Origin of the sequence: Pseudomonas sp. IT-P218, assembly GCF_949767605.1 — a bacterium.
Taxonomy (GTDB): domain Bacteria; phylum Pseudomonadota; class Gammaproteobacteria; order Pseudomonadales; family Pseudomonadaceae; genus Aquipseudomonas; species Aquipseudomonas putida_AE.
Map to the genome: position 1 here is coordinate 112,726 of NZ_CATKQQ010000003.1, position 100,186 is coordinate 212,911.

A 100,186-nucleotide genomic window follows, 5' to 3' on the forward strand; every position below is an offset into this window, starting at 1 on the left:
GGCTGCCTGATCGCCCATTACAACGGCGACGCCCGAACCGCTCGCGAACTATTGCACCTGCTGCTGGAACAGGCGCAGAAACACTCGGTGCTGCTGTTCCATACCTGGGCTAGACACTATGCCTTGGTCATCGACGATGCCGAAGTCGATGCGTTACCGCGTCCGGGTGTGGGTCTGATCAAGGAAATCATGGTCACCCTCGACAGCGGCCTGGTCGATGACGAGTTGCTGCAACGCGCCGAGACCGGCGCGGCGGGCTGGAGCACCGCGGAGATTCTGCGGGCCAGGGCCGATGTGCTGCTGGCCGCTGATTGCCCGGTGCAGGACTGTGCCGCCGAGACCTTGCTGAGCAAGGCGCTCAACGTGGCAAGAGTCCAAGGCGCCCTGGCCTGGGAACTGCGCAGCGCCACCTCGTTGGCGCGGCTTTGGCAGCGTCAGGGCCGCGACCGGCAGGCCCGGGAGCTGCTGTCGCCGATCCACCAGCGGTTTACCGAAGGCCATGCCACACCGGACCTGGCCACCGCGCAACGCCTACTCGGCGAGCTCCACAGCCACGAGTCGGCTTGATGGCCGGTGGGCGTGACTGACGTAGCCGGCGTAGCGCATTTCGAAGGTGCGCAAGGCCCCGCTCTGTTCGAGTTTTTCCAGGGCATAACAACGGGTGGTATTGAGGAAACGGTAGCGCGTCACGCCGCGCAGTTGCTCCAGTGCCAGCAGCGATTTGAGCGCCAGGCTTTGCATCACGCTGCTCAGGCTGGACGGCGGCAGCGTCGCGCAACTGATCACGGCGATCGCCGCGTCGAGGGTGAACGCCGCTTTGAACACCGCCAGACGCTGCAACACGGTTTGCTCCATCGGGCTTAGCCGCTCATAGCTCCAGTCCAGGGCCGCCTTCAGCGTCTGGTGTCGCGGGACCGCCGTGCGCCGCCCCTGGGTCAGCAGCTGAAAACAGTTGTCCAGTTGCGCTTGCAGCCCCACCAGCGCCAGCGCATCGATCTGCGCCGCCGCCAACTCGATAGCCAATGGCAGCCCATCGAGTCGCCAACAGATTTCGCGCACGGCCTTGAGGTCCTGCTCGCGCAGGGCAAAGCCTTGCTGGCGGGCGCGGGCACGGCTGACGAACAACTGCACGGCCGAATAGCCCATGACCTCATCGACACAACGTAACGCCGACGTCGGTGGCACCAGTAGCGGCGGCAATGGCAAGAGTTCTTCGCCGGTGGCCAGCAGCGGCTCACGGCTGGTGACGAGAATCGACAGGCGCGGTGCCGAAATCAACAGCTGCTCGACCAGTGCCCGGCAGCTTTCAAGCAGGTGCTCGCAGTTGTCGAGAACCAGCAAACCATGCCACTGGCCCAGCGCGTCCAGGGTCGTACCCACGTCCAGTTGCAAGGTGCGCGTCACATAGTCGACCACCTGTGCCGGGTCGTCGATCATCGCCAGATCCACCCGCCACACGCCATCGCGAAAGTGCTGCAACAGCAATTCGGCGACACGCAGGGCAACGGTGGTCTTGCCGATGCCACAGGGCCCGACCAGGGTCATGCAACGGCGCGCTGGCAACTTGCGCACCAGACTGCCCACCACGGCATCGCGACCGATGACGGGTGTGAGTCGTGCCGGCAGGTTGTGGGGGGATGGTGCAAAGGCGTCGCTGGCCAAAGGCGTGAGCTCCAGCGCCTGGCGCACCGGCGCGACAAAGCTGTAGCCACGCTCGGGGATGTTGACGATGTAGCCGTGCCCGTCCTGCCCGTCACGAAAGGCCCGGCGCAGGGCGGCAATGTGCACGCGCAGGTTGATGTCCTCGACCACCGTTCTCGGCCAGACCCGGGCAATCAGATGGTCCTTGCTGACCACCGAGCCGGCATGCTCAACCAGCACCTGCAGGATATCCAGCGCCCGCCCGCCCAGGCGCAGCGGCTGATCACCCTGGCGAACCAGTCGCTGATTGACGTGGAAGGCGTAGGGGCCAAAGTGCAGCACCGTGTCGCTGATTACATTTCTGAGGCTGTTCATACGCTTTCACCCGCTGGAAACCTGCTCGGCACATGACAGGCTCCGTACCTTCCTTGCAATGAGTTCAGCGGTATCTTGGCAGGCCCCGGTGACGGTACAACCGCCATGGGGGGAGCGTCACGGCCAATAGGGTGCGCACAACGGACAAGCGTGTCAGCTGAACTGCTCGCGGTACTGGATCGGGGTCAGGCCGAGCTTTTCACTGAACAGGAAACGCATGTGCCGTACGCTGCCGAAGCCACTTTTGAAGGCTACGGTCTTGAGCGGCAGGTCAGCGGTTTCCAGCAGGTTCCTGGCGCGGTCGATGCGGGCGCTTTGCAGGAACTCCATGGGGGTCATGTTCACTTCCCGGGCGAAGACCCTGGCGAAGTGGCGCGGGCTCATGTTGGCCAGGCTGGCCATGCGTTCGATGCTGAAGGCTTCGTCCAGGTGTTCGAGCACATGGTTCTGCACCCGGGTGATCGGCGTTTCATTTGGGGCCACTGCCGCCATTAGCGGGCTGAACTGCGCCTGGCCGCCCTGGCGCTTCATGACCACCAACAACACCTTGGCCACGTCCTGGGCGACTTTCTTGCCATGGTCGGCGGCGACCACGGCCAGCGCCAGGTCAATGCCGGCAGTGACGCCGCCGGAGGTGATGAGGTTGCGGTCCTGGACGTAGATCTGGTCGGTTTCGACCGTCGCCTTGGGGAATGCCTTGATCATCCGTTCGGTGTAGTGCCAGTGGGTGGTCACGCGATAGCCGTCGAGCAAACCGGCGTGCCCCAGCACGAACGCCCCGGTGCAGATCGAGCCAAAGGTCTGCGATCGACTGACATTGCGCTTGAGCCACTCGAGCAAGGGCGGATGTTTTTCGTTGTAGGCACCGGGGCCGCCTGGCACCAGCAGCAGATCAAAGCCGTCGCAGGCCTGCTCGACCGGCATGTCCGCCTGCACCCTCACGCCATTGGACGCCCGCAGTGCGCCGGACTCGGTGCCAAGGGTCGTCAGCACATAGTGCTCGTCGGGCTTGAGATAACGATTGGCGATGGAAAACACCTCCATCGGCCCGGCCATGTCGAGCAGGAGAAAGTCGGGGAACAGCACCATTGCCACGGTTTTCATGGGTTCAATCACTGAAATCAAGGAAGGTCTTTGTGCCGGACACCGAACCTGTGGGAGCGGGCTTGCTCGCGAAGGCGGTGTGTCAGTCACCAAATTTGTTGAATGTAACACCGCATTCGCGAGCAAGCCCGCTCCCACAGGGGTACTGCGTCCGTAGGTACACAGCTGTCAACCTGAAAGAGACAGTATTTCAGTTTTCATCTACTTATTGCACCAATGGATTAACATTAACCTTCTCCTCACTCGGACGAATCAACGTCCCAAAAGGAGATTTCATCATGCTGACCCTTCGCAAAGCATCGGATCGTGGCCTGGCCAATCACGGCTGGCTGAAGTCGTTCCATACCTTTTCCTTCGCCAGCTATCGCAACTCGAAAGAACAGGGTTTTTCCGATCTGCTGGTGATCAACGATGACCGCGTGGCCGCCGGCAAAGGCTTCGGCCAACACCCGCACCGCGACATGGAAATTTTCTCCTATGTGCTCGAAGGCGCGCTGGAACACAAGGACACCCTGGGCACCGGCTCGGTGATCCGTCCCGGCGATGTGCAGTTGATGAGCGCCGGCAGCGGCGTGGCGCATAGCGAGTACAACCACTCGGATTCGCGGCCCGTGCACTTCCTGCAAATCTGGATAGTGCCGGACGTTAGCGGTGCCAAGCCACGCTATCAGCAGGAGCATTTCAGCACCCAGAAGAAACGCGGTCGCCTGCAATTGATCATCTCCCCCGACGGCGCCCAGGGTTCACTGACGGTGCGCCAGGATGCGCGGGTGTATGCCGGCCTGATTGATGGCAAGGAAAGTGCCACTGTGGAACTGGCTGCCAATCGTTATGCCTATGTCCATGTGGCTCGTGGTCGCGTTGAGCTGAACGGTGTAGCACTGCAGGAAGGCGACGGCGTGCGGGTTCGCGAGGAACAGTTGCTGAGCTTGAGCAATGGGGTGGATGCCGAGGTGCTGGTGTTCGATCTGCGTGCGAATGAGTTGCCAGAAATGCCATAACCCTGTGTGCGAGCCTGCTCGCGAAGAACGGAAGGACAACGCGGTTTTCCAGGGAGCACGCGTTATCGTTAACGTCCATCGCGAGCAGGCTCGCTCCCACAAAAGGCTTCGACAATTTCCTCAATCACCACACGGACCCTCGCCGTATGCCGAAGGTCCGCGTGGGTCACCAGCCACACGTCATAGGGCAACGGCCGAGTACGCTCCGGCCACAGCCGGACCAGTCCATCCCTCTCCCCCACGTACACCGGAATTTCCCCGATCCCGATCCCCTCGGCAATGGATCGCCGCACCAGCAGGCTGGAACTCAGGCTTGCGACAATCCGCCCGCGCCCCACAGGTTCACTGACCAGCGTCATGTCCTTGCCGCTCTGCAGATACGGCTGATACACCACCAGATCATGCCCCTCGAACGCCGATCCCGGCTCGGGCACACCGTGGGCATTGACATAGGCTTGCGAGGCGAACAGGCCCACCGGCCAACGGGCGATTCGCCGGGCGATGAGGTCCGGATTGTCCGGCCGGGTATTACGTACGGCGATGTCGGCTTCGCGTTTGGCCAGGCTGAGGATTTGCGTCGAGGCGTCCAGTTGCACCCGCACGTCGGGGTGACGTTGATGCAGTCGAGCGACGGCCGGGATCAGGAAGTCGATGGCCATGGAGTCGGTGGTAGTGACCCGCACGGTGCCCGTCAGCCGGTCGTCGAGGCCTTGGATACGGCGCTGCAATTCCAGCGCCGAGTGCTCCATTTTCTCGATGGCGCGCATCGCCGCTTCGCCGACCGCGGTCAACGCATAACCTTCGGAGGTGCGCAGGAACAGCGTCGCTCCCAATGACTTTTCCAGCGACGTGATGCGCCGGCCCACCGTAGCCTGGTCGACACCCAATACTCGCGCGGCGCCACGCAGCGTTGATTCGCGGCAGACCGCGAGAAATACCCGTGCGTCATCCCAGTTCATGGAGCTCTCCATCTGATGCATTTGCGCATCACGATAACGCGAAATCGCTGCGCTGGTGCATCACTAAACCTGGTTAAGCTGATCACCAGTGAAAAACTTGCAGGAGAGCACCCATGCTCAGCCCCCTGAACACCCCACGCAACGCATTCTGGCTGCCGATTTTTGCCGGCCTGTGCGCCAGCCTGGTCAGCATTGGCCTGGCGCGTTTTGCCTATACGCCGTTGATTCCCTCGCTGATCCAGGCCCATTGGTTTTCCGCCAGCGACGTGGTGTACCTCGGTGCCGCCAACCTGGTGGGCTACCTGATCGGTGCACTGATCGGCCACCCGTTGGCGCGTCACACATCCAACAAAACTGTGCTGCGGCTGATGATGCTGGCGGTCACCCTGTCGTTCTTCGCCTGTGCCTTTCCCTTGTCGGTGAGCTGGTTTTTCGGCTGGCGTTTGCTCTCGGGCGTCGCCGGTGGCGCGATCATGGTGCTGGTGGCGTCGACGGTGTTGCCGCATGTGCCGGCCTCGCGCAAAGGGCTGGCCAGTGGCGCGATCTTTCTCGGCATCGGGCTGGGCATTGCCGGGTCGGGGACGATCGTCCCGCCACTGCTGAGCCTGGGCCTGCAGCAAACCTGGTTGGGGCTCGGCTTGCTGGCACTGATATTGACCACTATCAGCTGGTTTGGCTGGCCGTCGGCTGCGCCCCAGGCAACGATGACAGCGACGGCCGATGCCGCGTCGACCCGCACCCAGCCGGCCGTCTACCTGCTGTTTGCCCAATACGCACTCATGGCGGCAGGGCTGGTGCCAGCCATGGTATTCCTGGTGGACTACGTGGCCCGCGGCCTCGGTGCCGGGCCACAGGTCGGGGCGCTGATCTGGGTGATGTACGGCCTCGGCGCGATTGTCGGGCCGGTGAGCTATGGTTTTCTCGCGGATCAACTGGGGGCGAAGCCGAGTATCCGTCTGGTGCTGGTGGTGCAGGCGATTGCCGTGGCGCTGCTGTCGATCTCCAGCTCTTTCGCGGCATTGGCGCTGCTGGCAGTGATCCTCGGCTCGTTCCCACCGGGCATCGTGCCTCTGGCACTGGCGCGGGTTCACGAACTGGTCCCCGGGCATCATCAGCAACAGGTGGTGTGGAGTCGCGCCACCGTATCGTTTGCCACCTTCCAGGCCATTTCCGGGTTTGGTTATTCCGCCTTGTTCAATGCCAGCGGCGGCCATCATGGGCTGATGTTCGTGATTGCGGCCGGGGCGATTGTTTTGGCGTTGTTGCTGGAGTTGGCGGTGCGTTTATCGAGTCGGCCTGACTCTCTTGTTCAGGTCAGTTGCCCATGAAGATCAAAAGATCGCAGCCTGCGGCAGCTCCTGCAAGGGGCCTGCATTCCCATGTAGGAGCTGCCAAAGGCTGCGATCTTTTGATTCTCCGCGCGAAAGCGCGGTCTCATTTAACGGACACTTTGCCCACAGGTATATGAAATGAATTTGCCCAAAGACATGACCCTCATCGAAATCACCCAACCCGGTGGCCCTGAAGTCCTGCAACCGCGCCAGGTGCCCTTGCCCACTGCAGGCGACGGTGAAGTGTTGATCCGCGTGCACGCCGCCGGGGTCAATCGCCCCGACGTTCTTCAACGAGCCGGCAAGTACCCGATGAAACCCGGCATGAACCCAAACCCAGGTTTGGAAGTGGCCGGCGAAGTGGTCGCCGTTGGCGCAGATGTCAGCGAGTTTATCGTCGGCGACAAGGTCTGTGCGCTGACCAATGGCGGCGGTTATGCGCAGTATTGCGCGGTCCCGGCCAGCCAGGCGCTGCCGATGCCCGAAGGCCTGGACTGGGTGCAAGCGGCGGCGGTCCCGGAAACCTTCTTCACGGTGTGGGCCAATCTGTTCGACATGGGCGGCGCCAGCAAAGGCCAGCGCGCGCTGATTCACGGTGGCACCAGTGGCATCGGCACCACCGCCTTGATGTTATGCCGCGAGTTCGGCGTCAAGGCATTTGCCACGGCGGGCAGTGAGGAGAAATGTGTGGCGATCCGCCAATTGGGCGCCGAAGCGATCAACTATCGCGATCAGGACTTCGTCCAGGTCATCCAGGAAAAAACCGCCGGCAAGGGCGTCAATGTCATCCTCGACATCATGGGCGCTTCGTACCTGAACCAGAATATCGCGGCACTGGGAATGGAAGGTCGACTGGTGATGCTGGGTTTCCTCGGCGGTGCCGTCGGCAAGGATGTCGACCTGCTGGCGATCATGAGCAAGCGCGCGACGGTCACCGGCTCGCTGCTGCGCCCGCGTACCCGGGAAGAAAAAGCCTCGATTGCCGAACAATTGCGCGAATACGTATGGCCGGTGCTGGCGGCCGGGCGTTGCCTGCCGATGATCGACAAGGTGTATGCGCTCACCGAGGCCTCCCAGGCCCATGCGCGAATGGAAGCTGGCGATCACATCGGCAAGATCGTGCTGCGCGTCGACTGATAGCGCCGCATCCCCCCTGTAGGAGTGAGCCCTGCTCGCGATGGCGGAGTGTCAGACGACATCAACGTCGACTGACACTCCTCCATCGCGAGCAGGGTTCCCACAAGTCGCATTTTTCCCCACCCCGCGCGCGCATCTGTTAAAACGCGGTCTTCATGTCCCTACCGGTGAACAACCCGATGCCCTCAGCCCTGCTCACCCGTCTACGCCTGCGCTGGCTGCCGCTGCTGTGCATGGCCGCGCTGGTCGTCGGCTTGCCCGTGGGTTGCGGCGCACTCAAGTACAAAGAGCGCGAGTTGCTGTTCCGCATCGAGCCGGGCACGGCCGGCTGGTATCGCGGCCTGCCGCAGGATGTGCAGGAATTCGACATCAAGCCTGCCAGTTTCAAGGCCGGGCAAAACCTGCATGCCTGGTGGTGGCCGGCCGCGCGCCGTGACGCGCCGTCGATCCTCTACCTGCATGGCGTACGCTGGAACCTGACCGGCCAGGCCTTTCGCATCGAGCAGTTGCGCGCCATGGGCTATTCGGTGCTGGCGATCGACTACCGCGGCTTTGGCCAGAGCAAGGGTGACTTGCCGTCGGAGGCCAGCGTTTACGAAGATGCCCGCGCTGCCTGGGAACGTTTCAGCACGATGCAACCGGACCCCGGCAAGCGCCTGATCTACGGCCACTCCCTGGGTGGCGCGGTGGCCATCGACCTGGCCGCAGACTTGGCCGCGCAAGCGAAAAAGCAGCATGGCGCCGTTCCGGTGCGCGGCCTGGTGATCGAATCTACCTTCACTTCCCTGGGCGATGCAGTGGCGGAAGTGGCCGACAACAACCTGCCGGTGAACTGGCTGCCGGTGCGCTGGTTGCTGTCGCAGAAGTTCGACTCCATCGACAAGATCGTCGACATTCACATGCCGTTGCTGGTGGTCCATGGCCTGGCCGACCGGTTCATGCCTTCGAGGTTCAGTGAGCAACTGTTCAATGCCGCCAACGAACCCAAGCGTCTGTTGCTGATCCCCGGCGGCACCCACAACAACAGCATGAGCCTGGGCGGCAGCCAGTATCGTCAGGCGCTGGAAGGCTTGATGAAGGCCAAACCGCAGATGGCCGGGCCGATGGTCTCGCGAAGCGCCCAGGATTCCTGAGGGTTATCGATAGCCCCGTGCCTGCAGGTCGAACAGCTGCGCATAACGCCCACCCGCCGTGACCAGCGTGTCGTGATCGCCACGTTCCAGAATCGAGCCCTGATCCAGCACGATGATGTGATCAGCGTTGCGCACGCTGGAAAAACGGTGGGAGATCAGCAGGGTCATGCGGCCCTGGGTGTGCTGGCTGAAATGCTCGAACACCGCCGCTTCCGCCGCCGGGTCGAGTGCCGAGGTCGGCTCGTCGAGGATCAGGATATCGGCATCGCGGCGCATGTAGGCGCGCGACAGCGCGATTTTCTGCCACTGCCCGCCCGACAGCTCCAGCCCACCGGCAAACCAGCGCCCCAGTTGCGTGGCGTAACCGCGATCGAGCCGCTCGATGAACGGCGCGGCCATGCCTTCGGCGGCGGCTTGCTGCCAGCGCTGCTCGTCCTGGAACGCCAGGGTGTCGCCCACACCGATGTTCTCGCCGACGGAAAACTGGTAGCGAATGTAGTCCTGGAAGATCACCCCGATGCGCCGGCGTAGCGCATTTTCCTCCCAGGCCTGCAAGTCGCTGCCGTCCAGCAGGATGCGTCCTTGATCGGGACGGTACAGCCGGGTCAAGAGTTTGATCAGCGTGGTCTTGCCCGAACCGTTCTCGCCCACCAGCGCCACACTGTGCCCCGGCACCAGGTGCAGGTCGATGCCCGCCAGCGCGTCGCGACTGGCACCCGGGTAACGGAAGCCGACGTTCTCGAACCGCAGGCCATCGCCAGGCACCGCGCCCACCGTGAGATGGCCCGTGGCGGCGACCACGGGCTCGGCCAGGTATTCATAGAGGCTCGACAGGTAGAGGCCATCCTCGTACAGGCCGCTGATGGCGCTCAGGCTGCTGCTCACTGCCGACTGTCCCTGCTTGAACAACACCAGGTACATGGTCATCTGGCCGAGGCTGATGTTGCCGTGCACGGCATCGACCACCACCCAGGCGTAGGCCAGGTAGAACGCCGCGGTGCCCAGCAGGCCGAGGACAAATCCCCAGCCATCGCGACGCAGGGTCAGCCGCCGGTCCTCGGCATAGAGCCTGGCAAAGGTGTCGCGGTAACGCTGCAACAGCAGCGGCGCGAAACCGAACAGCTTGACCTCCTTGATGTAGCCCTCATGGGACAGCAACGTCTCGATGTAGGTCTGCTGTCGGCTCTCCGGCGCACGGCGGGTAAACAGGCGAAAGGCATCGCCGGAAAAATGCGCCTCGGCAAAAAACACCGGCAACGCGCCGACCACCAGCAACACCAGCGCCCAAGGCGAAAAATGCACCAGCAACACCCCGAAGCTGATCAGCACGATCAGGTTCTGGATCAGCCCCAGCGACTTCATCACCAACGCCAACGGCCGGGTCGAGGCTTCGCGCCGAACCCGCACCAGCTTGTCGTAGAACTCGGAATTCTCGAACTGCACCAGCGATAACGTCTGGGCCTTTTCCAGAATCATCGTGTTGACCTTCTGCCCCAGCTGCACCCGCAACAGCGACTGCTGCACCGACAGCGCACGCTGGGCACCCGACAGCAAGGCCAGTACCCCCGCCTCCAGCAGCACATAACGCACCACCGGCCACAAAGGCGCACTGCCTTGCTGCGCATGCAATTGCATGGCAAAGACAACGGCATCGACAATGCGCTGGCCCAGCCATGCCGCTAAAGCCGGAAGCACACCGGCAATGAGGGTCGCCACCACCAGACCCAGAAACAATGCGCGCGAGGTGCCCCAGACCAGCAGCAAGGCACGCTGGGATTGGTCGAGCAATGAGGTGACGCGGGCAAATACCGGGCTCACTCCAAAGGCTCCGCCAAGGTATCGAGCCGCTCCCCCTGAAACCGCGCCCGATACCGCCCCGGACTCTCCCCCGTCCACTTCTTGAACGCCCGGTGAAATGCACTCGGTTCCTGAAAACCCAGTTGTTCGGCGATGTCGCCGATACTCGCCTGGCTCTCACGCAACTGTTCGAACGCCACCCCACGGCGTACTTCGTCCTTGATCTCCTGATAGGAGCAGCCCTCGCGCTCGAGTTTGCGGCGGAAGGTACTGGGGCTCAGGTGTTGTTCGAGGGCAAAGGCCTGCAGGGTCGGCCACTCGCTGTAATGGCTGTTGCGCAAGCGCTGGTGCACCTGTGACGCCAGGCCGTGCTGGTTGCGAAAGCGGATCACCAGCCATTGTGGCGCGGTGCGCAGGAACACTTTGAGCGACGCCAGGTCCTGGACCACCGGCAGGCGCAGGTAGTGACTGGCGAACTCGATTTCGGTGCGCTCGGCGCCGAAGGTCAGGTTCGGCCCCCAGAGCAAACGGTCATCGCTGAGCGACAGGCGCCCGTGGCGAAAGTCCGCGCGGTCGATCGGGATGCGTCGTCCACCCAGCCAGCACATAAGGCTGATCATCAACACCAGGAAGGTCTCTTCGCCGAAACGGCTGACGTCTTCGTTGGCCCCCTGGCTTTGCAGGCTGATGACCGCTCGTTTGCCGCGCACGGTCAGGGTGCCGCGAAAATCGCGCAGGAACAGGCCGAAGTTGACCAGGCACTGGCGCATGGCCTTGTGCAGATCGGGCTCCTGGATCAATGCCCGGCAAATCAGGGCGAAGCTGCCCGGCGGCATGCCGTGGGAGTCGAGGCCGAAGAATTCGTCGTCGAGCTCGCGGATCTGGATCAGCCACAGCGCTGCAAACGCGCTGGCCGGTACCCGCGACGTGGGTTGCGCAATCACCGCCGGGTCGATGCCGGCCTGTTCGAGCACAGCCCGAACACGCTGCGGATCGTCCCCCAGCCCCTGGATCATTGCCTGCACGAAGTAGGCGGCCACCGAGTCCTTTTCCCGCATGCGAACGCTTCGCTCCCCATCACCCGAAATGGCAAAAAACATCAGTGCCGTTGAACAGTTTCGGCATAGGACAACCACCCTGCCGGCTCTAGACTCGCGGCAATAGTACGCTTTCGGCCATACAGGCGGCCAAGGTATCGCAGGGTTTATCGAAAGGACGGCAACATGAATCTGCAAAACATTGGCGTGATCGGCGCCGGCACCATGGGCAACGGCATCGCGCAGGTCTGCGCCCTGGCCGGTTTCAACGTGACCCTGGTGGACATCAGCGAGGGTGCCTTGCAAAAAGCCCTCGCCACCGTCGGCAAGAACCTTGACCGCCAGGTCGCCAAGGAAACCCTGAGCGCCGAGCAGAAAAACGCCGCCCTCGACAAAATCCGCCCCAGCACCGATTACAGCAACCTGCGCGACGCGCAACTGGTGATCGAGGCCGCCACCGAGAACCTCGAACTGAAACTGCGGTTGCTGCAACAGGTTGCCGCACAGGTCGGCGCCGAGTGCGTGATCGCCTCCAACACGTCGTCGCTGTCGATCACCCAGCTCGCGGCCAGTGTCAGCCAGCCGGAACGCTTCATCGGCCTGCACTTCTTCAACCCGGTGCCGGTGATGGGCCTGATCGAAGTCATTCGCGGCCTGCAAACCAGCGATGCCACCCATGCCCTGGCGCTGGACATGGCGACCCGACTGGGCAAGACCGCGATCACCGCCGGCAACCGCCCGGGGTTCGTGGTCAACCGGATCCTGGTGCCGATGATCAACGAAGCGATCCTGGTGTTCCAGGAAGGCCTGGCCAGTGCCGAAGACATCGACGCCGGCATGCGCCTGGGCTGCAACCAGCCTATCGGCCCCCTGGCCCTCGCGGACCTGATCGGCCTGGATACGCTGCTGGCGATCATGGAGGCCTTCCACGACGGCTTCAACGACAGCAAATACCGCCCGGCGCCATTGCTCAAGGAAATGGTCGCCGCCGGTTACCTGGGACGCAAGACGGGGCGCGGCTTCCATGCCTATGCCTGAGCGTTGTTCGCGTTTCGCCGAATACCGGGACAAGGTGCTGGAGCTGTTCGCCAGCAAGGGTTTCGGTCAGGTCGGCATGCGCGAGCTCGCGACGTGCCTGGGGCTTTCCCCGGGCTCGTTGTATCACCATTACCCGAGCAAACAGCACCTGCTGCTGGACTTGATCGAAGAGTTCTACGAAGAGCTGCTGGCCACGCTGGGGCGCATCAAGCAAAAGGCGCCGGGTAAACGCGACCGCCTCAACAGCCTGATCCGCGCGCACCTGAACCTGCATCGCGACATGCCCTGGCATTTTCGCCTGGTGGAACGCGACAGCGGCTGCCTGAACGACGAGCAACAGGCACGGGTTCGACATTTGAGCGAGCAGTACCAACGCCAATTGATGGTGATACTCGGCGCCCGTTCGCGGTTCAGCGAATCGGGCCTGCTGGCGGCCGGTCATGCCATCGCCGCCTTGCTCAACAGCGCGCCCAGCTGGCTGGCGTCCCATGCGCTGGAAGAAGGCGAGCACAATGAACTGCTGGAGAACATGGTCGGTGGCGCCATCGAGCGCTTGCTGGCGCCGAAGCGCCCAAGCGAGGCTATAAGCCTGGCCCGGCCTATCGAGAATCCATCTAAAAAAACCCAGGCTCCCACCGCGATTTAGCGCTTTGCTTGCCCAGTCAATCTCATCGGAATTCGCGCTGGTACCCGGCGTCCAATCCGATGTGTATCTTCAATGACCGGGAGCAGCACCATGAAAATCAGTCCCTACCTTATCTTCAATGGCGATTGCCGCGCCGCCTTCACGTTTTACCAGCAATGCCTGCAAGCCCAGCTCGAGGCGATGATGACGTTCGGCGAAACACCCGCCGCCGAGCACGTCCCCAAGGAACATCACCACCTGATCATCCACACCTGCCTGAAGGTCGGTGACCAGATGCTCATGGCCTCGGACACCACCCCCGACCGTCCGACCCAGGGCATGAGCGGTTGCTCGATTTCCCTGAACGTCGACAGCATTGCCGAAGCCGAGCGGGTGTTCAACGCACTGGCAGAAGGCGGCAAAGTCGACATGCCACTGGAAGCCACGTTCTGGGCCGCACGCTTTGGCATGCTGGTCGACCGCTTTGGTGTGTCGTGGATGGTCAATTGCGAAAAGGATCAGTGACACTGTGAAGACCGGCTGTCTGGCAACTCCCGGGCCGTCTGCTACCGTCAACTTCTAACCCCTGTAGCAGCGGCCCTTCGGAGAAAACCCACCATGCAAGCCCATGACGCGTCATGGTCCACCCGTTTCAAACTGTCCTTGCTGGCGGGCGGGCTCACCGCCGCGCTGCTGGCACTCAGCGGTTGCGCGACAGTCGATGCCCAGACCACCGCCTACGTCGGCGTGGAACATCCCGCACCGACGCTGCCCAGCGAAGTCGTGGTGCTGCGCACCGAGCCCCTTCGCCCGCACGTTCGATTGGGCGAAATACTGATCGACGCCAGTGTCGACCCCGCCCCGCCGATTACCGAGGTTGAAGAAAAATTGCGGGAAGAAACCGCCAAGCTCGGCGGCGATGCCGTGGTGGTGGTGTATGACCATATCCAGGCGGTCGGTGCCTATGTCAACGGGCCGCTATGGGCGCGCGACGTGCAGACCATCGAGGGGCGCAAACTCAAAGGGATCGTGATCAAGTACAAGTGAGGCGCGGGGATTTTTCGTCGAAAAATGCCGGTCGAGTAGCCTTCATCGGGCCTCGCCTGACAGGACACTGAATGAACCTTGTAGGAGCTGGCTTGCCAGCGAAGGCACCCGAACGACCAACGCAATACTCAAAGACGCCTTCGCCGGCAAGCCGGGCTCCTACAGTCCACCGCTACCCCCAATTGATGGGAGCCCCGTAGACACCGTCTTGAGCCTACACCAACCGCTCAATCTTCTGATGCTGCCACACCAGTTTGTAATACAGCGTCTGCAACGCCAGCATCCCCAGATACGCCACCGGAAACGCCATCCACACCCCTTGCAGCCCGAACCGCGCGTCCAGCAGATACGCCACCGGCAACTGCACGCCCACCACGCACACGATCGATATCGCCACTGGCACCATCACCGTGCCGCTGGCGCGCATGATGCCGCCGATGATCGCCTGGAAGCCGAACACCAACAGGCTCCAGAGCATGATGTGCAGCAAGTGCTCGGCCATGCTGCGGGTCGCATCCTCGGTGAGGAACGAGCCCAGCAGCCAGTGCGACAGCAAATACCCCAACACCACCAGGCCGCCGGTCAGGCACACGTTGATCATCAACCCGGTCTTCAAGATCGGCCCGATGCGTTCGATGCGCCCTGCCCCGATCGCCTGCGCCCCAAGGATCGACGCCGTGATCGCGATCGACAGCGCCGGGAACTGCACGTAATTGACGATCTGCGTCACCGCGCCGTACGCCGCCGTCGCCTGGGAACCGTGCTGGTTCACCAGCGCCAGGATCACCAGCTCCGACAGCGACAACACCACCATCTGCAAGCCGGTGGGCAAGCCGATGCGCAGCACCTTGCCGAGGATCGCCCTGTCCAGCTTCATCGCCGCGAAAAATTCCCGGTCCGGCGCCAGCGGATGGCCCTTGCGGATCAAGCGCCACGCCAGCCACCCCATCGCCGCCAGGTTGCCCGCCAACCCGGCAAACGCCGCACTCTGGATCCCCATCGGCGGCAACCCCAGCCACCCGCGTATCAACGCCGGCGTCAACGCCAGGCCGATACAGGTCGACACCACCAGCGCCAGCAACGGCGAGAACGTATCGCTCACCCCGCGCAGCAACTGCGTGAACAACACGAACACCAACAGCGTCGGCATGAACCACAACATTACATGCGCATACGCCACCGCATCGTCCAGCACATCCCCCGGCGTACCCAACCCCACCAGCGAAGACCGCGCAAACACACTCCCGACCACCGCCGCCACCAGCCCGATCAGCAACCCCAACAACAAGGTCGAGCCGGCAATGGCCTTCACCAGATGCGTCTCCCGCGCCCCCCAGGCCTGGCCGATCAACACACCCGCCCCCGCACCGAGGCCGATGACCAGGGCGATGAAAAAGAACACGATGGGGAACATGCCCGACACCGCCGCCAGGGCCTGGGTGCCGAGCATTTGGCCGATGTAGATGCTGTTGACCGTGCCGGACATCGACTGGAGGAAATTGGACAGGACCATGGGCGCGAGGAACAGCAGGTAGGTTTTCCAGAGGGCGCGTTGCGGTTGGGCTGGGGTTTGCATGGGGGTAGAGGTCCATCTCGACGGCGGGCGTGTTGATTGAGGATAGCTTCGGTGGCTGAAACCAAAGGGCGATGACCATCTCAGGTCTGTGTTTGGATTTCCAGTGAAGAGATGTGAAAGGTCTGAGATTTGATCAGCAAAGGTCCTACATAAAGCTCGGAAACCCTCACCTACCCTGCGGATGCCATGCGGCTTATAGTCAGTCCCGTCGCCCAAATGGCGATTCAGGTTTGGCGACCTGATCACAGAGAATGCGAAGGCTATCCGCTTCATTGCAGGTATCATCGCACCCGCAAAGCCGCTGTTATGGCGGCTGTGCGCGGGAGACCTTCGGGTCTGCCGGTTTTCTCTGTTGCCGGTTCGCCAACCTGCGCACAGCTGCCACCTGATCGTTTGGCGACGACTGAGTGACGGCTCTAAGCCAATCAAATAGAGAACTTCACTATGAATCGATACATGCCTCTTACCGGGATTGACCTGATTCCGGCTTCTCTGCTCATTGACACCCAAGCCCCCCTCGACGTCCTGCAAGCCATGGCGGATTACCGTATCCGCACCGTGACGCAAGTGCTGGAAAACATCGCCTTTCGTGCCGAAATTGGCTGCGACACGGTGGTGTTGTCCGACTTCTCAAAACTGCTGGCGATCCCATTACGCGATGGTTGCGATTTGATGGACGTGATTGGCCGACGCTTGCGTGCCCAAGCGGCGGAGTAAATGAAAAGGGCGCCCAAGGCGCCCGCTTCTTTGATCCGTCGACAAATGATCCTGGCCCATTTTTCTGAATGGCAACCAGCAACAGTCAATGAATCTTCCATTGGCAACGACCCAGCGAAACCCCTGATAACGACCCTGAAGCCTGGCACTGAATCTTGTCGCCCTTGCAGTCTCTCTTGCCCAACCTACCCGAACAGGGTACAAATCGCTCAAGTTGTACGACAACATAATAAAAAACTCCCACTCCACATCCGAGTTGTCCTATCACCCTTCGAGATCTGCCATGCCCCGCCCTACATTTGCGCAAACCGTACCGCCACCCTTCCCCCGCCATCTCGCCTTGATCATTCTTTTGTGCATGGGCTGCGCGTTCGCCGGCAACCATGTGGCGGCGCGGGTCGCTTTTGATGATGGCGCGGGTGTGTTGCTGGCGATTTTGATGCGTTCTGGCGGGACCTTGCTGGTGCTGGCAAGCCTGGTGCTGTGGCAAAGACAAAGTTTGCGTCTGCCGGCAGGTGCATGGCGCTGGCAATTGCTGTTGGGCCTTCTGATTACCGCGCAGAGCCTGTGTCTGTATTCTGCCGTCGCACGGGTCCCGGTGGCGCTGGCGCTGCTGGTGGCGAACGTGTTTCCCATCCTGCTGGCGTTGCTCACCTGGGCGCTGGGTGGCCCGAGACCGACCGCACGCACCGCTACGTTGATGGGTTTGATTCTGGTGGGGTTGGTGTTTGTGCTGGATGTCCCCGGGCGCCTTTCGACCACGACCAGCGTCGGCCCGCAATGGCTGCTGGGCGTCGCGCTCGCGTTCTGCGCCGCCAGCGTGTTCGCCTGCGCGCTGTGGATCACCGACCACAAGTTGTCTCAGGTGCGTGGTTCGGTGCGCAGTCTGCTAACCATTTTCATCGTCTTCAGCAGCGTCAATCTGGCGGGACTGACGGGTGCCTTGCCTGGCGGACTAAACCTGCCCGCAACCTCGACCGGATGGCTGGCTCTGGCCACCTTGGTTGTGCTGTACGGCACCGGTTTTATCGTGCTGTTCATTTCAGTGCCTCGGCTGGACATGCCACGCAATGCACCGGTAATGAACATCGAGCCGTTGGCGACGTTGCTGATGGGCTGGATTGTGCTGGATCAAATGCTCAGCGCGGGGCAGATCCTGGGTGGGGTGATTGTGGTCACCGGCATCGTTTTGCTGACGTATCGCAAATCAGTTATCAAGGCTGACGCCGAAGCTGTGGCGTGAAATGCCTCGATGAACCGTTCGTTTCACTGCACCGCTTGCGCGATATCCCCACAAAAGAATATCGGTGCTGCCATCTCGCATTCGAGTGAAATGCAGCTGGCAACAGGCCCGCTGCGAAAGCTTTTGGCACCTTGCGCACGATATGTCATTGGGTACGCAAGGTCGTCTCAGCCTGCAACAGGGCCGCATCCGGCCCTGATGAATTACTGCTGGGTGCCGGGCAGCAGTTCAAAGGTAGGGGTAAAAGGCGTAATGGCGGCCATCAACCGTTCGAAGGGTTTGTGGTCGCCTTCGAAGGTAGCTTTTCCCGCCGCGACGAGTTGAGCAAAGCTGGTTTTCCTTGCCATCACGCCTTCAAGATCCGAGCGGTCAAGGGTGATGGTCAGGTCAGCCTTTTTCGCTTGCTGCCCCTTGATGGTGGTCAGCGTTGAATTGCTCAACTCAACCACAAACTGTTCACCGTTGTCGGGTGTCCTGAGATTCAGAACCAGGTGTTGATCCGCAACCTTGCTGCCGTCCAGGGCAATGCCGAGGTATTCCAGCCACAACTCGGTGCTCATCGCGCGGATCATGTCCGGCCCGGTGGGTTTCGGCGGCACTCCCTTGGGCATGCCATGGCGTAGTTCATACGCCGCCGCCAGGAAGCTGTTGCGCACGCCCGCACTTTCCTTCTGATAACCAACCTGCTCATAGACGTCCGCGAGCAAGTCCTTGGCCTGGGTGTTCTGGGGTTCGGCGTACACCAGCTTATTGAGAATTTCATAGGCTTCGCGGTATTTGCCCTGATCGAACAGGGATTTGCCCTTGACCATGATTTTGTCCGCGCCCCCCATCATTTCCACGTACAGCGGTGCCGAATCTTTCGGAGACAACGGCATCAGTGTCGCCGGGTTGGCGTCCCAGTAACCCAGGTAGCGGTTTATCACGGCACGGCTGTTGTGCTCTTCGGAGCCGTGGTAGCTATGGGTCGCCCAGTTGTTTTTCAGGCTTTCGGGCAACTTGTAGACGTTTTGGATCTCGTTGATGGTGACGCCCTGGTTGGCGGCGTGCAGCACGGCATTGTTCAGGTTGGCATAGGCATCGCGTTGCGCGCGCATGACGTCCTGAATACGCTCATTGCCCCAGCGTGGCCAACTGTGGGAGGCGAACATCACATCGGCCTGTTGCCCGTAGCGATACAGGGCGTTGTTGATGTTTTTCGACCAGACCAGTGGATCACGGACCAGAGCACCGCGCAGGGTGTAGATGTTATGGATGGTGCCGACGATGTTTTCAGCTGCCCAGAATGCCTTGAACTGCGGGAACCAGGTGTTCATCTCTGCCGGCGCCTCGGTGCCGGGAGTGCTTTGGAACTCCATTTCCACACCGTCGATGGTCAGGGACTCGAAATCTTTCTCGATGTAGCGATTGGGTTCGATCAGGCCCATGTTGCCTAGCGAGGCATTTTTTCCGATAGCCATGTCGACATGGCCATAGGGGCTGTGCGGCAGCATCACGCCATATTGGAAAAAGGCGCGCCGGGTCATGGCGTTGCCGGCGTAGACGTTTTCAGCCACGGCATGCTCCATGAAACCGGTGGGTGCTATGAGCGGGATCTTGCCGCTGCGCACATCGGCTTCATCGACCAGACCGCGGACACCACCGAAATGGTCGGCATGGGAGTGAGAGATCACTATCGCCACGACCGGGCGCTTGCCGAGTTTTTCATTGATGAAATCCAGCGCAGCCTTGGCGGTTTCCTTCGACATCAGGGTGTCGAACACAATCCAGCCCGTATCGCCCTTGATGAATGTGATATTGGCCAGGTCGAACCCACGCACTTGGTAAATCTTTTCCGGAACGACCTCATACAGACCGAAGGCCATGTTGAGTACCGCCTGGCGCTGCAAGGACGGATTGATACTGTCGTAGTCCTTGCCTCCGAGCAGGAAGTCATAGCTGCCCATGTTCCAGGCGACATTTCCGGCTTCGGCCATGATCTTGTTGTAGGACGGTGCCGCGATGAAGCCTTTCCTGGCTTCTTCAAAATCACGGTTGTCCGCGAACGGAAGGGTCTTGCGTACAGCATTTTGCGCTTCGATCGTGTAGGACGAAGGCGCTTTACCCTTGCTGTCGAAGTGCGAATTTTGTGTCGCTGCCGGTTCAGGATTTGCGTCGTTTGCCACGGCAGCAAAGAGCAGAGGGCTGATGCCGCTCCCAAGGGTGATTGCCAATGCCAGATGAAGGGTCTTGTTGTGCATGGGGGTTCCTGCGCCAGAGGGCCATGAGCGTCAATGGGGAAATTTGCGCTCGATTGTATTTATTGGGTACGCGTCACCTTGACCCGCCTGGCCATGAATAGCATATTCATTTCATTACGAAAAATTCCGTTTCAGCCATTTTCGATAACATAAAGGTTATGAGATGACACCGCGTCGCTTACGTCAGTTTCTGGCATTGATTGAGCAGGCACACTTTGGTCGAGCGGCCAAAGCGTTGGGGGTTTCCCAGCCGGCGCTGAGCAAAAGCATCCAGTTGCTGGAGAGCGAACTGGGGGTCACGCTGTTTGATCGACGCTCAGACGGCGTCGTATTGACGGCGTTTGGTCAGTTGCTACGGGAAAAAAGCCAGCGCCTGTTAGTGGCCGAGGAGGATTTGCGCCGCGATATCACCCTGTTGGCGGGTGGCGATATCGGCGCGCTGAAAGTGGCCTTGGGTCCCTATCCGAGTGTCACCAGCGGATACGCCAGCATCGCGCGTTTGCATGCCCGACATCCGCAGATCAAGGTCACTGCCCATGTCGCCGGCTGGCGCGAAGTCGCTCATCAGGTCGCCACGGGTGCAGTGGACCTGGGGATCGCCGAAATCAGTACCTTGCAAGGCCGGGAAGAGTTCACCTGTGAGTTGCTGGGTGAGCATGTGGGCCGTCTGTTTTGTCGCCCCGGCCATCCCCTGCTATCGCAAAAACGTTCACCAACGCTGGCGCAAACACTCGACTACCCTTGGGTGGCCTCGCGCATTCCGCTGCGGTTGGCGACCCATTTGCTTCCGGCAACGTTGGGCTGTGCCGGCGCCTACGATCCCTTGACGGGTGATTTCGTACCGGCGATCGAAATAGACGTGCCCATGCAAATTGTCAAATTCGTCGAGAACAGCAATGCCCTTGCGTTAGGCAATCTATCGACTTTCGAGCAGGAAATCAGCGCAGGGGCAATCGTGCCGTTGCCCGCCCATGACCCTGCCCTGCGTACCCGTTATGGCTTCATTTACCTGAAAGAGCGCTCACTGCCACCCGCGGTAGAGATTTACATGCGGGAGGTGCGAGCTGTGGAAGCAGAAATTTGTCAGCGTGAGCGCATCCTGGCCCGGATGGGCAGCGAGTGAACTGAGTTATATATCCAGGAACGCAATGCGACATTATTGAGCTATACCCAATAGTCCCCCCACCGCACTTCTTCCATTATTGGAGGTTGGCAATGAAACCCTGTCTCTCCCTTTCAGCACTATTGATGACCGCAACGCTCTTGGGCTGCTCCAGCTCTTCTCACCACCAGTCAATGAATCTTCCTTTGGCAGCGACCCAGCGAAACCCCGGTCACACCGCCACCACTACATTGACCGGCGAAGGCAATCAGACCAACTTTGACTTCTACCTGACCGGCGTTCCCAACGGCACCATCCTGCCGCCGCGCATCTACACCTTCATCAACAAAGGCAGTTGCCAGCAACCCGGGGCAGTCGCGTTCGCAATGAACGACAAGGTCAACACTGAACCCAATGCAGGCACCGGCGGATGGACGTTTTACAGGAGCGCGCCGATCGCCATGCCAGACCTGCTTTCCGGCAAGTACGCCGTCGTCGTGCGCACTTCACCCGAGGATGGCAGCGCCGATATTTTCTGTGGCGATGTTGTACATGCGACTCGATGAAACACCCATCGCCGTGAGTAGTTGAGTCGCGTTGTATGTGGCGATTGTGTTTACCGTTTCCAGGTTGGTGTTGATCCAGTTTGTAATACTGGCGTTACATCAGCCACTGAAGCACTGCAATCGCCCGTTCATTTGAAAAAAACCGCACTAGACTCCTTCCTGCGCCTTAATCCGTGCACGGTCATGCAGTAATGGGGAAATGATTCTGTACGCAGTACCTAGGCTAATTACTCGGTGGTCAATGCATCAGGGGACAATGTAAATATGCACTCATCACCCGGTTGCCAACACTTTGAAACAACGAGGAATCCTGGTATGGAACAGCTATCGGATCGTTTCAGACGCTCAATAGTGTTTGCCGCGCTTTTGTCATTGACCGGGCTTGCCCACGCAGCCCAGACGGAAAAGACCAATATCCTGTTTATCGTCTCCGACGATACCGGTTATGGCGACCTGGGCCCCTACGGCGGTGGGGTCGGTCGAGGCATGCCCACGCCCAGCATCGATCAACTGGCGGCAGAAGGGGTCACCTTCTACTCGTTTTATGCCCAGCCCAGCTGCACTCCGGGTCGGGCGGCCATGCAAACCGGGCGTATCCCCAATCGTAGCGGCATGACCACCGTGGCCTTCCAGGGCCAGGGCGGCGGCTTGCCAGCCGCCGAGTGGACACTGGCATCGGTGTTGAAAACCGGCGGCTACGACACCTACTTCACCGGCAAATGGCACTTGGGCGAAGCCGACTATGCGTTGCCCAATGCCCAGGGTTATGACGTGATGAAGTACGTCGGCCTGTACCACCTCAACGCCTACACCTACGCAGACCCGACCTGGTTCCCGGACATGGATCCGGAAACCCGCGAGATGTTCCAGAGGGTCACCAAGGGCGCATTGTCCGGCAAGGCGGGGGAAAAACCGGTCGAGGAATTCAAGGTCAATGGCCAGTACGTGGACACGCCGGTCGTAGACGGCAAACCCGGCGTGGTCGGCATTCCGTTCTTTGATAACTATGTCGAAAAAGCCGCCCTGGAGTTTCTCGACACGGCGGCCAAATCGGACAAGCCGTTTTTCATCAACGTCAACTTCATGAAAGTGCACCAGCCCAACATGCCGGCGCCGGAGTTCGTTCACAAGTCCATATCCAAGTCCAAGTACGCCGATTCCGTCGTCGAACTCGATACCCACATCGGCCGCATCATGGACAAGCTCAGGGCGCTCGGCCTGGATAAGAACACCCTGGTGGTCTACACCACTGATAACGGGGCCTGGCAGGATGTCTATCCGGACGCCGGCTACACCCCGTTCCGCGGCACCAAGGGCACGGTGCGTGAAGGCGGCAACCGGGTACCGGCCATTGCCGTCTGGCCAGACAAGATCAAGCCGGACAGCAAAAACCACGAGATCCTCGGTGGCCTGGACCTGATGGCAACATTCGCTTCTGTGGCTGGCGTGAAGTTGCCGGAGAAAGATCGCGAAGGTCAGCCCATCATCTTCGACAGCTATGACATGACCCCGGTACTCACCGGCAACGGCCCTTCTCCACGCAAGGAGTGGTTCTACTTCACCGAGAACGAACTGTCACCGGGGGCGGCGCGGGTCGGCAACTACAAGGCCGTGTTCAACCTGCGCGGCGACAATGGCGCGCAAACCGGTGGTTTGTCGGTGGACACTAACCTGGGATGGAAAGGCGGCGAAAAATATGTGGCCGTCGTGCCGCAGGTCTATGACTTGTTGCAAGACCCTCAAGAGCGCTATGACCTGTTCATGAACAACTTTACCGAACGCACCTGGACAATGGTCCCGATCTCGGCCGCGATCATCAAGTTGATGAAAACCTACGTCGATTACCCTCCCCGCAAACTGCAGAGCATGGGTTATGACGGGCCGATCGAGCTGTCGCAGTACCAGAAATTCCAGTACGTGCGTGACGTCCTGAAAAAAGAAGGTATCAACCTGCCGATGCCAGCGGGTAACTGATCAGGCAAGCGAAGCATGGCGGCTTCATCAGGGGGCCGCCACTTCGCAAGCAGCGGAGAATGGAGCGATGGCAAATGACAGCTAAGCTTCCTCTGGAGTGAGCTCTTCACTACAGCCTCGGAGGGGAGCCAATGAAACGCTTCGTCATGCTTATCACCATCACTTTGCTGACCACTGCTTGTCAGTCGGATGATTACGGCATCACCAAACTTGATAATTGTGTCTGCTATAAAACGCCCGAAGGGCAACACATCCAACTGTCGCAAGTGGCATCTATAGACCCTGACACCTTGCAGGAAAATTTCTCGCATTGCGTTTGCCGAGCCTTGGTTGACCTGAAGAAGGTCGATGATCCCGGTAAATTTTTCGTGCCCGGAACTGAAATCAAAACTCAAATCAAGTAAGGGTCTTGTGTCGGCAGCCTCATAGTTCGGGCATTGGCCGGCTTTCGTTCGGCGACGATTTATGCCACGGATAGCCCTTCGAACTGAGTTGAAAGGCGTAATCGAACAAACGCTTCATGTACTCGCCATCGAATTTGCGGGTGCGCGTAAAGTCAAAATCGGCGCCAATGTAGGCAAGGTTGAAGTCGGCTCCATCCTGCTGCGCCATACGGTAGATGCGCTCCAGGTCGCTGATCCCCTGGGTCTGGATCAGCGCACTGATGGCCCGCCCGCCGATGCTCAACGTACGGCGCTTCGTCCCGGACCACTGCGGCTCCAATGTCCCGTTACGAATGACATAGAAATGCCGTTCCCGTCGCAAAGGGACTCCGGCAGCACGGTTCAGTCCCACCAAAGTGCCAGGCGGGTAAAGAAACACTTGGGTGATCACCCCGCCGTCCACGTGCATTTCATGAAACTGTTGGCCGTCTACTTCCACATCGATCATGACGGGTGAGACCGCGCCTGGAATGCTCATCGACGCGAGCATGATGCTACGGAACAGGTCGAGCGCGCCCGGTGCCTGGCTTGAGGCAATGGCGCCCATGTTCCAGGTGACGGGTCGCCCTGAATCAAGGTCGGTTGTGCCGATCAGCAGGATTCTTCCTTTGGCGTATTCCGAAGCTATCGCCGCAAGAATCCGCGTAGTGATGTATCTGGAAATGAGCCGCGACAGTGGCTTGCTGTCCGCGATACCGTCGCTGGCAAAACGGGTGAGCACGTTTCGCGAATGAAAGATGTCTTTGGGACCAACTGCGTTGGAGACGTAGCGAATCACACCGTCGTACTCAGGCCCCAGGTAAGCGAACGGGGCGATCAGGGCACCCGCGCTGATACCCGTGACCACCTTGAACACGGGCCGGGTTCCATGGGTAGTCCATCCAGCAATCAGCCCCGCGGCGAATGCGCCGGCATCACCGCCGCCGGAAACGGCCAACATGCTTGCCAGCGGCAGGATATCGTTCGGCTTCCCGGCCTTGGCCAGCTCCTCGCTTTCACGTCTGTTGGCCTGAACCGCATCCTGGATGAACGGTGTCAGGTCGTGGTCCAACCGGTAGCGGGCATTGGGTATACCCGGGATGACCGCTTTGTCCGTCAAGGTTTGCGGAACGGCGTCACGGCGAGGCAGACAGGCTTGAAGAAACATGTCCAGGGTCAAGTCGCCGGGTTTGAGCGGGAATGGTTTCACAACGCTTCCTCCGGTGCGTGAGACAGCTGCATGCCAGCCGAGCGCGACAGCTCATTCGAACGCCAGGTCGCTCAGTTTGCGCTCCTTTACAGGATAAAAAAACTTGAAAGCACCTGGCCGCGCTGCAAAGTTGTCTGTGAACCCATCCAACACTCATTCCAACAACGAAACCAACCGCGGCTCAATCAGACCGTCTTCAATTTCGAGCAATGCCAACGTCACCGGCAGCTTGAAACGCCGCGGCCCCGCGCTGCCTGGATTAAGGAATAGCCGCTCCCCACGCCACTCTATCCGCGGCTTATGAGAATGCCCGGTAATCACCAGCCTTGTACCTTCATCCAGTACCGCCGGTACGTCAGCCATGTCGTGAACCAGCAAGGTCAACCACCCATTGAGGTCGAAACTCAGGTGATCGGCGATGTGCTCCGCCCACGGGGCCGCCTGGTCATTGTTCCCGCGTACGACATGCAGCGGCGCAATCGCCGCCAGTTGTTCGAGGATTTGCGCTTTGCCGATGTCGCCGGCGTGAATGATCCGTTCACAGCCCTGCAACGCCGCGAGGGCTTCGGCGCGGAGCAAGCCGTGGGTATCGGAGATCACGCCAACTTTCATGCCAGGCTCCAGGAATGAATACAGGTCCCCATCGCGTTGTTTGCGTGTTCCGGGATCAGCTGCTTGACTCACTCCGGCACACGGTCAACGACAGGGATGTTCGCCAGCACTACCTTAGCCGAGTCCGGCCTGATCCACGATCTGCACTTTCATTGACTCAGGTCTGAAACCAGTGCGATTAGCTCTGGATAATATTTTTTTCAGGTTTTTCAATAGGCTATAGATGACCGCCCAACTCTTTGCTGTTCATGGCCTGGTGAGCTTCACGCTCGCTATCCTGCTGCTCTTCCTGGGCAAGACGCTGGTCCAGCACAGCACCTTGCTGCGCCAATACTGCATTCCCGAATCGGTGGTCGGCGGTTTTGTCTGTGCGGCGGTCACCAGCGTTTTGTACTTCGGCCTCAACATCCAGGTCGAATTTGACCTGCAAGTTCGCGACACCATGCTGCTGTACTTCTTTGCCGGCATCGGGTTGAAGTCGGACATGCGCCAGTTGATCAAGGGTGGGTGGCCGCTGATGATCCTGCTGGTGCTCGCCACAGTGTTCATCTTCCTGCAAAACGCGCTGGGCATGGGCATGGCCGAGGTCTTCGGGCTTGATCCCAAGGCAGGCCTGATGGTGGGTTCCATCTCCCTCACCGGTGGGATCGGCACTAGCCTGGCCTGGGCACCGCTGTTCGTCGAAAAGCTGGGCATCCAGAACGCGCACGAATTGGGGATCGCCAGCAACACCGTCGGCCTGATTGCCGCTTGTGTGATCGGCGGTCCCATCGCCAACCGGTTGATCCGCCGCCATCAACTCACGCCGTCCCGGGATGAGGGGCTGGAAGTCGGCATTCTCGAGCAACAGCAGAGCAAACCACTGGACTACTACGACGTGCTCTGGGCGTGGATGTGGCTCAACCTGACCTTGATGCTCGGTTATGGGCTCAACCTGGTGCTGGTCGACAGCGGGATCACCCTGCCCAAGTTCGTCAGTTGCCTGTTCGCCGGTATCGTCATTCACCACCTTGTTCGGGCACTGATTGGCGAGCAGCGCCTGAAGTCCTGGAGCGGCGCCAGCCAGGGCCTCGCGCTGATTTGCGACGTCTGCCTGGGCATGTTTTTGACCATGGCGCTGATGGGCTTGCAGTTGTGGCAGCTCAGCGGCGCGTTGCTGTTCATTGCTTGTGCGTTGACCCTGCAGATTCTGTTGACGGTGCTCTATACGTATTTTGTGGTGTTTCGTTTCATGGGTCGCAACTATGAAGCCAGCGTGATCGCTTCAGGCTTTGGCGGGATTGCGCTCGGTTCTACCGCGACCGCCATCGTCAATATGACCACCGTGACCCAGAAGTATGGTGCGGCGCACCAGGCGTTTCTTATCGTGCCGCTGGTGTGTGGGTTTTTCATTGATCTGGTTAATGCCGTGATCATTGGGATGTTCAGTGGTCTGTAGCGGGTGAAGCTCCACAAATGGCAGGCGCCTCGCAAGGGCGCCCGTTTTGCAGAAGCCACACAAAAATAATGCGAAATAAAATGTGAAGATTATTTCTCTCAAAGCGGATGAAAACAGCCAAAAACCCAATAATTTAGCGCTTGTTAAGCGGTCAACTATGTGAAATAAAATGTGAAGTATTTTCACGCAGTGCAAACCGCTATGTCCCTGATCACATCAAAATCCTGGCTCGATCCGATACTTCCCGATGCGTTGCCCCCATCGATCATCGCCCTTGCGGATGCGCTGCCCAGAAAGACGCAATTCCTTGCTGGACGCTTACCGCCTGAAACCGCCGCACGCCTTCGCCGTCTCCTGCAAATCACCAATACGTACTATTCGAACCTGATCGAAGGGCAGTACACCGAGCCTGCCGATATGCAGAAAGCGCAGGCAGCCCCGGTCAAGGATCGCAAGCGGCTTAAAAGCCTGGCGGTTGATCAGATGGCGGTCCAGGCTTTGTTCGAACGGACGTTAAGCCAGCGTGGACCGTTTCCCTGGAGCGCCATGTTTGCCCCTGAGCTGATAAGCACTGCACATGATCGGCTTTTTCGCGGTGCCAGTGATGCAGAACGCACGCTGTCCGATGGCTCAGTAATGCAGCCCGGCGCACTCCGGTCGATCACAGGCCAGAACGTTGTCGTGGGCAATCATGATGCACCGCACGCTTTTGCAGTTGACGGGATGCTGCTTCACCCAAGGTAGCCTGCCGCGCAACGAAATAAAGACATTCACCGGCCTGACACCACGCCCGGCAATCGATGAGCTGTCGCGACTGATCAAAGTCGGCCTGGTGGAAAGCCGAACGCCCAAATCGCGAATCGTCACACCCGGACTGCCTGCGTGGTTTGCCCAGGATATTTTTCCGGATTTGCATCGACGGTTTCAGTAGAATTCATCGACCGCTTACGCTTCACGATGGCAGCTCCAGAGCTAGCGCGCAGCACTCCGGGTACCAGCAAACGCACTCGTACCCAGCCAGCGCCATAGGCTTTGCGCATCCTGCGCCGCGCCGTCTACCCGCAGCTCTTGCGACTGGAGCACTTCCTTAGGTGTACGGTCGCCCGCCCACACTTCGGTCAACGCGCGCACGCTGGAGTCGACGACGAGCGTCAATTCGCGTCCGGGGTCGTCGCGGCACAGGTCCGCCACACCCTCTTCGACCACCAGCCACCATTGCTGCTCACCGGGTCGCGCGTCGCGAAACTTGAACTGGATGATCACCGGCCGGGACGGGAACGTCTCGATGTGCACGAACCGGCGCACGTCCCACATGAGCAGGCCCGCGTCGAGTTGGTCGTCGCGCAGGCGACTGCCGATCCAGCGCGCGCCCCAATGCCCCAGCGCCATGATGATCGGGCGCAGTTCCTCACCCGCTTCGGTCAGGCTGTACTCCCAGACTTTGCCAACCGCCGTGCGATGCACCACGCCGATCTCTTCCAGATGGCGCAGCCGCTGCGCCAGCAGGTTGGTGGACATCCGGGGTACGCCGCGGTGCAGTTCATTGAAGCGTTTGCTGCCGCACAGCAGTTCGCGTACGACCAAGGGTGTCCAGCGCTCGCACAGTGCTTCGGCACCGCGGGCGACCGTGCAGAACTGACCGTAGCTTTCGTCCATCGCCTGCCCTCCCGCTGCTGCAACGCTTCAGATTCTGAACTAGCCGCGCGACTTCGCCACGCGCACGCTCAAGTCTCCTAACAGCCAACCGTCCCAGGAGAACGCCATGATCAGAATCGCCATCATTCAGCGCCCGCCCGTGCTGCTCGATCGCAGCGCGACGATCGCCCGGGCCGTGCAATCGGTCGCCGAGGCTGCGGCAGCGGGCGCCTCGCTGATCGTTTTGCCCGAATCGTACATTCCAGGTTACCCGTCATGGATCTGGCGGCTGGCGGCGGGAAAGGACGGTGCTGTAATGGGTCAGTTGCACACGCGGCTGCTGGCCAACGCCGTCGATATCACCCACGGTGATCTGTGCCAATTGTGCGAGGCTGCCAGGGTCCACGCCGTGACGATCGTGTGCGGCATCAATGAATGCGACCAGTGCAATGGCGGCGGCACGCTCTATAACAGCGTAGTCGTTATCGGCGCGAGCGGCGCCGTGCTCAACCGCCACCGCAAGCTGATGCCGACCAATCCCGAGCGCATGGTGCATGGCTTCGGCGATGCGTCCGGCTTGCGTGCGGTCGATACACCGGTCGGTCGCGTGGGTGCGCTCATCTGCTGGGAAAACTACATGCCGCTGGCGCGCTATGCGCTGTATGCCCAAGGGGTGGAAATCTACGTCGCCCCCACCTACGACACCGGCGAAGGCTGGATCAGCACGATGCGTCACATTGCCCTCGAAGGCCGTTGCTGGGTGCTCGGCAGTGGCAGTGCGCTGCGTGGCAGCGACATTCCCGATGACTTTCCGGCGCGTGCGCAACTGTTTTCCGATCCGGACGAGTGGATCAACGACGGTGACTCGGTGGTGGTCAACCCGCAAGGCCGGATCGTGGCCGGTCCATTGCACCGCGAGGCAGGCATCCTGTATGCGGACATCGACGTCGCACTCGTGGCGCCAGCACGGCGGGCGCTCGACGTCACCGGGCACTATGCGCGCCCGGATATTTTCGAACTGCAGGTGCGGCGCACGCCGGCGACCTCGGTTCACTACATCGACAGGTAAAGGCAGGCAACATTCAGGCGAGCGCTCGCCTGACCACTGATCAAGGAGTCATGCCATGAACAATGAACGGACGTACAAAGGCAGTTGTTTTTGCGGCGCAGTCCAGTTCACCGTCAGCGGAGAGCCGGCCGGGATGGGCTATTGCCATTGCGAGTCGTGCCGGCATTGGTCGGCCGGGCCGGTCAATGCCTTCACCTTGTGGAAGCCCGAGGCGGTGCACGTGACTCAGGGGGCTGACAACATTGGCACCTACAACAAGACACCACAGAGTTACCGCAAGTGGTGCAGGACGTGCGGCGGGCACCTCTTCACCGAGCATCCGGGGATGGGGCTGATCGATGTGTATGCCGCGGTCATCCCGGATCTTGAGTATTCGCCAGGGGTGCATGTCCATTATCAGGAGTCGGTGCTGCCCATTAAAGATGGCCTGCCCAAATTCAAGGATGTGCCGAAAGAACTGGGGGGATCGGGTGTTAGCGTGGATGAGTAGGAGCAAGCTTGCTCGCGAAAAGATCGTGAACGATATTACGTGACCGGATACTTGCGACATCTTTGGATTTTTCGCGAGCGAGCTCGCTCCTACATTGGCATGACGGAGTTACCTACATGGAAGTTTCCAACCCATTGCAACCTGCAGAATGCACAGGAATGGAGGACATCAGACGCGAGATCGATGCCCTCGACCAGGCCGTTATCAAGCTGCTTGGCCGACGTTTTCAGTACGTGCTGGCGGCTTCGAAATTCAAGACCTCTGCGGCTTCGGTGCGTGCCCGGGAGCGTTTCGATTCGATGCTGGCGACACGTCGGGATTGGGCTGTGGCCGAAGGGCTGAGCCCGGATGCGATCGAAAAGATGTATAGCGATCTGGTGAAGCATTTTATTGCCGAGGAGATGAAACACTGGTCGGCGCAATTGCCCGAGACCTGATTCTCAGGGATTGGATGCCCCTTGAATCAGCGGCGTGAATAAAAACGGACGCTGAGGACTTAAGCAGATCTGTAGGAGCCGGCTTGCTGGCGATAGCGCAGGTACAGTCGACCAAGTCTTCGCCTGACAATCCGCAATCGCCAGCAAGCCGGCTCCTACAGGATTGGGTCTTCACTGACATTTGTGCCGAGGACAGATCATTTCACTTCGACGCATTACATGGATCATCACGCCCACCAGAGGTGGGCCGCTGGCCCTATCAATACCATCGATGTTCACAATCACCTCAATGAAGTTCTCTTAAAAACTCCGCGGCGTAACATCAGCCCCATACCAACCAACAACACCCCGGAGTACACGATCATGAAACGCCAAACCCTCCTCAGCATCGCTTTCTCGGTTTTTGCAGTTAATGCTTTTGCCGCTACCTCAGTTCAGCCTGTTGTCGCTGAAGGTGGCTCGGATCGCCTGATTGAAAGCCGAGTGGCTGAGGGTGGTTCTGACCGCCTGATCGAAAATCGCGTCGCTGCCGATGGCTCCGACCGTCTGCAAGGCAACACCGTCGCTGCCGATGGCTCCGACCGTCTGCAAGGCAACACCGTCGCCGCCGATGGTTCCGACCGTCTGCAAGGCAACACCGTCGCCGCCGATGGGTCCGACCGCCTGCAAGGCAACACCGTCGCCGCCGATGGCTCCGACCGCCTGCAAGGCAACACCGTCGCCGCCGATGGCTCGGACCGCCTGCAAGGCAACACCGTCGCCTGACCCCATCGCTACACCGCAGTACCCAACAAAAAGCCCGGCCTGATCAGCCGGGCTTTTTCGTGTTCACTGCGTTTCACCTGTCTATCAAGGCACGGCATCCATCTTGTTCACCACCACTCCAGGCCCACCCCGGTTTTCAGCTTTTTCCATGGCCGCCACCAGGTCCTTGGCGCCCGCGCCCCATTTGGAGATGACTTTGAACGTGTCGGTAAAGGACACGTCGAGGGGATGCACCCGGCTCGGCTCCAGAATGTAGATCGCGCCGGCCAGGGGTGTGGGTACCGAGGGGACGAAGATGGTGTAGCGGCCGTCGTCGAACACTTCGATGATGAACGCCGGGACCAGGGCATCTTCGATCTCGACCAGCGCGGGTTTCCACACGGTCTGGCGACTGTCCCCCGCTATCTGCTGGGTCAGGCTGCGGAACAAGCCATAGCCGGGAATGCGTTCGAACACGCCCGTCTCTACCCGTTTGCGGGCTATCTCGCCCAATCGGGTGCGCAGCGCCACGCCGATCAGGAAGCAGATCACCAACACCAGTATCAATGACAGGAGTTGCTCGGCCGGCAGCCATTCCGGAAGCAACTTCGTAAACGGTCGGACCAGTTGTCCGAGGGATTTCATGCCCTTGAGCAAGACCAGGATGGCGAGGTAGATGGGGATGATCACCAGCAAGCCGGCAATGACCCGTTTAGTGAAATACCCCAGTGCCTGGTTCATATGCGCTACCTTTTCTGGATGGGCAGAATGGCTCAGGACTTCTCGCGCCTGGGAGCTGAATTGGCTGCCGGCACCCTGAAAAACAGCACTGCAAATGTGATATTTGACGATAGTACCCACCCGGCGGTCCCACAAGCACAGGCCGGTAAAGTTGGCTTGGTGGGACTATTGGCCTCGGAGTCGAAGGTATTGCGAGCAGATTTTTTTTGTTTGCTACTATCAATGCACGGCGTCGACGCCGAGGTCCGGGGTCTGCTCAGGCGGCCTGCATTTCCCGGCAATGATGCACTTATTGCAAATCTGCCTGACCACAGGGAGCTGTGATGCGCATTCCATTTTTCTACGCGTTGTCAGCGGTCCTTTTACTGAGCGGCTCCCCCTTCATGGCGCAGTCAGCGGATACAACCGCTACCCCGCCGCCCAACCCTCCCAGTACGGCACCCGTCGCGGCACCAACCAAAGACCCCGTATTCACCCAGGAACAACTGGACCAGATGCTGGCGCCCATTGCGCTCTACCCGGACCCGCTGCTGGCACAGATACTGATGGCGTCCACCTACCCCGGGGAAGTCGCCGAGGCGGTCACCTGGTCCAAGGCGCACCCGGACGCCAAGGGCGATGATGCGGTCAAGCAAGTGGCGAACCAGCCCTGGGACCCGAGTGTGCAGGCGCTGGTTGCCTTCCCGCAGGTTTTGGCGACGCTGGGGCAGGATCCGGTCTGGGTCCAGCGCTTGGGTGATGCTTTCCTCGCGCAGCCCGACGATCTCATGAACGGGGTGCAACGCTTGCGTCATCAGGCCCAGGCAGCCGGCAACCTGCAGAGCAACCAGTATCAGAACGTGACGATCCAGAATGCTGCGCCAGCGGCTCCAGCACCGGCGACCACGACTGCGGCGCCGGCCCCTGCTGAGGCCCCATCCAGCAGCAGCTCAACCATCATCATCCAGCCCGCCGATCCGCAGGTGGTATACGTCCCCACCTATAACCCGACAACCACCTACGGCACCTGGGCCTACCCCGCCTCGCCTCCTGCCTACTATCCACCGCCGCCCGCCTATTACCCCGGCCAGGCGCTGATGGCCGGGCTGGCGTTCGGTACCGGGGTGGCGATCGTCGGGGCGCTGTGGGGCGACTGTGACTGGGGCAATAACGACGTCGACATCGACGTCAATCGCTACAACAACATCAACGCCAACAACCGGATCGGCAACAATCAGAACAAGTGGCAGCATAACGCTGCGCATCGCAATGGCGTGCCCTATCGGGACAACAGGAGCCGTGAACAGTACGGCCGGCAGCTGGACGGTGCCAATCAACGTCAGGCCTATCGCGGCGACAACAACGCCCAGCGCGCCCAGGCGCGTGAAAATGCCCGCAGTTCAATGGACAGGGCCGGTATCGAACGGCCTGCCACCAGCAATCTGGAGGCCCGTGATCGGGCGCGCGAAGCCCAGTCCCGGGCTTCGGCCAGCAATCGGATGCAGGCCGGTGCAGACAGACCGAGGACTACCGACAGAAGCCAGGGCACTGCCAGAAACACCCGGGAGAATCAGCAGCCGAGGACTCAGCAAACCAGGAATCAGGCGAATCAACGCATACAGGGCAGCACACAGGCGCGCCAGACAACGCAAAAACGCCAGACCGCACCTGCCGTCAATAGAGGCAGCGCCCGCAACAATGCCTTCGCCGGCGCGCGTTCACCGTCCCAGGCCAACATGCAAGCCAATCGTGGTCGGGCCAGCCAGGCATCCTATCAGCGCCCCAGCGCCTCACGAGCCGCCGGCCACCAGATCAGTCGGCCATCCAGTCCACCAGCGCGTTCAAGGGGGGGCCGCCGTTGAATAACCATCCTCGAGTAAAGGCAAGGGGCGTGCTTGTACAGGCCCTGGCGATCACTGTCGGCCTGGCCTGGTCGTGCCTGGCAGCGGCGCAGCAGGAGTTTGCGACGCCGGAAAAGGCCGCTCAAGCGTTCGTCGAAGCGCTGGGTACGAAAAACGCCGATCAGAAACGCCTGACCGAGCTGCTGGGTGAAAACTGGCGCAGCTACATCCCTCGCGACGGCGCGGAACGCGAAGACGTGGAGGCGTTCCTCAAGCAATACCACCAGCAACACGAGATCGAAAAAATCGCGGACAACAAGGCGCTTCTATCGGTGGGAACTGACCACTGGACGCTGCCTATTCCCATCGTCAAAAGCGCGAACGGTTGGCGCTTCGACCCCAAGGGCGGCAGTGCCGAAATCCGTGCCCGGCAAATTGGCCGCAACGAGCTGGCCGCGGTGCAATCGGCACTGGCCTATCACGATGCCCAGATGGATTACGCCTCGGTGGATCGTGACGGTGACGGCGCACTCGAGTATGCGCAGAACATCTACAGCACCCCCGGCCAGCACGACGGACTCTATTGGGCCGACGACGATAGCGGCCAGATCAGCCCGTTGGGCCCCGAGTTCGGCAAGACCATTGCCGGCGAGCCCTGGCATGGCTACCACTTCCGTATCCTGCTGGGCCAGGGTCCTTCGGCACCGGGCGGGGCCTACAGTTACCTGATCGGCGACAAGATGAGCCGGGGCTTTGCCCTGATCGCCTGGCCGGCAAAATACGGTGAAACCGGGGTGATGAGTTTCATGATCAGTCATGACGGGCAGGTCTTCGAAAAGGACCTGGGACCGGATAGTGAAAAGTTGGCGCAGGCGATGAAACGCTTTGATCCGGATGACAGCTGGAAGGAAGTGCCGGACGACCAGGAGAAGCCGGATTGACTCCAGTTTTGGGCGGGCGAAGTCAATGAAATCGGGCGCGCCAGGCGCCCGTTTTTGTACTCGGTGTCCTGTCCTCAAGCCCCTTACCCGCCAAATGCGCATTAGTTGCCTCTAAAACTGACATTGTTCGCTGTCCACGCCATCGCTCACTTCCAGAGTGATGGCAAACAGCTACTCTCTTCCCGATTTCGCATGCACACCTCAACCAACCCAAAACGATGACCCTGTGGCGAGGGAGCTTGCTCCCGTTCAAACGTCCCGTGCTCGTGTGCAGCCGGAGCAAGCTCCCTCTCCACAGGGTCATCGTCATGAGTACCTGATTGGCAGCCCCCCCCTGCTTCGTCCCGGCTCCATGTCATGAAGTAAGCTTTCGTCGGTTTTTTTCAGCCTCCGCCAGTGCCTGGCGAACCAGCGCCCGCGCCGCCCAGGCGCTGGCGTCGAGTGACTCCTCTAGACTCGCGCCACTGATATCGCGCACGGCAATCAACGCTTCGGTGCCCATCACAATCGACAGCGCCTGCTTCAGGCGTTTGCGCGCCCTGGGAGCAAGCACGTCCTTCATCGAGTCGACAATCGGCTCGATGTAGCTCAGGCGACGGCCCGGTCGCAGGGGCTCGTGGGACTCGTTTTCGAGCCACACGGTCATGAACGAACGCTCCATCACGTGCAGGCCGACCTCGTCGCCGAGCAAGAGTTTGTTCAGCGCATTCGCCGCCAGGCCGATGCCCTTGACCGGATCGTCGCCCGGGCGCCAGACGCGCTCCAGCGGCGGCATGTCGCGATCGGCCGCCGTCTCGCTGATCAACGCTTCAACCGTGGGAAAGTAGCGATACGCCGTGGCGCGCGAGACCTTGGCGCGCTCGGCTGCTTGCGCCACCGTGGGCTGATGGCCCTCGTCGCGCAAGGCGACGGCGGCCTCGATCAGCGCCTGGCGGGTGCGCAGCTTCTGGTTGACGCGGCCTTGCGAATCGCCGTCGCCGACCGACGGGCCTGGCTCGGATCTTGACTTGGGGCTGGACATGGAATAAATGATACCTTGTCTTGTAATGAGACTCTTGTCTCATGATAGACCCACGGCACCGGACCTGCCACCGCACTTGCGGTCATCACGATTTCAGGGATTTTCCAGCAACTGAGCGCGCCTCAGGGCGCTTGAGGTGAATGCCATGAATCACACTCCCCGTTCGCGAACCTGGTTTCGACTCGCGGCCCTTTACTTTGCCATGGGCGTGCTGCTGGGGGTGGCCATGGGCGCCTCCGGCGACCACTCGCTGTTCGCGGTCCATGCCCATATCAACCTGTTGGGATGGGTGTCGATGGCGCTGTTCGGCGTCATCGCCACGTTGCACCCGTGCATGACCGAAGGTCGCGTTGCCACCGTGCAGTTCTGGACCTACAACCTGGGCGTGCCGGTGATGCTCGGCGCATTGACCCTGCGCATGAAGGGCTTCCCGGCGGTCGAACCGCTGATTGGCGTCGCATCGATCCTGATTGGCTTAAGCGTGCTGCTTTTTCTGTGGCTGGTGTTCTCGCGCATCGGCGTGGCTGCCGGGTACTTGAGCCGCGGGACAGGCGAATCGCGCCTGTCCTGACGCGGGTGACCGGCTCGTCACCCAGCCGAAGAACGCTGCCGTTTTATCCGGTACATATCGTCATCCGCCTGGCTGAGCAGCGTATCGGCGTCCTCCCCGTCCGCGGGATAACAGGCGATGCCGATACTGCAGGACGGCATCTTGACTGCACCGGATTCAGCGTCCAGCGGCTCGGCCATGACCGCGAGAATCCGCGCCACGGTCTCGCTGACGGCGCCCTCGGACTGGATGTCCGTCAGCAGTACCGTGAATTCATCGCCGCCCATTCGGGCCACCGTGTCCGTCTCACGCACGCAGCCCTCCAGCCGTCGTGCAATCGTGCTCAGCACACGATCGCCCTCAGCATGGCCATGGACGTCATTGATGCCCTTGAAGTCATCGATATCGAGGAACAGCAAGGCCAGCGTGCTGTTGTGCCGGCGCGCCGTGCGCAGGGCCGTGTCCAGGCGATCATTGAACAGCGCCCGGTTGGCCAGGCCTGTCAGCGGATCGTGATGGGCGAGGAAACGCAGTTCCTCCTCGGCCTGCCAGAGGGCCGTCACATTGCGCGCGACACCGATCCGCGCCCCTACTTCCTCGGACCAGAAAGCCGCCCACAGGATGTGCACGATACCACCATCCTTGCGGATATAACGGTTGCGGAAATCGACGTGAGGCTGGCCATTCATGACCCGGACAATGGAGGCCCGTGTAATCGCCAGGTCGTCAGGATGCATGTAGTCGGTGATCGGGGTACCGGTCAGCTCGTCGGCACGGTAACCGAGCAGTTTCTCGCAGGCATCGCTCACGAATACGATCTGGTTATGCCTGTCGACCACGAAGACCGTGTCCAGCATCAGATGGATCAGTTTGGGGTAGAGCGCTTGCAGGTCGACGGGCATAGGTCAGGGGAGTCCCGGTTCATATAGCCCGATCATGCCTGATCGCGAAGGGAGGCGGCTAGGCGTCCGGCAGACTTTTGGCTGGCGTGTGCAAAGTCGGGTGAGGGACAGCAAGCGGCCAGCAGCGATGGCCTGCGCAAATTGCGCAGGCCACAATACCGAACAGCTCGCCAGATGCGTCCCTAGCCAGCGCTGATGTTGCCGCAGAACAGCTCGCGACTGCCGTCTGCCGGGCTGGTGCGAACCAGCAAGGCATAGCCGCCCTTGGTCAGTTCGCTCAGCGCCACCGGTGCCTGGGCCCAATGCTGGGTACGCGGGGCCAGCGATGGGTAGTCGACACTGTTGGCCTGACGGGTCCGGTACGCCGGTTGTGCTCCCAATTGCTGGCACGAGCCTGCGTAGATAGCCGTGTCGAGGCGGCTGGATACGGCCATGTCGTGGGGGACCCCGCCGACAGTGAGCCAGATGCTGGTTTGGTTGCCCACCGGGCTGAGGGTGGCTCGAGCGATATGCTCTGCGTTTTGCGGGGTAGCATCGAGGGGGACATCGACAACATCATTTCTGCTCGCGCAGGCTGAAATCGTCCCAACCGCCACTACCAACGCCAGCCAAGATGTTCTGTTCATCACAGGTTTCCTGATTTGAGGTGCGTTGATGTCATCCCCCCTGTGAAGTCTAGTGGCCTGCTCCGGGCGCGGGCGCTGGCTGATGGGTGGTTATTGCTGGAGAGAATTGGCCGGGAAAAGCGTTAACGTGGTTTAACAGGCCAGGTGCAAAGCTGCCGTTGGTCGAAACGACATTGTTCTGTAGATGCAAGATGACTATCTTTGAATCTACAGATTCAAGGATAGGTAATGCAGATGGCCGTCGCCGCCCAGCCCCGCTCTTTCAGCAAAAACCAGTGCGTCACCGGCCTGCGCGCCGCCGTGGGCATTCTGGAAAAGTGGCGCGCCAGCAGCGAGCAGGCCTGCCAGATCCTGCGCATTTCCCGCAGCACCTACACCCGCGCGCGGCAGCCTGACCCCGACTGGTCGGTGGCGCTGGATGCCGATCAGATGCAGCGCATCAGTTTTGTCCTGAACATCCACGCCACGCTGCGCCTGGTGTTCGATAACCCGGACAACGTCTATGGCTTCGTGTCCATGGCCAACGACAACGAATTTTTCAATGGGCGTTCGCCGCTGGCGATCATGGCCCAGGGCGACATGGTTTCGCTGTACGAGACCTTTCGGCGCATCGATATGCTGCGGGGCGCGTTATGGTGAAGTTGAGCGCGCTGGCGGATTTTGCCGGGCAGGCGTTGCAGGCTTATCGGCTGGTCAACTCGAAGTTTCCACCGATTGCGTTGTTCGATGACGTGGCGAGCGCGGATGAATTCGAGGTGCTGTTCGAGATTCAGGCGCTGACCAATCCACGACTGAAGAATGAAGTCGGTCAGCTTGAGTTGATCCCGCGGGGCGAGATCCCGTTCGGGATTGCCGGCTGCTCGTACGCCACCGCCCCCTTCACTCACATCAACCCGGCGGGCTCGCGGTTCAGCGATGGCAGTTTTGGCGTGTTGTACCTGGCCGACTCCATGGAAACGGCCCTGGCCGAGGTGCGGCATCACCAGAGCCTGTACTGGTCGAAGCTGCCGGCCCTGAACTATGAGCGGTTTGTGTTCCGCGGCCTGACCTGTTCATTCATGGATACGGGAATGAAAGACGCCACCGCCCTGCCGATCAACGATCCGGTGTATGCACCTGACGACTACAGCCACTCCCGCGTGCTGGGCCGGGCGATCAGGAAGGCCGGTTGCCCTGGCCTGCGTTATCGTTCGGTGCGCCTGCCGGGCAGTGTCTGCTGGGCGCTGATGACGCCCCGGCCTGTCACTTCGATTATCCAGACCGCCCATTACGAGATGGTCTGGAACGGCCAGATCACCAGCGTCAGCCAGATCAACGAGGCCTGAGGCCAGCAGCCACGACCTGTGTCTGGACTCTCGATCTCAATGCCTGGACATCAGCCCATGCAGCACGCCCAGTCTCAACCCTGGTTCGGAGGGCGTCATGTGCAACACGCCAAACACCTTGAACGCCGCCAGCATCGCCACCAGGCCACCGGGCAGGATGCTCAGGCGATGGGCTTGCAGGCGCGCCAGCTTGAGTTGCCTGACATGCCCGACTTCCAGCAGGCGCAATGACAGGCGCAGCAGGCCGCTGTAGGTGATACCGTTTTGGCCGTCGTCGTTCAGCCCGTTGGCCTTGAGCACCTTGGCCAGCATCCGCGCGGTACCGGAAGAGCCAATGGCCTGCTGCCAACCCAGCGCGCGATAACGCCGTGCGACCTTTTCGAACTGCAGGGTGGCGACCCGCTCGGCTTCGAGCAGCGCCTTGGCCGTGATCACCCCGCCGGCAAAGTAGCGCGCCCCCAGGGTACCGCTGCCGATGGCGATGCTTTCGGTGACGAGGGGTTGTGCGCCCTTGCCCAGGATCAACTCGGTGGAGCCGCCGCCGATGTCCACCACCAGCCGCATGCGTTCGGGGTCGGGATTCGTATGCGCAACCCCGGCGTACACCAGCCGGGCCTCTTCATGCCCGGAGATGACATCGATACGAAACCCCAGGTGGCGCTCGGCGCTGGCGAGGAACAGTTGCGCATTTTCGGCTTCGCGCACCGCGCTGGTGGCCACCGCCCGCACGCGACCGGCTTCGAACCCGCGCAGTTTTTTGCCGAAGCGCGCCAGGGCTTGCCAGCCACGATCAAGCGCGAGCTCGTCGAGCGCGCCGCCCTGCAAGCCTTCCGCCAGACGTACGGGTTCTCGCAGGGTCTTCACTTCCTGGATCACGATCTGCTGGCTGCGCCGGACTTGCTGGCCAATCATCATGCGAAACGCGTTGGAGCCCAGGTCAATGGCCGCAAATAGCGAGGCGTCGCCTTTCATGGTGGGGGTTCCTGGCAAATTCATCGGCCCGTGACGGGTCTGTCGCCCATGGCGGTTGCGCGGATGTTGCCATGGGTTCAGTGACACCCTGATGACAGGGTGCACGCTCGGGTAGCCCGTCGATCAAGTACGGGTTATCGATTTCCAGGAAGAGCGCTGGCTGGGGCGGACATTCAAGCGCCTACAGGCAACAGCGTTTGCCGATCCGGCAAAAACACGATGCCGAAATCTCCACATCCGCCCGGGCCATGGCCAGGTTGAGGCGAACCTGCGCAGCGCCCGCTTCGGCATCGCGACCCAGTCGCTTCAAACATTCCACGTAGCCGTGCAGGCTCCACACATTGTCCAGGTGCCAGGACGCGCGACTGAGGGTGTTGTCCAGGCCCAGGTCGGCACGGTAGGCCTGCAGGGCTTCTTCCACCCTGCCCTGCTCCAGCAGCAGTGCGCCCAGGGCGTGGCGCACCGGTTGCATCCAGCCCCAGGGCTCGTCGTAAGGCAGGTGATCGTCCAACGACTGCGCTTCACGCAGATGCGCGAAGGCTTCGTCGAAGTTGCCTTTGCGGTACTCGATTTCGCCGCGCAGCATGCCCGCGGCCACGGCCAGGATATCGTTGCATTGGTTGTTGAAGAGGTAGCGTGTGTCCGGCACACGGGCCCAGGCCTCGAGGAACAGGTGATGCTCGGTTCCGGCCTCGGCGACCTGCCCGCAGGCCGCATGGGCCACGCCTTTGGCGTAGTGCAGCATGGCCGTGGTCACGCAGTACAGCGCCTGGTCGGCGGGCAGTGGCGTGGCGAGGATGTCTTGCCATCTGCCGAAGCGGATCTGCACGTGGAGCTTCATCGACACGAAGCTTTCCAGCCAGTCGGCCATGGGCGGTTTTTCCACCCGCAGCAGGTCTTCCTTGATGGTATCGGCCAGTTGTTCGGCGGCTTCCAGGGCCGGTTGGTACTGGCCGAGGAACATCGCCGAGTAGAGTTTGAAGTGATAGTTGTGGCTGCGGTACAGGGTGTAGAAATTGATCGGGCCTTCCTCGGCCAGATACAGGCCGTCGGCCTGGATGGCCCGGTGATTGGTGATCATGGCCCCGCGGTAATCGCCGCAGAGCACGTCGATGTGCGACGGCATATGGCGCAGGTGTCCGGCATCCGGCACCAGGTCACGCAGGACATCACCGGCGCGCAAGGCCCGTTCCGGGTACGGCGACATTTCCAGGGTGTGGACGTACATGTGCAGCACGCCGGGGTGCGGCGCGTCGCCGTGTTGCTCCATGCGGTGCAGGGCCCGTTCGAGCACGGCCACCGTTTCGAGGGTGTCGGCACCGGCTGCTGGCTCGCCGGTTTTCAGGTCCCACAACTGCCAGGGCGTGCGGTCGATCAGCGCTTCGGCGAACAGCGCCACCACGTCGGGATCGTCGGGAAAGCCGTGGTAGACATCGCGCATGGACGCCGCATAGGCATCGTTCCAGGTGAAGAGTTCATCAACGCTGCTCGCCTGTTCGGCCTGGTAGCGTTGCTGCAGCGCGCGGATCAGGGCCTCTTCCACGGGCGTCGCGCCGTCGAGGTGCACCAGGGCGATTTGCGTCGCCAGGCGCGCCTGGGCCACGGCCTCCTTGAGCTCTTGTTCGATGAAGGCGTCCCAGCGCTTGTTGTAGTTGGGCCCCGAGGCATAGGCGATGCCCCAGTAGGCCATCGCGCAGTTGCGGTCCTGTTCCAGGGCCTTCTGGAAACAGCGGATGGCTTCGTCGTGGTTGTAGCCGTAGCACCACATCAGGCCGCGGTCGAACCACAGCTGGGCCTGGGGTGAACTGGTCGTCACGGGGCGGCTGTAGGTGCCCAGATCGTAATAGTCGTGCATCGGTTTATCCTCTCGATCAGAGTGCGGAACCTGCGAAAAACCAGCATACCCCTGCGCACCTGGCCCGGCGCCGCAACTGACGACAGGCTACGCCCTGTCATCACGCTCGCCACAGGTGTGGCGCTTGCTACATCAATACCGTCGATGTTCACCATCACGTCAATGAAGTTCTCTTAAAAATCCTGCGGCGTAACATTGGCTCATACCAACCAACAACACCCCGGAGTACACGATCATGAAACGCCAAACCCTCCTCAGCATCGCTTTCTCGGTTTTTGCAGTTAACGCTTTTGCCGCTACCTCTGCTGCGCCTGTTGTCGCTGAAGGTGGCTCGGATCGTCTGATTGAAAGCCGTGTGGCTGAGGGTGGTTCTGACCGCCTGATCGAAAATCGCGTCGCTGCCGATGGCTCCGACCGCCTGCAAGGCAACACCGTCGCTGCCGATGGTTCGGACCGCCTGCAAGGCAACACTGTCGCCGCCGACGGCTCCGACCGCCTGCAAGGCAACACTGTCGCCGCCGACGGCTCCGACCGCCTGCAAGGCAACACTGTCGCTGCCGATGGCTCCGACCGCCTGCAAGGCAACACTGTCGCCGCCGACGGCTCCGACCGCCTGCAAGGCAACACTGTCGCCGCCGACGGCTCCGACCGCCTGCAAGGCAACACTGTCGCCGCCGACGGCTCCGACCGCCTGCAAGGCAACACTGTCGCCGCCGACGGTTCGGATCGTCTGCAAGGCAACACCATCGCCTGACCCCATCGCTTCACCGCACCCACAAAAAGCCCGGCCTGATCAGCCGGGCTTTTTCGTCGGTGCAATCAAGCCACGGCGTTGCAGGGTTCTTCCCCTGGTTCGTGATCGTCTATCCTGTGGGCCCGATTCTACCCGTGCCGCCGGAGACACCTGTGCCACCCCTGACAGCCCGAGAGGTTTACCAGCAACTGCGCGATGCCGCCCTGGGCCTGCGCCCGCTCAAGCGCCTTGACGAACGACCCGGTCCGGTACAGGTGGACATCGAGGGCTGGCGTTTGAGCCTCGATGTCGACGACACCCACCTGCACCACTGCCTGTATTGCCAGAGTGCGGACGGCCGAGCGTTCGACGGCGTGCCGCGTTTCGGTACTGACCCGGTGAGTTTGCTCAGCACCTGGGAGCTGGCGCAGATCGAGCGGCTGTTGGCCGGCGACTGAATTCGGGCCGAGGCATCGCGAAAGTGTTCGTTCAACTATCGTTCATCTGTCTCAGCTGTGTTACATAAGACTTGATGCGCATCCCGTCACCAAGAGGTTGCTTATGTTCCACTGCCCACGCTTGCCGCAAGCGCTGACTTGCTCGCTGTTCGGCTTACTCGCCAGCGTCGCCAACGCCGCTGCGCCCTCCCCGGCACCCGAAACGCTGCAGCCACTGCTGAACACCATCAACGAGCGCCTGAACGTTTCCGATCTGGTGGCGCTGACCAAGTGGGACACGGGCAAACCGATCCAGGATACCGCCCGGGAAACCCTGCTGATCAATAACGCCAGGAAGCAGGCAACCGGTAGCAACGTGGACCCGGACGAAGCCGCCGACTTGATTGCCGCCCAGATCGAAGCCAACAAACTGGTGCAGTACGGCCTGATCGCGCAATGGCAAGCGGCGCACAAGGCGCCCGACATGCCACGCCCGGACCTCACCCAACTGCGGGCAAAGCAGGATGAGTTGCAAGCCCGCCTGTTGCAGCAATACGCCGATTTCGTGCCCTATCGCGTCGACCCGGAATGCCCGCAGTGGCTGGCTGAGCAGCGCTCCGGCCTGATCAAGGATGCCCTGCACGGCCAGGCGCTGATCCGCGCCACCGGGGAATTGTGCGTTACGGATCTATGATCGAAACCATCTCATTTCTCGCAGCCATACTCGATCTACTGTGAGCGAGCCGACTCCGGGGGGCGTTCCGACGATGGAGGTCGACGATGACGCGGGGAGCCTGACACCCCGCGGTGCTCTCAGGTTTTTCGCGAGCAAGCTCGCTCCTACAGAGTCTCGCGACAGACCATCAACGCCATCGAAAATGGCCGCTATGATCCAAGTCTGCCACTGGCATTTCAGATTGCCGGGACGTTTGTATTGCCCATCGAAAGCATTTTCGACGATGAATTCACTGGCTGATTCACCACACCCGCCAGGCAAGCTTCACACAACAACAAAAAACAGGAGTTGACTATGTCTGAGCTGCAACTGCACCCCAAAGCCGCAGAATCCTTGAGCCTGTGGCACGCGATGATCCGCACCGGCGATTTGCAGGCCTTGCCTGCGCTGCTGGACCCGGACGCGGTGTTTCGCTCGCCGATGGCACATACGCCGTATCCAGGCGCGCCAGTGGTTTCGATGATTCTCAACACGGTGTTCAACGTATTCGAAGACTTCACCTACCACCGCGAACTGGCGAGCGCCGACGGCTTGAATGTGGTCCTCGAATTCAGCGCCAGGGTCGGCGAGAAACAGCTCAAGGGCATCGACATGATCCGCTTCAACGAACAGGGAAAAATCGTCGATTTCGAAGTGATGGTCCGCCCCCTCAGTGGCCTGCAGGCGCTGGGCGAGGAAATGGGCCGGCGCCTGGGCGCCTACCTGGCCGCCAGCAAAGCCTGATCGTCGTGCAGCGCCGGTCGAGCCTTGGATACCACCTGCAACTCGACCGGCTCACCGAGAAACGCACAGCAGCGCGAGCGTAACCAGCGCTGGCCGGGGTCATTGTGCACCGCTGCGCGCCAAACCATGGACAGTTCCGGCACGGGCAATTGCAGCGGTACCGGTTCGACTCGCATGCCTGCCACCGAGGCCATCGCCTTGGCCACGTAATCCGGCACGATGGCCAGCATGTCGGTTTGCGCCAGCAATCCCGGCAACGCACTGAACTGCGGCACGGTCAGCACCACTTTGCGCTGCCGGCCCAGCAGGCTCAGGGCATGGTCGGTGTCATCCGACGCATTGCCCATCGACGACACCAGCACATGAGGCCGCCGGCAAAACGCGTCCAGCCCCAACGACCCGGGCCGGGTGTCAGACCGCAGCAGCATCGGGCGAATCGGCCGCAAGCCTTTGCGCCGGGCATTGGCCGGCAGGTCGAGGGTGTGACTGATGCCCACGCAGATGTCGCCATTGCCCAACCTTTGCGCCATCTGCTGTTGATCGACACGGCGCACGATCAAGGCGATGTTCGGCGCCTCGATTCGCAGTTGTCGCAGCAGCCGCGGCAGCAGCGCGTATTCGACATCGTCCGACAGGCCGACATGAAACGTCGTCTCGCTGGTGCGTGGGTCAAACGACTGGCAACGGCTCAATGCAGCGGCGATGCCGTCCAGCGCCGGCGCCAGGTTGGCGAAAATTTCCTCGGCACGTGCGGTCGGTTCCATCATCCGCCCGCAACGAATGAACAGCGGGTCATCGAACAGTGCCCGCAAGCGGCCCAGGGCACCGCTGATGGTGGGTTGCCCGAGGAACAGCTTTTCGCCGACGCGGCTGACATTTCGCTCATGCATCATCGTCTCGAAAACCACCAGCAGGTTGATGTCGGCACGACGCAGGTCATTTCTGTTCATGAGGTTCACTACCCGGCACGCGGCCATTGAGTTCGGGAAGGGTATGAACAGGGTATGGCAGCGAATGAAAAACGTCTGTCGTACCTGGGGACAGCGCGATCATGCGTTAGATAACCGACTTGATACTTCGGTATAGCCCCCACTGGAAAACCTTAATTTGATTAATGACTTACGCACACATTCGAGCAGTGGGCGATTCGATGCCATGGCAGCTTTTTCGGGTTTTTTGTCCTAACGGGAGGCGACCCCGTGCTTCTAGGATTACTGAACCGATTCTCCGCCCCAGCCCGAACAAAAAAACGAGGCGCGCATGATCGACAACCAAAAAGGAACCTGCAGCAAAATGCTGTTCAACTCAGGCCAAAGGATCTCTCGCCTCTTGTCCGGTTTCAGCCTCAAGCCGGTGGAAAACGCCCTGGTGTGGTTGATGGGCCTGATCGTGGCCTGCGGAATCCTGCTCAATTGCGAAACCCGGACCGACTTCGCCACGACCACGCTGTACATCGCGTTGCTGCTGATGGCGATCAACCTGTTGTCGATCAGCGCGGTGATCGTGGTCGCGCTGTTCTGCATGCTGGTGCTGACGTCGATGTGCCTGTATCAGGGTGGCTTTCACCGCTGGGAGTCGACCATGGATTTGCTGCGCAGCCTGACGGTGCTGGCGGCGATCATCTTTCTGGCGTTGCGCAGCAAGCGGGTCTGCGACAGCCTGCGCCACAAGGAAGTCTACATGACCGGTGCCCAGCGCCTGACCCAGACCGGTTGCTTCGGCTTTCGCGCAGACCTCGCACGCATGGGCTGGTCGGAGCAGGTGGCACGCATGCTCGAATACCCGGCGGGCATGCCCTCCTCTGCGTCCTTGTACCTGGAGCGCACCCACCCCGATGACCTGTCCCTGGTGCTGGCCGGTTTCGAAAAGGCGGCGCGCCATGCGACCCTGATCGAGGTCAGGCACCGCCTGCTGATGCCCGACGGGCGCATCAAGCATTTGCACCTGTTCGCCACCCCGCTCTTCACCCGACACGGATGTTTTGAATACCTGGGCGCGCTGATGGACGTGACCGCCAGCAAACAGGCCGAAGAAGCGCTGTGCCGCGCCCAGACCCAGTTGGCCCATGTCACCCGCGTGACCTCCCTGGGTGAACTGGCCGCGTCCATCGCCCATGAAGTCAATCAACCGCTGGCGGCGATCACCAGCAGCGGCGAAGCCTGCCGCAACTGGCTGAGCCGCCCGCAGCCCGATCTGCTCGAAGCTCGCCAGGCACTGCAGCGGATCATCGCCAGCGCCCATCGAGCCAGTGAGATCACCCGCCGCGTTCGGGCCCTGTCGCGCAAGAGCGAGCCGCTGCGCCAGAAGTTGAATCGCTCAACGACATTGTCAGCGAAACCTTGGGCCTGGTCCGCCATGAACTGGCGCATCACAAGATCAATCCGAACATCGAGCTGAGTGCGTTCGGCGGCCAGGTCAGTGCCGATCGCGTGCAACTGCAGCAAGTCATCATCAACCTGATCCTCAACGCCTGCCAGGCCATGGACGCGATCAACAGCGCGCAACGGGCCTTGTCGATTCGCACCTGGGTCAAGGACAACGAGGCCGTGCTGGAAGTGGCCGACCAGGGGCCGGGCATCGCCGCCGAGGTCCTGCCGCAACTGTTCACGCCGTTCTTCACCACCCGGGAAAACGGCCTGGGCATGGGGCTTGCCATCTGCCGCTCGATCATCGATTTCCACGAGGGCCGGATCTGGGCCACCAGCACACCAGGCCAGGGCAGTTCGTTTCTGTTTGCCCTGCCGATACGGGTCGCCAACGATGCGGGGTACGCCGCGGCCATTTGATACACAGGTATGAGTACCGCCAGCCCGACCTGCATTAAAAGTTGCGCCCCGCGCCAGGAGCACAGCGCCGGGCGGCTGCACGTCCACCCCTTGGGAACCCGCCATGAACGAACAACACCCGCTCAACAAGATCAACCACAACGAGTCCCTGGTGTTCATCGTCGACGACGATGCGCCGCTGCGCGAATCCCTCGGCAGCCTGCTGCGCTCCATCGGCCTGCGGGTCGAGTTGTTCGGCTCGGTCGCCGACTTCATGAAGTACCCGCGCCCGGACACGGTCAGTTGCCTGGTGCTGGATGTGCGGTTGCAAGGCAGCAGTGGCCTGGACTTTCAGAACGAACTGGCCGCCGCCGGCATCAACGTACCCATCGTGTTCATCACCGGGTACGGTGACATCGCCATGACGGTACGGGCAATGAAAGCCGGCGCGGTGGATTTCCTCACCAAGCCCTTTCGCGAACAGGACCTGATCGATGCGGTGTGCGCCGCCCATGGCCGCGACAAACAGCGTCGCGAGTCCTCGCGACATGCCGAACAACTGCTTGCGCGCCACCAGACGTTGACCGCCCGGGAACAGACGGTGATGGCGCTGGCGGCCTCGGGCTTGATGAACAAGCAGATAGCCGGGGAAATCGGCCTGAGCGAAATCACCGTGAAGATCCACCGCGGCCAGGCCATGCGCAAGATGGGCGCGCGCTCCTTCGCCGATCTGGTGCGCATGGCCGAGGCGATCTCGTGCCAGCCCGCTAACCGCTGACTATACCCACGTATACTGTGCACCCTTTCAGGACGGCGTATCTTGCAAAAATGGCGCGGTGCCTCTAAGTGCTCTGCGCTACCAGGCAGGACACCGCTATGCACAAAGAGGCAACGATTGCCGTAGTCGATAACGATGAATCGGTTCGAATGGCCCTGGACAGTTTATTGCGATCCAGTGGATATACCGTGCGAACTTATTCGGGGGCCCATGAGTTTCTCATTTCAGAGGGTCCGCTTATTACCACCTGCCTGATTTCCGATATACAAATGCCGGAAATGGACGGGATCAGCATGTATGAGGAACTGGCAACCAGGGGCATGCATATTCCGGTGATCTTCATTACCGGCAACCCCTGTGCACAGCGCCAGCCGGGCAGCCACGCCATGAAACCCATCGCCTTTTTTCCCAAACCCTTCTCCAGCGAAAAGTTGCTCGCCTGCATCGAAACGGTGCTCGATCGAAGCCACTGAAATCTGTTTATTCAAGCAACTAATACTTTGGTATAGCCGGTTAATACCTAGTCATACTCGCGCTGACCCTATGTAGCAGTGCCAGTTTCAAACCCCTCGAATAACATCTGTTCCAGATCCAGCCGATGCCGACTGTTTCGCATTGTTTAACGACATCGCAGACGATCAGCCACAGCGGTTATGCGGCAACAACTTTTTCATGCCCTCGATTGTTCTTCAGGAGCTAAACAATGAAACAGCAAATCTTGATTATTGGTGCAGGGTTCGGTGGGGTCTGGAGCGCGTTGAGCGCTGCCCGTCTGCTGGACAAGCATGATCGAAACGACGTCGAGATCACCGTGTTGGCTCCCCAGGCCGAGCTGCGCATCCGCCCGCGCTTCTACGAGCCGAACGTGCACACCATGAAGGCACCGCTGAACGAACTGTTCGACGCCGTGGGGGTGAAATTCGTCAAGGGTGCGGCCGAGTCCATCGATGAGCGCAGCAAACAGGTGAGCTACACCAACGCCGCGGGCATCCAGGGCACGCTGGGCTACGACCGCCTGGTACTGGCCGCCGGCAGCAAGCTGATGCGCCCGCCGGTCGACGGCATGCTCGAGCACGCCTTCGATGTCGATGAAATCGAGTCCGCCACGCGCCTGGAAGCTCACATCAAGTCGCTGAAGGACAAGCCGGTCAGTGCCGCCCGCAACACCGTGGTGGTGGCCGGCGGGGGTTTCACCGGGATCGAAACCGCCACCGAAATGCCGGCGCGCCTGCGTGCCGTACTCGGTGAAAACGCTGACATCCGCGTGATCGTGGTTGACCGTGCCCCGCAAGTCGCCGCCGCCCTGGGCGATGGCATTCGCCCCTCGATCGTCGAAGCGTCGGAGCACCTGGGCATCCAGTGGGTGCTCAACGCCACCGTTGCCGCCGTCGATGCCAATGGCGTCACCCTCGCCGATGGCCAGCGCATCGAGTCCAACACGGTGATCTGGACCGTGGGGTTTCGCGCCAACTCGCTGACCGAGCAAGTACAAGGCACCCGCGATCATCAGGGCCGCCTGCATGTCGATCAGCACCTCAAGGTGCGCGGTCACGCCGATGTGTACGCCAGCGGCGACGTGGCCTATGCCGCCACCGATGACCTGGGCAACTTCGCGGCCATGTCCTGCCAGCACGCCATCGCCCTGGGGCGTTATGCCGGCAACAACGTCGCCGCCGAACTCCTGGGGGTCGAGCCAATGGCCTACAGCCAACCCAAGTACGTCACCTGCCTGGACCTGGGTGCCTGGGGCGCGGTATTCACCGAGGGCTGGGATCGCCAGGTAAAACTGGTCAAGCAGGAAGCCAAGGAGCTCAAGACACAGATCAACACGATGTGGATCTATCCACCGGCGGCTGATCGCGCTGCGGCGCTGGCGGCAGCCGACCCGTTGATTCCAGTGGCCTGAAGACGATCGATGCGGCCGTGGCAACCACGGCCGTCACTCCCCTGGCACCGCCCGGGTGATATGAAGCTTCGCCTGTATCCCGACCAGCCCACTCCTTGCTGGACCGGGGCCTTTCCCAAGCGCCCGCCACTGGTTTTTCTGGCGGGCGTTTTTTCTTCAGTCCGATCAAGCACCAACCCCTCAAAGAGTTTGCCCGGCATCAGCGATGCCTTGCGAGTTGCCGTTCGATAGCAAAAATCCGGAAGAACAAATGTCTATCATCAAACGTTGCAAGAGACTTTTTTTTTCAGACCCGGTCGCCTGGCTGGCCGCCATTGCGGTCGGCAGCATGATCTTCATTACCAACTCGTTGCTCGACCTGGATGTCGCACCGACGCTGCTGTACATCACGCTGGTGTTCATGTCGGCGAACATCTTCTCCGTGCCGGTCTTCCTCGCCGTCGCCTTCAGTTGCGTGGCCATCCTGACCGCCAGTTTCATTATCGATGAAGGCTATCGTGATCACCGGCTCATCGCCGGCTTCGTGCGTTGCCTGATCGCGCTGACCACCATCACCCTGCTGGCGCTGCGCAGCAAGCGCGCCACCGACACGTTGCGCCGCAAGGAAGCGTTCTTCCTGGGTGCGCAAAAACTCAGCCATACCGGCAGTGTCGGCTTGATCATCGATGACCAGGTGATCGTGTCGTGGTCGGACGAGTCCTCACGCATTTTCGAATACCCGCTGGACGTTACGCCGACGCTTGGCATGGTTCGGGCGCGCACTCATCCCGATGACCTGTCGATTATCGACAGTGTCCTGGAGCAGGCCGCACGCCGGGAAAACCTGATCGAAGTGGAACATCGACTGGTCATGCCCGATGGGCGGATCAAGCACGTGCAGATGCTCGCCAACCCGCTGTTCAACCACGGTGGACGCATTGAGTACGTCGGCGCATTGATGGACGTGACCGCGTCCAGGCAAGCCGAAGAAGCACTGTTTCACTCCCAGGCCAAACTCGCGCATGTCACCCGGGTGACCTCCATGGGGGAACTGGCCGCCTCCATTGCCCATGAAATCAATCAACCCCTGGCGGCGGTGATCACCAGCGGGGAATCGTGCAAACGCTGGATCAATCGCCCTGAGCCGAACCTCGAAGAAGCCCGCCGTTCGCTGGACCGGATCATACAAAACTCGTCCAGGGTTGCCGATGTGATCGCCTGTATCAGGGCGCTGTCGCGCCAGAGCGAGGTGCAACGCAAGGCCGAAGCATTCGACGAGATCGTCCGCGACTCACTGACGCTCATGCAACATGACATCGGCAACCATCAGGTTCGCCCACACCTGCAACTGGGCGCACCTGGCGCGCACATAAAAGGCGACCGGATCCAGCTGCAGCAAGTCATCATCAACCTGATCATCAATGCCTGCCAGGCCATGGCCAACGTGCATGACCGCGCGCGAACGCTACGGATTCACACCTCGGTACAGGACAACGAGGCCGTGCTCGAAATCGCCGACTCCGGCACCGGCATTGCCGAAGACGTTCTGCCCTCGTTGTTCGATCCGTTCTTTACGACCAAACCCACCGGCCTGGGAATGGGCCTCTCGATCTGCCGCTCAATCATTGAATTTCATGGCGGCCGAATCTGGGTCAGCAGCACCGTAGGGGTCGGCACGCAGATGCTGTTTGCGATTGCGCTGACACCCCCCCTACACGATGAATAACCTCATCCACCTCTGACGCCACGATTCGGCGACCTGGAGACAAGCAGTGTCCATCAATGAAATGAGCGACAACCTTGGAACGGCACAACCTCGCAGCATCATCTTCGTGGCCTATCCGCAAATGGGCTTGCTGGACCTGACCGGTGCCCAGACCGTATTCTGGGCGGCGACCCGCAGCCTGGCCGAACGCGGTTTGCAAGGTTATGCCTTGCACACGGCCAGTCTGGACGGTGGGTCCATTCGCACGGGCGAAGGGCTTGAGGTACAGACCCGGCGCCTGAGTGAGTTCGCCGGTAGCCCGATGGATACGCTGATCGTTCCCGGCTCCCCGCACATCCGCCAGGCCATGGTCGAGAGCGCCCCGCTGGTGGACTGGTTGCGCAACGCTTCCAGATCGGCCAGGCGTACCACGTCGGTGTGCAGCGGCTCGTTTTTTCTGGCCCGGGCCGGCTTGCTCGATGGCTTGCGTGTGGCGACTCATTGGGTGATGGCCGACCTGTTCGAGCGCCTGTTCCCGCAGGTCGAGCTCGACCGCGAAGCGATTTTCGTCCAGCAAGGGACGATATGGACCTCTGCCGGTGTCAGCGCCGGGATCGATCTGGCCCTGGCACTGGTCGAGGCCGATCACGGTCGTGATGTGGCGATGCAGGTCGCCCGGCGCATGGTGGTGTACTACCGACGCCCGGACAACCAGGAACAATGGAGCCCGCTGCTGCGCTCGCAGTACCCCACCGCTCATACCCAGGTATGACGGGCCTGACCCGATGTGCTAGCACGCTGTCTTGAGGTAGGAGTGTTATCGCGCACCCGTCGATTTAGGCTGGTCACCTCGAATGAATCAACTCATCGCGCCGATGCGCTGACCTGGGGACGATTGCCATGAACGCATTGCAAAAGCTGTACATCGTCAGTCATCCGCTGCGCATCAGTCGTTATGGTGCGCATACCTCGCTGTCCACCGCCGAGCGCGTGGAGGTCATCGACGCATTGACGCAGACGCTGGGCACCACCCTGGGCATGCTCGCGCAACTCAAGCGGGGCCAGCAGCAACTGCGCAATGTCAGCTTCCTGCCAGTGCAACAGCTGTTCCGCCGCCTGGTGCGCGCCAATGCCGACTATGCCGATTTCCTTGCCAGTGCCATCACCGACCTGGGCGGCCACATCGAAACCGCGGCGCTCTACAGCCTGAACGACACCCGCGAGCCGCAGTGTTTTGCCGACTGCCTGACTGGTATTTGCCAGGGCAAGCAGCGACTGCGGGCCGTCGATGCCTTGCTGCGCGATTGCCTTGAACGCGCCATCGCCAACAAGGACAACGCCAGCAAACGCTTTTTCGAAGCATGCGCACGGCACAACACGCGTTTTCTGTCGGTGATCGGGGACAACCTGCCCCATGAACAACCAGGGTGAGGCAAACCGCTCAATGATATTGATAACCCATCGCAACTAACGCGAAATAACAACCCAACATACCCAAGTATACTATTGCACTTTTCTGCAGCGCGTATCTTGCAAGTATGGCGGGCGCCACTTAGCGCCACCCGCAACAACGCAAGGTTTCTACATGTTCAACTCAGCTATTATTTCGGTTGTTGATGATGACGAACTTATTCTTGTCTCACTGGACAGTTTGTTGCGTTCTTACGGTTACAGGGTAATCACCTACAACAGTGCGTGTGCCTTTCTTGAATCCAGCGGACCTGCGCAGACAGACTGCCTGATTTCGGATATTCAGATGCCCGGCATGTGCGGGGTGGAAATGTACGAAACGCTGGCGCGCAGAGACATCCACATCCCTACGCTGTTCATTACAGGAAAGCCCGGCCTGCCGCCGCAATTCAGTTCCAGCGTGCATAAACCCGAAGGCTATTTCCCCAAGCCCTTCTGCACCCATGCGCTGCTGGCGTGTATTGAACGGGCCTTGAAGCGCCGGGTTCCCGAGTGAACTGCAAGACGCCGCCATAACAAATAACGTTTTCTTTTTCAGCTTTCGGTTAGTTAAGCCGCTCACTCTTGTCACTCAACTAAAATCCCAACTTGGAGAACCGTGCCATGCCCAGGAATAAACTGACTTCGATCAACGGCGCACCGGTCGTCGACAACTTCAACATCCAGACTGCCGGCCCCCGTGGCCCCGCGTTGTTGCAGGATGTCTGGCTGCTGGAAAAACTCGCCCACTTCGATCGGGAGGTGATTCCTGAGCGGCGCATGCATGCCAAAGGCTCCGGCGCCTACGGCACTTTTACCGTCACCCACGATGTGACGCGCTACACCAAGGCCCGGCTGTTTTCGCAGGTGGGCAAGCAAACGCCGATCTTCACCCGTTTCTCCACCGTTGCCGGTGAACGCGGCGCTGCCGATGCCGAGCGCGACATCCGTGGTTTCGCCTTGAAGTTTTATACCGAACAAGGCAACTGGGACCTGGTGGGCAACAACACCCCGGTATTTTTTTTCCGCGATCCATTGCGCTTCCCCGACCTCAACCACGCTGTCAAACGCGACCCGCGCACCGGCATGCGCAATGCGCAAAGCAACTGGGATTTCTGGACGTCATTGCCCGAGGCCTTGCACCAGGTGACCATTGTCATGAGCCAGCGCGGCATTCCGCGCAGCTACCGGCACATGCACGGTTTCGGCAGCCACACCTTCAGCCTGATCAACGCCAACAATGAGCGACACTGGGTCAAGTTCACCTTCAAGAGCCAGCAAGGCGTTGAGAACCTCAGTGATGAACAAGCACAACACCTCATTGGCCGCGACCGGGAAAGTCACCATCGGGATCTGTTCGACAGCATCGAAGCGGGCGACTTTCCACGCTGGACCTTTTACATCCAGATCATGACCGAAGACCAGGCCCATGACCACCCGGTGAATCCGTTCGACCTGACCAAGGTCTGGCCGCACGAGGATTACCCGTTGATCGAAGTGGGTTACTTCGAACTGAACCGTAACCCGCAAAACGTCTTCGCCGAAGTCGAGCAAGCCGCGTTCTCGCCATCGAATGTGGTGCCCGGTATCGGCTTCTCACCGGACCGCATGCTGCAGGCGCGCCTGTTTGCCTACGGCGATGCCGCGCGCTATCGCCTGGGGGTCAATCACCACCAGATCCCGGTCAACGCGGCCCGTTGCCCGGTGCACAGCTTCCACCGCGACGGCGCCATGCGCGTGGACGGCAACTACGGTGAACAACTGGCATACGTGCCCAACAGCGAGGGCGTCTGGGCCGACCAACCGGACTTTCGTGAACCGCCGCTGAAGATTTCCGGCGCTGCCGGGCATTGGGATCATCGCCTGGACGAAGACCACTTCGAGCAGCCGGGCAATCTGTTCCGCCTGATGTCCAGCGCGCAGAAACAGGCACTGTTTGAAAACACTGCGCGTTCACTCAGTGGTGTGTCCCAGGAGGTTCAACAACGGCATATTGCGAACTGCTCCAAGGCAGATCCGTTCTATGGGGCTGGGGTGTCCAGGGCGCTGGCTGAACTCGACCGGTAAACACACACCCCCTGTAGGAGCAAGCTTGCTCGCGATGGTCGCTAACGATAACGCTGGAAACCTGACACCCCGAGGCGTGCTCAGGTTCTTCGCGAGCAGGCTCGCTCCCACAGGATGATCAGTGGATTCAAATCCTCAGTGCGGCACGAAACTGGGAGGCTTGAAGCACTGGCGAGCATCGGCTGGTGAACAAAATGACCTGTGGGAATGAGCCTGCTCCCACAAGTGGCATCGGGATCACGGATGCGCAAGCCGAGCGTCGATGGCATCATCACCCGCTTCGAAGGTTTCGATGCCGACGGTGAACGGGTCATTCCGTTGTTCGGCGTGCCCTGGCCGAAACCGCCACCGTCCTGAACGACTAAGGAAGCGTCCTGATGCGTATCAAATCACTGCTGGCCTGCGCCAGCGTGCTCGTGAGCCAAATGGCCATGGCCGACGCCCTGCCCCAACGCTGGGTCAGCGCCGGTGGCGCGTTCAGCGAATGGGTGGTCGCCCTGGGTGGCGAGGGCAAGCTGGTGGGTGTCGACAGCACCAGCCAGCACCCGCGCTCCTTGCACAGCCTGCCGAGCGTCGGTTACCAGCGGGCGCTGGCGGCCGAAGGCATTCTGGCGTTGAAGCCGGACATCCTGGTGGGCAGCGCCGAAATGGGCCCGCCACCGGTTTTGGCGCAACTCAAGGCCGCCGGCGTGCGCATCGAGCTGCTCTCGGCCAAGGCCGACGTGCCCTCGCTGCAACACAACCTGACCGAACTCGGGCAACTGCTCGGCAAACCGGCTGAAGCGCAGGCGCTGATGGCCGATTATCAACAGCGTCTGGAGCAGCAGGCAGCGTGGGTTAAACAGGTACAACAGCATAACCCCAGCCCTCGGGTGTTGCTGCTGCTCAGCCATGCCGGCGCCAATCTCCAGGCCGCGGGCAAGGACACCTTGGCCGCCTGGATGATCGATCAGGCCGGCGGGAAAAACCTCACCGAGCACAACGGCTACAAGCCGGTATCCAACGAAGCCATGCTGGCTCTGGACCCTCAGGTGATCATTTTCGCCGGTGCCAAGCTTGAAGGCGATGCCGCGGGGGCAGCGCTGCTGGAGCAGAATCCGGTCCTGGCGCAAACCTCGGCCGGTCGCGAAGGCCGGGTGCTGGTGATCGACCCCACGCTGCTGGTCGGTGGCCTGGGGCCGCGTGTGCCGGACGCGTTGAACACACTGTCGAAAGCATTCTATCCGTCGGCACAGGTGCAGACTGCCGAGCGCAACCGATGACGGCCATCGTTCGGCCGCGGTCGATGCTGATTACTTTGGGTCTGTTGTTGGTGCTGGTGTTCTGGCTGTCCCTGGCCCTCGGGCCGGTCAGCCTGCCGCTGGGCGATACTCTGCTGGCCGGGCTGCGCTTGCTCGGGATGCCGGTTGACGGTGGTGACACGCAACAGGCGGAGCTGATCCTCGGCCAGATCCGCCTGCCGCGCAGTCTGCTCGGCATCGCGGTGGGTTCGGTACTGGCACTGTCGGGTGTGGCGATGCAGGGGTTGTTCCGCAACCCGTTGGCGGATCCGGGTCTGGTCGGTGTATCCGGCGGTGCGGCACTGGGTGCAGCCGTCGCAATCGTCGGCGGCAGCATGCTCGGCGGACTGCCGCCGGCCATCGAACCCTACCTGTTGTCAGTGAGTGCCTTCGTCGGTGGCCTGATCGTCACGGCGGTGGTGTATCGCTTCGGCCGCAGCGATGGCCAGACCAACGTCGCCACCATGCTCCTGGCCGGCGTGGCGATGACGGCCATGGCCGGGGCCGGCGTCGGTCTGTTCACCTACCTGGCCGATGACGCCACGTTGCGCACCCTGACCTTCTGGAACCTGGGCAGCCTCAACGGCGCCAGCTACCCGCGCCTGTGGCCGTTGCTGATCGTGGCAGTGGGCGTGGCGTTGTGGTTGCCGCGGCGCGCGGCGGCGCTCAATGCGATGCTGCTGGGCGAATCCGAAGCCCGTCACCTGGGTTTCAATGTCGAGCGGATCAAGCTTGAACTGGTGTTGTGCACGGCGCTGGGCGTCGGTGCCGCGGTGGCGGCGGCAGGCCTGATCGGCTTTATCGGTCTGGTGGTGCCGCACCTGATGCGCCTGCTGGTTGGCCCGGATCATCGGGTGTTGTTGCCGGCGTCGTTGCTCGCCGGTGCCAGCCTGCTGTTGCTGGCCGACCTGGTCGCCCGCCTGTTGCTGGCACCGGCCGAGTTACCGATCGGCATCGTCACCGCACTCATCGGTGCACCCTTCTTCCTTTATCTGCTGGTACGGGGGCGTTCCTGATGCTGCGGGCCAACAATTTGCTGGTGCGGCGCGGTAGTCGCACTGTGCTGGCGGACATCGATATCGAGTTGCGTCCGGGTGAAGTCCTTGGCGTGCTGGGGCCCAACGGCGCCGGTAAAAGCACCCTGCTCGCCGCCTTGTGCGATGAGCTGCCGGCCAATGAAGGCACGGTCAGCCTCGACGAGCGTGCACTCGCCGACTGGCCGGGGCAGGAACGGGCCAGGCGCCTGGCGGTATTGCCGCAAAGTTCGAGCCTGAACTTCGCCTTCTCGGTCAATGAAGTGGTGGGCATGGGTCGTTTGCCCCATGCCAGCGGGCGTGTGCGCGATGCCGAAATCGTCGCCCAAGCCCTGAGTGCCGCCGACGCCTTGCACCTGGCGGGGCGCAGTTATCTGGCCTTGTCCGGTGGCGAACGCCAACGCGTGCACCTGGCGCGGGTGCTCGCGCAATTGTGGCCGGGTGCCGAGGGGCAGATCCTGCTGCTCGACGAGCCGACCTCGATGCTCGACCCCTTGCACCAGCACACTATTCTGCAGGCGGTGCGTGATTTCGCCGGGCGCGGTGCGGCGGTTCTGGTAATCCTGCACGACTTGAATCTGGCTGCACGGTATTGCGATCAGTTGCTGCTGTTGCATGAGGGACGTGCGCACGCCTACGGTCCACCGGATGAAGTACTGAACGCCGAAGCACTGCAGACGGTGTACGGGTTGCAAGTATTGATTCAGCGGCACCCGGAGCGCGGTCACCCGTTGATTATTGCGCGCTGATAGACGTCTACCGTCCAACAAGGAGATCCGATGCGCATCCTGCTGTTATGCCTGGTCAGCCTGCTGGCTGCCTGCCAATCCCATGACGTCACACCGCCACCGCCGGCGATCGCCTCGCAAGGGCGAGATCACGCCGATCTCGGGGTGATCCGCGAACTCGCCAGCGGGCGCACCCTCACCCCGCAAGAGCTGGTCGAGCGCCTGGCCGCTGCGCCGCGGGTGCTGGTCGGTGAACAACACGACAATCCCGACCACCATGCCTTGCAATTGTGGCTGCTGCGCGAACTGGCGGCGCAACGTCCGCAAGGCAGCCTGTTGCTGGAAATGCTCAACCCCGACCAACAGGCGAAAGTCGATGCCGCACAGGCCGACAGCCGTGCCGGTCAAGCGCCGGCCGACCCGTACCAGGCGCTGTCCTGGCAATCCAGTTGGGACTGGAGCGTTTACGGCGCACTGGTGACTTACGCCCTGCGTCAACCCTACCCGCTGCTGTCGGCCAACCTGGACCGGGCGCAGATCATGCAGATCTATAAACAGCGCCCGACGCTCAGCGGCGAAGCGTCCACCACCCGACAGGTGCAAGCGACATTACTGGACGACATCCGCGAGTCCCATTGCGGCTTGCTGCCCGAAGCGCAGATGCCGGCGATGCTCGCCGTGCAGCAGCAGCGTGACCGTCGCATGGCCGAGCGCCTGTTGGCGGCACCGACACCGGCCCTGTTGCTGGCCGGGGCGTTTCATGTGCGCAAGGACCTGGGCGTGCCGTTGCACCTGAAAGACCTCGGCGCGGGTGAAGGTAACGCGGTGCTGGTGCTGGCCGAGGTGGGCAAGACGGTCAGCGCCGATAGCGCGGATTACGTGTGGTACACCGCAGCGCAACCGGAACAGGACCACTGCGCGCAATTTCGTCGATAACACGCCCCCCTGTAGGAGCTGCCGAAGGCTGCGATCTTTTGATCTTGCCCTTGAAAGCAAATCAAAAGATCGCAGCCTGCGGCAGCTCCTACGGGATCGAGGTACATCCACCAGGATCAGGGTGTCTGGAAGGTCTGCAAGTAGGCCAGCAGATCATCGATTTTCTCCTGATCGCTGATCCCCCAGAAAATCATCCGCGTACCCGACACCACCGCCTTCGGATCCTCGATGTACGCGGCGAGTTTATCCCGGGTCCAGACGATCCCGGATGATTTCATGGCATCGGAGTATTGATAGTCCGTGGTGCTCCCGGCGGTGCGCCCGACAATACCGTTGAGCTGCGGACCAAAAAACGCCCGTGCGCCCTCACCGACCTGATGGCAGCCACCGCACACCCGCTTGAACAGTTTCCCGCCCGCTTCTGCGTCCCCTTGTGCGTGCGCCTGCATGCCGAACAGACCCAGGCTCAGGGCAAGGGTCATCATCGCTGTTTTGTTCATCAAGCCAGTACCCACGCAAAAATGGCCGCCATTTGATCATGATCCGGCTTCCTGCGAAATAAATGCCTGCCGTCCATCCCGCCAATGCATCGCGTTGTTATCCCCGCCTAGACTTGAAGGTCAGTCCATCTCCACCAGGCTCACGCACACCCAACAGACGGAGGCAAACATCATGAAAATTGTCGTGATCGGCGGAACCGGGTTGATCGGCACCCAGCTCTGCGAACGGCTGCGCGAGGATGGGCATGATGTCCTGCCCGCCTCGCCGAAATCGGGGGTCAACGCGGTGACCGGGGAAGGCTTGCAGGCTGCCCTGCAAGGCGCCGACGTGGTGGTCGACGTTGCCAACTCGCCCTCGTTCGAAGATGCCGCCGTGCTCGATTTCTTCGAAAAATCCGCGCGCAACCTCGCCGCCGCCGAGAAGGCCGCCGGGGTCAAGCACCACGTCGCACTCTCGGTGGTGGGCACCGAGCGGATGCTCGAAAGCGGTTACTTCCGCGCCAAGATGGCCCAGGAGGAATTGATCAAGAAAGCCGGCGTGCCCTATTCGATCCTGCGTGCCACGCAGTTTTTCGAGTTCATCGGCGCCATTGCTCAATCCGGTGCACAAGGCGACAGCATCCGCCTGACTTCCGCCGCCCTGCAACCGATCGCCTCGGCCGACGTGGCCTCGGCACTGGCCACGATTGCCGTGGCGGCGCCCACCAACAAGACCTCGGAAGTGGCAGGTCCAGACAAGCAGCCGCTGGTCTCGTTCGCCAAGACCTGGCTGCAACACAACAAGGATCAGCGGGAAGTGATTACCGACGACAACGCCGGCTACTTCGGCGCGATCATCAACGACCAGTCACTGACCCCGGGCGCCAATCCCATCGTCGGCAAGACTCACTTCGATCAATGGCTCAAGAGCGCCGGCGCCTGACAGTCAGCCCGCCCACTTCATCAGGAGCGTCCCATGCGAACCCACGTTCTCCTCGCCCTGCTTGCACTGTCCACCCTGCCGCCCCAGGTCCTGGCCGCCGACGCACCGCCCCCGGACGTCAAGGAGGTATCTGTCACCGCGCTTCCCGATTACCCCGGCAAGGAAGTGCTGATGCTCACCGTCGAGTACCCGCCGGGCGGTGCCGACCCGGTTCATCGGCACGACGCCCACGGCTTCATCTATGTGCTCGAAGGCTCGATCGTCATGGGGGTCAAGGGTGGCAAGGAAGTCACGCTGATGCCCGGGCAAAGCTTCCACGAAGGCCCCAATGACATCCACACCGTGGGCCGTAATGCGAGCAAGGACAAGCCGGCGAAATTCGTCGTCTTTCTGTTGAAGGACCAGGGCAAGCCGCCCGTCCTCCCGGTCGATTGACGGTCGCTGGTCATACTTGCGTATAAGGCGCCAAGAAGGCGCCACCGACCGCATCAAGGAAAGACAACTGGCCGCCGACGGGGCGGAGCGCCTCAAGCAGGATCAGGTCGCTGAAGGTGGCGCTGATCGTCTGAAGGAACGGCAACGGGCCGAGGGTGGTGCCGATCGTTTGAGAGAGCGGCAACTGGCATCGGACGGTTCCGACCGGCTGAAGCAAAACAGCGTTGCCGCGGGCGGTTACAACTCGATGCGCGGTACTCGGGTTGCAGAAGGCGGCTCTGACCGGTTACGGCAGAACCATTACGCAGATGGCAGCAATGGCTACGATGCCAGCTCCGACGTCATGCCCTATTTCTGTATGGAATGCCGCTGATCAAAAACCTGTAGGAGCCGGCTGCTGGCTCCTACAGGGTTTCACCTGAGTCAGTCCTTGAAATCGGTGGACAGCGCCAGCTCGTTCCACTCGGCCAGTTCCTGGGCGACAAAGCGGTTTTTCGCCTCTATGCGCGCGATGGTATCGCTGCCCAGCGCCAGCCGTTGCGGCGGTTTCGGCGCATTGACCAGAGCGAGCATGGCCTCGGCGAATTTCACCGGGTCACCCGGCTGGGCGTGGTTGGCGGCCTCGGCATGCTTGCGCATGGCGCCCACGGTGTCGTCGTAGTCCGACAGTTCCAGCGCGGTCTTCACCAACGACTGCTCGTCGAGGAAGTCGGTGCGGAAAAAGCCCGGTTCCACTACCGTGGCGTGGATGCCCAGCGGCGCCAGTTCCTGGTGCAGCGCCTCGCTGATGCCTTCCACCGCGAACTTGGTGGAACCGTAGACACCCCAGCCCATGTAGGCCTGGTAGCCGCCGATGGAGGAAATGTTGATGACATGCCCGCCGCGCTGGCGACGCATGTGCGGCAGCACCGCGCGGGTCACGTTGAGTACGCCGAAGACGTTGGTGGCGAACAGGCGCTCGGTCTCGCTCGCACTGGTTTCCTCCACCGCGCCCAGCACACCGAATCCGGCATTGTTGATCAGCACGTCGATTCGGCCGAAACGCTTGATGCCTTCTGCCACGGCCTGATGCGCTTCTGCTTCGCGGGTCACGTCCAGACGCACGGCCAGCAGGTTTGGATGATCGCCGAGTCTGGCGATGATTTCTTCGGGTTTACGGGCGGTGGCAATGACCGCGTCGCCGGCACGCAGAGCACGTTCTGCGATGAGAGTACCAAAACCACGGGAAGCCCCAGTAATGAACCAAGTACGCATTTCAACTCCTCCTGGCAGCGACCCGAACGTTATTGCCGGGCCTTCTTGATGAGTTGACGCAACTTTAAATCTGCATTACTGATGTGATAATCCCAGTAATTTTGCATGACTTTGTGAACGGTATTCACATATGAAGACCCCTTCGGCGGCAGATCTCTCGACCTTCCTGTGCGTGGCCAACCACCTGAACTTCAGCCGTGCGGCGGTGGAACTGGGGCTGACCCCTTCTGCGCTGAGCCATGCGGTGCGCACCCTGGAGAACCGGCTTGGCGTGCGGCTATTCAACCGCACCACCCGCAGCGTCGGCCTGACCGAGGCCGGCGAGCGTCTCTTTGCACGATTGAAACCGGCCTTTCGCGATATCGACGATGCCCTGGAAGACCTGAACAATTTTCGCGAAAAACCCTCGGGCAACCTGAGAATCACCGCGGGTCGCCAGGCCGCCGAATTGGTGCTGCTGCCAATGGCCGGCCGGTTCCTGGAAGCCTATCCGGACGTGAAACTGGAGATCGTGACAGACGACGCGCTGGTCGATGTGGTGGCTCAGGGCTTTGACGCCGGAGTGCGCTTCGGTATTCGGTTGGAGGCGGACATGGTCTCCCTGCCGATTGGCAGCACCCTGCGCTCCGTGGTCGTGGGCTCCGCGGAATTTTTCCGCAAGCATCCCGTTCCACAGAAACCCGAAGACCTGCATGGCCTGCCGTGCATCCGCCATCGCTTCCCCAGTGGCACCTTGTATCGCTGGGAGTTCGAACGTGGCGGGATCACCCAGGAAATCGAGGTGGACGGCCCGCTGACCCTGGGCGACGTGAGCCTGATGGTCGGCCCGGCGTTGCAGGGTGTCGGCATGGCTTACGTCTTCGAGGACATGGTCAAGACGCAGATCGCCGACGGCAGCCTGGTTCAGGTGCTGGGTGACTGGTGCCCCTACTACCCCGGCCTGCATCTGTACTACCCAAGCCGACGACATGTGCCCGCAGCGCTCAAGGCTTTCATCGAGTTTGCCCATACCGCACGGGGGAATGTGTTCTCTTGAGATCAGGTCGTCTGTCAGGCCGCCATCGCCGGCAGGCCAGCTCCCACAAAATCGCTCTGCGCCATGGCGTCCACCAGGCCTGTTGTCTACCATCGGCGGCGAGCACTTCATAAACCTAGTCAGCGAGAAAAAAGATGGTCACCTGCTACCTGAAATATGTGCTGGACCCGTACAAGCTCGACGCATTCGAACACTACGGCAAACTGTGGATTCCACTGGTGGAGAAATTTGGCGGCCAGCATCACGGCTACTTCCTGCCGTCCGAGGGTGCCAATAACATTGCTCTGGCGATGTTCACTTTCCCAAGCCTGGCGGCCTACGAAACCTATCGCCAAGAGTCGATGAACGACGCTGAATGTATCGCCGCCTTCAAGTACGCAGAAGAAACCCGCTGCATCCTCAGTTATGAACGCTCCTTCTTCCGGCCCGTGTTCGGTGAGCCGAAACAGTAAACCGCTTGATCGTAGTCAACGAAAATGTCGCCTGTCGGGCGGCATTTTTTATTTCTCGAACATGGGGTGTCACTGCGCAATAAAACGTCAGATGAATGGTCAGCCAATACAGGGCGAGTTGCCATTGGTAGGACTAACTTTATAAGTCCGCATTGCCAACCCGGCATTCTTACCGCGGTGACCTCCCATGGAAAACATCTCTGTCACCCGCATCACTGGAGCAGTTCTTGCCCTGACCATCGGATTGAGTACACCAACAGCACAGGCCGATGAGGCCTATGCCAAGACGCTGCTCAAGAAGATGTCCGACTATATGTCAGCGCAAAAAAATATATCGTTCAACTACGACACCATCCTTGAAGTGGTCACCAAAGATAAGCAACGACTGGCACTGGCAGGTTCCGGCACAGTCGCTCTCACCCGGCCTGACAAGTTGCGCAGTACCCGCGCCAGTGGTTTTGCCGACCTGGAGATGGTGTTTGATGGCAAGACCCTGACCCTGTTGGGCAAAGGCAAGAACATCTACACCCAGGTCGAAGTCCCGGGCACGCTGGATCATCTGCTCGATACGCTACGGGATAAATACAACCGGCCGCTTCCCGGCGCAGACCTGTTCATGTCCAATCCCCAGGATCAATTGATGGCCGGCGTGACCGACATCAAGGATCTGGGCAGTGGCGTTATCGGCGGTACCGAATGCGATCACCTGGCTTTCAGGAAGAAAGAAGTTGATTGGCAGATCTGGATCGCCCAGGGCGACAATCCCTACCCTTGCCGTTATTCCATCACTTCAAAAACCATTGCCGGCAGTCCGCAGTACAGCATTCAGCTCAGCGACTTCAAAAGTGGCGATGCCGCACCGGCTGATGATTTCGCTTTCAACAATTCGACCAATGCCCAGAAAATCGAACTGAAAGACCTGCCCAACGCCGAGGACCTGCCCAGCAACTTTGTGCGAGGAAAAACCAAATGAACCTCTTGATCAAATCCTGCGGCTTCCTGCTGATGGGATTGGTAGCGGTGTGCGCGCTGGAGCTTGGAGAAACCTTGTCGATCCCCGGCGTGCACAGTGTTATTCCTCAAGCCGAGGCGGTGGTCGGGCGTCCACTGACGCCGGTCAGTGTTGCCGGCGTCGCGAGGCGATCGGCGCGGCGCGATTGACAGCTTGAAAAACGATCAACGCTGCAAGTCCAGGCAGTAGGTGTAGTAGCCCGGATCGCGCACGTAACCCAGGGACTCATACAGACGCTGGGCACTGAAGTTGTCGGTGGCGGTTTCCAGGGTCATGCCCTTGGCGCCCATCAACCGGGCAAAGTCGCGGGCGGTGTTCATCAGCAGCGTGCCAACCCCTTTGCCCCGCGCGGCGGGCGTGGTGAACAGGTCGCCGAGCAGCCAGGTGCGGTGTGCGTCGATGGAGGAAAAGGTCGGGAACATCTGCACGAAACCCAGGGTTTCGCCGTCGGTATCCTCGGCGAGAAAGATCACCGACTCATCGCGGGCGATGCGTTCGGCGATGAAGTTGCGCGACTGTGGCAGGTTCGACGGCTGGCCGTAGAAGCCGCGATAGGCGTCGAACAAGGGGGCGATTTTTTCGATGTGCGAGGCGTCAGCGCGCAGGGCCAGGATAGGCATGAGGGTGCTCCATTGCGGTCTCAAGGATCTACAGCCTAGCAACCACAACGAAAAAATTCCTGAAAGCACCGCGCCTCCTGTGGGAGCCAGCCTGCTGGCGATAGCGGACTGTCAGTCAACATCACTGTTGAACCTGAAGGCCTCATCGCCAGCAGGCTGGCTCCCACAATGGATCGCGGAAAGCAGTTAGACCCGCACGTTACGCCCTGGCAATGTCGTGCGCTGGCTGTTTTCCCAGTTCTCCACCAGCCCCACCGGCACATCCGCCGCTGGCAACATATTCACCCCACGCACCAGGTCCGAAGCCCGCTCGGCAAGCATGATCGTCGGCGCATTGAGGTTGCCGTTCGGCTCGGTCGGGAACACCGAGGAGTCGATCACCCGCAACCCCTGGATGCCATGCACCCGCAGCTCGGAATCCACCACCGCCATGTCGTCCTCGCCCATGCGGCACGAGCCACACGGATGGTAAGTGCTTTCGAGGTTGTCACGGACAAAGGCATCGAGGTCTTCGTCACTGGTCACCAGCGCGCCGGGGGCGATTTCGCTGTCGCGGAAACGGTCCATGGCTTTCTGGCCGATGATCTCGCGGGTCAGGCGGATGCAGCGGCGGAAGCCTTCGCGGTCCTCTTCGCGCTCCAGGTAGTTGAAGCGGATTTCCGGATGCTCGTAAGGGTCGGCCGAACGCACCCGCACATAACCCCGGCTTTTCGGTTTGTTGGGACCGGTGAGCACCATGAAACCGTGGCCCTTGATCGGCTTGTTGCCGTCGTAGCGCATCGCTGCCGGCAGGAAGTGGAACTGGATGTCCGGCCAGCGCAGGCCCTTCTCGGAGCGGATGAAACCACCGGCCTCGAAGTGGTTGGTGGCCCCCAGGCCGTCCTTGAACAGCAGCCAGCGCAGGCCGATCATCAGTTTGCTCAGCGGGTCCATCTTGCTGTTGAGGGTCACCGGTTCCTTGCAGCCGAACTGGATGTACACCTCGGCGTGGTCCTGCAGGTTCTCCCCTACCCCCGGCAGGTCATGGCGCACGCCGATCCCGGCCTTGCGCAGGACCGCGGCCGGGCCAATGCCCGAGCGTTGCAGCAGGTGCGGCGAACCGATCGGCCCGGACGCGATCAGCACTTCGCGGTTGCAATACACCTGGTGGGTCTGGCCACCGTGGTCATACATGACCCCCACCGCACGCTTGCCTTCGAGAATGACCTGGCGGGTCATCGCATGGGTGATCACCGTCAGGTTCGGACGGCCCATGGCCGGGCGCAAATAGGCGTTGGCGGTGGAACAGCGCACGCCGTTCTTCACGGTCATGTGCATCGCGCCGAAACCTTCCTGCATGTAGCCGTTGCAGTCTTCGGTCTTGATGTAGCCCGCCTCGGCACCGGCTTCGACCCAGGCCCCGTACAACGGGTTCTTCATGTTGTTGCCGTTGGTGGTGTGCAGCGGCCCAGTTTGCCCGCGATAGCTGTCGCCGCCGGACTCGTAGCTTTCGGCACGCTTGAAGTACGGCAGGCAATGCTTGTAGCCCCAGCCCTGGGCGCCAAGGGATTCCCATTCGTCGAAATCCAGGGCGTGGCCGCGGATGTACACCAGGCCGTTGATCGACGACGAGCCACCCAGCACCTTGCCCCGTGGGCAGTGGATGCGCCGGCCGTTGAGGTAGGTTTCCGGCTCGGTTTCGTAGCGCCAGTTGTACTTTTTGGTGTTCATCGGGATCGAGAATGCGCTGGGCATCTGGATCACTACGCTCTTGTCACTGCCGCCGAACTCCAGGACCAGCACCGAGGTGGCCGGGTCTTCGCTCAGGCGGTTGGCCAACACACAACCTGCCGAGCCTGCGCCAATGATGATGTAGTCGTATTTTTGTGTAGACATTCTTTGCGTGGTCATAGCTATCTCCCGACCGTCGATTCAGTGAATACCGGTTGTGGTGACTGTTTGTGGGTCAGCGTGTCGCCGGTGGTGTATTGCGGGGAGGTCTTCTCGATCTGTTGGATCACCGCTTCTTCGCGCTTGAGGTCGATCGAGCGGCTCAGCCAGTAGTACGCCAGGCCCGAGACGATCAGCCCCACCAGCCAGGCGATGTCGATGCTGCCCAGCGCCTTGGCCAGCGGGCCGACATAGACTTCGCGCTGCTCGACGCCGTCGTAGATGTAGAAGAACGGAATCATCGAGAGGAAGCCGATGGCATAGGCGGCGATACCGCGCAGGCCCCAGCTGCCGTAGATGTTGCCGTGGGGCATGAAGAAGTGCGGGATGGCGTAGCGGCCCTTGCGCACGAAGAAGTAGTCGGTGAGGTTGACCGAGGTCCAGGGCACCAGGAAGTACAGCATCACCACCAGGTAGATGCCGAGCACCGACAGGCCTTTGCCGGAACTCTGGATGCTCAGGGCCACGCCCAGTTGCAACAGGATCACGAAGGCGATGGCGAGGATCCGCGCCTTGCGGGTTGGTTCGATGTGCTTGATCGAATCGACACAGGTCAGGGTGGTCAGCTTGGCGCTGTAGATGTTCATCGCGATCACCGGCAGGAACGCCAGGATGGTCACTACCACCACCGCGGTGCCGATCAGCGGCGACACGGTGTTGCCGACTTGACCCAGGGCCACCAGCACGTCGGTTGAGTGCAGGTGATCGGCCAGCCAGCCACCGACGGAAATCATCCACGCACCGGACAGCGAAGCACCGAGGAACACCACGGCGATCAACTTGCCGCTGGAGGTGTTCTTCGGCAGGTAGCGCGAGTAGTCCGATACGTACGGGGCATAGGCGATGTTGTAGCTCGCCGCCGCCGCGAACTGGGCGATGAAACCGGTCCAGTTGAAACCCAGCGGCGCCGGGGCCACTTCGCCTTCGGCCAGTGCCGGCAAGACCGCATCCGGCACCCAGCCCATCACCACCGCCAGGGTCACCAGGCCGTACAGCGGCAGCGACAGGTACAACGCCCATTTGAAGCTGCGGTGCATCCAGTCATGGCCGAGGATGGCCAACACCGCCGCCGGAATGGTCACCGCCACCGCGATCACTGCGGGGTTGAAACCGAACAGCGTGTGCAGGCCCTGCATCATCAGGACCAGGTTGACGATGTTGAACCCGGCGAACACGAACAGCGTCGCCAGCAGCACGAGGATCACGCCGCGGTAACCGAACTGCGCACGGGACTGGATCATCTGCGGCAAGCCCAGGTGCGGGCCTTGGGATCCGTGAAACGCCATGAACAGCGTGCCGAACATGATGCCCAGGGTGCCGGCGAGCGTGGTCCACAGCGCGGTCAGGCCGACGCTCGGGCCGACGAAGCCGATGGTCATGGTGAAGAAGGTGAAGTTGCCGAGAAACCAGAACGGGCCCTGGCTCGACAGTTTGTCGGTGCGTTCGTCCTCGGGGATGAAGTCAATCGAATGCCCCTCGACGACGGACTTGTCATCGAGGGAGGACACACTCGTGGCGGACTTGGCGTTTGTGTTCATGATGGACTCTTATTGTTGGAAGATCATGACGAGATAACCGCATTCTTCGGGTGAACGACGCCCGGGGGGCCTCCATGCCGTTCCTGATGTTCAAACGTGTAAATGACGAAAAACCTGTAGGAGCGAGCTTGCTCGCGAAAGCGTTGGGTCAGGCAACATATTTGTCGAATGTGCCGGCCTGTTCGCGAGCAAGCTCGCTCCTACAAAGGGCAGGCGTCAGGCTGGCAGCGTGATCCACACCGCCTTGGTTTCGAGCAGGTAGTCGAGCTGCTCCGCGCCCAGGTCCTTGCCGAAGCCGGACTGCTTGTAGCCACCGAACGGCATCGACGGGTCCAGGGTGCCGTGGGCGTTGACGTAGACCGAGCCGGCCTTGAGGCGTGGAATCAGGCTGTGCACCTTGCCCAGGTCGTTGGAGTACAGGGCCGCCGCCAAGCCGTAGACCGAGTCATTGGCCAGGGCCAGCGCCTCTTCCTCATCGTCGAAGGGTGCGGTGACCAGCACCGGACCAAAGATCTCTTCCTGGACGATGCGCATGTCGTTGCGGCAATTGGCGAAGATGGTCGGCTCGACGAAGAAGCCAGGGCCATCCACCGGTTGGCCGCCGTAGACCAGTTCGGCGCCTTCGGCCTTGCCGGTCTCGATGTACTCGGTCACGCGCTGCTTTTGCAGGGCCGAGACCAGTGGGCCGATGAAGCAGTCCGGGTCCAGGCCCGGGGCCATTTTCAGGGTGCGCGTATAGGCGATCAGCTCACCCAGGAATTGCTCGTAGACACTGCTATGAATATAGGCCCGCGTGCCGGCGTCGCATACCTGCCCGGAGTTGAAAAACACCCCGTTGGCAACCGCTTGTGCCGCCGCCGGAATGTCGGCATCGGCAAACACGATGACCGGTGACTTTCCGCCCAGTTCCAGGGTCAGGCGCTTCATGTCGTCCAGCGCCGAGCGGCCAACGGTAAGGCCGACCGGGGTCGAACCGGTGAAGGTCAATTTGTCGATGCCGGGATGGGTGGTCATGGCCGCACCGACCACGCTGCCACGCCCGGTGACGATGTTGATTACGCCGTCCGGAATGCCCGCTTCCTGCACCAGTTCAGCGAAACGCAAAGCCGAAAGCGAGGTCAGCTCAGCGGGTTTGACCACCACGGTGCAACCGGTGGCCAGCGCCGCGCCGAGTTTCCAGGCCATGGTTTGCAGCGGGAAGTTCCACGGCACGATGGCACCGACCACGCCCACCGCTTCCTTGCGGGTATAGGCCAGGTAATTGCCCGGCAGCGAAGGCTCGACGGTACGGCCGTGGAGCTTGGTGGCCCAACCGGCGAAGTAACGCAAGGTATCGACGGTGCCCTGGATGTCGACGTCCTTGGCGAAGGCGACCGACTTGCCCATGTCGATCGATTCGATCTGCGCGAGTTCGGCGGCGTTCTGTTCGATCAGGTCCGCCAGGCGCTGGATCAGGCGTTCCCGTTGCGCCGGTTTGGCCTGGCTCCATTCGCCACCGTCGAACTGCGCACGGGCGGCTAACACCGCGCGGTCCAGGTCAGCGGTGGTGCCCATGGGAATGCGGGTGATCAGGCCTTCGGTCGAGGGCTCGATCACATCGGAAGTCTGGCCGTCGCTGGCTTCGACCCAGGCGCCGCCGATGAACATCTTCTGCACTTTGCTGAGGAAGGTCTGGGTGGCTTCGCTCACGCCGAACTTCTGCAGGTAACTCTTGACGATCGTGTCCATTTTTATTCTCTCTGCCCGGCAGTCAGGCACTGCCGGGGTATGGGTTTCGATGTTCAGGCCTGCTCTTAAGCCAGTGTCGCTTCGCTCTCGGCGGCCGCCCGTACCTTGCCGCGCTCGTGGAAGATGAAACCGATGCTGTTGAGCAGCAGTTGCGCGGCGAGGATCGAGGTCATGCCGGTCGGGTCGTACACCGGTGCAACCTCCACCAGGTCCATGCCGACGATGCTGCCTTTGCTGCGCTTGGCCAGGGCCTGGATGATTTCCAGCACTTCGTAGTAGAGGAAGCCGCCGTGGCTCGGAGTGCCGGTGCCCGGGGCGATGGACGGGTCGAAACCGTCGATGTCGATAGTGATGTAGTAGTTGATGTTTTCCGGGATCAGCGCCAGTACGCCGTCGACGCCGAGGCGACGCACATCGCGCACCGAGAGGATCTTCGAGCCCGCTTCGTGGGCCGCTTCGTAGTCGTCGCGGTTGGACGATGAGACGTTGCGGATGCCCATCTGCGTCATGCCGACGATGTGGTTCATTTCCGAGGCGCGGCGCAGCGGGTTGCCGTGGCCGTAACGCACACCGTGGCGTTCGTCGACGAAGTCCAGGTGCGCGTCGAAGTGGATGATGTGGATCGGGCCACGGCCTTCGAAGGCCTTGATCACTGGCGCATGTACCGAGTGATCGCCGCCGAGCACCACCGGCATCACACCGGCATCGAGGATCTTGCGCACGGCGTATTCGGTGTTCTTGTTACTGGTGGCCATGTCGGTGTGGACGATGTCGGCATCACCGACGTCGACCATGCGCACGTCCGAGGCGGTGAGGTACATCACGTCATCTTCGTGATCGTAGGCGCCGGCGTGGCCGAAGGAAAACAGCGTCGATGCTTCACGGATCCCGCGTGGTCCGAAGCGTGCACCGGAGCGCCACTGGGTGCCCATGTCGTTGGGCACGCCAAGCACCGCGACGTCGGCATCCAGGGCATCCCAATCGGTGCACACCGGGGATTTGCCAAAGGTGCAATGACCCACGAATGGCAGGTTCAGACGACCGGATTCATAACCGTTGTTCGACATTTCTAGCCTCTCCACTTCTTGTTATCGGCTTGGCGGAACTGCAAGGCGACCGCCGTTGGAGTGACTATGGGCGCAGGTTTTCGTGGAAAAAATGCTAAACATCAGATACTCATATCGGCATTACCGATGCATCCACAGGCCGGAGGTCAACGTGATTCAACTGCACGATGTCGATCTGAAGTTGCTCAGGGTGTTTGCCACGATTGTCCGCTGCGGCGGTTTCTCCGCCGCACAGGCGGCGCTGAATGCCGGGCAGTCGACGATCAGCGAACAGATGACCCATCTGGAAACCCGCCTTGGGGTCAAGCTGTGCCAGCGCGGGCGCAGCGGTTTCCGCCTGACCGAGCAAGGGGTGGCGATCCATGAGGCGACCCAGCGCCTGCTGTCGGCGGTGGAAAATTTCTGCATGGACGCCGACGTGCTCAAGCAGCACATCAGCGGCAAGCTCAATCTGGGGATCATCGACACCACCATCACCGACCCGGACTCGCCCATTCCGCGCACCACCCAGCGCTTCGTGTCGCGCGGGCATGACGTGCACCTGAACGTGTACGTCGGCACCCCCGCCGAGCTGGAAGAACGGGTGCTCGACGGACGCCTGCACCTGGCCATCGGGCACTTTCCGATCCATGTGCCGGGCCTGCTGCAATCGCCGCTGTACCAGGAAGCGCTGGGCTTGTATTGCGGGCGCCGGCATCCGCTGTATGGCAGCCAGGCTGAGGGTGAGGAACTGCTCGAAGAAGTCGCGGCCGGGCGGATCGTCGTGCGCGGCTACATGCAGCAATACGACCTCGAACACCTGGGCGTGAGCAAGGCGGCCGCCACCGTGGACAACATCGAAGCCACCGCGATCCTGATCATTTCCGGCGCCTACCTGGGTTTCCTGCCGGAGCACTTCGCCGCGCAATGGGTCAAGAGCGGGGAGATGCACCAGTTGGCCCCGGGAAGCCTGCGCTTGCGATCACCGTTCGACGTGATCACCCGGCGCGGCGTGGCACCGCCGCCGATCCTGCAGGCGTTCCTCGAGGACCTGGCGGCCAGTGCGCGTAAAACCGGCAACCCGTGACATCACGCTCGCCAAATTCCAAGAGCCCCCGGCATACTGATTTTCGTTTGCCAATTTTGCAGGTCCGTCATGCGCATCCACGTCACCTTCATCGACCGCGTCGGCATCACCCAGGAAGTGCTGGCCCTGCTCGGCGGGCGCAGCTTCAATCTGGACGCCGTGGAGATGGTGCCGCCGAACGTCTACATCGATGCCCCGACCCTCGGCACCGAAGTGCTGGAAGAGTTGCGCGAGGCCCTGTTCGGCGTGCGCGGCGTGCAGGCGGTGACCATGGTCGACATCCTTCCGGGGCAACGTCGGCGCCTGCAACTGGATGCCCTGCTCGCCGCCAGTTCCGACCCGGTGTTGGCGGTGGACGATCGCGGTCACGTGCTGCTGGCCAATCCGGCATTGATCGCCCTGTGCGGTCGCGAACCGGCCGGTGAATCCCTGAGCGCACTGTTCGACGACGCCGATCTGCAACGCACCTTGATCGCCCACCACTTCCGCCTGCCCATGCACGAGGTCAGCCTCGGCGGCCACACCTTGCTGCTCGATGCCATGCCGATCACCGACGCCGGCGCCCTGCTCACCCTGTACCAACCCAACCGCATCGGCGAGCGCCTGTCGGCGCTGCACCATGATCACGCCGAAGGTTTCGATGCGCTGCTCGGTGAATCACCGCCGATCCGCTCGCTCAAGGCCCGCGCGCAACGGGTGGCGGCCCTCGATGCGCCGCTGTTGATCCAGGGCGAAACCGGCACCGGCAAGGAACTGGTGGCCCGCGCCTGTCATGCCATCAGCGGTCGGCGGGACGCGCCCTTCCTGGCCCTGAACTGCGCGGCGCTGCCCGAGAGCCTGGCCGAAAGCGAGCTGTTCGGCTACGCCCCCGGCGCGTTCACCGGCGCGCAACGGGGCGGCAAGCTCGGGCTGCTGGAACTGGCCGACCAGGGCACGGTGTTTCTCGACGAAGTCGGCGAGATGTCGCCGTATCTGCAAGCCAAGTTGCTGCGCTTCTTGAGCGATGGCTGCTTCCGTCGGGTCGGTGGCGATCGTGAGGTCAAGGTCAACGTGCGGATCCTCAGCGCGACCCACCGCGACCTGGAAAAGATGGTCAGCGAGGGGCACTTTCGCGAAGACCTGTTCTACCGCCTCAACGTGCTCAACCTGCAAGTACCGCCGCTGCGCGAACGGGGCCACGACATCCTGTTGATGGCCCAGCACTTCATGCAACAAGCCTGCGCACAGATCCAGCGCCCGGTCTGCCGCCTGGCGCCCAGCACCTTTCCCGCCCTGCTCGGCAACCGCTGGCCGGGGAACGTACGGCAACTGCAAAACGTGATCTTTCGCGCGGCGGCGATTTGTGAGAATCCGTTGGTGGATATTGATGATCTGGACATTGCCAGGACGGCGGTGGAGCGGCAGAACGATGGCGAGGTGGGTAGCCTCGAGGATGCGGTCGAAGGGTTTGAAAAGAATCTTCTGGAAAAACTGTATCGCAGCTATCCGTCCAGCCGCTTGCTCGCGGCGCGCCTGCAAACCTCCCATAGCGCGATCGCCATTCGGCTACGCAAATACGGAATTCCCAACAAACCTTAATCTCATTGCCGCCCCCTGTGGGAGCCAGCCTGCTGGCGATGGGGCCATGTCAGTCGATATCTTTGCTGCCTGTCACACCGCATCGCCAGCAGGCTGGCTCCCACAGGGGATGGGTGTGTATTGGCCATTTTGTGTGCAAATCGATACAGCGTATCGAAATCAAGACAATACCCTCTCAACCTGTCTGGCCCGGGCTTTGGCCCCTTCCCCTCGCCTGCCTGTATTGATTTCAATACGCCAGCCGCCCCCGAAACAGCCTCATAAGGTACTAAGCCATTGATTTAAAACAACAACTCAACCTTGGCACCGCCCTTGCTATCTCTCCTCCAGCCAAGCTCCAACGCGAGCCTGCCCATCGCCCTCCGCCACCTGCAGCGGATGAGTCTGAACAATGAGGAGTTGATATGAGCGAATTGCGTTTTACCGTCGATCACGAATGGCTGCGCACCGAAACTGACGGCACTGTCACCGTTGGCATCACGGCGTTTGCCCAGCAGGCCTTGGGGGATGTGGTGTTCGTTCAGGTGCCCGAACTGGGCAGCTTTGATGCCGGTGCCGAAGTGTCGGTGCTGGAATCGGTGAAAGCCGCCAGCAGCATCGGCATGCCGCTGGACGGCGAGGTGCTGGAAGTGAATTCGGAATTGGACAGCACCCCGGAGCTGGTCAACGAAGATCCGCTGGGCCAGGGCTGGTTCTTCCGCTTCCAGCCCGCTGACGCTAACGCTGTAGGCCAACTGCTGGACCAGGCTGCCTACGAGCGCCTGATCCAAGACCAGACCGACGCGTGAGGACACCCCATGACCATCCGCCTCGACACCCATGACGAATTCATCGCCCGCCACATCGGCCCCCGCGCCGGTGACGAGCAGGCCATGCTCAACACCCTCGGTTTCGATTCCCTCGAAGCCCTGAGCGCCAGCGTCATCCCCGACAGCATCAAGGGCACCAGCGTGCTCGGCCTGGAAGACGGCCTGAGCGAAGCCGATGCCCTGGCGATGATCAAAGGCATCGCCGGCAAGAACCAGCTGTTCAAGACCTTCATCGGCCAGGGTTACTACGGCACCCACACGCCGTCGCCGATCCTGCGCAACCTCCTGGAAAACCCGGCCTGGTACACCGCCTACACCCCGTACCAGCCGGAAATTTCCCAGGGCCGCCTCGAAGCCCTGCTGAACTTCCAGACCCTGATCAGCGACCTCACCGGCCTGCCGATCGCCAACGCCTCGCTGCTGGATGAAGCCACCGCCGCCGCCGAAGCCATGACCTTCTGCAAGCGCCTGAGCAAGAACAAGGGCAGCCACCAGTTCTTCGCCTCCGTGCATTGCCACCCGCAGACCCTCGACGTGCTGCGCACCCGTGCCGAGCCGCTGGGCATCGACGTAGTCGTTGGCGACGAGCGCGAACTGACGGACGTGACGCCGTTCTTCGGCGCCCTGCTGCAGTACCCGGCGAGCAACGGTGACGTGTTCGACTACCGCGAACTGACCGAGCGCCTGCACGCCGCCAACGCCCTGGTGGCCGTGGCCGCCGACCTGCTGGCCCTGACCCTGCTGACCCCGCCGGGCGAATTCGGCGCCGATGTGGCCATCGGCAGCGCGCAACGCTTCGGCGTGCCGCTGGGCTTCGGTGGCCCGCACGCGGCCTACTTCTCCACCAAGGATGCGTTCAAGCGCGACATGCCGGGCCGCCTGGTCGGTGTCTCGGTCGACCGTTTCGGCAAGCCGGCCCTGCGCCTGGCGATGCAGACCCGCGAGCAGCACATCCGCCGCGAGAAGGCCACGTCGAACATCTGCACCGCGCAGGTGCTGCTGGCCAACATCGCCAGCATGTACGCCGTGTACCACGGTCCGAAAGGCCTGACGCAGATTGCCCAGCGTGTGCATCACCTGACTGCGATTCTGGCCAAAGGCTTGAGCGCACTGGGCTTGCAGGTTGAACAAGCGAACTTCTTCGACACCCTGACGATTGCCACTGGCGCCAACATCGCCAAGCTGCACGAGCAGGCCCATGCCCAGCAGATCAACCTGCGCGTGGTCGATGCTGAACGTCTGGGCCTCTCCCTGGACGAAACCAGCACCCAGGCCGACGTCGAAATCCTGTGGGCATTGTTCGCCGCGGGCCAGACCCTGCCGGACTTCGCCGCCCTCGCCGCTTCCGTCTCCAGCACCATCCCGGCCACCCTGGTGCGCCAGTCGCCAATCCTCAGCCACCCGGTGTTCAACCGCTACCACTCGGAAACCGAGCTGATGCGCTACCTGCGCAAGCTCGCCGACAAGGACCTGGCCCTCGATCGCACCATGATCCCGCTGGGCTCGTGCACCATGAAACTCAACGCCGCCAGCGAAATGATCCCGGTGACCTGGGCTGAATTCGGCGCCCTGCACCCGTTCGCCCCGGCCGAGCAAAGCGCCGGCTACCAGCAACTGACCGATGAACTGGAAGCGATGCTCTGCGCCGCCACCGGCTACGACTCGATCTCGCTGCAACCGAACGCCGGTTCCCAGGGTGAATACGCCGGCCTGCTGGCCATCCGCGCCTACCACCAGAGCCGTGGCGAAGACCGCCGCGACATCTGCCTGATCCCGTCCTCGGCCCACGGCACCAACCCGGCCACCGCGCAGATGGCCGGCATGCGTGTCGTCGTCACCGCCTGCGACGCCCGCGGCAACGTCGACATCGAAGACCTGCGCGCCAAGGCCATCGAGCACCGCGAACACCTCGCCGCGCTGATGATCACCTACCCGTCGACCCACGGCGTGTTCGAGGAAGGCATCCGCGAAATCTGCGGCATCATCCACGACCACGGCGGCCAGGTGTACATCGACGGCGCCAACATGAACGCCATGGTCGGCCTGTGCGCCCCGGGCAAGTTCGGCGGCGACGTGTCGCACCTGAACCTGCACAAGACCTTCTGCATTCCTCACGGCGGTGGCGGCCCGGGCGTCGGCCCGATCGGCGTCAAGTCGCACCTGACCCCGTTCCTGCCAGGCCATGCGCAAATGGCCCGCAAGGAAGGCGCGGTCTGCGCGGCACCGTTCGGCAGCGCGAGCATTCTGCCGATCACCTGGATGTACATCCGCATGATGGGCGGCGCGGGTCTCAAGCGTGCTTCGCAGCTGGCAATCCTCAACGCCAACTACATTTCCCGTCGCCTGGAAGAGCACTATCCAGTGCTGTACACCGGCAGCAACGGCCTGGTCGCGCATGAATGCATCCTCGACCTGCGCCCATTGAAAGACAGCAGCGGCATCAGCGTCGATGACGTCGCCAAGCGCCTGATCGATTTTGGCTTCCACGCCCCGACCATGTCCTTCCCGGTAGCGGGCACGCTGATGATCGAGCCGACCGAAAGCGAATCCAGGGAAGAACTGGACCGCTTCTGCGACGCCATGATCCGCATCCGCGAAGAAATCCGCGCAGTGGAAAACGGCACGCTGGACAAGGACGACAACCCGCTGAAGAACGCTCCGCACACCGCGGCGGAATTGGTCGGCGAGTGGTCGCATCCGTACAGCCGTGAGCAGGCTGTTTATCCGCTGGACACCTTGATCGACAGCAAATACTGGCCGCCCGTAGGCCGAGTCGACAACGTCTTCGGCGACCGCAACCTGATCTGCGCGTGCCCATCCATCGCCGACTACCAAGACGCATAACCCTGCGCGTAACCCTTGTAGGAGCTGGCTTGCCAGCGAAGCTTCTGGCGGCCTTGATGGCCCCTTCGCTGGCAAGCCAGCTCCTACAAGGTGTGTGCGCCCCCCCCTTTCGAGAACAACAGAGGACCTTCACCATGTTCAGCAAGCACGACCAGATCAAAGGCTACGACGACCAACTGCTGGCGGCGATGAATGCCGAAGATGCGCGCCAGGAACACCACATCGAGCTGATCGCCTCGGAGAACTACACCAGCCAACGGGTCATGGAGGCACAAGGCAGCGGCCTGACCAACAAGTACGCCGAAGGCTATCCGGGCAAGCGCTATTACGGCGGCTGCGAACACGTCGACGTGGTCGAACAACTGGCCATCGACCGCGCCAAACAGCTGTTCGGCGCCGACTACGCCAACGTCCAGCCGCACTCAGGCAGCCAGGCCAACGCCGCGGTTTACCTGGCGTTGCTGCAGGCCGGTGACACCGTGCTGGGCATGAGCCTGGCCCACGGTGGTCACCTGACCCACGGCGCCAAGGTGAGCTTTTCCGGCAAGCTCTACAACGCCGTGCAATACGGTATCGATACCGCGACCGGGTTGATCGACTACGACGAAGTCGAGCGCCTGGCCGTCGAGCACCAGCCGAAAATGATCATCGCCGGTTTCTCCGCTTACTCCAAGACCCTCGACTTCCCGCGCTTTCGCGAGATCGCCGACAAAGTTGGCGCCTATCTGTTCGTCGACATGGCCCACGTCGCCGGGCTGGTGGCCACCGGTCTGTACCCCAACCCGCTGCCCTATGCCGACGTGGTCACCACCACGACCCACAAGACCCTGCGCGGTCCGCGCGGTGGGCTGATCCTGGCCAGGGCCAATGCGGAACTTGAGAAAAAACTCAACGCCGCCGTATTCCCCGGTGGCCAGGGCGGCCCGCTGATGCACGTGATCGCCGCCAAGGCCGTGTGCTTCAAGGAAGCGCTGGAGCCGGCGTTCAAGACCTATCAGGCGCAAGTGATCCGCAACGCCCAGGCCATGGCGCAGGTGTTTATCGAACGAGGTTATGACGTGGTGTCCGGTGGCACCGACAACCACCTGTTCCTGGTCAGCCTGATCCGCCAGGGCCTGACCGGCAAGGACGCCGACGCCGCCCTGGGCCGTGCCGGCATCACCGTGAACAAGAACGCCGTGCCCAACGATCCGCAGTCGCCGTTCGTGACCTCGGGCCTGCGCATCGGTACACCGGCGATCACCAGCCGCGGGTTCAAGGAAGCCCAGAGCATCGAGCTGGCCGGCTGGATCTGCGACATCCTCGATCATCTCGGCGATGCCGATGTCGAGGCTCAGGTCGCCCGTCAGGCCGCTGCGATGTGCAGCGATTTCCCGGTCTACCGCGACTAAGCACACACCACAAAACCTGTAGGAGCTGGCTTGCCAGCGAAGACGTCGGCAAATTCAACATAGATGTTGATCGTTCGACCGCTTTCGCTGGCAAGCCAGCTCCTACAGGTCCGGTTCTTGTCTGACAGACCATCGGAAACCTATGAACAAAGTGCAAGTGGGCACCAAACTGCGCGGTGCGGAAAAGGTCGCGCGGATTCCGGTCAAGATCATTCCCACCGATGAATTCCCGCGCAAACCGGACTGGATCCGCGTGCGCATGCCGACCTCCCCCGAGGTTGACCGGATCAAGCAACTGCTGCGCAAACACAAGCTGCACAGTGTCTGCGAGGAAGCCTCGTGCCCGAACCTGGGCGAGTGTTTTTCCGGGGGCACCGCGACCTTCATGATCATGGGCGACATCTGCACCCGGCGCTGCCCGTTCTGTGATGTCGGCCACGGGCGTCCGAAACCCCTGGACGTCGATGAACCGGGCAACCTCGCCGTGGCCATCGCCGAACTGCGCCTCAAATACGTAGTGATCACCTCGGTGGACCGCGACGATTTGCGCGACGGTGGCGCCCAGCACTTCGTCGACTGCCTGCGCGAGATCCGCAAGCTGTCGCCGGGCATCCAATTGGAAACGCTGGTGCCGGACTATCGCGGACGGATGGACGTGGCCCTGGCGATTACGGCGCTTGAGCCGCCCGATGTGTTCAACCACAACCTGGAAACCGTGCCGCGCCTGTACAAGGCCGCGCGGCCGGGCTCGGATTTCGAGTGGTCGCTGGACCTGCTGCAAAACTTCAAGCAGCGGGTGCCGCACGTCCCCACCAAATCCGGGCTGATGCTGGGTCTTGGGGAAACCGACGAGGAAGTGATCGAAGTCATGCAGCGCCTGCGCGAGCACGATGTCGACATGCTCACCCTCGGCCAGTACCTGCAACCGTCGCGCAGCCACTTGCCGGTGCAGCGTTTCGTGCACCCGGACGTGTTTGCCTGGTTCGCCGAGGAAGGCGCGCGGATGGGCTTCAAGAACGTCGCGTCCGGGCCATTGGTGCGTTCGTCCTATCATGCCGATCAACAACTTCATGGAGGTGTGGCGGCTTTCAAGCCATGATGAGGTGACTTGTCATGGATTTCAGGAGGCCCGGCCCGATGCCCTTTGCCGCTCGATCATCGCTTTTGTTTTTAAGTCTTGCCCTGCCGTGCCTCGCCGGTGCCGAACCGAAGCCCGAGCACATGGTGTATTTGCGCACCATCGCCCCGGGCATCGAGCAGGACATCCGTTATGCCAGCGCCCACAATTTCACAGGGCACCCGCTCGACGGTTACGAAGCGCCCGAGTGCCTGTTGTCACAGGAGGCCGCCAAGGCCCTCGGCCGGGTGCAAACGGCGCTGCAGGCGCAAGGCTATGGCTTGAAGGTGTTCGATTGTTATCGCCCCAGCCGCGCGGTCGCCGACATGGGCCGCTTCGCCACGGATCCGGGCGATCCGCGCAAGGCCGAATTCTATCCACGGGTGGACAAGCAGGACTTCTGGCGCCTGGGTTATGTGGCGCGGGTGTCCAACCACTCCAAAGGCGGCACCGTCGACCTCAGCATGACGGGACCGGGCGCCCTGCCCGCCGACACCTGGACGCCGTCAGCCACACCAGTCGATTGCACCGCGCCTTATAATCAGCGTTGGCACGACGGCGCGGTCGACATGGGCACCGGTTTCGATTGCTTCGATGAGCGCGCCCATACCGATTCGACGTCGATCACGGAGGCGGCCATGGAAAATCGCCAGCGACTGACCCGCGCCATGGAACAGGAGGGATTCACCGGTTACTCCGCCGAGTGGTGGCACTTCACCTATACCCGTGATGCGTCGTTGAAGACCGTCATGGACTTCCCCATTACCCCGCTCGCGCCATGAACAGGCTTGGCAAAATCTGCGCGTGGCTGCTCCTGCTGCTGCCCTGTGCCGCGATGGCGCAAGGGCTCGATGGCAGTGGTCAGTTGATCGTGGTCACCAGCAACAACTGGAATGCCATCCAGGGCATCGCCCAACGGTATGAACGCCGCGGCAGCACCTTCGAAAAGGTCGAAGCGCCGTTTGCGGTGGTTCTCGGCAAACACGGCATGGGCTGGGGCAAGGGACTGCTCGACACCCGGCAACTTCAGGGGCCGGTGAAACAGGAAGGCGATGGAAAGGCACCTGCCGGGATGTTCAAACTGGGCAGCGCTTTTGGTTACGACGCTTCAGCTGACACTCGCCTGCCCTACCTCGCACTGACCTCGACCATCGAATGCGTGGATGACAGTCAGTCCACGCGTTACAACGAACTGGTCGACGGCGCCACGATTACAAAAGACTGGAACAGCGCCGAACGCATGCGTCGCAAGGATGACTTGTATCGCCAGGGCATCTTCATCGAGCACAACACACCGGCATCCCCGGCGGCCGGCTCGTGCATCTTCTTCCACATCTGGCGTGGCCCCACGGCACCGACCCGGGGTTGCACCGCGATGGACCCGACGGATATCGCTCGCCTGCTCAGTTGGCTCGACCCGCGCCAGGCTCCGCTGCTGGTGCAATTGCCCGAGGCGCAGTACGAGCAGTTGCGGGAACGCTGGCACCTGCCACCGCGCTGACCCCCAGCGGGCGCCTGGCCAGGCGGATCTTGCCCAGCGTGTCGACAAAGGGCGTGACGATCAGGCTGTACAGGCTCAAGTAACGGCCATGATCCGCCTCGCCGGTGCCGAAGCGGATGGGCTCCGGTTGCGCCTGGGTGACGTACAGCGTGCCGAACATCCAGTCCCAGAGTGACAGGTTGACCCCGAAGTTCTTGTTGAAATGTCGCGGTGCGTCGCTGTGGTGAATCTGGTGCTGGGCCGGGCTGTTCAGCACGTGCTCGACCCGCGGCCCGAAGGACAGCCAGACATGGCTGTGGCGCAGATTGGCTGCCAGGGCGTTGAGGATGAACACCATGTAGGTCACGCCGAACAGCGTGTAACGGCTGATCTCCCCGCCGCAGGCGTACCAGAAGATGCCGGCAAAGGCGCTGACGAACACGAGATCGATCAAGCGCTCGACCACCTTCTCGAGGAAATGCACCCGGCTCGCCGTTACCGGTACCAGCACGGTCGCCGAATGATGAACTTTGTGAAACGCCCACAGGTAGCGCGAGTGGTAAGCGCGGTGGGCCCAGTAATGGATGAAGTCCTGCAGCAGGAACACGCCCAGGCCATAGAGCAAGGACAGGGCCAGGTACTCCTCGACCTGCACCCGTGCGCCCCACAGCCGGGTGAAAAAGCGCATGTAGTCCCCGGAGCGCAATACGTACGGATCGACCAGGCCGATGATGGGCACCACCAGCAGGACTTTGAGGATGGCGCGCACGAAGTAGTAACGGTAATCGAGCAGCGCCGAAGGATGAAAATGCACGCGGTTGCCGCCGATGAACTGCCAGAAGGTGGGAGCGTCGGTCAGCCCGCGGGATCTGCGCCAGCGGAACAGGCCGTAGGCCACGGCGTAGGAGGTGAAAAGAAAGGCCACACAGAGACGACCATTGAGGTCGAAGAGCCCGAGGAACTGGTCGCTGACAGGCGCGATCAGCCACCGGTGCAGGTACTGGTCGATCGGTGCGAGAACATCCATGAAAGGCTGCCCCCTGCGCAAGTAGAGCGTTGGGTAGGTTCGAAAAACGCTTATCGCTGGAGCACGGCTTGCCGGCGATGACGATCTTGAGAACGCCTTCGCCGGCAAGCCGGCTCCTACAAAATGTTATTGCGGATGTATCTTATTCAGGTCTTTGAATTTCGGCAACTGGCACAACCCCTGTCGAGGTCTTGGCCATCAGGAAATACAGGATTCCCGGCACCACCAGGCCGACGATCCAGGAAATATCCACGCCGCCAAGTTGCGCGACCATCGGTCCGGAATAGAAATGGGTGTCGACGAAAGGCAGCTGGATCAACACGCCGATCACGTACACGCTGATGCCCGGCATGTTCCAGCGACCATAGCGTCCTGCCGGGTCGGACAAGGCCGGGATGTCATAACGCTCCTTGTTGATGAAGTAGTAATCCACCAGGTTGATCGCGCTCCAGGGGGTGAAGAACGTCAGCAGGAACAGGATGAAGTACTTGAACGAATTGAGGAACGAGTACTGGCCCAGCAGTGCGAGGGTGGTGGACGCCGCGACGATAACCAGCACGAACACCATGCGCTGGCCGGCGCTGAATTCCAGGCGACGGCGAAAGCCGCTGATGATGGTGGCCACGCACATGAAGCTGCCATAGGCATTGAGGGTCGACACCGTGACCTTGCCGAACACCACGCTCAGGTACAGCAGGGAAGCCATCACCCCGGTACTGCCCAGGCCGACGATGGTCGCCACTTCATGTCCGCGAAAGTTCGCCCCCGCCAACGCCGCGGCGAATACGCCCAACACCATCGACGCCTGGGCGCCCAGCACGGTGCCGAGGCCGACGGCGGCGAAGGTTTTCCAGGACGAGGTGTTGCTCGGCAGGTAGCGCGAATAGTCAGCCACGTACGGGCCAAAGGCGATCTGCCAGGAAGCCGACAGCGACACCGCCAGCAGGAAGGTGCTCCAGCTGAAGTGGCGGTTTTCCAGCAACAGGCCGATGTCGTTGAGGCTGATCAAGCGGCTGAACAGATAGACGAACGCGATCACGCCCAACACGCTGGCCACCCGCCCGACCAGGTGGATCACCCGGTAACCGAACATCGTCAGCAGTGCGATGCAGGCGGCGAAAATCAGGATGCCGGCACTGTCGCTGACGCTGATCAACTGGGCAATCGCCTGCCCCGACAACACCGCACCGGTGGCGCTGAAGCCAAGGTACATCAGGCACACCAGCACAATCGGGATCGCCGCGCCGTACACCCCGAACTGCACGCGGCTGGAAATCATCTGCGGCAACCCGAGCTTCGGCCCTTGGGCGGCGTGTAGCGCCACCACGGCGCCGCCCAGTATTTGGCCGATCAGCAGGCCGATGAGTGACCAGAACACATCACCGCCCAACACCACGGCCAACGCCCCGGTGACGATCGCGGTGATCTGCAGGTTGGCGCCGAGCCACAGGGTGAACTGGCTATAGAGACTGCCGTGGCGCTCGGCCTCGGGGATGTAATCGATCGAGCGGGTCTCGATCAGGGGACTTCGTTGCTGACTATCGGTCATTATTCTTGTTCTCTGCGAAAATAGAAGGCATGCACGCAATTCAAATGTGGGAGCGGGCTTGCTCGCGAAGGCGATGTAACAGTCAACATTAATGCCACCTGACACACCGCATTCGCGAGCAAGCCCGCTCCCACAGGGGGAATGCGTTTATTTTTGTTGTTCGGTCATGGCCACCTGCCCCACAAACGGCGCCTTCGCCCACACCACCTTGCCGCCCACCAGCGTCAGCAACACCTGATTGCGCCCCAACTCGTCCTCAGGCACCTGCATGAAGTTCTTGTCCAGGACGATCAGGTCGGCAAACTTGCCCACCTCGACCGAGCCCGTCACTTTTTCCAGCCTGAGTTGCTCGGCCGCATTCAGGGTGATGGTGCGCAGCACTTCGGCACGGGACAGCGACGGGTCATCGTTGAGCCTGCCCGCGTATTGGGGGCCATAGCTGTGCGGATTCTGTGGATCGCCCGCGCGGGTGACACCGATCTTCAGCGCGAGGAACTCGTCCAGCGGGTCCACCGGCCAGTCGCTGCCATACGCCACCCGGCCACCAGCGCGGGCGATGCTGCCCGAGGGTTCCATGCGGGAAAACCGCTCGGCGCCCAGATGCTCATTGGTCCCGTCCACCGTGGACGGTGCCTGCTGCGCCCACTGGAACGACATGTTGGCGGTCACGTCCAGCGCCTTGAAGCGCCCGTAATCGGCCGGGTCCACCGACTCGGCGTGGGTGATGGCCGGGCGGAACGGGTTGCCGGGCAATTGCTGGCGCACGTAGGCGATGCCGTTGAGCGAGTCGCGTACCGCGCGGTCGCCGGTGGCGTGCAGGTGCGGATCGAGACCGGCCTGGACGGCCTTGAGCAGCAGCGGATTGAGAACCTGGGGCGGGAAATACAGCTCGCCACGGTTCTTGCCCGGCGCCCATTTCGGTGCCTTTTCGGTGCCGGCGTTGTGCAGGTACGGCGTCAACATCGCCCCGGTGTCGGCCGGTGCGTTGATGATGCCGTCCATGAACAACTTGACGTGACGCATGCTCACGCCCGGCGCGACCTTGGTTTCCCCCTGGTCGTAGGTGCTGGCCAGCGCCTTGGCCTCGGCGATGGTTTTATCCGGGTCTGCAGTGGCGGCAGCCGGGTCCAGCTTGATCGCCAGCAAGGCCCGGGCGGTGAGTTCGCCGGACTGCGCGAGGGCGGTGAATGCCTTGGCGTTCTCCGGTCCCGACATGGCATCGAAGAAACTGGTGATGCCCTGCTGGCGCATGGCGTCGAGCGCGGCGCGGCTTTGCATCAGCTTCTCGGCGTCGGTGGCCGGGGGAACCACGGCGGCCATGGCATCCGCCGCGCCGTCCTCGCAGATGCCGGTCGGATTGCCGGCACTGTCGCGCACGTACTTGCCATCGCCGGGGTTGGCCGTGCGCTTGTCGATGCCCGCCACCGCGAGGCCGCGGGAGTTGACCAGCACGGTATGGAAGTCGGTGGAGCGCACCTGGATCGGGCGCCGGGTCTTGAGCGCATCGAGGGTCGATTTGTCGGCATCGCCGTCGAGGCCGGCCATGCCCATGCGATCCCAACTGCCGACTTCGAGCCAGACGTCGTCGCCCTTGTCCTTGTCCGCATCCAGACAGGCCTGGATGGTTTCCTGGAACATCTTGCGGGTCATCGTCTGGTACTTCAGATCGCACAAGGTCATGGCGCGACCGCCGTCCCCCGGATGCATGTGCGCATCGATGAAGCCCGGCATCAGCATGCGCCCGGCCAGATCGACCACTTGCGTCTGGCTGCCGATGTAAGAAGCAGCGCCCTCATCGCTGCCGACATACAGGATCTTCCCGTCCTTGACGGCAACCGCCTGCTGCACCGAATCCTTGCCGTCGACGGTGTACACGTAACCGTTGCGCATGACCATGTCGGCACTGGTCGAACCCTGGGTCTGGCACCCCACGAGCGCCACGCAGGACACGACCGTCGCACCGGCAACGGCGATAAATAGCCCGGAGAATTTCAATGGCCTCACCTCTGTTTTTATAGTTTTTGAAGGGCCCTGCCAGACTGCCGCGCAAGCCCTTGATATGCAGGGCATACCCTATAGGGCGCGGCATTCGAATGGACCTCTGCAAATGAGGAGGGGGCAAGAAAATAGTTTGGTTTGAGTGATGTATGCACGCCCTTCAGAATTGCACTGGAGGGTATGGAGCACATTTGCTGGAGAAGGCACTATCCCCTGCCTCGAGTATTTCCGTTGAAAAACTGAGGATATCGCTGCCGAAGATATGCGTTATTTAGTGGAGCTATATTTTCTTCCCTGATCCTGCGAATCAACATGCTTGGCATAACGCCTGGAACACTACCCGTCAGGCCGTTATCAATTCGTTCCAATACACGATCGGGGTCTAGATAGCCAAAAGCATTGAACGTGTGAGGAGCTGGAACAGATAGGTGATTTTCAATATTGATTCTGCCGCTTTGTTGATACACACCTAGTATTGCCTCGTGTTGCGGATGGCGTTGGTTTCTAAATATGGCGTCCAGCTCTGAACCCGATGTCGCATCGAACTGTCTTTGGTTTCTTGATGGATAAACCACTCTCCGCCGGTGTATGCCGGAGCTGTAGTTATGCCCCGCGATCTCTGAATTACCAACGCTCCTCGTAGAAAAACTCCTCAATCGATTGGATGTACCAGGCGTCGAAACGTTTAAGTTCTTTGTGGCAATACCCAGATTTTCAATCGCGGCAGGACTAACAAAATAATCACGAAAGATGCTTCCTCCGACTGGAAGAGATAAGTTGGCCCTGGCTTTTCCTAACCATCGCACCCCCAACGCCTTAGCTCTGGCGTTCCCTCGCCATCGCAAGCCCAACTCAATAACTCTGGAGGGTAAAATGAAATGCCCATTCTGATCGCTATTGTTCACTGGGTCCCCCAGACAATAGGCATACGAATTCACGCCCCCCTGCCCAAACGGGCTGAAACTGTCCGGGCTGTTAAACCGCATCAGCACCGGATTAAACGCCCGATACCCGTTCCCCAACAAATAGTACCCGGTCAGTGGGTCCACCCGTTCGCCGTTGAATCCCAGCAGACTAGACAATTCGTCAATATCAGGGCGGTGGCCATAAGCGGAATAGGCAATGGCCTTGGGTGCAGTGGCAGCAACGGCATGCAGCACCGAGCGTTGTTGATCAACGGCCAGTAACGCGGCTTCATCTATCACACCGTGGAGTCGTCGTTGCGCCAACAACTGGTCGCCGTTTTGGAACAGTGAATAACTAATTGTTCCTTGCACCTGGGTGGCCAAGTGACTTTTGCAGTAGAAGAGTTGCCGCTCGCAGGTACCTGTCAGCGTATGACCGATGAGTCGGTCCAGTGCGTCGTAGCGATACTGGTACATCAGCATTTCACGCGGACGTGACATCGGTGAGCACTCCTGAAGATCGAACGTCAGATGGACCGAGTATTGACGGTTCTACTCACGATGGGAACTAGCAGAACTGATAGGTGAACGGGCTGATAAAGCACCGGATCACCCACCGAAGTCCCCGACCCGCGACATTCAATCCCGGGGCACCGCAAGCGCATTTGGCGAACACAGCACCGAACCCAGTTCCACCTTGCTCTTCACGCCCAACTGCAAGTAACAGTTGCGCAGGTAGGTGCGCACTGTGGAGGGGCTGAGGGAAAGAATTTTGGCGATCTCCTTGTAGGAATGACCCGCCGCGAACAACATCGCCACCGTCCGCTCCCGAGGTGCCAGCACCGCACCGCGTGGCTGGGTTTCCAGCGACAGGATGACGTGCTCGGCGTTCGGGCTGAGGGTCAGTGCCGAGCGGCCCAGGCGCATGACGCAGGGCGCTTTGGGCAAGTGCGCGATGATTTTGTCGGGCAGCGTCGAGCCATTCCAGCCGGGCAACTCCCGTTGAATGACCGAGCACAACCCGGCGCCAATGTAGAGCAGGCCACCGTCGCGTCGTGCGACCCCAAAATCGCTGGCGCCGTTGCCGGTGTCGACGCAGATCATGTCCTGCACCTGGAATCGCCACAGCTGCAACAGGTGGTCGCAGAACGCGGAAAACAGATCGGCCTCGCCGTCGCTGAAGGCCATTGCATCGGCGCCACGGTAGAGGCAGACGAAAAACATCAAGCCGCTTTCCGGCAGCTCGAAGGTGATGCACATCAGGTGATAAAGATCATGGCGCCGGGCGAATGCATCCACTTCGGCGTTGGGGTCGTTGAAGCCGCTGTCGCGGATGACCTCGCCGGGACGGCTCAAGGTGTCATGGGAGAATCTGTCGCTGCCGGCGTTCTGTTGCCATTCGCCGGCAAACGAGTCAGGCAAATCGATGCGCCCGTGCATCCAGCTTTGCGGCGGTGCGCTGGCGACCGAGGTGGACATCTCGCCCCACCAAGCCGAAGCGAATGGCACCAGTTGACGGAGCGCCTGCAAGCCGTCGGCGATGAATTCGGCAGCGCCACGCTCGCGTGCCAGACGCCCCAGGTGCAACACGCAACGGTTGAACGCCTGCAGGGTGTTGCCACCCTGATTACCCTGCTCCATCGTGCCGATCCTGTTCGCTGCATGGTTTGTCGCCGGGACCATGCCACAGGCGCCACGATGGCGTCCACCGGCGGATTTGGGGATGAGACTGGCTCTATCGCTATATAGTTTTGTATATTTCGAAACTCAAATCGCCAAGAAGTCCCCATGAGCCGTATTCGCCAACACAACCAGCAGCTGATCCTGGAGGCCGCCAGCGCGGAATTTGCCGCCAGGGGCTTCGACGCCACCCAGACTCGCGACATTGCGGCGCGGGCCGGCGTGCCGAAAGCCAACCTGTACTATTACTTCCAGAGCAAAGAAAACCTCTACGCCAAGGTGCTGCTCGGGTTTGTCGAGCCGCTGCTGGAAGCCTCTGCGGTGCTGCGCGAGAGCGACGACCCGTTGGTGAGCCTGCCGGCCTACATCGAGGCGCGGATTCGTATCGCCCGGGAGCACCCGCACATTGCAAAGGTGTTCAGCGATGAGCTGTTGTTGGGCGCCAAGCACCTGCCCGAGGAATGTCGAGACCTGCTGTACGCCGAGGCCCGGCGCAACGTCGAATGCCTGGGCAGCTGGATCGAACGGGGTGTTCTGGCGCCAGTGGATCCGGAGCATCTGATGTTGTTCATCTGGTCGGCGACGCGCACGTACACCAACCTGGGATGGCAGATGGCGCATATCACCGGGCGCGGGACGCCACAGGACGAGGATTACGACAACGCGGCGGCGACCATTACCCGGCTGGTGCTGGGCGGCGTGGTGCCGTTTGTGGTGCGGGAAGACAGGGTTTTGAAGTTTGCGACTTGAACTGGGCGAGCGCTGCATTCCCCTGTAGGAGCCCGGCTTGCCGGCGAAGGCGCCCGCAAGACCAGCGCAATATTCAAGGACGCCTTCGCCGGCAAGCCGGGCTCCTACAAGGGGACTGCGTAGCTTAAAACAGGACTTTTGCGGCCGGGACCACGTCGATCCGTGCCACCGAACCGGTCAGGTGCGCCAGGTCCTTGTTGTGCTCGGCAATGATGTCTTCGGCGCTGAGGTTGCCGTTGTCGACCGTGGAGTGCGCGTCCGCCGCCAGCACCACGTCGTAGCCCAGTTTCAACGCCTGGCGCACCGTGGCGTTGACGCAATAATCGGTTTGCAGCCCGCAGATGACCAGGCGCTCGAAGTCATCGATCGGCAACAGCTTCTGCAGGTTGGTCTGGTAGAACGAATCCGGGGTGGTCTTGCGTACGCGCGCATCCTTCGCTGAAGTTTCCAGCCCTTCGGCCAGTTGCCAGCCCGCCGCCTCATGGGCAAAGGGACTGCCCTTTTCCTCGTGCTGGATGAACACCACCGGCACGCCGGCCTTTCGCGCCCGGGCAGAGAGTTCGTTGATGGTGGTGATGACACGCGAGATCTGAAAACACTCGTACTCGCCTGCGCACAAGGCTTGCTGTACATCGATGATCAGCAGTGCAGTGGTCATGGTTCCTTCCTTGAAGAAGTCAGTGGATCAGGGACGAACATAAGTCCGTCCCCCTCCAAACACAAGCCTCAGTAGCCGAGCGACAACCCGGTATTACGCCGTGGATCGTTGGCCCCGTAGAAACGGTTCTTGCCCACCGGCTTGCCCTCCAGCGACGGCGCGCCCACCAGGATCGCCGCCAGGTGGTTGGCATCCTGGGGACCGGCAAACTTGTGGCCCCAGCTTTCGAGGATCTTCACCGTGTCCGGGCTGGTGGTGAAGGTCTCCAGGTTGGTTTCCTCCGGCAGCCATTGCTGGTGGAAACGCGGTGCATCGACCGCTTCCTGGATGTTCATGCCGTAGTCGATGACGTTGAGCATGGTCAGCAGGGTCGCGGTGATGATACGGCTGCCACCGGGGGTGCCCACCACCATCACCACTTTGCCGTCCTTGGTGACGATGGTCGGGCTCATGGACGACAGCGGCGCCTTGCCGGGTGCGATGGCGTTGGCCTCGCCCTGCACCAGGCCGTACATGTTGGGTACGCCGATCTTCGAGGTGAAGTCGTCCATTTCATCGTTGAGGATGACCCCGGTCTTGCTCGCCATGACTCCGGCACCGAACCAGTCGTTGAGGGTGTAGGTCACCGACACCGCATTGCCCCATTTGTCGACGATGGAGTAATGGGTGGTGTTGCTGCCTTCATGGGGGGCTACGCCAGGCTTGAGGTCCTTGGACACCCCGGCCTTTTGCGGGCTGATGGCTTCACGCAGCTTGGTCGCGTAGTTTTTGTCGAGCAGATGCGCGATCGGGTTTTTCACGAAGTCCGGGTCGCCCAGGTAGCTGTTGCGGTCCACATAGGCGTGGCGCATCGCTTCGATCTGGTAATGCATGCCCTGGGCCGAGTGGTAGCCCAGGTCCTTCATCGGATAGCCTTCGAGGATGTTCATGATCTGGCAGATCACCACTCCGCCGGAGCTCGGTGGCGGTGCCGAGACCACATGGTAGCCGCGGTAGTCGCACTCGATGGGCGCCAGTTCGCGGGTCTTGTACTTGTCGAGGTCGGCCTGGGTGATGATGCCCTTGTTGGCCTGGCTGGAGGTGACGATGGCGTCGGCCACCCAGCCCTTGTAGAAGCCGTCGGCGCCTTTCTCGGAGATCTCCCGCAGGGTCTTGCCGAGGTCTTTCTGCACCAGTTTCTGCCCGACCTGCATCGGCTCGCCATTGCTCAGGAAGATCGCGCCGGAATCCTTGATGTCCTTCTTGAACACGTCGGTGGCGTACTCCAGCAACTCGACGTCACCCTGCTCCAACTCGAAACCGTCTTCGGCGAGCTTGATGGCCGGGGCGATCACTTCCTTGCGCGGTTTGGTGCCGTATTTGGAGAGCGCCAGTTCCATGCCGGACACGGTGCCCGGCACGCCGACGGCCAGGTGACCGCGGGTGCTCAGGTCGGGGATGACGTTGCCCTCTTTGTCCAGGTACATGTCGGCGGTGGCGGCCAGCGGGGCTTTTTCACGGAAGTCGAGGAACGTCTTGCGCCCGTCCGCCAGTTGGATGGTCATGAAACCACCACCCCCCAGGTTACCCGCCGCGGGATAGACCACCGCCAACGCGTAACCCACCGCAACAGCGGCGTCGACCGCGTTGCCACCGTTCTTCAGCACATCCACGCCCACATGGCTGGCCAGGTGCTGGGCGGTGACCACCATGCCGTTTTCGGCGGCGACCGGGGCCACGGAGGCCGCATGGGCCATCAGGCAGCTGAGCGCCAATGAGGTCGCAATCAGCGATTTGGCAAAAGGTTCGTACTTCATGAGTCGGTCTCTTCTTCTTATTTAAGTAGGAAAACGCATCAAAAGCCGTAGGCAAGTATGGTCGCGATTGCGTATTGCGCCTCCTCGGTGAAGCAGTATCCTTAACGCCTGTTCAACAATCGGCGATGCTTGCGACATGACCTACACCTGCATCACCCTGGCGTCACCGGTCGGCGAGTTGAAGCTGGTGGCGAACGGTTCACGTCTGGCGGCCATCCTCTGGGAAAACGACAAACCGGGCCGGGTGCGCCTGGGGCCGATGAGTGAAGCGCCGGACAACCCGCTCCTGCAACGCACCGCGCAACAACTGCGCGAATACTTCGCGGGCACGCGCCAGTCTTTCGAGCTTGAGCTTGATTTCGTCGGGACGGACTTTCAGAAGAAGGTCTGGATGGCCTTGTTGACCATCCCCTTCGGCGAGACCCGCAGCTACAGCCAGATCGCCACGCAGATAGGCAACCCGAGCGCGGTGCGGGCAGTGGGCGCGGCGAATGGGAGGAATCCGATTTCGATCATCGCGCCCTGTCACCGGGTGATTGGCGCGTCGGGGAAACTGACCGGGTTCGCCGGGGGGCTGGAGGCGAAGCAGACGTTGCTCAGCCTGGAAAGCCGAACACCTCGCCTGCCCGGGTTTTGATTTGTCGGGTTTACCTCACGCAAGCTGCGCCTGGTATTCCTTCTCGTATTGGCCCGCCAGCGACTCTTTCTGCTTGTCGTCAAGCAACTTGCCGGCCATCTGGAAGAACTTCTGCTCCTCTTCCTCGAGATGGTGATGAACCTTTTCCGACAGCTTCTTCGCGGTCGCGAGCCAGGACGGGCTGGACATCTCTGTACTGTCCAGTTCTTCCATCATTTCATCCATCTCGTGGTGCTCGGCGATCGCGTGGCGGCTCAAGTCGACGCCGTTGTCGAACTCCATCAGCGGGATGTAGAAATGCCGCTCTTCGGCGGTTTCGTGAGCCTGCAGTTCTGACTTGAGCTGCTTGTACGCCTCGACGCGTTCAGGGCTATCGCCGCTGGTGCGGATCAAGGCTTTGGCGTAGGTACGCTGGCGCTCGTGGCTTTCGCGCAAGGCTTCGAAAATATTCACGGAATGTCCTCATCGGTCGCACTCTGGAATGGCGCGTCACAGTAAATGACATCTGCGTATTGGCGAGGGTTCCACTGGCTGAGGGTGCTGGAACAATGACAGGGACCACGATAGGCTGCCGGTTCACTGCCATAAGGATATAGCCATGAACCTGCGAATAGAGTTTTCGCCCACCCCCACGGAAGAAGAGCGCCAGGCCATCCTGCTGCCGCTGCGCGCCTACAACGCCTCGAAGGCCGACGGCGCGGTACCCGAGCACATCGCCCTGCTGGTGCGCGACGATAAGGATGCGATCCTCGGCGGCCTTTATGCCCGGTTGTTTTACCAGTGGATGTTCATCGACCTGCTGTCGGTACCGGAACAGGCCCGGGGACAGGGCATGGGCACCCGGCTGATGCAGATGGCCGAAGAGCTGGCGCGGGAGAGGAAGTGCGTAGGAATGTGGCTCGACACCTTTGAATTCCAGGCGCCGGAGTTCTACAAAAAATGCGGCTATAGCGAGATCGGGCACATTGCCGATTACCCGCCGGGGTACAAGCATTTCTTCTTCCAGAAACGCCTGAGCTACTGACCACAACACAAAAACCCTGTGGGAGCGGGCTTGCTCGCGAAAGCGGTTTTTCATTCAACATCGATGCTGACTGACCCACCGGCTTCGCGAGCAAGCCCGCTCCCACATGGGGAATTGCATTGACCTTAAAGGCAGGTGGCCAACGCCGCCAACCGCCGCTTGGCGACAAAATCATCCTGCTGCGCGTAATAACTCAACACCGTGCCCGAGGCATCGGTGGTCACGTCGACAAAAGACTCCGCCGAGCGGGTGTACACGGTGGTGCTGCCCTTCTCTCCCGGTTCCAGGTACGCGGCAGCATCGACACCGAACACCGCTTCGTCCTGCCATGAAAACTGCACGCACTGGGCGACGTCCTTGGCCGGCTTGTCCGAGTTGAGGGTCTTGTACGGGGCCTTGGTACGAGCGTCGTTCATCGCCGAGCTCGCGCATCCCGCCAGCAAGGTAACGGCCAGCGCCACCATCAGAATTCGCATTGCATTCACTCATCAGGAAAAAGCGGACTGTATCACCGTGGCACTGCGTATCGTTCTGCTTTACTTCATTTATACCGCGACAGCGCCTGACGATTCGCGCACCCTGTCGCGCCAATAGCGCTGTATTGCACTTTTCACTGGAAGCCCCATGACACCCAATGCCGAATTCTACAAACCGACCACTGAATACGCCGACAAACTGATCAGCCAGATCGGTCAGACACCTTCCTGGATCGCCAAGCGAATCGGCGTCACCGACAAGCGCATTCGGTACATCCTCGACGGCGAAAGAACCGTCAAGGGCGAAACCACGCCGATCCAGATGACCTATACCGAGCAGTTCGCCCTCGAGTGCCTGGCGGCAGCGGCCAAGGCCAGCAAGAAACAGTCTTCATAATCCATTCCCAAGGAGTGACCATGGCGGCATCCGAGCAGCAACACGAACATGCACTGAAGAAGTTTCTCGACGAGCGTCCCGAACTGCGCGTCGAGCTCGACAACCTCAACCCGCTGCTGGCCCAGGCCAAGGGCGAAACCCTCGCGCAGTTTCGCGATGAACGCCTGCATGAGGCCTTCGAAGCCGAAGCCGAACAACAGGGTTTGTTTGCCTGGGAGCTGACGCTGCTTTTGACCGCCGCCACACCAGAGGAATACCAGGCCCAACGCCTGGAAGTGCACAAGGAAGTCGCGGAAATGGCCGGCATGGACTGGCTGGAGTATTGCGACCTGTACGGGATAACCCCCTGACCACCGCTCGAGGACGTCACCGCCAATGCTGCCTTCCGCCTCCAGGACCCACGCCAGCCCCGGACACCTGCACACGCAGAAATGGCGCGGACGAATCGGCATGAGCCTGGTGGCCATGCTCTCGGTGCTAGCCGGCATGACCGACGCGATCGGTTTCATGGCCAGCGGCGACTTCGTCTCGTTCATGAGCGGCAACACCACGCGAATGGCGGTGGCCATCAGTGCCGGCGACCTGGGGTTGACCCTGCGCCTGGTGATCCTCATCGCCACCTTCATTGTCGGCAATGCGCTGGGCATTATCGTCAGCCGCCTGGGCCGGCGCCGGTCACTGCCCTTGCTGTTGTGCATTGCCGCCCTGCTGTGCGCCGCGGCGGCCTGGCCCTACGACAATCAACTGCCCGCCCTGCTGGCGGCGATCATCGCCATGGGCATGCTCAATGCTGCCGTGGAAGAGGTCAACGGCCTGCCGGTCGGCCTGACCTACGTCACCGGCGCCCTGTCGCGCTTCGGCCGTGGGCTGGGGCGCTGGATGCTCGGCGAGCGCCGCAATGGATGGAGGGTGCAATTGATCCCCTGGACCGGCATGTTTGCCGGTGCGGTGCTCGGTGCGGTGCTGGAACATCATTTCGGGCTCAAGGCGTTGTTTGCCAGCGGCTTGCTGGCGGCGGCGCTGGGGCTGTTGTCGTTGAAGATTCCGCGGCGTTGGCAGTTGGGGTATATGCCACGCTGAGCTTTATGTCGCCTAGGCGGGCCTCTTCGCTGGCAAGCCAGCTCCTACAGTTGATCTGTGGCGATCTGCAATTTTGTGACCGACGCATTTCCTGTAGGAGCTGGCTTGCCAGCGAAGAGGCCCGCACAGGCGACATCGATTTAGCCCCTGCGCCGATAAAGCTTTATCATGGCCGCAGTTTCGCTGATCGAGTCCGCCATGAAGTTCGCCATCGCCGTATTTTCCGCCGCCCATGCGCCCTCCTCGCGCCGCGCCTTGCTGTTCGCCCAGGCTGTGCTGGCCGGTGGGCATGAGATTGTCCGGCTGTTTTTCTACCAGGATGGCGTCTACAACGCGTCCGCCAGCGTGGTCACGCCCCAGGACGAGCTGGACTTGCCCAAGCAATGGCGCGCCTTCGTCAGCGAACACCAATTGGATGGCGTGGTGTGCATCGCCGCCGCCCTGCGCCGTGGGGTGTTGAACGAAGAAGAAGCCAAACGCTATCAGCGCGAAGCTGTCGCCGTCGGCGCGCCGTGGGAATTGTCCGGGCTCGGCCAGTTGCACGATGCGGTGCAGGACGCCGACCGCCTGATCTGCTTCGGAGGTGCGTGAGATGGCCAAATCCTTGCTGATCATCAGCCGCCAATCGCCATGGTCCGGGCCGGGCGCGCGGGAAGCGCTGGACATCGTGCTGGCGGGCGGTGCCTTCGATTTGCCGATCGGCCTGCTGTTTCTCGACGACGGCGTGTTCCAGCTCGCCGCGAAACAGGACGCCAGGGCCCTGCAACAGAAAGACTTGAGCGCCAACCTGCAGGCCTTGCCGATGTTCGGCGTCGAAGAACTGTTTGTCTGTGCCGACAGCGTTGCCGAACGCGGCCTGGACCCTGGCGCCTTGTCGCTTGCGGAAGCCCGCGTGTTGGCCGCCGACGAAATCACTGCGCTCATTGACCGTTACGACCAGGTGATCACCCTCTGATGTCGACTTTGCATGTGTTGTCTCATTCCCCGTTCGGCGACGACCGCCTGAACAGTTGCCTGCGCCTGATCGGTAGCAACGACTCGCTGCTGCTGTGCGGCGACGCGGCCTATGCCCTGCAGCCCGGCACCGCACCTTTTACGGCGCTGAATGCCCGCGGCCTGACACTCTACGTGTTGACCGAAGATGCCCAGGCCCGGGCTATCGACGTGCCAGGCTGGGCAACGGCTGTGGATTACCCGGCCTTCGTCGAACTGTCGATCCACCATGACAAGGTCAACAGCTGGTTATGAATGTATTGACGGTCGGCGCGCGCGCCATCGAGCTGGACAAGGACGGTTTTCTTGTGGATCTCAGCGACTGGTCGGCGGATGTCGCCAGTGCCCTGGCCGCCGCCGAAGACATCGAGTTGAGCCCCGAGCACTGGGAGATCCTCGAACTGCTGCGCAGCTTCTACGCCGAATTCCAGCTGTCGCCGGCCACCCGGCCGCTGATCAAGTACACCACATTGAAACTCGGCCCGGACAAAGGCAACAGCCTGCACCTGAACCGACTGTTCAAAGGCACCCCTGCCAAACTCGCCGCAAAACTGGCGGGCCTGCCCAAACCGACGAATTGCCTATGACCGACTACCCAGCGCTGACCCTCGAAACGCCCGCCGAGCACCCGTTCGCCCAATTCGTGCGGATCCTCGGCAAAGGCAAGCGTGGCGCCCGCGACCTGACGCGTGAAGAAGCCCGCGCCGCCATGGGCATGGTGCTTGACGACAAGGTCGAGGACACCCAGCTTGGTGCCTTCCTGATGCTGCTGCGCCACAAGGAAGAAAGCGCGCAGGAAATGGCCGGCTTCACCGAAGCCCTGCGTGAACGCTTGCAGGCGCCGGCCCTGGCGGTGGATCTGGATTGGCCGACCTATGCCGGCAAGAAACGTCATCTGCCGTGGTATCTGCTGGCGGCCAAGTGCCTGGCACAGAACGGTGTGCGCATCTTCATGCATGGCGGCGGCGCGCACACTGCGGGTCGGCTCTACAGCGAACAATTGCTGGATGAGCTGAACATCCCGTTGTGCCGCGACTGGCAGAAGGTCGGCACGGCGCTGGACAACGGCGGCCTGGCCTTCATGCCGTTGGTGGACTGGGCACCGCAGCTGCAACGCATGATCGACCTGCGCAACACCCTCGGCCTGCGCTCGCCAATCCACTCGCTGGCGCGAATCCTCAACCCGCTGGGTGCCCGTTGCGGCCTGCAAAGCATCTTCCACCCCGGCTACCAGGCGGTGCACCGCGATGCCAGCGGCTTGCTCGGCGACACGGCGATCGTGGTCAAGGGCGATGGCGGCGAGATCGAGATCAACCCCGACGCTGACAGCCACCTGTACGGCACCCGCGGTGGCGAGAGCTGGGATGAGCAATGGCCGCAACTGTCGAGTCAGCGCCACGTCAAACCCGCCAGCCTGGAACCTGCGCATTTGAAGGCGGTATGGCGCGGCGATGTCGTCGACAGTTACCCGCAAATGGCCCTGATCTCGACCATGGCCCTGGCGTTGCGCGGCCTGGGCCAGAGCCGCGAGCAAGCGTTCGAAACTGCCCAGCAATACTGGGATGCGCGGGATAAATCGATTTAATCGATCATAACCCTTCAAGCTTTGCGCTTTTTTATCGAACCTAACAGCCTAGACTCTTCTCCAACGCTTATCGGTTGAGGAGTCTCGGACATGGGTTTGTTAGTTGAAGGTCGCTGGCAGGACAAATGGTACGAAAGCAGCAAGGACGGCGCGTTCCAGCGTGAACAGGCGCAGCGTCGCAACTGGGTCACGGCTGACGGCCAACCCGGCCCAAGTGGTGTCGGTGGCTTTGCTGCCGAGGCTGGCCGCTATCACCTCTACGTATCCCTCGCTTGTCCGTGGGCGCACCGCACACTGATCCTGCGCAAACTCAAGGGCCTCGAAAGCCTGATCGATGTGTCGGTAGTCAGCTATCTGATGCTGGAAAACGGCTGGACCTTCGACAAGTCCCACGGCTCCACCGGCGACAAGCTCGATCACTTCGACTTCATGCACCAGCGCTACACCGCCGACACCGCCGACTACACCGGCCGCGTCACCGTGCCTGTGCTGTGGGACAACCAGCAGAAGCGCATCGTCAACAATGAATCGGCGGAAATCATCCGCATGTTCAACGGCGCCTTCGATGAATTGACCGGCAATGACCTGGATTTCTATCCGGCTGCGCTGCGCGGTGAAATCGATGCGCTGAACGAGCGGATCTATCCGGCTGTGAACAACGGCGTGTACCGCGCCGGGTTTGCCACGTCGCAGAGCGCTTATGAACAAGCCTTCGATGAATTGTTTGCCGAGCTGGATCGACTGGAGCAGTTGCTGGGCGCCAACCGTTACCTGGCCGGTGAGTACCTGACCGAAGCGGACATCCGCCTGTTCACCACGTTGATTCGTTTCGATGCGGTGTATTACGGGCACTTCAAATGCAACCTGCGGCGGATCGCGGATTATCCGAATCTGTCGAACTGGCTAAGGGAGATTTACCAGTGGCCGGGGATTGCCGAGACGGTGAGTTTTGAACACATCAAGAATCACTACTATGGCAGCCACAAGACCATCAATCCGACGGGGATCGTGCCGAAGGGGCCGCAGCAGAATTTTACCACCCCGCATGATAGAGAGCGGTTGAGTGGGAAAGGGGTTTGGCGCAAGGCCTGAGATTAATGCAGGTTTTGAGGGCCCCAATCGCCAGCAGGCTGGCGCCCACACA

At 61.3% G+C, this 100,186-nt stretch carries 105 protein-coding genes and 2 pseudogenes (1 of these 107 cut by a window edge); 73 read left to right on the forward strand and 34 right to left on the reverse strand.

Annotated features, from left to right (window positions below):
* Positions 1–567: the final stretch of an ATP-binding protein gene (locus ACM6I6_RS02460; protein ID WP_414919323.1), read on the forward strand. The gene continues 2,238 nt to the left of window position 1, outside the view; 567 of the gene's 2,805 nt are visible here — the last part of the coding sequence; its start codon lies beyond the left edge, outside the window; its stop codon occupies positions 565–567.
* Here ACM6I6_RS02460 and ACM6I6_RS02465 read toward each other — a convergent pair.
* Both ACM6I6_RS02465 and ACM6I6_RS02470 read right to left on the reverse strand, forming a co-directional pair.
* Complete coding sequence (locus tag ACM6I6_RS02465) at positions 532–2,016, reverse strand: ATP-binding protein (protein ID WP_414919324.1); 1,485 nt, start codon at positions 2,014–2,016, stop codon at positions 532–534. The two genes, ACM6I6_RS02460 and ACM6I6_RS02465, sit on opposite strands and share 36 nt — an antisense overlap.
* Before the next feature lie 153 nt (positions 2,017–2,169).
* Positions 2,170–3,120, reverse strand: coding sequence for a GlxA family transcriptional regulator (locus ACM6I6_RS02470; RefSeq protein ID WP_414919325.1), 951 nt, complete (start codon positions 3,118–3,120; stop codon positions 2,170–2,172).
* Positions 3,121–3,398: 278 nt separating this feature from the next.
* Between ACM6I6_RS02470 and ACM6I6_RS02475 the strand changes: the two genes are divergently transcribed.
* On the forward strand, positions 3,399–4,121 hold the full coding sequence (locus tag ACM6I6_RS02475; protein WP_414919326.1) for a pirin family protein: 723 nt from the start codon (positions 3,399–3,401) through the stop codon (positions 4,119–4,121).
* 68 nt (positions 4,122–4,189) lie between these two features.
* Here ACM6I6_RS02475 and ACM6I6_RS02480 read toward each other — a convergent pair whose 3' ends face one another.
* On the reverse strand, positions 4,190–5,080 hold the full coding sequence (locus tag ACM6I6_RS02480; RefSeq protein ID WP_414919327.1) for a LysR family transcriptional regulator: 891 nt from the start codon (positions 5,078–5,080) through the stop codon (positions 4,190–4,192).
* Between the two features lie 113 nt (positions 5,081–5,193).
* Between ACM6I6_RS02480 and ACM6I6_RS02485 the strand changes: the two genes are divergently transcribed.
* From ACM6I6_RS02485 to ACM6I6_RS02495, 3 genes are all read left to right on the forward strand, one after another.
* Entirely contained in the window at positions 5,194–6,408 is a 1,215-nt protein-coding gene (locus ACM6I6_RS02485; RefSeq protein WP_414919328.1) for a YbfB/YjiJ family MFS transporter, read from the forward strand.
* Positions 6,409–6,549: 141 nt separating this feature from the next.
* Positions 6,550–7,548, forward strand: coding sequence for an NAD(P)H-quinone oxidoreductase (locus ACM6I6_RS02490; protein ID WP_414919329.1), 999 nt, complete (start codon positions 6,550–6,552; stop codon positions 7,546–7,548).
* A gap of 179 nt (positions 7,549–7,727) precedes the next feature.
* On the forward strand, positions 7,728–8,681 hold the full coding sequence (locus ACM6I6_RS02495) for an alpha/beta hydrolase (protein WP_414919370.1): 954 nt from the start codon (positions 7,728–7,730) through the stop codon (positions 8,679–8,681).
* Positions 8,682–8,684: 3 nt separating this feature from the next.
* Here ACM6I6_RS02495 and ACM6I6_RS02500 read toward each other — a convergent pair whose 3' ends face one another.
* Positions 8,685–10,499 carry an ABC transporter ATP-binding protein gene (locus ACM6I6_RS02500; RefSeq protein WP_414919330.1) on the reverse strand — a complete coding sequence of 605 codons (1,815 nt, stop codon included), beginning with the start codon at positions 10,497–10,499 and terminating at the stop codon, positions 8,685–8,687.
* On the reverse strand, positions 10,496–11,536 hold the full coding sequence (locus tag ACM6I6_RS02505) for an AraC family transcriptional regulator (protein WP_274076642.1): 1,041 nt from the start codon (positions 11,534–11,536) through the stop codon (positions 10,496–10,498). The genes ACM6I6_RS02500 and ACM6I6_RS02505 overlap by 4 nt, the downstream gene beginning before the upstream one ends.
* A 165-nt stretch (positions 11,537–11,701) precedes the next feature.
* Here ACM6I6_RS02505 and ACM6I6_RS02510 point away from each other — a divergent pair, with 165 nt between their 5' ends.
* The 4 genes from ACM6I6_RS02510 (at position 11,702) to ACM6I6_RS02525 (ending at position 14,225) form a co-directional block, all read left to right on the forward strand.
* Positions 11,702–12,553: a 3-hydroxybutyryl-CoA dehydrogenase gene (locus tag ACM6I6_RS02510; RefSeq protein WP_274076641.1), complete on the forward strand. Its 852-nt coding sequence runs from the start codon at positions 11,702–11,704 to the stop codon at positions 12,551–12,553.
* Positions 12,540–13,199: a TetR/AcrR family transcriptional regulator gene (locus ACM6I6_RS02515; protein WP_274076640.1), complete on the forward strand. Its 660-nt coding sequence runs from the start codon at positions 12,540–12,542 to the stop codon at positions 13,197–13,199. The genes ACM6I6_RS02510 and ACM6I6_RS02515 overlap by 14 nt, the downstream gene beginning before the upstream one ends.
* 90 nt (positions 13,200–13,289) lie before the next feature.
* Positions 13,290–13,703 (forward strand): VOC family protein, encoded by a 414-nt coding sequence (locus ACM6I6_RS02520; RefSeq protein ID WP_274076639.1) that lies wholly within the window; start codon positions 13,290–13,292, stop codon positions 13,701–13,703.
* Between the two features lie 93 nt (positions 13,704–13,796).
* Positions 13,797–14,225: a hypothetical protein gene (locus tag ACM6I6_RS02525; RefSeq protein WP_274076638.1), complete on the forward strand. Its 429-nt coding sequence runs from the start codon at positions 13,797–13,799 to the stop codon at positions 14,223–14,225.
* A gap of 214 nt (positions 14,226–14,439) precedes the next feature.
* On the opposite strand, the gene ACM6I6_RS02530 is transcribed toward ACM6I6_RS02525, so the two are convergent.
* Positions 14,440–15,801 (reverse strand): MATE family efflux transporter, encoded by a 1,362-nt coding sequence (locus ACM6I6_RS02530; protein ID WP_414919331.1) that lies wholly within the window; start codon positions 15,799–15,801, stop codon positions 14,440–14,442.
* A 444-nt stretch (positions 15,802–16,245) separates the two neighbouring features.
* Between ACM6I6_RS02530 and ACM6I6_RS02535 the strand changes: the two genes are divergently transcribed.
* Both ACM6I6_RS02535 and ACM6I6_RS02540 read left to right on the forward strand, forming a co-directional pair.
* The gene (locus ACM6I6_RS02535) at positions 16,246–16,518 is read left to right on the forward strand and encodes a hypothetical protein (RefSeq protein WP_129442062.1); all 273 of its coding nucleotides are present in this window, start codon (positions 16,246–16,248) and stop codon (positions 16,516–16,518) included.
* A gap of 283 nt (positions 16,519–16,801) precedes the next feature.
* Positions 16,802–17,761, forward strand: a complete 960-nt coding sequence (locus ACM6I6_RS02540) for an EamA family transporter (RefSeq protein ID WP_274076635.1) — start codon at positions 16,802–16,804, stop codon at positions 17,759–17,761.
* A 203-nt stretch (positions 17,762–17,964) separates the two neighbouring features.
* Here the strand turns inward: ACM6I6_RS02540 and ACM6I6_RS02545 are convergent, their stop codons facing one another.
* Positions 17,965–20,001 (reverse strand): alkyl/aryl-sulfatase, encoded by a 2,037-nt coding sequence (locus tag ACM6I6_RS02545; RefSeq protein ID WP_414919332.1) that lies wholly within the window; start codon positions 19,999–20,001, stop codon positions 17,965–17,967.
* A gap of 163 nt (positions 20,002–20,164) precedes the next feature.
* Here ACM6I6_RS02545 and ACM6I6_RS02550 point away from each other — a divergent pair, with 163 nt between their 5' ends.
* The 4 genes from ACM6I6_RS02550 (at position 20,165) to ACM6I6_RS02565 (ending at position 24,047) form a co-directional block, all read left to right on the forward strand.
* Positions 20,165–21,124, forward strand: a complete 960-nt coding sequence (locus ACM6I6_RS02550; RefSeq protein WP_274076633.1) for a LysR family transcriptional regulator — start codon at positions 20,165–20,167, stop codon at positions 21,122–21,124.
* 92 nt (positions 21,125–21,216) lie between these two features.
* On the forward strand, positions 21,217–21,669 hold the full coding sequence (locus ACM6I6_RS02555; RefSeq protein WP_323608220.1) for a hypothetical protein: 453 nt from the start codon (positions 21,217–21,219) through the stop codon (positions 21,667–21,669).
* A gap of 315 nt (positions 21,670–21,984) precedes the next feature.
* Positions 21,985–23,643 carry an arylsulfatase gene (locus tag ACM6I6_RS02560; protein ID WP_323608219.1) on the forward strand — a complete coding sequence of 553 codons (1,659 nt, stop codon included), beginning with the start codon at positions 21,985–21,987 and terminating at the stop codon, positions 23,641–23,643.
* Positions 23,644–23,774: 131 nt separating this feature from the next.
* Positions 23,775–24,047 (forward strand): hypothetical protein, encoded by a 273-nt coding sequence (locus ACM6I6_RS02565; protein WP_274076630.1) that lies wholly within the window; start codon positions 23,775–23,777, stop codon positions 24,045–24,047.
* A 19-nt stretch (positions 24,048–24,066) separates the two neighbouring features.
* Here the strand turns inward: ACM6I6_RS02565 and ACM6I6_RS02570 are convergent, their stop codons facing one another.
* Both ACM6I6_RS02570 and ACM6I6_RS02575 read right to left on the reverse strand, forming a co-directional pair.
* Positions 24,067–25,275, reverse strand: a complete 1,209-nt coding sequence (locus ACM6I6_RS02570) for a patatin-like phospholipase family protein (protein ID WP_323627735.1) — start codon at positions 25,273–25,275, stop codon at positions 24,067–24,069.
* Between the two features lie 153 nt (positions 25,276–25,428).
* Positions 25,429–25,887, reverse strand: coding sequence for a metallophosphoesterase family protein (locus ACM6I6_RS02575; protein ID WP_274076628.1), 459 nt, complete (start codon positions 25,885–25,887; stop codon positions 25,429–25,431).
* Positions 25,888–26,110: 223 nt separating this feature from the next.
* Between ACM6I6_RS02575 and gltS the strand changes: the two genes are divergently transcribed.
* Both gltS and ACM6I6_RS02585 read left to right on the forward strand, forming a co-directional pair.
* Positions 26,111–27,325, forward strand: a complete 1,215-nt coding sequence (gltS, locus tag ACM6I6_RS02580) for a sodium/glutamate symporter (protein WP_414919333.1) — start codon at positions 26,111–26,113, stop codon at positions 27,323–27,325.
* 201 nt (positions 27,326–27,526) lie between these two features.
* The gene (locus ACM6I6_RS02585) at positions 27,527–28,069 is read left to right on the forward strand and encodes a hypothetical protein (RefSeq protein ID WP_414919334.1); all 543 of its coding nucleotides are present in this window, start codon (positions 27,527–27,529) and stop codon (positions 28,067–28,069) included.
* A 228-nt stretch (positions 28,070–28,297) separates the two neighbouring features.
* Here the strand turns inward: ACM6I6_RS02585 and ACM6I6_RS02590 are convergent, their stop codons facing one another.
* Positions 28,298–28,981 carry a winged helix-turn-helix transcriptional regulator gene (locus tag ACM6I6_RS02590; protein WP_274076625.1) on the reverse strand — a complete coding sequence of 228 codons (684 nt, stop codon included), beginning with the start codon at positions 28,979–28,981 and terminating at the stop codon, positions 28,298–28,300.
* Positions 28,982–29,087: 106 nt separating this feature from the next.
* Here ACM6I6_RS02590 and ACM6I6_RS02595 point away from each other — a divergent pair, with 106 nt between their 5' ends.
* The 4 genes from ACM6I6_RS02595 to ACM6I6_RS02610 all read left to right on the forward strand — a co-directional run bounded on the left by ACM6I6_RS02595 (position 29,088) and on the right by ACM6I6_RS02610 (position 31,721).
* Positions 29,088–30,029: a carbon-nitrogen hydrolase family protein gene (locus ACM6I6_RS02595; protein ID WP_414919335.1), complete on the forward strand. Its 942-nt coding sequence runs from the start codon at positions 29,088–29,090 to the stop codon at positions 30,027–30,029.
* 55 nt (positions 30,030–30,084) lie between these two features.
* The gene (locus ACM6I6_RS02600) at positions 30,085–30,519 is read left to right on the forward strand and encodes a GFA family protein (protein ID WP_274076623.1); all 435 of its coding nucleotides are present in this window, start codon (positions 30,085–30,087) and stop codon (positions 30,517–30,519) included.
* A gap of 116 nt (positions 30,520–30,635) precedes the next feature.
* Positions 30,636–30,956: an isochorismate lyase gene (locus ACM6I6_RS02605; RefSeq protein ID WP_323608210.1), complete on the forward strand. Its 321-nt coding sequence runs from the start codon at positions 30,636–30,638 to the stop codon at positions 30,954–30,956.
* 363 nt (positions 30,957–31,319) lie between these two features.
* Complete coding sequence (locus tag ACM6I6_RS02610) at positions 31,320–31,721, forward strand: hypothetical protein (RefSeq protein WP_083349355.1); 402 nt, start codon at positions 31,320–31,322, stop codon at positions 31,719–31,721.
* An 84-nt stretch (positions 31,722–31,805) separates the two neighbouring features.
* Here ACM6I6_RS02610 and ACM6I6_RS02615 read toward each other — a convergent pair whose 3' ends face one another.
* Positions 31,806–32,441, reverse strand: coding sequence for a hypothetical protein (locus tag ACM6I6_RS02615; protein ID WP_414919336.1), 636 nt, complete (start codon positions 32,439–32,441; stop codon positions 31,806–31,808).
* Positions 32,442–32,468: 27 nt separating this feature from the next.
* On the opposite strand from ACM6I6_RS02615, the gene ACM6I6_RS02620 reads away from it, so the two are divergent.
* From ACM6I6_RS02620 to ACM6I6_RS02630, 3 genes are read left to right on the forward strand one after another with little or no spacing between them, the layout of a single operon-like run.
* Positions 32,469–32,765 carry a hypothetical protein gene (locus ACM6I6_RS02620; RefSeq protein WP_414919337.1) on the forward strand — a complete coding sequence of 99 codons (297 nt, stop codon included), beginning with the start codon at positions 32,469–32,471 and terminating at the stop codon, positions 32,763–32,765.
* Complete coding sequence (locus ACM6I6_RS02625; protein WP_414919338.1) at positions 32,765–34,282, forward strand: DUF3300 domain-containing protein; 1,518 nt, start codon at positions 32,765–32,767, stop codon at positions 34,280–34,282. The genes ACM6I6_RS02620 and ACM6I6_RS02625 overlap by 1 nt, the downstream gene beginning before the upstream one ends.
* A 29-nt stretch (positions 34,283–34,311) precedes the next feature.
* Complete coding sequence (locus ACM6I6_RS02630; protein WP_323627721.1) at positions 34,312–35,202, forward strand: DUF2950 domain-containing protein; 891 nt, start codon at positions 34,312–34,314, stop codon at positions 35,200–35,202.
* A gap of 355 nt (positions 35,203–35,557) precedes the next feature.
* On the opposite strand, the gene ACM6I6_RS02635 is transcribed toward ACM6I6_RS02630, so the two are convergent.
* Positions 35,558–36,223, reverse strand: coding sequence for a TetR/AcrR family transcriptional regulator (locus tag ACM6I6_RS02635; protein ID WP_274076617.1), 666 nt, complete (start codon positions 36,221–36,223; stop codon positions 35,558–35,560).
* Between the two features lie 145 nt (positions 36,224–36,368).
* Here ACM6I6_RS02635 and ACM6I6_RS02640 point away from each other — a divergent pair, with 145 nt between their 5' ends.
* Positions 36,369–36,794 carry a hypothetical protein gene (locus ACM6I6_RS02640; RefSeq protein WP_274076616.1) on the forward strand — a complete coding sequence of 142 codons (426 nt, stop codon included), beginning with the start codon at positions 36,369–36,371 and terminating at the stop codon, positions 36,792–36,794.
* Positions 36,795–36,811: 17 nt separating this feature from the next.
* Here ACM6I6_RS02640 and ACM6I6_RS02645 read toward each other — a convergent pair whose 3' ends face one another.
* Together ACM6I6_RS02645 and ACM6I6_RS02650 are read right to left on the reverse strand one after the other, a co-directional pair.
* Positions 36,812–37,675 carry a diguanylate cyclase domain-containing protein gene (locus ACM6I6_RS02645; RefSeq protein ID WP_414919339.1) on the reverse strand — a complete coding sequence of 288 codons (864 nt, stop codon included), beginning with the start codon at positions 37,673–37,675 and terminating at the stop codon, positions 36,812–36,814.
* Between the two features lie 182 nt (positions 37,676–37,857).
* Complete coding sequence (locus tag ACM6I6_RS02650; protein ID WP_414919340.1) at positions 37,858–38,109, reverse strand: hypothetical protein; 252 nt, start codon at positions 38,107–38,109, stop codon at positions 37,858–37,860.
* Positions 38,110–38,535: 426 nt separating this feature from the next.
* Here ACM6I6_RS02650 and ACM6I6_RS02655 point away from each other — a divergent pair, with 426 nt between their 5' ends.
* Complete coding sequence (locus ACM6I6_RS02655) at positions 38,536–38,940, forward strand: antitoxin Xre-like helix-turn-helix domain-containing protein (RefSeq protein WP_274076683.1); 405 nt, start codon at positions 38,536–38,538, stop codon at positions 38,938–38,940.
* Positions 38,934–39,626, forward strand: a complete 693-nt coding sequence (locus ACM6I6_RS02660) for an RES family NAD+ phosphorylase (RefSeq protein ID WP_274076613.1) — start codon at positions 38,934–38,936, stop codon at positions 39,624–39,626. The genes ACM6I6_RS02655 and ACM6I6_RS02660 overlap by 7 nt, the downstream gene beginning before the upstream one ends.
* Before the next feature lie 36 nt (positions 39,627–39,662).
* On the opposite strand, the gene ACM6I6_RS02665 is transcribed toward ACM6I6_RS02660, so the two are convergent.
* Positions 39,663–40,598: a Ppx/GppA family phosphatase gene (locus tag ACM6I6_RS02665; RefSeq protein ID WP_414919341.1), complete on the reverse strand. Its 936-nt coding sequence runs from the start codon at positions 40,596–40,598 to the stop codon at positions 39,663–39,665.
* A gap of 181 nt (positions 40,599–40,779) precedes the next feature.
* Entirely contained in the window at positions 40,780–42,453 is a 1,674-nt protein-coding gene (locus ACM6I6_RS02670) for a hypothetical protein (protein ID WP_406592408.1), read from the reverse strand.
* Between the two features lie 235 nt (positions 42,454–42,688).
* On the opposite strand from ACM6I6_RS02670, the gene ACM6I6_RS02675 reads away from it, so the two are divergent.
* The 5 genes and pseudogenes from ACM6I6_RS02675 (at position 42,689) to ACM6I6_RS02695 (ending at position 45,082) form a co-directional block, all read left to right on the forward strand.
* Entirely contained in the window at positions 42,689–43,207 is a 519-nt protein-coding gene (locus tag ACM6I6_RS02675; protein ID WP_414919342.1) for a hypothetical protein, read from the forward strand.
* A 152-nt stretch (positions 43,208–43,359) separates the two neighbouring features.
* Positions 43,360–43,644, forward strand: coding sequence for a hypothetical protein (locus tag ACM6I6_RS02680; protein ID WP_414919343.1), 285 nt, complete (start codon positions 43,360–43,362; stop codon positions 43,642–43,644).
* A gap of 103 nt (positions 43,645–43,747) precedes the next feature.
* Complete coding sequence (locus ACM6I6_RS02685; RefSeq protein ID WP_414919344.1) at positions 43,748–44,317, forward strand: chorismate mutase; 570 nt, start codon at positions 43,748–43,750, stop codon at positions 44,315–44,317.
* A 147-nt stretch (positions 44,318–44,464) separates the two neighbouring features.
* Positions 44,465–44,599 (forward strand): annotated as a pseudogene (locus tag ACM6I6_RS02690) (helix-turn-helix transcriptional regulator); the annotation flags it as partial.
* A 54-nt stretch (positions 44,600–44,653) separates the two neighbouring features.
* Positions 44,654–45,082: a nuclear transport factor 2 family protein gene (locus ACM6I6_RS02695; RefSeq protein ID WP_274076608.1), complete on the forward strand. Its 429-nt coding sequence runs from the start codon at positions 44,654–44,656 to the stop codon at positions 45,080–45,082.
* On the opposite strand, the gene ACM6I6_RS02700 is transcribed toward ACM6I6_RS02695, so the two are convergent.
* Positions 45,058–46,032, reverse strand: a complete 975-nt coding sequence (locus tag ACM6I6_RS02700; RefSeq protein ID WP_406592404.1) for a LysR family transcriptional regulator — start codon at positions 46,030–46,032, stop codon at positions 45,058–45,060. The genes ACM6I6_RS02695 and ACM6I6_RS02700 overlap by 25 nt on opposite strands.
* Before the next feature lie 379 nt (positions 46,033–46,411).
* Between ACM6I6_RS02700 and ACM6I6_RS02705 the strand changes: the two genes are divergently transcribed.
* The 5 genes from ACM6I6_RS02705 to ACM6I6_RS02725 all read left to right on the forward strand — a co-directional run bounded on the left by ACM6I6_RS02705 (position 46,412) and on the right by ACM6I6_RS02725 (position 50,531).
* The gene (locus ACM6I6_RS02705) at positions 46,412–47,479 is read left to right on the forward strand and encodes a sensor histidine kinase (RefSeq protein WP_414919345.1); all 1,068 of its coding nucleotides are present in this window, start codon (positions 46,412–46,414) and stop codon (positions 47,477–47,479) included.
* Entirely contained in the window at positions 47,422–47,868 is a 447-nt protein-coding gene (locus ACM6I6_RS02710) for a sensor histidine kinase (RefSeq protein WP_414919346.1), read from the forward strand. Before ACM6I6_RS02705 ends, ACM6I6_RS02710 begins: the two co-directional genes overlap by 58 nt.
* 103 nt (positions 47,869–47,971) lie before the next feature.
* Positions 47,972–48,625: a response regulator transcription factor gene (locus tag ACM6I6_RS02715; RefSeq protein WP_274076605.1), complete on the forward strand. Its 654-nt coding sequence runs from the start codon at positions 47,972–47,974 to the stop codon at positions 48,623–48,625.
* Positions 48,626–48,723: 98 nt separating this feature from the next.
* Positions 48,724–49,098 carry a response regulator transcription factor gene (locus ACM6I6_RS02720; protein ID WP_414919347.1) on the forward strand — a complete coding sequence of 125 codons (375 nt, stop codon included), beginning with the start codon at positions 48,724–48,726 and terminating at the stop codon, positions 49,096–49,098.
* A gap of 230 nt (positions 49,099–49,328) precedes the next feature.
* Positions 49,329–50,531 (forward strand): NAD(P)/FAD-dependent oxidoreductase, encoded by a 1,203-nt coding sequence (locus ACM6I6_RS02725; RefSeq protein WP_274076603.1) that lies wholly within the window; start codon positions 49,329–49,331, stop codon positions 50,529–50,531.
* 180 nt (positions 50,532–50,711) lie between these two features.
* On the opposite strand, the gene ACM6I6_RS02730 is transcribed toward ACM6I6_RS02725, so the two are convergent.
* A complete protein-coding gene (locus ACM6I6_RS02730; protein ID WP_274076602.1) occupies positions 50,712–50,870 on the reverse strand; it encodes a hypothetical protein in 159 nt (52 codons plus the stop codon).
* Here ACM6I6_RS02730 and ACM6I6_RS02735 point away from each other — a divergent pair.
* From ACM6I6_RS02735 to ACM6I6_RS02775, 9 genes and pseudogenes are all read left to right on the forward strand, one after another.
* The gene (locus tag ACM6I6_RS02735; RefSeq protein ID WP_414919348.1) at positions 50,860–52,236 is read left to right on the forward strand and encodes a sensor histidine kinase; all 1,377 of its coding nucleotides are present in this window, start codon (positions 50,860–50,862) and stop codon (positions 52,234–52,236) included. The genes ACM6I6_RS02730 and ACM6I6_RS02735 overlap by 11 nt on opposite strands.
* 61 nt (positions 52,237–52,297) lie before the next feature.
* Positions 52,298–52,960: pseudogene (locus ACM6I6_RS02740) on the forward strand (AraC family transcriptional regulator); the annotation flags it as partial.
* Positions 52,961–53,115: 155 nt separating this feature from the next.
* Positions 53,116–53,646, forward strand: a complete 531-nt coding sequence (locus ACM6I6_RS02745) for a hypothetical protein (RefSeq protein ID WP_408597385.1) — start codon at positions 53,116–53,118, stop codon at positions 53,644–53,646.
* Positions 53,647–53,800: 154 nt separating this feature from the next.
* A complete protein-coding gene (locus tag ACM6I6_RS02750; RefSeq protein ID WP_414919349.1) occupies positions 53,801–54,181 on the forward strand; it encodes a response regulator transcription factor in 381 nt (126 codons plus the stop codon).
* A gap of 107 nt (positions 54,182–54,288) precedes the next feature.
* Positions 54,289–55,731, forward strand: coding sequence for a catalase (locus ACM6I6_RS02755; RefSeq protein WP_414919350.1), 1,443 nt, complete (start codon positions 54,289–54,291; stop codon positions 55,729–55,731).
* A 377-nt stretch (positions 55,732–56,108) separates the two neighbouring features.
* Positions 56,109–56,993 carry a heme/hemin ABC transporter substrate-binding protein gene (locus ACM6I6_RS02760; RefSeq protein ID WP_414919351.1) on the forward strand — a complete coding sequence of 295 codons (885 nt, stop codon included), beginning with the start codon at positions 56,109–56,111 and terminating at the stop codon, positions 56,991–56,993.
* A 50-nt stretch (positions 56,994–57,043) separates the two neighbouring features.
* Positions 57,044–58,027: an iron ABC transporter permease gene (locus ACM6I6_RS02765; RefSeq protein WP_323627760.1), complete on the forward strand. Its 984-nt coding sequence runs from the start codon at positions 57,044–57,046 to the stop codon at positions 58,025–58,027.
* Positions 58,027–58,794, forward strand: a complete 768-nt coding sequence (locus ACM6I6_RS02770; protein ID WP_274076594.1) for a heme ABC transporter ATP-binding protein — start codon at positions 58,027–58,029, stop codon at positions 58,792–58,794. Before ACM6I6_RS02765 ends, ACM6I6_RS02770 begins: the two co-directional genes overlap by 1 nt.
* A 30-nt stretch (positions 58,795–58,824) precedes the next feature.
* Entirely contained in the window at positions 58,825–59,709 is an 885-nt protein-coding gene (locus ACM6I6_RS02775) for a ChaN family lipoprotein (protein WP_414919352.1), read from the forward strand.
* 116 nt (positions 59,710–59,825) lie between these two features.
* On the opposite strand, the gene ACM6I6_RS02780 is transcribed toward ACM6I6_RS02775, so the two are convergent.
* Positions 59,826–60,209: a c-type cytochrome gene (locus ACM6I6_RS02780; RefSeq protein WP_414919353.1), complete on the reverse strand. Its 384-nt coding sequence runs from the start codon at positions 60,207–60,209 to the stop codon at positions 59,826–59,828.
* Between the two features lie 172 nt (positions 60,210–60,381).
* Between ACM6I6_RS02780 and ACM6I6_RS02785 the strand changes: the two genes are divergently transcribed.
* The 3 genes from ACM6I6_RS02785 to ACM6I6_RS02795 are packed head-to-tail and all read left to right on the forward strand — an operon-like array spanning position 60,382 to position 61,939.
* Positions 60,382–61,131: an SDR family oxidoreductase gene (locus ACM6I6_RS02785; protein ID WP_274076591.1), complete on the forward strand. Its 750-nt coding sequence runs from the start codon at positions 60,382–60,384 to the stop codon at positions 61,129–61,131.
* A 33-nt stretch (positions 61,132–61,164) separates the two neighbouring features.
* A complete protein-coding gene (locus ACM6I6_RS02790) occupies positions 61,165–61,566 on the forward strand; it encodes a cupin domain-containing protein (RefSeq protein WP_274076590.1) in 402 nt (133 codons plus the stop codon).
* A gap of 16 nt (positions 61,567–61,582) precedes the next feature.
* Complete coding sequence (locus ACM6I6_RS02795) at positions 61,583–61,939, forward strand: hypothetical protein (RefSeq protein ID WP_414919354.1); 357 nt, start codon at positions 61,583–61,585, stop codon at positions 61,937–61,939.
* Positions 61,940–61,989: 50 nt separating this feature from the next.
* On the opposite strand, the gene ACM6I6_RS02800 is transcribed toward ACM6I6_RS02795, so the two are convergent.
* Positions 61,990–62,820: an oxidoreductase gene (locus ACM6I6_RS02800; RefSeq protein WP_323609260.1), complete on the reverse strand. Its 831-nt coding sequence runs from the start codon at positions 62,818–62,820 to the stop codon at positions 61,990–61,992.
* A 130-nt stretch (positions 62,821–62,950) separates the two neighbouring features.
* On the opposite strand from ACM6I6_RS02800, the gene ACM6I6_RS02805 reads away from it, so the two are divergent.
* The 4 genes from ACM6I6_RS02805 to ACM6I6_RS02820 all read left to right on the forward strand — a co-directional run bounded on the left by ACM6I6_RS02805 (position 62,951) and on the right by ACM6I6_RS02820 (position 65,469).
* The gene (locus ACM6I6_RS02805) at positions 62,951–63,856 is read left to right on the forward strand and encodes a LysR family transcriptional regulator (protein ID WP_414919355.1); all 906 of its coding nucleotides are present in this window, start codon (positions 62,951–62,953) and stop codon (positions 63,854–63,856) included.
* A gap of 134 nt (positions 63,857–63,990) precedes the next feature.
* Positions 63,991–64,308 carry an NIPSNAP family protein gene (locus tag ACM6I6_RS02810; RefSeq protein ID WP_274076586.1) on the forward strand — a complete coding sequence of 106 codons (318 nt, stop codon included), beginning with the start codon at positions 63,991–63,993 and terminating at the stop codon, positions 64,306–64,308.
* Positions 64,309–64,495: 187 nt separating this feature from the next.
* On the forward strand, positions 64,496–65,281 hold the full coding sequence (locus ACM6I6_RS02815; RefSeq protein WP_414919356.1) for a DUF2092 domain-containing protein: 786 nt from the start codon (positions 64,496–64,498) through the stop codon (positions 65,279–65,281).
* A complete protein-coding gene (locus ACM6I6_RS02820) occupies positions 65,278–65,469 on the forward strand; it encodes a hypothetical protein (protein WP_274076584.1) in 192 nt (63 codons plus the stop codon). The genes ACM6I6_RS02815 and ACM6I6_RS02820 overlap by 4 nt, the downstream gene beginning before the upstream one ends.
* A 15-nt stretch (positions 65,470–65,484) precedes the next feature.
* Here ACM6I6_RS02820 and ACM6I6_RS02825 read toward each other — a convergent pair whose 3' ends face one another.
* The 5 genes from ACM6I6_RS02825 to speB all read right to left on the reverse strand — a co-directional run bounded on the left by ACM6I6_RS02825 (position 65,485) and on the right by speB (position 72,202).
* Complete coding sequence (locus ACM6I6_RS02825; RefSeq protein WP_323609257.1) at positions 65,485–65,940, reverse strand: GNAT family N-acetyltransferase; 456 nt, start codon at positions 65,938–65,940, stop codon at positions 65,485–65,487.
* Between the two features lie 186 nt (positions 65,941–66,126).
* Positions 66,127–67,815 carry a choline dehydrogenase gene (gene betA / locus ACM6I6_RS02830; protein ID WP_414919371.1) on the reverse strand — a complete coding sequence of 563 codons (1,689 nt, stop codon included), beginning with the start codon at positions 67,813–67,815 and terminating at the stop codon, positions 66,127–66,129.
* Between the two features lie 17 nt (positions 67,816–67,832).
* Entirely contained in the window at positions 67,833–69,407 is a 1,575-nt protein-coding gene (locus tag ACM6I6_RS02835; protein WP_323609256.1) for a purine-cytosine permease family protein, read from the reverse strand.
* A gap of 216 nt (positions 69,408–69,623) precedes the next feature.
* A complete protein-coding gene (locus ACM6I6_RS02840) occupies positions 69,624–71,135 on the reverse strand; it encodes an aldehyde dehydrogenase family protein (RefSeq protein WP_274076581.1) in 1,512 nt (503 codons plus the stop codon).
* Positions 71,136–71,200: 65 nt separating this feature from the next.
* The gene (speB, locus tag ACM6I6_RS02845) at positions 71,201–72,202 is read right to left on the reverse strand and encodes an agmatinase (RefSeq protein ID WP_323609254.1); all 1,002 of its coding nucleotides are present in this window, start codon (positions 72,200–72,202) and stop codon (positions 71,201–71,203) included.
* A 151-nt stretch (positions 72,203–72,353) separates the two neighbouring features.
* On the opposite strand from speB, the gene ACM6I6_RS02850 reads away from it, so the two are divergent.
* From ACM6I6_RS02850 to ACM6I6_RS02885, 8 genes are all read left to right on the forward strand, one after another.
* Positions 72,354–73,268, forward strand: a complete 915-nt coding sequence (locus tag ACM6I6_RS02850; protein ID WP_274076579.1) for a LysR family transcriptional regulator — start codon at positions 72,354–72,356, stop codon at positions 73,266–73,268.
* Between the two features lie 69 nt (positions 73,269–73,337).
* On the forward strand, positions 73,338–74,846 hold the full coding sequence (locus ACM6I6_RS02855) for a sigma-54-dependent transcriptional regulator (RefSeq protein ID WP_414919357.1): 1,509 nt from the start codon (positions 73,338–73,340) through the stop codon (positions 74,844–74,846).
* 404 nt (positions 74,847–75,250) lie between these two features.
* Positions 75,251–75,634, forward strand: a complete 384-nt coding sequence (gene gcvH, locus ACM6I6_RS02860) for a glycine cleavage system protein GcvH (RefSeq protein ID WP_323609252.1) — start codon at positions 75,251–75,253, stop codon at positions 75,632–75,634.
* A 9-nt stretch (positions 75,635–75,643) separates the two neighbouring features.
* Positions 75,644–78,499: an aminomethyl-transferring glycine dehydrogenase gene (gene gcvP, locus ACM6I6_RS02865; protein WP_414919358.1), complete on the forward strand. Its 2,856-nt coding sequence runs from the start codon at positions 75,644–75,646 to the stop codon at positions 78,497–78,499.
* 134 nt (positions 78,500–78,633) lie between these two features.
* Entirely contained in the window at positions 78,634–79,890 is a 1,257-nt protein-coding gene (glyA, locus tag ACM6I6_RS02870) for a serine hydroxymethyltransferase (RefSeq protein WP_274074795.1), read from the forward strand.
* Between the two features lie 142 nt (positions 79,891–80,032).
* Positions 80,033–80,989 (forward strand): lipoyl synthase, encoded by a 957-nt coding sequence (gene lipA, locus ACM6I6_RS02875; protein WP_414919359.1) that lies wholly within the window; start codon positions 80,033–80,035, stop codon positions 80,987–80,989.
* A gap of 38 nt (positions 80,990–81,027) precedes the next feature.
* On the forward strand, positions 81,028–81,789 hold the full coding sequence (locus ACM6I6_RS02880) for a M15 family metallopeptidase (protein ID WP_414919372.1): 762 nt from the start codon (positions 81,028–81,030) through the stop codon (positions 81,787–81,789).
* Positions 81,786–82,508, forward strand: a complete 723-nt coding sequence (locus tag ACM6I6_RS02885; protein WP_414919360.1) for a L,D-transpeptidase family protein — start codon at positions 81,786–81,788, stop codon at positions 82,506–82,508. The genes ACM6I6_RS02880 and ACM6I6_RS02885 overlap by 4 nt, the downstream gene beginning before the upstream one ends.
* Here the strand turns inward: ACM6I6_RS02885 and ACM6I6_RS02890 are convergent.
* The 5 genes from ACM6I6_RS02890 to ACM6I6_RS02910 form a co-directional block, all read right to left on the reverse strand.
* The gene (locus ACM6I6_RS02890) at positions 82,411–83,514 is read right to left on the reverse strand and encodes a sterol desaturase family protein (protein ID WP_414919361.1); all 1,104 of its coding nucleotides are present in this window, start codon (positions 83,512–83,514) and stop codon (positions 82,411–82,413) included. The genes ACM6I6_RS02885 and ACM6I6_RS02890 overlap by 98 nt on opposite strands.
* 142 nt (positions 83,515–83,656) lie before the next feature.
* A complete protein-coding gene (locus ACM6I6_RS02895) occupies positions 83,657–85,063 on the reverse strand; it encodes a purine-cytosine permease family protein (RefSeq protein WP_406592028.1) in 1,407 nt (468 codons plus the stop codon).
* 147 nt (positions 85,064–85,210) lie between these two features.
* Positions 85,211–87,058: an amidohydrolase gene (locus tag ACM6I6_RS02900; protein ID WP_414919362.1), complete on the reverse strand. Its 1,848-nt coding sequence runs from the start codon at positions 87,056–87,058 to the stop codon at positions 85,211–85,213.
* 209 nt (positions 87,059–87,267) lie between these two features.
* Positions 87,268–88,467 (reverse strand): RHS repeat-associated core domain-containing protein, encoded by a 1,200-nt coding sequence (locus tag ACM6I6_RS02905; RefSeq protein WP_414919363.1) that lies wholly within the window; start codon positions 88,465–88,467, stop codon positions 87,268–87,270.
* A 138-nt stretch (positions 88,468–88,605) separates the two neighbouring features.
* The gene (locus ACM6I6_RS02910; protein WP_414919364.1) at positions 88,606–89,607 is read right to left on the reverse strand and encodes a helix-turn-helix transcriptional regulator; all 1,002 of its coding nucleotides are present in this window, start codon (positions 89,605–89,607) and stop codon (positions 88,606–88,608) included.
* 147 nt (positions 89,608–89,754) lie between these two features.
* Here ACM6I6_RS02910 and ACM6I6_RS02915 point away from each other — a divergent pair, with 147 nt between their 5' ends.
* Entirely contained in the window at positions 89,755–90,396 is a 642-nt protein-coding gene (locus ACM6I6_RS02915) for a TetR/AcrR family transcriptional regulator (protein ID WP_323608420.1), read from the forward strand.
* A gap of 124 nt (positions 90,397–90,520) precedes the next feature.
* On the opposite strand, the gene ACM6I6_RS02920 is transcribed toward ACM6I6_RS02915, so the two are convergent.
* A complete protein-coding gene (locus ACM6I6_RS02920; protein WP_414919365.1) occupies positions 90,521–91,054 on the reverse strand; it encodes a cysteine hydrolase family protein in 534 nt (177 codons plus the stop codon).
* A 68-nt stretch (positions 91,055–91,122) separates the two neighbouring features.
* Entirely contained in the window at positions 91,123–92,850 is a 1,728-nt protein-coding gene (ggt, locus tag ACM6I6_RS02925) for a gamma-glutamyltransferase (protein WP_274074783.1), read from the reverse strand.
* Positions 92,851–92,986: 136 nt separating this feature from the next.
* On the opposite strand from ggt, the gene ACM6I6_RS02930 reads away from it, so the two are divergent.
* A complete protein-coding gene (locus ACM6I6_RS02930) occupies positions 92,987–93,487 on the forward strand; it encodes a methylated-DNA--[protein]-cysteine S-methyltransferase (RefSeq protein WP_274074782.1) in 501 nt (166 codons plus the stop codon).
* Between the two features lie 15 nt (positions 93,488–93,502).
* On the opposite strand, the gene ACM6I6_RS02935 is transcribed toward ACM6I6_RS02930, so the two are convergent.
* On the reverse strand, positions 93,503–93,940 hold the full coding sequence (locus ACM6I6_RS02935) for a hemerythrin domain-containing protein (protein WP_408597439.1): 438 nt from the start codon (positions 93,938–93,940) through the stop codon (positions 93,503–93,505).
* 145 nt (positions 93,941–94,085) lie between these two features.
* Here ACM6I6_RS02935 and ACM6I6_RS02940 point away from each other — a divergent pair, with 145 nt between their 5' ends.
* On the forward strand, positions 94,086–94,511 hold the full coding sequence (locus tag ACM6I6_RS02940; RefSeq protein WP_414919366.1) for a GNAT family N-acetyltransferase: 426 nt from the start codon (positions 94,086–94,088) through the stop codon (positions 94,509–94,511).
* Positions 94,512–94,636: 125 nt separating this feature from the next.
* On the opposite strand, the gene ACM6I6_RS02945 is transcribed toward ACM6I6_RS02940, so the two are convergent.
* Positions 94,637–94,987, reverse strand: a complete 351-nt coding sequence (locus ACM6I6_RS02945) for a hypothetical protein (protein WP_046817189.1) — start codon at positions 94,985–94,987, stop codon at positions 94,637–94,639.
* A 148-nt stretch (positions 94,988–95,135) separates the two neighbouring features.
* On the opposite strand from ACM6I6_RS02945, the gene ACM6I6_RS02950 reads away from it, so the two are divergent.
* The 9 genes from ACM6I6_RS02950 to ACM6I6_RS02990 all read left to right on the forward strand — a co-directional run bounded on the left by ACM6I6_RS02950 (position 95,136) and on the right by ACM6I6_RS02990 (position 100,134).
* The gene (locus ACM6I6_RS02950) at positions 95,136–95,384 is read left to right on the forward strand and encodes a hypothetical protein (RefSeq protein WP_034146936.1); all 249 of its coding nucleotides are present in this window, start codon (positions 95,136–95,138) and stop codon (positions 95,382–95,384) included.
* Between the two features lie 20 nt (positions 95,385–95,404).
* On the forward strand, positions 95,405–95,734 hold the full coding sequence (locus ACM6I6_RS02955; RefSeq protein ID WP_274074779.1) for a DUF6388 family protein: 330 nt from the start codon (positions 95,405–95,407) through the stop codon (positions 95,732–95,734).
* 25 nt (positions 95,735–95,759) lie between these two features.
* Positions 95,760–96,464, forward strand: coding sequence for a YoaK family protein (locus ACM6I6_RS02960; RefSeq protein WP_274074778.1), 705 nt, complete (start codon positions 95,760–95,762; stop codon positions 96,462–96,464).
* 198 nt (positions 96,465–96,662) lie between these two features.
* Positions 96,663–97,055 (forward strand): sulfurtransferase complex subunit TusD, encoded by a 393-nt coding sequence (tusD, locus tag ACM6I6_RS02965; RefSeq protein WP_274074802.1) that lies wholly within the window; start codon positions 96,663–96,665, stop codon positions 97,053–97,055.
* 1 nt (position 97,056) lies between these two features.
* Complete coding sequence (gene tusC, locus ACM6I6_RS02970; protein WP_274074777.1) at positions 97,057–97,419, forward strand: sulfurtransferase complex subunit TusC; 363 nt, start codon at positions 97,057–97,059, stop codon at positions 97,417–97,419.
* Positions 97,419–97,712 carry a sulfurtransferase complex subunit TusB gene (gene tusB / locus ACM6I6_RS02975; RefSeq protein WP_414919367.1) on the forward strand — a complete coding sequence of 98 codons (294 nt, stop codon included), beginning with the start codon at positions 97,419–97,421 and terminating at the stop codon, positions 97,710–97,712. Before tusC ends, tusB begins: the two co-directional genes overlap by 1 nt.
* Positions 97,709–98,044, forward strand: a complete 336-nt coding sequence (locus ACM6I6_RS02980; RefSeq protein ID WP_323608415.1) for a TusE/DsrC/DsvC family sulfur relay protein — start codon at positions 97,709–97,711, stop codon at positions 98,042–98,044. Before tusB ends, ACM6I6_RS02980 begins: the two co-directional genes overlap by 4 nt.
* Positions 98,041–99,042 (forward strand): glycosyl transferase family protein, encoded by a 1,002-nt coding sequence (locus tag ACM6I6_RS02985; protein ID WP_414919368.1) that lies wholly within the window; start codon positions 98,041–98,043, stop codon positions 99,040–99,042. Before ACM6I6_RS02980 ends, ACM6I6_RS02985 begins: the two co-directional genes overlap by 4 nt.
* Before the next feature lie 90 nt (positions 99,043–99,132).
* Positions 99,133–100,134: a glutathione S-transferase family protein gene (locus ACM6I6_RS02990; RefSeq protein WP_414919369.1), complete on the forward strand. Its 1,002-nt coding sequence runs from the start codon at positions 99,133–99,135 to the stop codon at positions 100,132–100,134.
* The last annotated feature ends 52 nt before the right edge of the window (positions 100,135–100,186 follow it).

Coding starts and splice junctions, on each gene's coding strand:
- ACM6I6_RS02465 (WP_414919324.1), bottom strand. CDS start 2,016: ATGAACAGCCTCAGAAATGTAATCAGCGACACGGTGCTGCACTTTGGC.
- ACM6I6_RS02470 (WP_414919325.1), bottom strand. CDS start 3,120: ATGAAAACCGTGGCAATGGTGCTGTTCCCCGACTTTCTCCTGCTCGAC.
- ACM6I6_RS02475 (WP_414919326.1), top strand. CDS start 3,399: ATGCTGACCCTTCGCAAAGCATCGGATCGTGGCCTGGCCAATCACGGC.
- ACM6I6_RS02480 (WP_414919327.1), bottom strand. CDS start 5,080: ATGAACTGGGATGACGCACGGGTATTTCTCGCGGTCTGCCGCGAATCA.
- ACM6I6_RS02485 (WP_414919328.1), top strand. CDS start 5,194: ATGCTCAGCCCCCTGAACACCCCACGCAACGCATTCTGGCTGCCGATT.
- ACM6I6_RS02490 (WP_414919329.1), top strand. CDS start 6,550: ATGAATTTGCCCAAAGACATGACCCTCATCGAAATCACCCAACCCGGT.
- ACM6I6_RS02495 (WP_414919370.1), top strand. CDS start 7,728: ATGCCCTCAGCCCTGCTCACCCGTCTACGCCTGCGCTGGCTGCCGCTG.
- ACM6I6_RS02505 (WP_274076642.1), bottom strand. CDS start 11,536: ATGCGGGAAAAGGACTCGGTGGCCGCCTACTTCGTGCAGGCAATGATC.
- ACM6I6_RS02510 (WP_274076641.1), top strand. CDS start 11,702: ATGAATCTGCAAAACATTGGCGTGATCGGCGCCGGCACCATGGGCAAC.
- ACM6I6_RS02515 (WP_274076640.1), top strand. CDS start 12,540: ATGCCTATGCCTGAGCGTTGTTCGCGTTTCGCCGAATACCGGGACAAG.
- ACM6I6_RS02520 (WP_274076639.1), top strand. CDS start 13,290: ATGAAAATCAGTCCCTACCTTATCTTCAATGGCGATTGCCGCGCCGCC.
- ACM6I6_RS02525 (WP_274076638.1), top strand. CDS start 13,797: ATGCAAGCCCATGACGCGTCATGGTCCACCCGTTTCAAACTGTCCTTG.
- ACM6I6_RS02530 (WP_414919331.1), bottom strand. CDS start 15,801: ATGCAAACCCCAGCCCAACCGCAACGCGCCCTCTGGAAAACCTACCTG.
- ACM6I6_RS02535 (WP_129442062.1), top strand. CDS start 16,246: ATGAATCGATACATGCCTCTTACCGGGATTGACCTGATTCCGGCTTCT.
- ACM6I6_RS02540 (WP_274076635.1), top strand. CDS start 16,802: ATGCCCCGCCCTACATTTGCGCAAACCGTACCGCCACCCTTCCCCCGC.
- ACM6I6_RS02545 (WP_414919332.1), bottom strand. CDS start 20,001: ATGCACAACAAGACCCTTCATCTGGCATTGGCAATCACCCTTGGGAGC.
- ACM6I6_RS02550 (WP_274076633.1), top strand. CDS start 20,165: ATGACACCGCGTCGCTTACGTCAGTTTCTGGCATTGATTGAGCAGGCA.
- ACM6I6_RS02555 (WP_323608220.1), top strand. CDS start 21,217: ATGAAACCCTGTCTCTCCCTTTCAGCACTATTGATGACCGCAACGCTC.
- ACM6I6_RS02560 (WP_323608219.1), top strand. CDS start 21,985: ATGGAACAGCTATCGGATCGTTTCAGACGCTCAATAGTGTTTGCCGCG.
- ACM6I6_RS02565 (WP_274076630.1), top strand. CDS start 23,775: ATGAAACGCTTCGTCATGCTTATCACCATCACTTTGCTGACCACTGCT.
- ACM6I6_RS02575 (WP_274076628.1), bottom strand. CDS start 25,887: ATGAAAGTTGGCGTGATCTCCGATACCCACGGCTTGCTCCGCGCCGAA.
- gltS (WP_414919333.1), top strand. CDS start 26,111: ATGACCGCCCAACTCTTTGCTGTTCATGGCCTGGTGAGCTTCACGCTC.
- ACM6I6_RS02585 (WP_414919334.1), top strand. CDS start 27,527: ATGTCCCTGATCACATCAAAATCCTGGCTCGATCCGATACTTCCCGAT.
- ACM6I6_RS02590 (WP_274076625.1), bottom strand. CDS start 28,981: ATGGACGAAAGCTACGGTCAGTTCTGCACGGTCGCCCGCGGTGCCGAA.
- ACM6I6_RS02595 (WP_414919335.1), top strand. CDS start 29,088: ATGATCAGAATCGCCATCATTCAGCGCCCGCCCGTGCTGCTCGATCGC.
- ACM6I6_RS02600 (WP_274076623.1), top strand. CDS start 30,085: ATGAACAATGAACGGACGTACAAAGGCAGTTGTTTTTGCGGCGCAGTC.
- ACM6I6_RS02605 (WP_323608210.1), top strand. CDS start 30,636: ATGGAAGTTTCCAACCCATTGCAACCTGCAGAATGCACAGGAATGGAG.
- ACM6I6_RS02610 (WP_083349355.1), top strand. CDS start 31,320: ATGAAACGCCAAACCCTCCTCAGCATCGCTTTCTCGGTTTTTGCAGTT.
- ACM6I6_RS02615 (WP_414919336.1), bottom strand. CDS start 32,441: ATGAACCAGGCACTGGGGTATTTCACTAAACGGGTCATTGCCGGCTTG.
- ACM6I6_RS02620 (WP_414919337.1), top strand. CDS start 32,469: ATGGCTCAGGACTTCTCGCGCCTGGGAGCTGAATTGGCTGCCGGCACC.
- ACM6I6_RS02625 (WP_414919338.1), top strand. CDS start 32,765: ATGCGCATTCCATTTTTCTACGCGTTGTCAGCGGTCCTTTTACTGAGC.
- ACM6I6_RS02635 (WP_274076617.1), bottom strand. CDS start 36,223: ATGTCCAGCCCCAAGTCAAGATCCGAGCCAGGCCCGTCGGTCGGCGAC.
- ACM6I6_RS02640 (WP_274076616.1), top strand. CDS start 36,369: ATGAATCACACTCCCCGTTCGCGAACCTGGTTTCGACTCGCGGCCCTT.
- ACM6I6_RS02645 (WP_414919339.1), bottom strand. CDS start 37,675: ATGCCCGTCGACCTGCAAGCGCTCTACCCCAAACTGATCCATCTGATG.
- ACM6I6_RS02650 (WP_414919340.1), bottom strand. CDS start 38,109: ATGGCCGTATCCAGCCGCCTCGACACGGCTATCTACGCAGGCTCGTGC.
- ACM6I6_RS02655 (WP_274076683.1), top strand. CDS start 38,536: ATGGCCGTCGCCGCCCAGCCCCGCTCTTTCAGCAAAAACCAGTGCGTC.
- ACM6I6_RS02660 (WP_274076613.1), top strand. CDS start 38,934: ATGGTGAAGTTGAGCGCGCTGGCGGATTTTGCCGGGCAGGCGTTGCAG.
- ACM6I6_RS02665 (WP_414919341.1), bottom strand. CDS start 40,598: ATGAAAGGCGACGCCTCGCTATTTGCGGCCATTGACCTGGGCTCCAAC.
- ACM6I6_RS02670 (WP_406592408.1), bottom strand. CDS start 42,453: ATGCACGACTATTACGATCTGGGCACCTACAGCCGCCCCGTGACGACC.
- ACM6I6_RS02675 (WP_414919342.1), top strand. CDS start 42,689: ATGAAACGCCAAACCCTCCTCAGCATCGCTTTCTCGGTTTTTGCAGTT.
- ACM6I6_RS02685 (WP_414919344.1), top strand. CDS start 43,748: ATGTTCCACTGCCCACGCTTGCCGCAAGCGCTGACTTGCTCGCTGTTC.
- ACM6I6_RS02695 (WP_274076608.1), top strand. CDS start 44,654: ATGTCTGAGCTGCAACTGCACCCCAAAGCCGCAGAATCCTTGAGCCTG.
- ACM6I6_RS02700 (WP_406592404.1), bottom strand. CDS start 46,032: ATGAACAGAAATGACCTGCGTCGTGCCGACATCAACCTGCTGGTGGTT.
- ACM6I6_RS02715 (WP_274076605.1), top strand. CDS start 47,972: ATGAACGAACAACACCCGCTCAACAAGATCAACCACAACGAGTCCCTG.
- ACM6I6_RS02720 (WP_414919347.1), top strand. CDS start 48,724: ATGCACAAAGAGGCAACGATTGCCGTAGTCGATAACGATGAATCGGTT.
- ACM6I6_RS02725 (WP_274076603.1), top strand. CDS start 49,329: ATGAAACAGCAAATCTTGATTATTGGTGCAGGGTTCGGTGGGGTCTGG.
- ACM6I6_RS02735 (WP_414919348.1), top strand. CDS start 50,860: ATGATCTTCATTACCAACTCGTTGCTCGACCTGGATGTCGCACCGACG.
- ACM6I6_RS02730 (WP_274076602.1), bottom strand. CDS start 50,870: ATGAAGATCATGCTGCCGACCGCAATGGCGGCCAGCCAGGCGACCGGG.
- ACM6I6_RS02745 (WP_408597385.1), top strand. CDS start 53,116: ATGAACGCATTGCAAAAGCTGTACATCGTCAGTCATCCGCTGCGCATC.
- ACM6I6_RS02750 (WP_414919349.1), top strand. CDS start 53,801: ATGTTCAACTCAGCTATTATTTCGGTTGTTGATGATGACGAACTTATT.
- ACM6I6_RS02755 (WP_414919350.1), top strand. CDS start 54,289: ATGCCCAGGAATAAACTGACTTCGATCAACGGCGCACCGGTCGTCGAC.
- ACM6I6_RS02760 (WP_414919351.1), top strand. CDS start 56,109: ATGCGTATCAAATCACTGCTGGCCTGCGCCAGCGTGCTCGTGAGCCAA.
- ACM6I6_RS02770 (WP_274076594.1), top strand. CDS start 58,027: ATGCTGCGGGCCAACAATTTGCTGGTGCGGCGCGGTAGTCGCACTGTG.
- ACM6I6_RS02775 (WP_414919352.1), top strand. CDS start 58,825: ATGCGCATCCTGCTGTTATGCCTGGTCAGCCTGCTGGCTGCCTGCCAA.
- ACM6I6_RS02780 (WP_414919353.1), bottom strand. CDS start 60,209: ATGAACAAAACAGCGATGATGACCCTTGCCCTGAGCCTGGGTCTGTTC.
- ACM6I6_RS02785 (WP_274076591.1), top strand. CDS start 60,382: ATGAAAATTGTCGTGATCGGCGGAACCGGGTTGATCGGCACCCAGCTC.
- ACM6I6_RS02790 (WP_274076590.1), top strand. CDS start 61,165: ATGCGAACCCACGTTCTCCTCGCCCTGCTTGCACTGTCCACCCTGCCG.
- ACM6I6_RS02800 (WP_323609260.1), bottom strand. CDS start 62,820: ATGCGTACTTGGTTCATTACTGGGGCTTCCCGTGGTTTTGGTACTCTC.
- ACM6I6_RS02805 (WP_414919355.1), top strand. CDS start 62,951: ATGAAGACCCCTTCGGCGGCAGATCTCTCGACCTTCCTGTGCGTGGCC.
- ACM6I6_RS02810 (WP_274076586.1), top strand. CDS start 63,991: ATGGTCACCTGCTACCTGAAATATGTGCTGGACCCGTACAAGCTCGAC.
- ACM6I6_RS02815 (WP_414919356.1), top strand. CDS start 64,496: ATGGAAAACATCTCTGTCACCCGCATCACTGGAGCAGTTCTTGCCCTG.
- ACM6I6_RS02820 (WP_274076584.1), top strand. CDS start 65,278: ATGAACCTCTTGATCAAATCCTGCGGCTTCCTGCTGATGGGATTGGTA.
- ACM6I6_RS02825 (WP_323609257.1), bottom strand. CDS start 65,940: ATGCCTATCCTGGCCCTGCGCGCTGACGCCTCGCACATCGAAAAAATC.
- betA (WP_414919371.1), bottom strand. CDS start 67,815: ATGTCTACACAAAAATACGACTACATCATCATTGGCGCAGGCTCGGCA.
- ACM6I6_RS02835 (WP_323609256.1), bottom strand. CDS start 69,407: ATGAACACAAACGCCAAGTCCGCCACGAGTGTGTCCTCCCTCGATGAC.
- ACM6I6_RS02840 (WP_274076581.1), bottom strand. CDS start 71,135: ATGGACACGATCGTCAAGAGTTACCTGCAGAAGTTCGGCGTGAGCGAA.
- speB (WP_323609254.1), bottom strand. CDS start 72,202: ATGTCGAACAACGGTTATGAATCCGGTCGTCTGAACCTGCCATTCGTG.
- ACM6I6_RS02855 (WP_414919357.1), top strand. CDS start 73,338: ATGCGCATCCACGTCACCTTCATCGACCGCGTCGGCATCACCCAGGAA.
- gcvH (WP_323609252.1), top strand. CDS start 75,251: ATGAGCGAATTGCGTTTTACCGTCGATCACGAATGGCTGCGCACCGAA.
- gcvP (WP_414919358.1), top strand. CDS start 75,644: ATGACCATCCGCCTCGACACCCATGACGAATTCATCGCCCGCCACATC.
- glyA (WP_274074795.1), top strand. CDS start 78,634: ATGTTCAGCAAGCACGACCAGATCAAAGGCTACGACGACCAACTGCTG.
- lipA (WP_414919359.1), top strand. CDS start 80,033: ATGAACAAAGTGCAAGTGGGCACCAAACTGCGCGGTGCGGAAAAGGTC.
- ACM6I6_RS02880 (WP_414919372.1), top strand. CDS start 81,028: ATGCCCTTTGCCGCTCGATCATCGCTTTTGTTTTTAAGTCTTGCCCTG.
- ACM6I6_RS02885 (WP_414919360.1), top strand. CDS start 81,786: ATGAACAGGCTTGGCAAAATCTGCGCGTGGCTGCTCCTGCTGCTGCCC.
- ACM6I6_RS02890 (WP_414919361.1), bottom strand. CDS start 83,514: ATGGATGTTCTCGCACCGATCGACCAGTACCTGCACCGGTGGCTGATC.
- ACM6I6_RS02895 (WP_406592028.1), bottom strand. CDS start 85,063: ATGACCGATAGTCAGCAACGAAGTCCCCTGATCGAGACCCGCTCGATC.
- ACM6I6_RS02905 (WP_414919363.1), bottom strand. CDS start 88,467: ATGTCACGTCCGCGTGAAATGCTGATGTACCAGTATCGCTACGACGCA.
- ACM6I6_RS02910 (WP_414919364.1), bottom strand. CDS start 89,607: ATGGAGCAGGGTAATCAGGGTGGCAACACCCTGCAGGCGTTCAACCGT.
- ACM6I6_RS02915 (WP_323608420.1), top strand. CDS start 89,755: ATGAGCCGTATTCGCCAACACAACCAGCAGCTGATCCTGGAGGCCGCC.
- ACM6I6_RS02920 (WP_414919365.1), bottom strand. CDS start 91,054: ATGACCACTGCACTGCTGATCATCGATGTACAGCAAGCCTTGTGCGCA.
- ggt (WP_274074783.1), bottom strand. CDS start 92,850: ATGAAGTACGAACCTTTTGCCAAATCGCTGATTGCGACCTCATTGGCG.
- ACM6I6_RS02930 (WP_274074782.1), top strand. CDS start 92,987: ATGACCTACACCTGCATCACCCTGGCGTCACCGGTCGGCGAGTTGAAG.
- ACM6I6_RS02940 (WP_414919366.1), top strand. CDS start 94,086: ATGAACCTGCGAATAGAGTTTTCGCCCACCCCCACGGAAGAAGAGCGC.
- ACM6I6_RS02945 (WP_046817189.1), bottom strand. CDS start 94,987: ATGCGAATTCTGATGGTGGCGCTGGCCGTTACCTTGCTGGCGGGATGC.
- ACM6I6_RS02950 (WP_034146936.1), top strand. CDS start 95,136: ATGACACCCAATGCCGAATTCTACAAACCGACCACTGAATACGCCGAC.
- ACM6I6_RS02955 (WP_274074779.1), top strand. CDS start 95,405: ATGGCGGCATCCGAGCAGCAACACGAACATGCACTGAAGAAGTTTCTC.
- ACM6I6_RS02960 (WP_274074778.1), top strand. CDS start 95,760: ATGCTGCCTTCCGCCTCCAGGACCCACGCCAGCCCCGGACACCTGCAC.
- tusD (WP_274074802.1), top strand. CDS start 96,663: ATGAAGTTCGCCATCGCCGTATTTTCCGCCGCCCATGCGCCCTCCTCG.
- tusC (WP_274074777.1), top strand. CDS start 97,057: ATGGCCAAATCCTTGCTGATCATCAGCCGCCAATCGCCATGGTCCGGG.
- tusB (WP_414919367.1), top strand. CDS start 97,419: ATGTCGACTTTGCATGTGTTGTCTCATTCCCCGTTCGGCGACGACCGC.
- ACM6I6_RS02980 (WP_323608415.1), top strand. CDS start 97,709: ATGAATGTATTGACGGTCGGCGCGCGCGCCATCGAGCTGGACAAGGAC.
- ACM6I6_RS02985 (WP_414919368.1), top strand. CDS start 98,041: ATGACCGACTACCCAGCGCTGACCCTCGAAACGCCCGCCGAGCACCCG.
- ACM6I6_RS02990 (WP_414919369.1), top strand. CDS start 99,133: ATGGGTTTGTTAGTTGAAGGTCGCTGGCAGGACAAATGGTACGAAAGC.